We start from the raw sequence: 112,245 nt of genomic DNA on the forward strand, positions 1-112,245 counted from the left end.
GGAGAATTGAAGGCGGCGTCCACCAGGAAGTCCCCCTGCCGCTTGCGCACCGATACGTCGAGCATGACGCCCCCCTACCCCTTCAGTCGTTTCTGCATGCGCCGCGCGAGAAGCTCCGACGCCACCAGGGCGGCCAGGGCCAGCAGGGCGGAGATGACGCACAGCCGGAAGGCCGCGGCGTCGCCGCCGGGCACCTGGGTCAGCGTGTACAGTGCCAGCGGCAGCGTGCGCGTCTCGCCGGGAATGTTCGAGGCAAAGGTGATGGTCGCCCCGAACTCCGACAGCGACCGGGCGAAGGCCAAAATCACCCCGGTCAGCACCCCCGGCCCCACCAGCGGCAGGGTGACGGTGGCGAAGACGCGCAGGGGCGACGCGCCGAGCGTCCGCGCCGCCTGCTCCAGCCCCCGGTCCACGGCCTCCATGGACAGCCGTATGGCGCGCACCATGAGCGGAAAGGCCATGACGGCGGATGCAATGGCGGCGGCCTTCCAGGTGAAGGCGAACTGGATGCCGAACCAGTCATACAGGTACTGGCCCACCACGCCGCGCCGCCCCAGCGTCACCAGCAGCACGTAGCCCGTCACCACCGGGGGCAGCACCAGCGGCATGTGGATCAGGCCGTCGACCAGCACCTTGCCGGGAAAGTCCCGCCGGGCCAGCAGCCAGGCGAAGGCGATGCCGAGCGGCAGGCTTCCCGCCACCGCCCAGAGAGAGACCCGGAGGCTCAGGCTCAGGGCCTCGCGCTCCAGGTCCGTCAGGGTCAGCGCCTCCATCACTGGCCGGGGGCGCCGGTGACGCGGAAGCCGTAGCGGGCGAAGATTTCCGCCGCCGTCTCGCCGCCAAGGAAGGCCAGCAGGTCGCGGGCTGCCGGCGTGTCGGCCACCAGCGCCGCCGGGTAGGTGATCGGTTTGTGGCTGTCCTCGGGGAAGGTGCCGACCACCTTGACGCCGTCGCTGATGGCTGCGTCGGTGGCATAGACGATGCCCAGCGGCACCTCGCCCCGCGCCACCAGCGCCAGCGCGGCGCGCACGTCGTTGGCACGCGCCAGGGCCGGCGCGGCGGTGGCCCACAGGCCGAGGCGCTTCAGCGCATCCTCGGCATACATGCCGGCGGGCACGTGGTCGGGATCGCCGACGGATAGCCGCCCCCCGTCGAGCAGAGCCGCGAGGTCCATGCCGGCGCCGACCGGCACGGTGTCCAGCGGCGAGTCGGCCGGCGCGATCAACACGAGCGCATTGCCCAGAAGGTCGGTCCGCGTTTCGTCCACCAGCAGGCCCGCCTCTTCCAGATAATCCATCCAGCGCGGGTTGGCGGAGACGTACACCTCCGCCGGGGCGCCCTGCTCGATCTGTTTGGCGAGCGTCGACGACGAGGCGAAGGAGGGGGTGACGGCGGTCCCGGTCGCCTCGGTGAACGCCGCGAGCACGTCCTGCATGGCATTGGTGGTCGAGGCGGCGGCGAAAAGGCTGGTCTCGGCGGCAGAAACGGCGGCCGCCACGGCACCGCTGGTCAGGCCCCAGGCGAGGCAGGCGGCGGCAGCCCAGCGGCCGAGGCGCCCGTAACCGGTGAAGCGGTCCATCATGAAGCTCTCCTGTTCCCGTATTCGGATCGTCGGATGGGGACGTCCGCTCCCTCTCCGGGGGCTTTGTTGGCTACCGTTATATCCGTGCGAATATAGCGGCGGCCACCAAAAAAGCATGTTCTTGCCCGGGAAAAGCGATCTTCGGGCTGCTACACTCGCCCGCTACGGTGGGGCCAGCGGAGGAAAGGCCATGCGGTTTCAGACAGTTGGAGCAGTTGCGGCGGCTGTGGCGGTGCTGACGGTCTCGGCCCCGCCTTCGGCGCTGGCGGCCGAGGCCGTGCCGGCGGCGCTGATGCACGACGGTGCGCCGCTGGATCCATTGTGCTTCGAATCGTGGATAGACGCGCCGTCGGTGGACGTGACCACCTGCGGCACCGCCGATTACATCGTTCCGGTGGAGCGCGGGGTGAATGCGGACGCCGGCTGGCACGGCTATACCTACCGCCTGGCCGACCTGCCCGAAGACGCCGCCATGCGCGGCTGGGTGGCCTGGCGCTATCTGGGCGAAACCGATGCCGGCCATGTGGTGGAGACCTATCACCACGGCGGCGGCACCGGCCACTTCACCGGCGTCCAGACCGTGCGGCGCGACGGCGACCGCCTTCACCTGGTGGAGACCCACATGGGCGGCGACCGCTGCAACGGCGGAGTCGCGGCGGCGGCCGTGGCGGGCGGCGCGGTGGCGGGGTCGGTGAACATCACGCCCTACGACCTTCTGGCGCTGGCCCTGGGGGAGCAGGGCGTGCCGTTCGAGGCCTACGACGACATCGCCTCCTGCGCCATCTGCTGCGTCGGCACGGCCACGTTCGTGGGCGACGACCTGGCCTGGGTGACGTTGGACCCGCCCGAGGAGGGATTCGCGGGCACAGGCGAGACGGACACGCCGCAGGCCTGCCTCGATGCGCTGCCGCGCGACAGCCGCCGGTCCCTGAGCCCGCCCGAGCTTGCGCGTCTGGGCCGCGACGTCCTTGAGCGCTGCGCCGGCGGCGGTTGATCCGGCGCGGCGGTGGCGGCGTAAACCGCCCGCCATGAGCCGCCCCGTCCACATCGTCTGGTTCAAGCGCGACCTGCGCGCCGCCGACCACGCCCCGCTCGCCCGCGCCGCGGCGGCGGGAGCGGTCGTGCCGCTCTACGTGATCGAGCCCGATCTGTGGCGCCAGCCCGACGCCTCCGGCCGCCAGTGGGCCTTCCTGCGCGAGAGCCTGACGGACCTGCGCCGGTCGCTGGCTGCCCTGGGTGCACCGCTGGTGGTGCGGGTGGGCGGGGTGACGGAGGTTCTGGAGGACCTGCGCACGTCGCTGGGCATCGCCGGCCTGTGGTCGCACGAGGAGACGGGCAGCGCCTGGACCTATGCCCGCGACCGCGCCGTCGCCGCCTGGGCCCGGTCGCACGGCATCCGGTGGACGGAGTGGCCCCAGACGGGCGTGGTGCGGAGCCTCACGCGCCGCGACGGCTGGGCGAAACGGTGGGACGGGTTCATGGCGCGGCCGCCGACGCCGACGCCCCATGCCCTGACGCCGGTGCCGGGGCTTGATCCCGGCCCGCTGCCGGAGACCGTTCCCGTCGCCGCCGACCCGTGCGACGGCCGCCAGCGCGGCGGGCGGACGGCCGGGCTGGCGCTGCTGGAGGGTTTTCTGGCCGGGCGGGGCGCTGACTACCGGCGCGGCATGGCAAGCCCGCTCACCGCGCCCGACGCCTGTTCGCGCCTGTCACCCCACCTGGCCTTCGGCACCGTGTCCCTGCGCGAGGTCACGCAGGCGGCGTGGCACCAGCGGCGGACGGGCGCCGGCGGCATGGGCGCGGCGGCGCTGGACAGTTTCACCGCCCGGCTGCACTGGCACTGCCACTTCATCCAGAAGCTGGAGGACGCGCCGGCGCACGAGGTCCGCAACGTCCATCGCGGCCACGACGGGCTGCGGGAGGATGCCTTCGACCCGGCACTGTTCCCCGCCTGGGCCGAGGGCCGCACCGGCATTCCCTTCGTGGATGCCTGCATGCGCTTTCTGACGCAGACCGGGTGGATCAACTTCCGCATGCGGGCGATGCTGACGGCGTTCGCGGCATACCAGTTGTGGCTGCACTGGCGGGCGCCCGGCCTGCACCTCGCCCGCCTGTTTACCGACTACGAGCCGGGCATCCACTGGAACCAGGTGCAGATGCAGAGCGGCACCACGGGCATCAACACGCTGCGCGTCTACAATCCGGTGAAGCAGTCGCGCGAGCACGACCCCGACGGCACCTTCATCCGCCGCTGGGTGCCCGAGCTGGCGCGCGTTCCGGCGCCGCTGATCCACACGCCCTGGCAGCTGTCTCCCATCGAACGCGCCGACTGCGGCCTTGCCGCGGCCGGCTATCCGCCGCCCGTGGTCGACCATGAGGCGGCGGCGCGGCGGGCACGCGAGCGGATGCATGCATTGCGCAGGTCAGATGCGTTCCGGGCGGAAGCCGACGCCATCCAGGCCCGCCACGGCAGCCGGAAAAGCGGCATTCCCAGCCGGAGCGGCCGCCGACGGCCCGCGCCGGACGCGCGGCAGATGTCGCTGGACGTTTGATGGCGGCGGCGGCGGCGGCCGGTCGGGCCGGCCACCGCGAGTCCGCTTATTCCAGGCCGTTGCGGCCCATTTCGATGAACTTGTCCCGGCGCCGCGCGCGCAGGACGCCGCCTTCCGTCGGGATCAGTTTCGAAAGGTGGCGCTCCAGCGCGTCGCCCACCGACTCGATGGCGGCCTTGCGCGAGCGATGGGCGCCGCCCAGGGGCTCGGGCACGATCTCGTCGATCACCTTCAGGCGGTGCAGGTCCTGGGCGGTCAGCTTCAGCGCCTCGGCGGCGGCCTGGGCCTGGTCGCCGGAGCGCCACAGGATGCCGGCGCAGCCCTCGGGGCTGATGACCGAATAGATGGAATGCTCCAGCATCAGCACGGAATTGGCCGAGGCCAGCGCGATGGCACCGCCCGAGCCGCCCTCGCCGATGATGCACGACACCAGCGGCACACGGATGTCGAGGCAGGTCTCGATGGCGCGTGCGATGGCTTCGGCCTGCCCGCGTTCCTCGGCCGCGACGCCGGGGTAGGCGCCGGCGGTGTCGACCAGCGTGACGACCGGCAGCCGGAAGCGGTCGGCCATGCGCATCAGGCGGCGGGCCTTGCGGTAGCCGTCGGGCATGGCCATGCCGAAGTTGTGCTTCACGCGCGTTTCGGTGTCGTGGCCCTTTTCCTGGCCGATCACCATGACGCTGCGGCCGCGGAACCGCCCGACGCCGCCGACAATGGCATGATCCTCGGCGAAGGTGCGGTCGCCGGCGAGCGGCTCGAAATCCTCGATCAGCTGGCGCACGTAATCCAGGCAGTGCGGCCGGTCGGGGTGGCGCGCGACCTGGGTCTTCTGCCAAGGGGTCAGCTTGGCGTAGGTGGCCTTGAGCTGCTTTTCCACCTTCGCCTGAAGGCGGGCGACCTCGTCGGCGATGTTGATGCCGTCGTCGTCCGACAGGTGGCGCAGATCGGCGATCTTGCCTTCCAGTTCGGCGATGGGCTTTTCGAAGTCGAGAAAATTCATGGCGTCCTGGTTCGTCGCTTCAAGCGGCCCAAGGGATACCATAGGCGCGCCCCGGGTGAAGCCCCAAAAACGCACGAGGACCCGGCGCGGTGCGGCAACCGCGCCGGAACTCCCCTTCATATGCAGTTCGGCGGCGCCCGGCGCGGAGCAATTTGCAGCCGCAAACCGCGAATAGGGTCGCGACCGCGACCCCGCGCCGGTCAGGCGCGTGAGGCTGCGTGCCGCTTGGAGCCGAAGGCGTGCGCGGAAGCGCGCACACCGCAGCCCGGCGCCGCGGCGCCGGGCGCAAACAAGCCTTACTTGCCGGCGGCCTTGATCTGCTCGGCCATCTTGACCAGCACCTGGGCCTGCTTGATCGAGGCGATGTCGATCAGCTTGCCGTTAAGCGTCACCGCGCCCTGGCCGGACTTCTGCGCCTCTTCCATGGCGTCCAGGATGGCCTGGGCCTGGGCGACGTCCTTGTCGGACGGGCTGTAGATCTCGTTGGCGAGCGCCACCTGGTTGGGGTGGATGGCCCACTTGCCCTCGCAGCCCAGGATGGCCGCGCGGCGCGCCTGGGCCTTGTAGCCCTCGGCATCGGAGAAGTCGCCGAACGGGCCGTCGATGGGGCGCAGGCCGTTGGCGCGGGCGGCGACCACCATGCGGGCGATGGCGTAGTGCCACATGTCGCCCCAGTGGAAATCGCGGTTGCCGGCCTCGTCGGCGTCGGTCAGCACACCGTAGTTCGGATTCGGCCCGCCGATGCCCACCGTGCGCGCGGCGGTGGAGGCCGCGTAGTCGGCCACGCCGAAGTGCAGGCTTTCATTGCGCTTGGACGCGGCGGCGATCTCGTGCACGTTCTGCATGCCGAGCGCCGTCTCGATGATCATCTCGAAGCCGACCTTCTTGGTCCAGCCCTTGGCCTGCTCGATCTGGGTGCACAGCATGTCGACGGCGTAGATGTCGGACGCGGTGCCGGCCTTGGGGATCATGATGAGGTCGATCTTGTCGACCGCGTTTTCCATGATCTGGATCACGTCCTGGTACATGTAATGGGTGTCCAGGCCGTTGATGCGCACCGAGATGGTCTTGCCGCCCCAGTCCAGATCGTTCACGGCTTCGATAATATTCTTGCGCGCCTGGGCCTTCTCGGAGGGGGCGACGGCATCTTCCAGGTCCAGGAACACCATGTCGGCATCGCCCGCGGCGGCCTTCTCCAGGAACCGGGTGTTGGAGCCGGGAACCGCCTGTTCGCTGCGATTCAGGCGCGGCGGCGCCGGTTCGGCCACGGTGAAGCTCATCCGTCTGTCCTCCCAAAATGGTCAGCAATAAAATTTCAAACCGCCATGCGGCGGCGAAACGATCGGCATAGATGGCCCGACCGCGCCCCGGAAGTCAATGCCGTTGTGCGGTGCGAAGTTGCCGTGCGGGAGGGGAGGGAAAAGGAAACCGGGGGATCGACGCGATCCCCCCGGACCCCCTCGGGGAGTGGTGCGGCGGCGCTCCGCGTCAGGGCAACAAGGTGTGGTGCTGGTTCGAATGCACCAAACCGGCGCGACTGCGACGGCGCCGCTCCTGCGGCGTGAGCCAAGGGCGCGGTCAGCGCCCGCCCGGCGCCTGAGGGGCACAGCGGATCGCAGGCGATCCGCGAAAAATCAAATCCTCGTGCTCAGCCAGATGGCGAACTTGGACCCGTTGCGCACCAGGCCGTAGAGCAGATTGTAGCCCGGCGTCTGCTCGGCCTTGTGCTCGTAGCCGATGTCGCGGTGTTCCAGCTCCTCCAGGCGGAAGCGCTCCACCGTCTCGCGCAGTTCGTGCTCGTCGTCGCCCAGCTTCTCGCGCTGTTCGGCGTAGTGCTCGTCGATGGCCTCTTCGACGGCCACCGTGCAGGCCATGGCGGCCTTTTCGCCCATCAGTGCGGTGCCGGCGCCCAGGGCGAAGCCCATGACGTGCCACAGCGGCTGCATGATCGTCGGGCGCACCTGGCGCTTGCCCACCTCGTCGGTGAAATAGCGCAGGTGTTCCTTTTCCTGGTCCAGCATGTGGCGCAGCGTCGGGCCGATCTTGGTGCGGCCCAGCACGGCGATCTGGCCAGAGTAGATGCGCACCGCGCCGTATTCGCCGGCCTGGTTGACGCGGCACAGGCGCTCGAGGAACTGCTCGCGGTCCGGGTCGCCGGGCAGGCGGTTCTCGACGGTGCGCTTCAGATTGGCGCGGGTCTCGTGCGTGGACATGGGCAGGTTCCTCGACAGTCCTTCAGCGGGCATTCCACAATGCGGCCCGACGCGCGGCAAAAAGCGACGCGGCGCCGAGCACCAGGCTCAGAACGACATTGTAGCCGGGCAGCGAGATGCCGAACAGGGACCAGGCGACCTCGTCGCACCGGGCCAGTTGCGACGGGCTTTCCAGCGCCGCGCGCATCTCGGCCAGGCTTTGCGGCGCCCCGCCGGCGGGGGCGGCGCACTGGGCGGTGCCTTCCCACCAGTGCTGCTCCACGCCGACGTGAAAGCCCGCGATACCCATGTTTACGAGAAACACCAGCCCGCAGACCGCCACGATCCCCCGCCGCACGCGCGGCGCCAGCCCCGGCAGCAGGGCGACGGCGGCCAACACGCCCGCCACCGCGAAGGGGACGCGCTGCCACAGGCACAGGATGCAGGGCCGCACGTCCAGCACATGCTCCAGGACCAGCGCAGCCCCCAGGGCGGCGGCGCATACGGCCAGGATGGACAGCGGCACGAGGCGCGGGCTGTGGGCAAGGGTCATCGGCACGGCCATGGCTACAGGAACTTCAACAGGGCAAAGCCGCCGAACAGCAGCACGAAGAACGCGATGGTCAGCTTGCCCAGGTGCTGTTCGATGAAGGTGCGGATGGGCGGCCCGAATTTCCAGAGCAGCGCGGCGACCAGGAAGAACCGCGCCGTGCGGCTGATGGCCGACGCCACGCCGAACACCACCGGGTCCAGTTGCGTCACGCCGCTGGCGATGGTGATGACCTTGTAGGGGAACGGCGTGAAGCCCGCCATGCCGACGATCCACGCACCCCACTCGTTGTACAGGGCCTGGAAGTCGGCGAACTTCTCCATGTAGCCGTAGAAGGCCATGATCGGCTCGCCGATGCTCTCGAACAGGAAGAAGCCGACGGCATAGCCGGCATAGCCGCCGGTGACGCTGGCGATGGCGCAGACGCCGGCAATCTTCCACGCCTTCTCGCGCGCCGCCAGCACCATGGGGATCAGCAGCACGTCCGGCGGGATGGGAAAGATCGAGCTTTCGATGAAGGAGATCAGGGCCAGCGTCCACAGGGCGTGGGGCTGGGCGGCCTGGCGCATGGTCCAGTCGTAGGTCCGTTGCAGCACGCGGGGGAGGCTCCGTTGCGTGGGCGTTGTCCGTCGTGTAGCAGCTTGCCCGGCGCCGGGCAACGCCGAGGACCGTTGCGGCATTGACGCGGGCGGTGTAGAACAGCGGTCTTCGGGCCGGTCCCAATGGGGGCATGGCGGAACTGGTAGACGCGCTCGACTCAAAATCGAGTGGCTTCGGCCTTGGGGGTTCGAGTCCCCCTGCCCCTACCACCGGCTCGTTTTTCCATCGCCCATCAGGCGCCGGACGGGCGCTGGCCGCGCCCTTGGCTCACGCCGCAGGGGTGGCGGTGGCTCACGCCGCAGGGGTGGCGGTTGCTAGGGGCGCATCGGCACCACGGCCAGATCGCCGCCGGTGGTTCCCATCACAAATCCATGACCGGTCGCCACGATGCGGGTGCCCAGGGCGCCCGGCAGGCTGATGCGCGTCGCCTCGCGGATGCGCTCGGGCGTCACCGTCAGCACCCGCAGGCTGGTGCGCGGCTGGTCGGGCAGCAGGATGTCGGGACGGCCGTCGCCGGTCATGTCGGCGATGGCGTGCAGGTCCAGCACAGGCGTACCGATGGCGTGGTTTGACACGCCGGCCATGGACCCCTGGTGGTGCAGGGCACCGTCGCGCCATTCCCACACATGCAGAACGCCGCCGATGTGGGGCGTCTCGACGGCCGCCACCTCCACGAAGCCGTCTCCGTCGAAGTCCGCCGCGCCCACCGGATTGATCCAGCGGTTGGGAACGCCCGGCGGCTCGGTCGCGGCCAGCGGCACCAGCGCGTCATCGCGCAGGCCGTAAACGGCCACCGCCGCGCCCCGCGCCGCATGGGCGCGCACCACGATCACCTCGTCGCGGCCGTCACCGTCAAGGTCGGCGAGGCGCGGATACAGGTCCTCGAACACCTGGGTCTCGGGCAGGACGTGCTCCACAATGCCGCCGCCGTTGGCCGCACGCACCCGCAGGGCGGCGGCCTCAAGCGGATCGCCCAGCACGCCGTGGGCATAGCGCGGCGTCGGCCGGGCCAGCCAGGCCAGCGCGATGTCGCGGTCGCCCTCCACGGCCCGGCCGTGCGGGATGAGGCCCGGCGCGTCCGGGCCTCTTTCCGGCAGCGGCGGCGCCGCCGGCACCAGGCCGAGGCGGCCGCCCTGGGCAGACACGCGGTAGCGGTTGCCCGACCGCGTGAGGATTACGCCGTCGGGGCCGATCGAGTCCACCGCCACCGACTGTGCCCGCGCGGCGCCACCGGGCGGCGCCGGCACCACCAGCCCGGCGAGGAGAAGGAAGAGGATCAGGACGCGCATGGGCGGGTATCCGGGCCTTGCAACTCTGGGACTCGCTCGAGCCATGGTCGGCAAGGCCGGGCTGCCGCGCAAGATGCGGCACCGGACGCGCAGGTCACGATGCCGCGAGGGGTAGGGGCGATGATCGAAAGGCCGAGGCCGGCGTGCCGCCTCAGCAATCGTTGCAGGCGACGATGCGCAGGTCGCCGCGGGGCGGCACCACGATGCGCTGGCGCGGGCGGACCAGGTCCGCGAGCCACGACCGCAGGCCGGCGGCCATGGCGAAGGCGGCGCGCGACCGCTCGGCCCGTCCCCGGGCCATGGCGCGCCGCCGTTCGGCCGGCGTGGGAACGCGACTCGCATACTCGCTGAACAAGGGGTTGGGCTCCATGGAAGGGGTCTCCTGGTCACTGCGTTATCCGTTGGTCCCAACATAGGAAGCCTCGCGCCGTTTGATAATCCCCGCTACCATGGAAATACCTTTTCCAATTCGTTGAAGATGGAGCGCGAGGCCGTGGAGCTGGATGACCTGAACCTGTTCGTGAAGGCGGTGGCGGCGGGAAACCTGTCGGCGGCGGGGCGGGAGCTGGGCCTGTCGCCGGCGGTGGCATCCAAGCGCATCGCCGGGCTGGAGACGCGGGTCGGCGCGCGGCTCCTGCACCGCACCACCCGCGCCGTCACGCCGACCGAGGAGGGCACGGCCTTCCACGCCCACGCCCTGAGGGTGCTGGAGGAAATGGAGGAGGCCATGGCGGCGGTGCGGGCCGACGGGGCACCGCGGGGGCACCTGCGGGTGACGGTGCCGGCCAGCTTCGGGCTGATGCACATTTCGCCCCTGGTGCCGGACTTCCTGCGCGACCACCCCGAGGTCACCATGGAACTGCACATGGCGGACTCGCTGGTGGACATCGTGGACGAGGGGTTCGACTGCGCCATCCGCATCGCGGCGCTGAAGGATTCCACGCTGGTCGCCCGCAAGCTTGCGCCCAACCGCCGCATCGTCTGTGCCGCGCCCGAGTACCTGGCGCGCATGGGCACGCCGACGCGGGTGCAGGATCTGGTCGACCACAACTGTCTGGTCCACAACGACCAGAACCTGTGGGAGTTCGACACGCCCCAGGGCCGCCGGACCGTGCGGGTCTCCGGCTCGCTGAAGACCAACCACGCCGGTGTGCTGCGCGACGCGGTGGCCAAGGGACTGGGCATCGCGCGCAAATCCACCTGGGACATCGGCGAACAGCTGGCTCGCGGCGACCTGGTGCCGCTGTTCCCCGATTGCTGCATCGCCACCGACGTGGCGGTGTGGGCGGTCTATCCCAGCGCGCGGTTCGTCGCGCCCAAGGTGCGGGCGTTCATCGGGTTCCTGGCCGACCGCTTCGGCCCCGAACCCTATTGGGACCAGGGCCTGCCGGCGCGGTTCAAGGTTTGATACCGGGCGACACTCGAAATCGTACACTTGTCGCCCGGCAAGGCCGACGGGCCGCCGCGCCTCATGGCGCGTGAGGCTGCGTGCCGAGTGAACGCAGCGTCGATGATTTCAATCATCGGCGCGTATGAGACCGGGCCACGCTACATCCGCAGGGCCCGGTCCATCATCCCCAGCGGACGGTGGAGGCGGATGTGGGGGCCGAGCGGCGGCAGGTCGAATTCCTGGCCCTCGCGCACGAAGCCGAAGCGGCGGTAGAAGGGCTCCACGGCCGTGCGCGCGTTGCACCACAGCAGTCCGCCGTCCTGCTGCAGCGCGCAGTGCGCGATGACGGCCCGCAGCAGCGCCGCCCCGACGCCCTGGCCGCGCCAGGGGGCTTCCACCGCCATGCCGCGGATGCGCCAGTCGGGCCCGTCGGTGGAGCCGTCCTCGTTCTCCAGAAAGACCGACGCGACGCCGATCAGGTCGCCCTCGGCCCAGGCGCCGGCGTGATAGGTGGTGGCGGCATCGTCGCCTTGGTAGCGGCAGGCTTCCAGCGGCTGCATCGGGCGCAGCACCGCGTGGCGCAGCGGGATGGTCTCGGCCGCCGCGATGGGCGCAAGGCGGAAGCGGGACAGGCGGCCGGTGCTGTCGTGTTCGAGCGTGGGCATGGGCGGACGTCCTTGTTGAACGACCCTTGAAATGTGGGGGCGCCGGTGCCGCGCGTCATCCCCGCCCCACGCCCCGCACCCCCGGCAGCGCCGGCCTTGCGTCCTCAGTCGCGCCAGAAGCGGGGCAGCAGAAGCACCAGCACGGTGTACAGCTCCAGCCGGCCCAGCAGCATGCCGAAGGCCAGCAGCCACTTGGCGGCGTCGGGCAGCGGCGCGAAGTTGCCAGCCGGGCCGATGGTGTCGCCCAAGCCCGGTCCCACGTTGCTGATGGCGGTCACCGCGCCCGAAACCGCCGTCACCAGGTCCAGCCCCATCAGCCCCAGGGCCATGGCCAGAAAGGCGCACGACAGCAGGTAGAGGAAGAAGAACCCCATCACCGCCTCGGCCACGCCCGCCTGGATGGGGCGGTGGTTGAAATAGGGGATGAACACGCCGTGGGGCTGGAGCAGCCGCTTGATCTGCACGCGGGCGGTCTCGTAAAGGATCTGGAAGCGGAAGATCTTGATGGCGCAGGTGGTCGAGCCCGCGCAGCCGCCCACGAACATCAGGCAGAACAGCGCGGCGACGGGGAAGCCCGTCCAGGCATTGAAGTCGGCGGTGGCATAGCCGGTGCCGGTCATGACCGATGTGACGTTGAAGGCGGCATAGCGAAGCGCCGTGCCGAACTCGAACCCGTCGTAGGCCCACAGCCACCACGCCACAAGCAGGATGAAGACCGCCAGGCTTCCGATGTACCAGTGCACCTGGGTATCGCGCACCAGGCGGCCGCCCTGGCCGCGCAGGGCCTGTAGCAGCAGCAGGAAGGGAATGCCGCCGGTAATCATGCCGCAGGTGATGATGACGTCCACCCACACGTTGTCGAAGGCGCCGACCGACGCATCGCGTGTGGAATACCCGCCGGTCGCGATGGTGGTCATGGCGTGAGCGGTGGAATCGAAACCGGACATGCCCGCCAGCCACAGCAGGAAGGCCGTCAGGAAGGTCAGGCCGATGTAGAGGCCCACCAGCGCCCCGGCCAGCTGGGTGGCGCGCGGCAGGATCTTTTCCTGCGCCTCGAAGGCCTCGACGCGGAACATCTGCATGCCGCCGACGCGCAGCATGGGCAGAATGGTCAGGGCCATGATGATGATACCCAGGCCGCCCAGCCACTGCAGCACCGAACGCCACAGCAGCAGCCCCGGCGGCGCCAGGTCCAGGCCGGTCATGACGGTGGCGCCGGTGGTGGTGATGCCCGACATGGCCTCGAAGAAGGCGTCGGTGTAGGACAGCCCCGCCAGCCACAGGGGCAGGGCTGCGAACGCCGGCAGGCACAACCACGCCAGGTTGGTCACCAGAAAGGCCTGGCGCAACGAAAAGGCAAGATTGGCGGCCCGGCTGGTCAGCACCAGCGCACCGCCGATGAACACGCCCAGCCCGCCGGCGATGGCGAACACCTGCCAGTCGGGGTTCCCGACGTACAGGTCCACCACCAGCGGCAGGATCATGCCCCCCGAGAGCACAAGCAGCAGCCAGCCGATGATAAGGGTCACCGGCCGGAAATCGATGTTGGTGATCACCAGGCCTCCCGCCACTCCCGCGCGCGAATACGGTTTCCTTACAGGCAACCACGAGGAGGGTAAAGGGAAACGCGGCGGCGCACAAACACGCGGCCCGGGCGGACGCCCGGGCCGTCATGCCTTGTCCGCCGGGCGGTACGGCTTTCAGAAGTGGCCGCGGTCGCCCGAAATCAGCGCCATGAACTCGCGGCGCGTCGTCGGGTTGTCGCGGAAGGCGCCCAGCATGCGGCTGGTGACCATGGTCACGCCCGGCTTGCGGATACCGCGCGTGGTCATGCACTGGTGGGCGGCTTCCATGACGACGGCGACGCCCTTGGGCTGCAGCACGTCGTTGATGGCGTTGGCGATCTGGGCCGTCAGCTTTTCCTGGATCTGCAGCCGCTTGGCGTAGATCTCGACCACCCGCGCCAGCTTGGAGATGCCCACCACGCGCCGGTCGGGCAGGTAGGCGACGTGCGCCTTGCCGAGAATCGGAACCATGTGGTGCTCGCAGTGGCTTTCGATGCGGATGTCGCGCAGGAGCACCATCTCGTCGTAGCCGTCGGTTTCCTCGAAGGTACGGCGCAGGATGTCCTCGGGGTCCTCGCCGTAGCCCGCGAAGAACTCCTCGTAGGCGCGGGCGACGCGGGCGGGGGTGTCGACCAGCCCCTCGCGCGTCGGATCGTCGCCGGCCCAGCGCAGAAGCGTGCGGATGGCGGCCTCGGCCTCCTCGCGCGAGGGGCGGCCGGCCTCGGCGGCAGATACGGGGGCGGAGTCGGTGGCGCGCGGGGCCGTGGCGGTGGCGCCTTCGCGGAAGTCGCGCAGGGCGGACGGCGTCTTGACGGGCTTGGCTTCGGTCACGGGCACACTCTCCAGTCTCTCGGCTCCGGCCGGCGCCGTCGGTCGGCGCGGGCGGATGGGCCCCATATCGGTCGGGAACCGGCGGTCGGCAAGTTCTTCAACCGTCGATCGGTGGCGATACGGAGGCGGCGGCGGCTCAGTTCACCGCCGCGCGGTCGTGCGGGCTGTCCAGCGAGAAGGCGGGAACGGCGGCCTCGAAGTGGTCGCCGTCCTCGTCCATCATCTCGTAGGCCCCGACCATGATCCCCGAGGGCGTCGTCAGCGGCGTGCCGCTGGTGTACTCGTAGGAGTCGCCGGGGTGGATGACGGGCTGCTCGCCCACCACGCCGGCCCCGCGCACCTCCTGCACATGGCCCTGCGCGTCGGTGATGCGCCAATAGCGGTTGAGAAGCTGGACGGTCTTCTCGCCGCCGTTCCGGATGGTCACCTGGTAGGCCCAGACGAAGCGGTTCTCCGCCGCCGAGGACTGGTCCTCAAGGAAGACCGACCGGACTTCGATGGTGATGTCGTTGGTTGTCTGTCGGTACATCGAAGAAAGCGCCTGTGTCCGCACGCTTGGCAGTGGGGATAGGGGGCGGGACGGACCCCTGTCGCTACAGGCTTTAAGGTAGGGCGGGCGTGTCAAATCTGCAAAAAAAATCCCCGCCGGCGAACCGGCGGGGGAAGGTATTTGAGAGAGAGTGAGAGAGTAGAGAGTCGAGATAGACCTCACAGAAGGGAACGACGTTACCCCCCATGGAGTTCCACGCGATCCTCAAAAAAACGCTGGCGCCGTGGCACCGGTCGCGTCTTCCGTCTCTCAGATGAGGACACGCGGGCCGCGCCGTCAACCCCACGTGCAGTAGTGATGAATCAGGCGATGCCCCGCTGTATCGCCATGGGCCGCAGTATCCCGCGCCCTTGGGCCGCAAGGGCGACGGCGGCTCGCGCGGATGTGATCGGGGGCCGCCGGTGGGTTCGTGCTGCAACACCCGAAGGGCGGCCGTGATTCAGCTGCATCACCGACTCGAGTCGCGCCCGCCGCCCCGGCCAGCGGCCCGTAACGCCTCCGCAAGACGTAGATGCCGTGCCGGGCGATCGCGCTGCGGTGCGTGATCGCGCGGTGACGGACCTGTGAGTGGAGTCGGACGGACGGCGGTGCCGGACGGATCAGCCGCGCGGCAGCACGTCCTTGCGCTTGACCTCGCGCCACCGCCCGCGCGGCAGGTCGCCCAGGTCCAGCGATCCGATGGACACCCGCACCAGCCGCAGCGTCGGGTGCCCGACGGCGGCGGTCATGCGGCGGACCTGGCGGTTGCGGCCTTCGGTCAGCGTGATCTTCAGCCACGTCGTCGGAATGTGGCGGCGCTCGCGGATGGGCGGGTCGCGCGGCGGCAGGTCGGGCGCGGCGTCCAGCGTTTCCACCCGCGCCGGCCGCGTGACGTAGTCGCGCACCCGCACGCCCTCGCGCAGGGCCTGGAGGGCCGCCGCGTCGGGCTCGCCCTCCACCTGCACCAGATAGCTGCGTTCGTGCCCGTGGCGGGGGCTGAGCAGGCGATTGATGAACGTGCCGTCGTTGGACAGAAGCAGCAGGCCCTCGCTGTCCATGTCCAGCCGCCCGGCGGCGTAGACGCCCGGCGGCAGGTCGAACTCCGCCAGCGCCCGGTGGCCGCTTTCCGCCGTGAACTGGCTGAGCACGCCGTAGGGCTTGTGGAAGGCGATGTAGCGCGGCGCCTCCGTCGGCTTGCGGCGGGGCGTCTCGCTGACCGCGGGGGGCTTGCCGGCTTCCTTGGGCGGCTCGGCCGGGCGCGGCGGGCCGGACAGGCCGTGGCGCGCCGGACGGCGGCCCTTCGCGCCCGCCTTGCGGCCCGGCGCCTTGTCCTCGCGCTCCAGCTCCGGCGCAGCGCGCACCACGCGCGGCTTGCGCGGCGCCTTGCCCAGCGCCTCGGGCTTGACGGCCTTGGGGCGATCTGTCGGAGCGGTGGGCCGGGCCGGCTCCGCCTTGCGCGGCGAGGGCGCGGCCTTGGCCTTGGGCGCGGCGGCGTCCGGCGCGGCGGCCTGCGCCTTGCCAGGCTTGTCGGCCTTGGCGCGGCGGAGCGTGTCGCGCTGGCCGCGGCCCTGGCCGGCGGCGGCGCGGTGTCGCTGGATGCTGGGCATGGTCAGGCGCCTCCCTCGGGCACGGGCGGATAACGGTGCGGGCGGCCCCAGGGATCGTCCACCATGGTGGCATCCGTGCGGCCGGGATCGTCGTGCAGGGCATCGGGCCCGACCGGCACCTTGCCGTGCCCGCCGGGAATGTCCAGGACATAGGTCGGCTGGCAGAGCCCCGATACCACGCCCCGCAGGCCCTTCACCAGCCGCCGTCCCTCGGCCAGCGGCAGGCGGAAGTGCCCGGTGCCCTCGGCCAGGTCGGGATGGTGCAGGTAATAGGGCTTGATGCGGTGGCGCACCATGGCGCGGAACAGGTCGGTCAGCGCCTCGGGCGTGTCGTTGACGCCCTTCAAGAGCACCGTCTGCCCCACCAGCGGAATGCCGGCGCCGGACAGGCGCCCGAGCGCGGCGCGCGTTTCGGCGGTGAACTCGGCGACGTGGTTGGCGTGAACCGCCAGCCAGACGACCGAGTCCTCCGCCGCCGACAGCGCGTCCACCAGCGCCGGCGTGACGCGGGCGGGGTCATGCACGGGCAGGCGTGAATGCAGGCGGATGACGCCGACGTGGGGAATGGCGTCCAACCGCGCGACCAGGGCCTTCAGCCGCCGCGGGCTGAGCACCAGCGGGTCGCCGCCGGTCAGGATCACTTCCCAGATATCCGGCCGGTCGGCGACGTAGGCCACGGCGCGGTCCAGGTCTGCGTCGGGCAGCAGGCCGTCGCCCTGGCCGACGACGGCGCGGCGGAAGCAGAAGCGGCAGTAGGCCGCGCAGACCTCCACCGGCATGAGCAGCACCCGGTCCGGGTAGCGGTGGACCAGGCCCGGCACGGGGCTGTGGACATCGTCGCCGATGGGGTCGGCCCGCTCCTCCGGGGTGGTCGCAAGCTCGGCCGCCGAGGGCACGAACTGACGCGCCAGCGCCGCGCGCGCCGCTTCCGTCGGCGCCTCGGCCATGGCTGCCTCAAGGTGCGGCGTCAGGCGCACGGCGAAGCGCTCCGCCACCCGCGCCAGGGCGTCGGTGTCGGTGCGGGCGCCGGTGTCGGCAAGGTCGGCCAGGGCGGGGGAAGCGTCAGTCGCCATCGCGGTCCGGGGCGGAGGGTCGTAGGGCCTGCAACGCAGCGGGGCGACCGTCGCCGGCCGCCCCACCATGTGTCTCGGAGCCGTGAATGTCGGGACAGGCGTCCCGCTTGTCAATGTCGATCCGCCGCGGCGGCGCCGGTCCTCAGACCGGCACGGGCTGGATCTGGTTGGGACGGCTCTTGCGGTCGGAGACCAGCAGCCGCATGGCGGTCTCGAACGCCTGGCGCACGGCGCCGGCCACGGCCAATCCGGGCTCCTGGCGGCCGGTCTTGGCCTCGGCGTGGATGGTGCGCAGGCCGCGCCCGCGGATGTTGACGGTCAGCGCCACCTTGATGGCCGGCGTCCGGCGGCCGCGCCCCAGCTCGCGCGACACAGTCAGTCGGCCGTGGGTGAGGGCCGAGCAGGCATGGCCGAGCTTTTCGGAGCGGTCCTCGATATCGGACAGAAGGGCGGGGGAGGATTGCAGGTCAATGAAACGCACGTCGATGGGAAACATCGTCATCCCCTTATCGTGGTTGACCCCGAGACCTCCATCATGTGGCCGCCGGCCCGCCCGCATCAACCGTTCGATGCGCGCGGGCCCGGCGTTTGGCGCAGGTCCGATGCTCAGGAAACGCGCACGTTGGAAAACTGCCAGGGATCATCCGTGTTCACGTCCTCGGGGAACAGCCGCTCGCGGTCCTGAAGCGGCGTCCAGTCGCCCCAGGCGCCCACCACGTCGCCCAGGTAGGGGCGGCAGAGGTCGAGGATGCGGGCGTAATCCATGTCCTCGGGCTCCACCACGCCGGCGCGCGGGTTCTCCAGCGCCCAGACCATGCCGGCCAGCGCCGCGACCGTCACCTGCAGCGAGGTCGCGTTGTTGTAGGGCGCCAGGTCGCGGGCCTGGTCGATGGACAGGCGCGAGCCGTACCAGTAGACGCCCTTGTCGTTGCCGCACAGCAGCACGCCCAGTTCGTCGATGCCCGAGACGATCTCGTCCATCAACAGGCGCTGGGTGCCCTGCATGCGCCAGTTCTTGCCGGCCAGCTCGTGCACCGACAGCACGGCGTCGTCGCAGGGGTGATAGGCGTAGTGCACCGTCGGGCGGTAGTCGAGGAACCCGGCCCCGTCGCGCAGGGTCAGGTAGTCTGCCAGCGAGATGCTTTCGTTGTGCGTGATGAGGAAGCCGTGGAACGGCCCCTCCAGCGGCGTCCAGGTGCGCACGCGGGTCGAGGCGCCGGGGCGCATGAGGTAGATCGCGGCGTCGCTGCCGAACTCGTGCCGGCGGCCGTCGAGCGGGATGCCGTTCTCGTGGCTGCCCCAGCCCAGTTCGGCGGGCTGGCAGCCTTCGCCGACGAAGCCCTCAATGGACCAGGTGTTGACGAACTCGCCCACCGCCTTGGGCTGGTTGGCGACCTGGGTGTCGCGCTCGGCGATGTGGATGACCTTGATGCCCAGGGCCTTGGCCAGCCGCGCCCAGCCCTCGCGGTCGGCCGGCGCCGTCGCCTCCGCCGCGCCGGTCTCGGCGGCCATGTCCAGCAGCGCCTGCTTGACGAAGTGGTTGACCAGCCCGGGGTTGGCGCCGTGGCAGACCACCGCCGTGGGGGCGCCGTCGTTGTCCGGCTCCCGCCGCAGGTCGAGCGCCGATTCGCGCAGGGCATAGTTGGACCGCTGCGACGGCGTCAGGCTGGTGTCGGTGTAGGCGCCGCCCCAGGGCTCCACCACCGTATCCAGGTACAACGCGCCGACCTCGCGGCACAGGCGCATGAGCGCCACCGACGAGACGTCCACCGACAGGTTCAGCAGGAAGTCGCCCTCGCCCAGCAGCGGCTCCAGCAGGGCGCGGTGGTTGTCCTCGGTCACCGGCTCCAGGCGGAAGGTGACGCCCAGGTCCTCGGCCACCTCCTTGCCGCGCTCCTCGGCGGTGATGATGGTGATGCGGTCCCTGGGCATGTCCACATGGCGCAGGATCAACGGCAGGACGCCCTGGCCGATGGAGCCGAAGCCGACGATGACGAGGCGGCCGGGAAAGGTGACATAGGTGCTGTCGGTCATGCGGGAGGTCCCCCTGGCGTGGTTCGGGCATCCCCTTACGGAATCGCGGGCAGGTGTGCAATCGCGAAAGCAACGCGCCGGCTGCGCGTCCCGGTTTCGCGGGCGGGGTCAGTCCACCACCGCAACATGGTCCAGCTCGCGGAACCGTTCGGCCCAGTCGATGCCGTAGCCGACCACGAACCGGTCGGGAATGGTGAAGCCCGTGAAGTCCGCCGGACAGTCCACCACCCGGCGCTCGGGCTTGTCCAGCAGGACGGCCAGTGCGGTGCGTCCGGCGCCGGCGTCGCGCATCAGGTCCAGGGCGCGGGCGGCGGTGCGGCCCGAATCGAGGACGTCCTCCACCACCAGCACGGTCTCGCCCTCCACCTCCGGCAGCGCACCGGACCGTGTGACGGTGCCCGAGCTTTCCCTGGCTGCGCCGTAGCTGGCGAGCTGCAGGAACTGCACCCGCAGGCGCACCTTCGCGCCGTGGCGGCCCAGCGCCCGCAACAGGTCGGCGGCGAAGACGAAAGCGCCCTTCAGCACCGGGATCATGGTGATGTCCGGCCCCAGCTCGCGCACGATGTCGGCGGCCATGGCGTCGAGCCGGGCGGCGATGTCCTCGGCCGAGATCAGCGTCTGCGGCGTCGCCTGGTCGGGATCGGTGGGGGCCGTGCGCGTCAGGTCGGACGGCTGGCGGGGCATCTCGGTCATGATCGGCCTCGCAGAGGCAGTGGGCGCGGACGGCGGACGGCTCGTCCACTATAGCGATGACGGCCGCCGACACAACGCCGGCGCCCTCGGCGCACGGACCCGATGGGCGGCGGGCGCGTTGTGGTTTGGGTTGACTTGCTCGGCGGTTCCCCGCGTGATCCCCTGAGATAATCTTTCATTCGCTAAAGGACCGGAAATGTCCGCGCCCGGCTCGGCCCTGCATGAAGAGGACCAACACCTGCGAACACTTTTCCAGGCCGCGCCCTTCCTTGTCGCAGCCACGGAAGGACCGGCGCATCGCCTGGCATGGGGCAACGACTGCTTTGCCGAGTTCTTCGGCGCCCATGCCGTCGTCGGCGCGCCGCTGCACGAGGCCGTGCCCGACCTGGTGGCGCAGCACGTGGTGGCGGCGATGGACGGCGTCTACGCGGGTGGACCGTCCCGCGAGTTGCGGGCGGTGCCGCTGACCATCCCCACCGCCGGACCGCCGCGCCGGCGCATGATGGACCTGTCGGTGCATCCCCGCCGCGGGCCGGACGGGGCCGTCGTCGGCCTGCACCTGCACGGCGCTGACGTCACCAGCGGCCGGCGGCAGCGGTCGCAGGCCGCCCGCCGGGCGCAGGAACAGCGGACCGAGCTTGAAGCGCTCTACAACAAGGCGCCCGTGGGGCTGGTGATGTTCGACCGCGACCTGCGCTTCGTGCGTGTGAACGAGCGCCTGGCCGAGATCAACGGCCTGCCGCCGGACGCCCACCCCGGGCGGCTGGTGTGGGATGTGGTGCCCGACCCCAACATCCGCCGCATCGCCGAGCCGTTGCTGCGCGGCGTCCTCGAGACCGGCGAGGGATGCACGGTGGAGCTGGAGGGCGAGACCCTCAGCCAGCCCGGCGTCGTGCGTCAGTGGATCGAGCATTTCTATCCCCTGCTGGACGAGCAGGGCGATGTCGTGGGCGTCGGCGCGGCGGTGGAGGAAGTGACCGAACGCCACCGCGCCGAACGCCGGCGCGCCGAATCCGAGTACCAGCGCGAAATCCTGGTGCAGGAACTGGCCCACCGCGTGAAGAACACGCTGGCGACGGTGCAGAGCATCGTCATGCGCACCCTTTCCGGCCATGTGGAGGCGGCGCCGCTCAAGGTGCTCACGGAGCGCCTGGAGGCCCTCGCCAAGACGCACACCCTGCTGGCCGAGAACTGCTGGGCCGTGGACCTGACGCTGGTGGCGCAGGGAGAGCTGGCGCCCTACGGCGCCAGGGCCCACGCGCGGGGTCCCGAGGTGGCGCTGCACGCGCGCGCGGCGGTGGCGCTGACGCTCACCCTGCACGAACTGGCGACCAATGCCGCCAAGCACGGTGCCCTGTCCGGCGACTCCGGGCGGATCGATCTTTCCTGGGAGGTCGCTGCCGAAAGTGGCAACGATCGCCCTGCCTTGATGGTTGTATGGAAGGAATCCGGAGGACAGCCGGTGGCCGAGCCCAGCCGATCCGGATTCGGAACCCGGCTGATCCGGCGGGTGGTGCCCCATGACCTGGACGGGACCGTCGACCTGCGGTTCGAGCCGACCGGCGCCGTCTGCCGCCTGACCATGCCGATGCACGAGGTGTGTCCGTGACCGACGATCGCCTTTCCGGCCTGCGCGTGCTGCTGGTCGAGGACGAGGCCCTGGTGGCCATGTACGTGGAGGACCTGCTGGAGGACGCGGGCTGCGAGATCGTCGGGCCGGTGCCGCGGCTGGATGCGGCGCTGTCCGTCATCGCGGCCGGGCCCGTGGACCTCGCGATCCTGGACGTCAACCTGAATGGGGAAAAGGTCTGGCCGGCGGCCGATGCCCTGAAGGCCCGCGGCGTGCCCTATGTCTTCCTGACCGGCTATGCCGCCGGCGCCGTGCCCGGCGCTCATGCCGCCGTCACGCGGTTGCCCAAGCCCCTCAAGCCCTCGGACCTGTTCAGCACGCTTCGCACCGTCGCCGGACGGTGATTGCGCGGCGGGGGCGGGGAGCGGCTATAGTGGACGGGTCCGCATCGTGCTTCGACAGTCAAGGAAGACGCCCGCCGCCATGACGTCAGCCGACACCCTTCGCACCGAAGACCGCCCCGGCGTCCGCCTGCCCACCCTGTGGCGCGGCGCCCGCTGCCGCTGCCCGCGCTGCGGCAGGGGCAGGGTCCTGCACAGCTACCTGAAGGTGCGCGAGGCCTGCGCCGTCTGCGGCACCCGCTTCGGGCACCTGCGGGTGGACGACGGCGCCGCATGGCTGGCGCTCAGCCTGGTGGGGCTGCTGGTGTTCCCGGCGCTGATGTACGTGGAGATCGCCCACCAGCCCGACGTGACGCTGACCATCATCGGGGCGGTGCTGGCGGCGCTGGTGCTCACCCTGGTGCTGCTGCCCGTCAGCAAGGGGATCATCCTGGCCGTGCTGTGGGCGCTGGAGCGCAAAGGGAACACGGTGCCCGACCAGTAGGGGACGGGCTTTGCTCCGCCGCGAGCGTGTTCAGGAACGGCCAGGGTTGCCGCCGTGTGTGGGCCCCGGCTTTCAAGGCTGTGCAGACATCGGTGGACGTGCCCGGACAGGAGCGCAGGAGGATGGTCGGCATCGTATGTCGATTCCTGCTTCTAAAACAAGAGCTTAAAACGCCGTCGCACTTGCGATCACAGTGCCCCGCACGCTCCGTCGGCCGTCCGTTGGACACCTCCGGGCGGCAACCGCCGATTTGCTGGCACTCCACTTTCGCCCACGAAAAAGGCCGCGCCGGTTGCCCGACGGCGGCCTTTCTCAGCGCGGGCGGCAGGGAGAGAGAAGAGGAAAAACCCGATCCCCGCCGCGCGCCGTCTTGTATACCGTCTACACTCTCAACGGAAGAGCCGACCGCCGGACTTATGGCGTCCGGTCGGCCGGTTCCCCGAGGCTCTCTCTCCTCTCGGCCCTGGGTCGGGCCGGCTGCCGGTTACGAGCAGCCGGTGGTCGACCCGCAGCTGTCGCACTTCAGGCAGGTGCCGTTGCGCACCAGCGTGAAGTTGCCGCATTCGGGGCAGTTGTCGCCCTCGTAGCCCTTCATGCGGGCTTCCGCCACCCGGCTGGCGCGTCCCGAGGCCGAGCCCACCGCCGCCGAGGTCGCGCCGGCGGCCGAGACGCTGGCAGTCGCCGCCGCAGTGGCGGAGTGGCCGTGGCCGTCGGTGCCGGTGGCCCGGGCGGTGACGGTAAAGCCCGCCTCCTTCTCGCGGTTGGCCGCCCGGTTCAGGACATAGAGGTTCGACCGCACGTAGCCCTTGGAGATGCCGCGCTCAAGCGCCGTTTCGCCCCATTCCTCGATGTCGCCCTCGTCGTGGCCGCCGCCCATGACGTCGTGGCCGATGCTTTCCGGGTCCACGTGAGCCAGTTCGTTGCGGGCCAGGTAGCTGATCGCCAACTCGCGGAACAGATAGTCGATGATGCTGGTCGCCATCTTGATGGTGGCGTTGCCCTCGACCATGCCCGACGGCTCGAAGCGGGTGAAGGTGAAGGCCTCCACGTATTCCTCCAGCGGCACGCCGTACTGCAGGCCGATGGACACCGCGATGGCGAAGTTGTTCATCAACGAGCGGAAGGCGGCGCCCTCCTTGTGCATGTCGATGAAGATCTCGCCCAGCTTGCCGTCCTCGTACTCGCCGGTACGCAGGTAGACCTTGTGCCCGCCGACGACGGCCTTCTGGGTGTAGCCCTTGCGGCGGTCCGGCATGCGGCGGCGCTGCGCGGTGTAGCGCTCGACGATGCGTTCGGCCATCACCTCGGCCTTCTGGGTCGGGGTCGGGGCGGCGGCGAGCGCCTCGGTGATGGTGGGCGCCTCGGCGTCCGCGTCGTCGTCGTTGTCGGCCTCGGGCAGTTCGTCCAGTACGGCGGCGGCCAGCGGCTGGCTGAGCTTCGATCCGTCACGGTAGAGCGCGTTCGCCTTGATGCCCAGCTGCCACGACAGCATGTAGGCCTGCTTGCAGTCCTCGATGGTGGCGGAGTTCGGCATGTTGATGGTCTTGGAGATCGCGCCCGTGATGAAGGGCTGCGCCGAGGCCATCATGCGGATGTGCGCCTCCGCCGTGAGATACCGCTTGCCGATGCGGCCACAGGGGTTGGCGCAGTCGAACACCGGCAGGTGCTCGGGCTTCAGGCCCGGCGCGCCTTCCACGGTCATGGCGCCGCAGACGTAGGTGTTCGCCGCCTCGATCTCGGCCTTGGTGAAGCCCAGCGCCGACAGCATGTCGAAGGTGAAATCGTTGAGCTGCGCGTCGGTGAGGCCCAGCGTCTCCTTGCAGAACGCTTCGCCGAGCGTCCACTTGTTGAAGGCGAACTTGATGTCGAAGGCGCTTTTCAGCGCGCCCTCCAGCTTCTCAAGCTCTTCGGCGCCGAAGCCCTTGGCCTTGAGGCTCTGCGGGTTGATGTGCGGCGCGCCTTTCAGGCCGCCGTGCCCGACGGCGTAGTTGATGATGCCGTCGATGGTGGCGTCGTCGTAGCCGAGCGTGCGCAGGGCGGTGGGCACCAGGCGGTTGATGATCTTGAAGTAGCCGCCGCCCGCCAGCTTCTTGAACTTCACCAGGGCGAAATCGGGCTCGATGCCGGTGGTGTCGCAGTCCATCACCAGGCCGATGGTGCCCGTCGGCGCAATGACGGTGGTCTGGGCGTTGCGGAAGCCGTGCTCGGTGCCCAGCTCCAGCGCCCGGTCCCAGGCCCACTGGGCGGCTTCCACCACGTCCTCGTCGGGGCAGTGGGCGCCGTTCAGCGCGATCGGCTTGATGGACAGGCCCTCGTAGCCGGTGTGTTCGCCATGAGCGGCGCGGCGGTGGTTGCGGATGACCCGCAGCATGGCGTCGCGGTTTTCGTCATAGCCCGGGAAGGCGCCCAGCTCCTGCGCCATCTCGGCCGAGGTGGCGTAGGACACGCCCGTCATCAGGGCGGAGATGGCGCCGCACAGGGCGCGGCCGGCGTCGCTGTCGTAGGAGATGCCGTTGGCCATCAGCAGGCCGCCGATGTTGGCATAGCCCAGGCCCAGCGTGCGGAACTTGTACGACAGCTCGGCGATGCGGTCGGCCGGGAACTGGGCCATCAGCACGCTGATCTCCAGCACCACCGTCCACAGGCGGCAGGCGTGCTCGAAGGCCTTGACGTCGAAGCTGCCGTCCTCGTTGCGGAAGGTCAGCAGGTTCAGCGACGCCAGGTTGCAGGCCGTGTCGTCCAGGAACATGTATTCCGAGCACGGGTTGGAGCCGTTGATGCGACCCGACTCGGGGCAGGTGTGCCACTCGTTGATGGTGGTGTCGAACTGCAGGCCCGGATCGGCGCAGGACCAGGCGGCATAGCCGATCTTGTCCCACAGGTCCTTGGCCTTGACCGTGTCCTTGACCTTGCCGGTGGTGCGGCTGCGCAGGGTCCAGTCCTCGTCGCGGGTGACGGCGTCGAGGAAGTCGTTGGTCACGCGCACGCTGTTGTTGGAGTTCTGGCCCGAGACGGTCAGGTAGGCTTCCGAGTCCCAGTCGCTGTTGTACTCGGGGAAGATGATCTCGTCATGGCCCTGGCGCGCGAACTGGATGACGCGCTGGATGTAGTTCTCCGACACCAGCGCCTTGCGGGCGGCGATGATGGCCTTCTTGAGCGCGCGGTTGACCTTGGGGTCGAAGCGCTCCTCGCCGTCGGCGGCGCCGTCCCACTCCTTGGTCGCCTTCATGATGGCGTTGAGGTGGCGGTTGCACTGCTTGGAGCCGGTGACCAGCGCGGCGACCTTCTGCTCCTCGTGCGTCTTCCAGTCGATGAAGGCCTCGATGTCGGGGTGGTCGACGTCGACGATCACCATCTTGGCCGCGCGCCGCGTGGTGCCGCCCGACTTGATGGCGCCGGCGGCGCGGTCACCGATCTTCAGGAAGCTCATCAGGCCCGACGACTTGCCGCCGCCGGCCAGGCGCTCGCCCTCGCCGCGCAAGCGCGAGAAGTTGGTGCCGGTGCCCGAACCGTACTTGAACAGCCGCGCCTCGCGCACCCACAGGTCCATGATGCCGCCGTCGTTCACCAGGTCGTCCTGGATGGACTGGATGAAGCACGCATGGGGCTGGGGGTGCTCGTACGCCGACTGGGACTTCACCAGCTTGCCGGTCTTGTAGTCCACGTAGGAATGCCCCTGGGCCGGGCCGTCGATGCCGTACGCCCAGTGCAGGCCGGTGTTGAACCACTGCGGGGAGTTCGGCGCGCCCATCTGGGTGCACAGCATGAAGCGCATTTCGTCGAAGAAGGCGCGCGCGTCCTCTTCCGTGTCGAAATAGCCGCCCTTCCAGCCCCAGTAGGTCCAGGTGCCGGCCAGGCGGTCGAACACCTGCTTGGCGCTGGTCTCGCCGACCACGCGCTCGTCCGCCGGCAGCTTTTCCAGGGCGGCGGCGTCGGGGGCCTTGCGCCACAGCCACGAAGGAACGTCGTTTTCCTCGACCGGCGTCAGCGCGGCGGGCACGCCGGCCTTGCGGAAGTACTTCTGGGCCAGCACGTCGCTGGCCACCTGGGACCAGTCGGCGGGGACCTCGATCTCGTCGGCCTTGAAGACAACCGAGCCGTCCGGATTGCGGATCTCGCTGGACGTATGGCGGAAGCCGATGTCGGCGTAGGGCGACTGGCCCTCCTGCGTGAACAGGCGACGGATCTGCATGGCAGGTGTTCCCCTAGATGTTGTGTTGGGCGGGCAGTGCCGCGACGTGACCTCTGACGGCCTCGTTCCCCCTCGGCCGGGCGGCGCGCCGATTGTCCCCTCAGCGTCGCCGACAAGGACTGAGCCTAGGCGAAGGTCATAGAGCGGGCAACTGAATTTTGTGCTTGCAATGCCCGTGTAACACTAGATGTGGGATGACCTGTGGATATATCGGGGGATGGCGCGGGGAGGGCGCGGAACAACCGCCGCCACCGCCCGGTTTCCCTGCGCCTTGCGGGCGGTGGAGGACCGCAGGCGGTGTTATCCACAGCTGTGGAGGAATCCTTGAGAGACGCGAACGGCCACCACATGTAGTCCCGCAGCCCCGCCCCGCCGGCTCCTGGCCGCGACGGTGCTGGACGCGGGCTGCGCTTTACGCCATAGTGCGGCCCGATCCGCCGTCCGGTGCTTCCGGTCGGCCGGCCCCGTTTTGTTCAAGAGGCTCCCGCGCCCGAATCCCGCGCGGGCTGAAAGCGTACCCACCGGAGCGACCGTCACATGATCACCGGGACCCTGTTCACCACGTGGCTCAAGGGCGAGTTCGTCGGCAAGGACCAGTACGGCAACCGCTACTTCCAGGAGCGCAAGCAGCCGAAGCCCGGCCGGCGCCGCAAGCGGTGGGTGCTGTACAACGGCAAGATCGAGGCGTCCAAGATCCCGCCGGAATGGCATGCCTGGCTGCACTACACCACCGCCGAGCCCATCAAGGTCGACGAGAAGAAGCCCTGGATGAAGGAGCACCTGCCCAACCTGTCCGGCACGGTGAACGCCTATGTCCCCAGCGGCGACGACCGCCGCGGCGGCAAGCGCGACAAGGGCACCGGCGACTACGAGGCGTGGACCCCCGGCTCCTGACGGGGCGGGCGGTCGGCATGCCAGCGACTCGGGCGGCGTCGTCATGAACAGTCGCGCCAAGGAAACCCTCTACGGCACGCTTACGGTCGGCCTCCTGGCGGCCCTCCTGACGTTCAACGTCCTGGAGCGCCATGAGACGGCCGTGGTGCAGAACGGTCTCGTGACGCTGACCGCCACCTTCAACCGGGTGGACGGGCTGGCCGAGGGCGCGCCCGTGCGCATGGCCGGCGTGCCCGTCGGCGTCGTCGACGAGATGCGCCTGACCGACCGCTTCGGGGCCGAGGCCGTGCTGAAAGTGCGCGAGGACGTGCCGCTGCCCGACGATACGGCCGCCATCATCGAGACCGAAGGCCTGTTCGGCTCCAAGTACATCGAACTGCAGCCCGGCGGGTCGCTGGACAACCTTCAGCCCGGCGACACCATCAGCTTCACCCAGGATTCGGTGATTCTGGAGGAGCTGCTGTCCAAGATCATCGCGCGCGCCAAAGCCGCCCGCGGGGCGAGCGCCGACCAGCCGGTGGACGGCGGGACCGGCGCGGACGGAACAGGGGCCGGCGGCGCGGCCGGCGGCAATCCGTTTCCGTCCCTTTCGGACTGACGCGGCGCAGGGGGAGGCAAGGCATGGGACGCAATCCGATCGAGACGATCCTGGGCGCGGTGGTGCTGGTGGTGGCGGGCCTGTTCCTGGCCTTCGCCTATTCCATGGCCGACGTGCAGACCGTCGACGGTTACCCGCTGACCGCGGTGTTCAACAAGACCGGCGACCTGACGGTGGGCGCCGACGTCCGCGTGTCTGGCATCAAGGTCGGCACGGTGACCGAACAGCGGCTGGACACCGATACCTTCCGCGCGCTGGTCGGCATGACCATCACGCCGGACGTGCAGCTGCCCGCCGACTCGACGGCCTCCATCGTCTCCGACGGCCTGCTGGGCGGCCAGTACGTGAAGCTGCAGCCCGGTTCCGCCACGGAAAAGCTGCAATCGGGCGCCACCATCGACAACACCGAGGACTTCCAGGCCCTGGAGGACATGGTGGGCGACATCATCTTCCTCGCCACCCAGGGCGGCACGCAGTAGCCCGCGCCCGCCGCCGCCCGGCCGGTCCTCGGGCCGCTTTCGCCGATTCGTCAATGGATGTGCCTGTTCCCATGCCGCTGACCCGCATGCCGCCGCTGAAGACCGCCCTGTCCGCTCTCGCCGCACTTCTCGCTGCCCCGGTCGCGGTTCCGCAGCCGAGCGCCGCCGCCGACCTGGAGGGCGACATGGCCGTCCTGCAATGGCTGGACAAGGTGACGGCGCGGGTGTCCACCATCGAGGCACCGGTGGGCGAGACGGTGCGAATCGGCACCCTGGAAATCCTGGTGCGCGCCTGCCGCTACCGCCCGCCCGAGGAAACGCCGGAAGAGGCCGCCTTCCTGGACATCACGGAAAGCAAGCCCGGCGCGCCGTCGCAGGAGGTCTTCCGCGGCTGGATGTTCGCCTCCAGCCCCGCGCTGTCGGCCATGGAGCATCCCATCTACGATGTCTGGGTGCTGGACTGCTTCAGCAGGGAAACCACCCGCGCCGACGGGTAGTCGCCGTCGAACCGCGCCTGCCGCTTGAGCGCGTCGTTCAGCAGGCGGTGATAGGCCGCCCGCGGGATCTCGATGGCGCCGAAGCGTTCCAGGTGCTCGGTGATGAACTGGGTGTCCAGCAGGGTGAACCCGCCGCCGATCAGCCGCGCCACCAGATGGCAGAGCGCCACCTTGCTGGCGTCGGTGACGCGCGAGAACATGCTCTCGCCGAAGAACGCCGACCCCAGCCGCAGGCCGTAGAGCCCGCCCACCAGCTCGCCCCCCAGGCGGCATTCCACGCTGTGGGCGTAGCCCATCCCGTGCAGGTCGACGAACAGCTCGGCGATCTTGTCGTTGATCCAGGTTTCCGTGCGCCCCGGCGCCGGCGCGGCGCAGCCCTCCAGAACGCCCTCGAAATCGCGGTCCACCGAAATCTCGAAGGAGCCGCGCCTGAGCGTCTTGATCAGGGACTTTGGAACGTGGAAGGCATCCAGCGGAATAATGCCCCGCTCGTCGGGGTCGACCCAGTACAGGGTGCGGCCCCGGCGGGAGCGCGCCATGGGAAAGACGCCGCTGGCATAGGCGCGCAAGAGGAGGTCCGGCGTGACGGGCAATTCGGTCATGTGCTCTGGCCGGCCCTCCGTTTGTGTGCGCCCGACGCTGCCGCGTCAGCCCGGCGCTGTGTGCTCCGCACACGCCGTCGGCTTCGCGACCCAGGGGGCCTTTCCCGCCCGCGGGCGTTCGGAAAAGGCCCTCGCCCCAACGGCCTACGCCGGCATCACCGTCCTCAGACCTCCCCGGCGACGAACTTTTCGAGCCAGCGGATGTCGTAGGCGCCGTTCTGGAAGTCCTGGACCTCCATCAGCCGCTGGTGCAGCGGGATGGTGGTCTTGACCCCGTCGACGACGTACTCGCCCAGCGCGCGCTTCAGCCGCATCAGGCATTCGGTGCGGTTGTTGCCCTGCACGATGAGCTTCGCGATCATGCTGTCGTAATGGGGCGGGATAGACAAGCCCGCATAAAGCCCACTGTCGACGCGGACACCCAGGCCGCCCGGCGCGTGGTAGCCCTGGATCTTGCCCGGGTTGGGGGCAAAGGTCTCGGGGTCCTCGGCGTTGATGCGGCACTCGATGGCGTGGCCGGTAAAGAAGATGTCGTCCTGGGTGTAGCCCAGCGGCGCGCCGGCGGCGATGCGGATCTGCTCGCGCACCAGGTCGATGCCGGTCACGGCCTCGGTCACCGGGTGTTCCACCTGCAGGCGCGTGTTCATCTCGATGAAGAAGAACTCGCCGTTCTCGTACAGGAACTCGATGGTGCCGGCGTTGCGGTAGCCGAGCCGGGTCATGGCGTCGACGGCCACCTTGCCGATGGCCTTGCGCTGCTCGTCGTTGAGCGCCGGCGAGGGGGCTTCCTCCAGCACCTTCTGGTGCTTGCGCTGGAGCGAGCAGTCGCGCTCGCCCAGGTGCACCACGGTGCCGTGGTTGTCGCCCAGCACCTGGATCTCGATGTGGCGCGGGTTGCCCAGGTACTTTTCCATGTAGACTTCGGGATTGCCGAAGGCACTCTTGGCCTCGGTGCGCGCCGTCGACCAGGCCTCCAGCAGCTCGGACGGGTCGCGGGCCACCTTCATGCCGCGCCCGCCGCCGCCGGCCGAGGCCTTGATGAGGACGGGGTAGCCCGTTTCCTCGGCGACGCGCTTGGCCTCCTCGGCGCTTTCCACCGCCCCGGCGGAGCCAGGCACGCAGGGCAGGCCGCTGTCCAGCGCCGCCTTCTTGGCCGTGACCTTGTCGCCCATCATGCGGATGTGGGCCGGCGAGGGGCCGATCCAGGTGAAGCCGTGGTCTTCCACCATTTCGGCGAAGTCGGCGTTCTCCGACAGGAAGCCGTAGCCGGGGTGGATGGCATCCGCCCCGGTGATGGTGGCGGCCGACAGCACGGCGGCCCGGTTCAGGTAGCTTTGCGACGCGGGCGCCGGGCCGATGCACACGCTCTCGTCGGCCAGCCGGACGTGCATGGCGTCGGCGTCGGCGGTGGAGTGCACGGCGACCGTCTTGATGCCCATCTCGCGGCAGGCGCGGTGGATGCGAAGCGCGATCTCGCCGCGGTTGGCGATAAGGACCTTGTCGAACATGCGCTTTAGCCGATCACTCGATGATGCACAGGGGCTCGCCGAATTCCACCGCCTGGGCGTCGTCGGCGAGGATCTTCGTCACGGTGCCGCCCTTGGGCGCGCGCACCGGGTTGAAGGTCTTCATGGCCTCGATCAGGAACAGGGTCTGACCTTCGGAAACCTTGGCGCCTTCGGTGATGAAGGGCGCGGCACCCGGCTCCGGCGCGTTGTAGAGCACGCCGACCATGGGGCTGGTCACCGCGCCGGGGTGCTTGGCGGCGTCCTCGGCCGTGGCCGGCGCCGGGGCCGGCATGGCGGCGGCGGCCGGGGCAGGGGCGGGCGCGGCGCCGGCGTGGGCCTGGGGCGCGGCCATGATCGTCTGGCCGGAGATGCCGCCGCGGGCAACGCGGATGCGGACGTTCTCGGTCTCGTACTCGATCTCGGACAGACCGGTCTCGTCCAGCAGGGTCGCGAGGTCGCGGACCGCGGCGCTGTCGATCGTGGGCTTGCTGGTCATCTACTCTTTCTCTTTCCGTGATGCGACGAGGCGGGCCAGGGCGTCCAGGGCGAGCACGTAGCCGTGCGACCCGAACCCGCAGATCATGCCGACGGCGACCTTCGACACGTAAGAATGGTGCCGGAAGGGCTCGCGCTTGTGGATGTTGGACAGGTGAACCTCCACGACGGGCGTCTCGCAGGCGGACAACGCGTCGAGAAGGGCCACGGATGTGTGCGTGTAGGCCGCGGCGTTGAGAATGATGCCGGCGCAGGACCCCGCGGCGCGGGCCTCCTGCACCCAGTCCACCAGGGTCCCCTCGTGGTTGGTCTGGCGGAAGTCCACGTCGAAGCCCAGGCGGGCGGCGTGGTCGGTGCAGAGCGCGCGGATGTCGTCAAGGGTCTCACGGCCGTAGATCTCCGGCTGGCGGGTGCCCAGCAGGTTCAGGTTGGGGCCGTTGAGGATGAGAACGGTGGAGGGGGTCACGCGCGCAGGTGCCGTCTCTGTTGCCGTGGCGAATGCGGGGGCGACGGGCCGGCCGGATGGCGAGCGCCGGTCGAGTCGCCGATCGCCTAGTCGTATAGCAGGGCAAGGGCTCTGGCAACGCCTCAGTTCACGCGCGCGGGCGCGAGTCCGCGCGCCATGCGCCGCGTGCATGACTGACACCCTTCATCACCAACCGTTGCGATGCGTGCGGCGTCGCACCATACTCTCGCGCAAACACTCACGCCTTTTCCGATGCAGGAAGTCCGCCTCATGTCCATGCAGGTCACCATCAACGGCGAGCCGCGCCCGCTGAACGAACCCACCACCGTGGAGGCCCTGCTGCGGTCGCTGGAGATCGACCCCCGCAAGGTGGCCGTGGAACGCAACCGCGAGATCGTGCCGAAATCCAGCTTCGACACCACGCCGGTGGGCGACGGCGACCAGTTGGAGATCGTCCATTTCATCGGCGGCGGCGCCCCGGACACCACGCCCGACGGTGCCGCGCACCTGGATGCCGACGATTTCTTCGAGGTGGCGGGCCGCACGTTCCGCTCGCGCCTGCTGGTCGGGACGGGCAAGTACCAGGACTTCGACGAAACCCGCGACGCCATCGAAGCCTCGGGCGCCGAGATCGTCACGGTCGCCGTGCGCCGGGTGAACGTCACCGACCCCAAGCAGCCCATGCTGGTCGATTACGTGGACCCCAAGGTCTACACCTACCTGCCCAATACGGCCGGCTGCTTCGATGCCGACACCGCCGTGCGCACCCTGCGCCTGGCCCGCGAGGCCGGCGGCTGGAACCTGGTGAAGCTGGAGGTCCTGGGCGACCAGAAGACGCTCTACCCCAACGTCACCGAGACGCTGGCCGCCGCCGAGGCCCTCATCAAGGACGGCTTCGAGGTCATGGTCTACACCAACGACGATCCCATCATGGCCAAGCGCCTGGAGGATGTCGGCTGCTGCGCCATCATGCCGCTGGGCTCGCTGATCGGCTCGGGCCTGGGCATCATGAACCCGGTCAACATCCGCCTCATCAAGGAAAGCGTCAGCGTTCCCGTGCTGGTGGATGCCGGCGTGGGCACCGCGTCGGACGCGGCCGTGGCGATGGAACTGGGCTGCGACGGCGTACTCATGAACACCGCCATCGCCGGGGCCAAGGACCCCATCAAGATGGCCAAGGCCATGAAGCTGGCGATCGAGGCCGGCCGCCTGTCCTACCAGGCCGGCCGCATGCCCAAGAAGATGTACGCCGACCCCTCCAGCCCCCTGGCCGGCCTCATCTGACCGTTCCGCGCCCGTTGACCGCGGCTGCGGACAGGGGCGGGCAGGGCGGCGGACCACCGGCGGGCGGCCCGGCCCGATGAGGCCGCGGCCGCCTTTTGTCCTCAGCCCTTCAGGTACGGCTTGTAGCCCATGTCGTGCTTGAGAATGTGATCCAGCAGCCAGCGCTTCAGGAACTCGGTCACCTCGCCGAAGTTCAGAAGGTCGGGCTCGCGGCGGTACAGGTCGTAGATTTCCCGCGCCACCTTCTCCAGGTCGCGGTGCATTTTCTTGTGGCTGTCGGTCAGCGGATAATCGGTGGCACCGAAAATCTCTTCCTCGCGGCGGAAGTGGCGCTCCACGTAGTCCACCAGTTGCTTCATGCACTGGCCGATCTGCGCGTTGCTGACCTTCGGCGCATTCTTCATGTCGTAAACCTGGTTGGTGATGTTCACCAGCATCTGGTGGTCGTAGTCGATGGCCGTGTGGCCGATCAGGAAGTCGTCCGTCCACTGGATCAACGGCATTGGTCTAAAGCCTCTCGCCCTCGGTCTCGCCCGCCGCACCATGCGGCAGACCTCCCCGTCCGCACGCACCGCGTGTCTGATGACACATTCTTGTCGCTGCGGTCAGCGGACCAATAGGACCGAGCACCCCAGCCGGTCAATCAGGTCAGGGGTCGATAGGCCAAGCGTCATGGGCAATTGGGCCGGAAGAACCAAAAGCGCCTCGGGAAAATCGGCAATCCGGACCAGCCGCGCCAGGGTGAGCGGCGGCAGCGCCTGAACACGCGGCACGGTCCCATGCGCCGCGCATATGTCGCGCGCCGCTGCCGCCAGCGCGTCGGCATCACCGAAGGCCAGCACGGCGACACGCTCCGCCGGGCCGTCCTCGGCCAGGGTGCAGGCGGCGTCCAGGGCCCGGCGGGCGGCGTCGGAGCCGTCGAAGGGGACCAGCAGGGGGGCGTCGGCCTCCAACTCGCCGCGCACCACCAGCACCCGGTCGGCCGAAGGGTCCTGCACCAGGGCGCGCGCGGTGGAGCCGAGGCGGATGCCGTGGGCGCGGTGCCAGCGGGCGCGGCTCTGGCCGGTCCAGCCCACCACCAGCAGGGACGGCGCCGCCTCGTCGGCGACGGCGCGCAACTCGCGCGTCACGCCGCCGCGGCGGCTGCGGAAGACGAGTTCCGCCTCGCCGCCCTCGCCGGCCCGGCGCCGCAGCAGGGCCTTGGCGGCCTCCACGGCGTCGCGGGCGGCGCGCGCCTGGGCGGACAGCGCCGCGGTGATGGTTTCCGGCGCCAGCGCCAGGGGGCGCGACCGTGCGGTCAGGCCGCAAACCGTCACCACGCCGGGGTGGGAGGACAGGCGCGCCACCGCCGCGTCCTCCACATGAACGGCCTCCACCCGCACGCCCCAGCGCCGCGCCACCACGGCCGCCATCCGCAGGCCCGAGACCGACAGCGGCGAGGCGTCCAGCCCCACGACGATGGCGCGGCGGCCCCGCTCGGGCCGCGGGCCGGTGTCCTCTGCCGGGGACGCGCTCATCGACCGCCTCCCGCGCCGTTGCCGTTGCCGCCCCCCGGCCCGCCGCCGGCGCGCATCATCTCCATCGCCCGGCGGCGCCAGGCGGCCAGACGGGCGGCGACACGGCGGTTGATCGAACCGGTCGGCCATCCCGCCCCGCCGTCGATCCCGGATTCCGACGGCGCGCCGGCGGGAATGCCGGTCAGGATCTCGATGCCTTCGTCCACCGTCTCCACGGCATAGATATGGAAGCGACCCTGCCCGCAGGCCTCGCGCACGTCTTCGCGCAGCATCAGGTGCTTGACGTTGGTGGCGGGGATCAGGACGCCCTGGTCGCCGGTCAGGCCGCGCGCGGCGCAGACGTCGAAAAAGCCTTCCACCTTCTCGTTCACGCCGCCGATGGCCTGGACCTGGCCGAACTGATTGACCGAGCCCGTCACCGCCAGCCCCTGCTTGATGGGCGCCTCGGCCAGCGTCGAGAGCAGGGCGTACAGCTCGGCGCAGGACGCGCTGTCGCCGTCGATCAGGCCGTAGGACTGCTCGAACACCAGGCTGGCGTTCAGGCTGAGCGGCCCTGACTGGCCGAAGCGGGCGGCCAGGAAGCCCGACAGGATCATCACGCCCTTGGAATGCAGGGCGCCGCCGGTCTGCACCTCGCGCTCGATGTCCAGCACCTCGCCCCGGCCCATGCGGGCGCGGCAGGTGATGCGCGACGGCCGGCCGAAGGCGAAGGTGCCCAGTTGCAGCACCGCCAGCCCGTTGATCTGACCGGCCTTCTCGCCGTCGGTGTCGACCAGCAGGGTGCCGCGGGCGATCTCCTCCTGGATATGTTCGCGCACGCGGTCGGTGCGGTGGGTCTTGGCGTCGATGGCCTGCTGAACATCGGCGCGCTCCACGACCTCTGCCCCGCGCTTGCCGGCCCAGTAGTCCGCCTCGCGGATCAGGTCGCCGAGCGACCCCATGTGCGTCGTCAGGCGCTCGCTGTCGTCGGCCAGCCGAGCGGCCTGCTCCACCGCCCGGGCGACGGCGGAACGGTGCAACGGCTTCAGGCCGTCGCGCCGGGCCATGGTGCCCAGCAGGCTGGCGAGCTTGCCGACCGTTTCATCGGTGCGGTGCATGCGGAAGTCGAAATCCGCCTGCACCTTGAACAGCTCGCGGAACTCGGGATCGTGGTGGCTGAGCAGGTAGTAGACCATCGGCTCGCCGATCAGAACCACCTTGATGTCCAGCGGGATGGGTTCTGGCTCCAGCGAGGTGGTGGTGAAGATGCCCCAGGCCGATCCCGGCGCCTCGATGCGGGCCTCCTTGTTGCGCAGGGCCCGCTTCAGGTCCTCGTAGGCGAACGGCTGCATGAGCAGCTTGCGCGCGTCGATCACCAGGTATCCGCCGTTGGCGCGGTGCAGGGCGCCGGGGCGGATCAGGGTGAAGTTGGTCACCAGCGCGCCGTACTGCTGCTGATGCTCGATGCGGCCGATCACGTTGGGCTGGGTGGGGTGGTCCTCCACCACCACCGGCGCCCCGTTGCCGTTCTCGTGGCCCACCAGCACGTTGACCTTGTAGTCGTCCAGCCGCAGTTCCTTCCGGCCGCCGATCTGCTGGCGCAGGGCGCTGGGAAGCTGGCGCATCTCCTCGGATTCGGGCAGGAAGTCCTCGACCCGCTCGACAATGGCGCCGCGCACCCGGTCCAGGTGGTCCAGCACCGCCGGGCAGTCCTTCCACTGCTCCTTCAGGTCGTCGATCTGGTGGCCGACGGCGTATTCCGTCACCTCCTCATCCAGTTCGCGGACCTTCTCGCGCTGCTCGCGCTCCCAGCGGGGAAGCTGGCGCATCTGCTGTTCCAGTTCCTCCTGCAGGTGCTCCATGGTTTCCTTGCGCTGCTTGCGCTCGTCCTCGGGCAGTTCGTTGAAGTCCTCAGGGCTGATGACCTCGCCGTCCTTCATGGGCGCCAGCGCCAGCGCCTGCGGCGTGCGCACCAGCGCCACGCCGTTCTCGCGCGCCTTGTTCTGGATCTCGCCGAAGGCCTTTTCCTGGCGCTCCTTGAACTCGTCCTCGATGGCCTGGCGGCGGGTGCGGTACTCGTCGCCCTCGAACGCCGCGGGGATGGCCGCCTGCATGTCCTCCACCAGCCGGTCCATGGCGCGCTGGAAGTCGCGCGCCCGGCCGCCCGGCAGGCGCAGCGCGCGCGGGCAGTTGGGATCGTCGAAATTGTGGACGTAGGCCCAGTCCGACGGGCGCGGCTGCTGGGCGGCCGCGCGCCCGATGAAATGGCGGATCAGACTGGTCTTGCCCGTGCCCTCGGGCCCGGCGGCGAAAATGTTGAAGCCGTCGGCGCGGATGCCGATGCCGAAATCCACCGCCTCCACCGCGCGGTCCTGGCCGACCGTTTCGTCCTGGTCGGGCAGCTCCTCGGTCGTCTCGAAGCCCAGGCGGTCTTCCGGGCAGGGGGTATAGAGCCGGTCGCAGGAGAGCGGTGTCAGGGGCATACGGTGGGCCTTTCGGGAGTGGTTCCAGGGTACGGGGATGCTTGAGGGTGCGCCGCCGGACCAACGCGCGCCGGCGCAGGCCTGTTCTAACTGTTCTCGATGGCCTCCATGTCCTCGTCCGAGAAGCCCAGGTGGTGGCCGATTTCGTGGATCAGCACGTGGCGCACCACATGCCGCAGGTCCTCGCCGGTCTCGCACCAGTAGTCCAGGATGGGCCGGCGGTAGAGGAACACCATGTCCGGCTGGGTGCGCATGTCGAACAGGCTCTGCTTGTCCATGGACACGCCGGAATACAGGCCGAGCAGCTCATACGGGCTTTCCAGGCCCATCTCGGCCTCGATCTCCTCGTCGCAGAAGTCCATGACGCGGATCAGCAGCTGGTCGACCACCTGCGAGAAGGGCGTCTCGCGCAGTTCCTTGAGCACCTCGTTGGCCATCTCCTCCATGTCGCCGATGGTGGGAGCATGGCAGGCGCGGCGGTCGGCGGAGTCGGTCATGGGTTTTCCTGGCTGTCTGTCGGGCTGAGGTTGATGGCGGCGGGCGGCGGGCTCACATCAGGCGGGCCGGCGGAGAAAACGGTCCGCCCCAGTGTGCACCGCCGGCACGCGTCTGCCAATGAACGTCAAGGAGCCGCCCATGGCCGAGAAATTGACCCCGGAAGCCCGCGCCGCCGCCCTGGCGGACCTGCCCGGCTGGAGCCAGGACGACAACCGCGACGCCATCCGGCGCCGGTTCTCCTTCAAGACCTTCAACCAGGCCTTCGGCTTCATGACCCGCTGTGCCCTGGTGGCGGAAAAGATGGACCACCACCCGGAGTGGTCCAACGTCTACAACACCGTCGACGTCACCCTGTCGACCCACGACGCCGGCGGCCTGACCGACCTGGACATCAAGCTGGCCCGGTCCATGAACCGTATCGCCGAGGGCTGACGGTCATTCCCGGTGTCGTCGAAACGAACGGCCCGCGCGCTTTGCCCTGGGCTTCTTCCCCGTCTCGCGCTAGCTTCCACCATGACAGCCGGTCCGTTGGAGAACGGAGCGGCCGAAGAGAGTAGAGACAGCCTCACAGCCCTGGGGGATGACCCATGAGGAGCCCGCGCCGTTCCTTTCGTCCGCGCCGTCTGGCCGCCGCGGTGGCCGTGGCCGCCCTGCTGACCGCCGCCGCCGGCGCCAATCCCGCCGCCGCCTCGTCCTGCGCCGACCGCGACGAGGCCGCGGCGCTGCACGTCCGGTCGCTGCAGACCTGGATGGTGGTCGCCTCGCTGACCTGCGGGTCGGTGGACGCCTACAACGAATTCGTCCTGAAGTTCCGCCCCGCCCTGCAGCGCCACGGCGACGCGCTGATCGGCTATTTCCAGCGCACCTACGGCGGCCAGGGCACGTCCAAGCTCAACCGCTACGTCACGCTGCTGGCCAACCAGGCCTCGGCCCTCAGCCTCAAGGACCGCGGCTCCTACTGCGCCCGTACGGCCGAAATGTACGACGAAATGCAGGACGGCGTGTCGCTGACCCAGCTGGAAAGCTACTCGGCGGAAAACGTCGGCCTGCTGGCCGTGGAGCCGAAAAGCTGCATGTCGGAAAACCTTGTGGTGTCGCTGAAGTAGCCACCGCCCGCCGACCGGCCCGCAGGAAAAAGCCGCCCCGTCGACGGGGGCGGCTTTTTTCATGCATGGCGCATAAGGGTCGGACCGGGCACCGTCAGCCGAACAGCTGAAGAATGGAGCGCGCGTTACCGTTGGCGATGGACAGGCTCTGCTGCGCGAGCTGCTGCTGCACCTGAAGCGCCTGGCTGCGGGCCGAGGCCTCGACCATGTCCGTGTCGACCAGCACACCAATGCCTTCCATCAGGTTCTGCATCAGCGTTTCGTTCATGGACAGCACGCTGTCGAGCCGCGTCGCGGTGTTGGCGTAGTCGGTGGCGGCGTCGACGGTGCGCTGCATGGCGACGTCGATCATCTCCTGCAGGCCCAGTTCCAGCGAGATGCTGTAGTCGCCGGGATTGTCGGCGGCCGCCGCTTCCTCGGCCGTGATGGGCGGCATGAGGGCGCTGACGTCCACATCGCCGTCGTCGAAGCGCAGCACCTGGATGTTGCTCAGCGTGTCCACGCCGTCGGCGCCGGTAATCTTGACCGTGCCGTCACCCTGGTCGGCGATGGTGTACTGGTCGGCATTGCCAGAGAACACGGCCACGTTGATGCCGGCCCCGCCGTCCATGGTGTCGTTGCCGGCGCCGCCGGTGAACACGTTGTCGACGTCGTTGCCCTTGATGGTGTCATTGCCCGAGCCGCCGACGACGTTCTCGATGTAGGTGCCGTAGGCGATACCGAGCGTCTCGTTCTCGGTCACCGTGCCCTCGAAGGTGACGGTGGTGCCGATGTCGCTGTAGGTGCCGGGCGTCAGGTCGATGTCCAGGGCGGCGGTCTTGTTGGACAGGTCGATGGTGTCGGTGCCGCCGCTGTCCCACAGGGTTTCGAAAGCGTCGCCGGTCCAGGAATAGGTGGTGTCGCCGCCGTTGCCGCCGCCCGCACCGTAGATGGCCTGCAGCGCCGCAATGTCGCCCACCATGAAGCTGGTCGGGAAGTAGGTCGCGCCGTAGCCGTCGTTGGTGTCGCCGGCGAAGTCCTTGTAGCTCATCACGCTGTACTTGAGGTGATCGATGTCGGCGCCGTCGTAGTTGTACTCGCCGTCGATGTTTTCCTCGTGGGGATGCTTCAGTCCCAGCGCGTGCCCCAATTCGTGGATGATCGTCAGGTTGGCGTAGGTGCCGGCCGAGGGCGTGGCATAGTTCGTGGTGACATAGCTGGAAATCCACATGTCGCCCGCCTCGGCATAGTCGCCGGGCAGGTAGGCATGGGCCGTATCGGGGTCGGGCGAGGGGTCGTTCCACTGGGCGAACCGCATGTCGCCCGCCAGGGTCGCCGTCTCCGTCACCTCGGTGAAGGTGATCCCCGTGATCCCCGAGGCATAGGCCATGATGTCGCGGATGGCGCCTTCGTAGGCCGTGCTCAGGTCGGCGGCGGAGGCCGACTCGCCGTTGCCGTAGCCGGCCTTGTAGGTGGAGGCGCCGTTGTGCAGCGAGTAGGTCAGCTCCGGCCCGGCGGACCCCGCCGCCCCCCAGCGGGTGCCGTACGCGAGCATCTTCACGAAGTCGCTGGCGCCGTCGAGGACGTTGACGGCGCCCGTGGCCGCGATGGCGCCGTTGATGCCGTCACTGCCGCCCGGGCCGGTGCGGCCGGCGCCCACGCTCAGCGCGTCGTTGCCGAAGGTGGCGCGGCCGTTGTCGGGGTTCTCGTTGGGGTCGGGCGGCGCCGTCACCTGCGGCGCGACGATGTCGGCCTTGGCCTTCACGGCGTCCAGCCCCAGCGTCTGGGCCGTCACCTCGGTGCCGCCCATGGTCAGGGTTTCACCGTCGGCGCCGATGATCACCCGGCGCTCCGTTCCGTTCAGAAGCGTGGCGCCGTTGAAGCTCGTGTCGGCCAGGATGCCCTCGGCCTGATCCATCAGGTCCTTGATGTCGGACGAGATCAGGGCGCGGGCGCGCACGTTGTCCGGCCGCTCCAGCAGTGCCGATTTGGCGCGCGCGCGGTCCAGAAGTTCGGTCACCTGATTGAAGGCGGAGTCGATGGTCGCCAGTTCCGCCTGGGCGCGGCTGATTCCGTCGTTCACCACGCGCAGCGTGCTGACGTCGGACCGCAACGCCGTCGACACCTTCCAGATGGCGGCGTTGTCCCTGGCGTTGGAGACCTTGAGCCCCGTGGCGATCGCCGTCTGGGTGGCGGCGACGTCGCGATCAAGACCCTGGAGAACACGCAGGGCCTGCATGGATGATGTGTTGGTCAACAGCGAAGACACTGTTCTGTCCCCCTTCTCCGTCGGCCGGCGGTTCTCGTCGGCGGTTTCTGACGGATATTTCCCTCAAATTCGATATTAAGGCGTAGCCGGCTCTATCCAAAGCGCAAAGAAATGGCCCCTGCACAGCAACCCGGGGGGATCTCGCCTAAGGGGGCGGATGGGCTGCATTTTTTTCTTGATCCGGCGGGCGGCTTTCCCTATGTTCCGCGCACTTCACGGGGGCGCTCCCGACGCTCGCCCCCGCGAATCGGAGAAAATCCGGGGCTGTAGCTCAGTTGGGAGAGCGCTACAATGGCATTGTAGAGGTCAGGGGTTCGATTCCCCTCAGCTCCACCAGAATTCGGAAACCCGCCGGCTGGCAACAGCGGCGGGTTCCGTTTTGCTCGGTGGCCGATCGACCCCCTTCCCTTCGGGTGGCGCCCCGTCGGGGCGACGGTTCGATTCCCCTCAGCGCCACCACAATTCACAAACCCGCCGGCTGGCAACAGCGGCGGGTTTCGTTTTGCTCGGTCCGAGTGCGGCCGTCTTGCAAAGGCCGGCGACCCTCGGGCGTTGTGTGGATACGTTTCCTTGCAACGAGGGAGGGACTGCCATGACCACCGAGTTCCGCCATACCGACGACGTCATCCCGGCCGATCCCAACGACAAGATCGCCTACCCCGACGACTACCTGCGCGATGTGCTGAAGTCGGTCTTCAAGGTCGCCACGCTGGGCTACCACCCCGACCTGGAGAGCGCCCACTACACCGAGCGCCTGAAGGCCAAGGGCTTCCACGTGGTGCCGGTCAACCCCAAGCTGGCCGGCGAGATGCACGTGGACGAGGTGGTGCCGGCGCGCATCTCCGACATTCCGTCCAAGGTGGACATGCTCCAGGTCTTCGGCGGCCCGGAAGACGCCATGTACGCCGCCGAGGGCGCCATAGAGGCCAAGGACAAGACGGGCCTCAAGGTTCTGTGGCTGGAGCCCGGCACCTGGAACCCCGAAGCCGCCCGCAAGGCCGAAGCCGCCGGCCTGCGCGTTGTCATGGGCCTGGATGCCGCCGAACAGGCGGAAAGGCTGGGGGTGCGGTAGGCACCGCCCCTCTCCCGTCACAGCACATCACCCGCCCCGTTGCCGGAGCGGGTGATGTGTCTTTGCACGCGTTGATCAGCAGCGGCGGCCGCTGTCACACATCCAGGTTCGTCACGTTCAGCGCGTTGTCCTGGATGAACTCGCGCCGCGGCTCCACGATGTCGCCCATCAGGGTGGAGAACACCTCCTGGGCCTCGTCGGCGTGGGCGACCTTGACCTGCAGCAGGCGGCGGACGTTTGGGTCCAGCGTGGTTTCCCACAGCTGGCCGGGGTTCATCTCGCCCAGGCCCTTGTAGCGCTGGAACGACGTGCCCTTGCGGCCTGCTTCCATGAAGGCTTCCATCAGCCCCACCGGGCCGCGGATGTCGCGCTCCAGGCCCTTGATGCTCAGGCGCGCCACCTTGTAGTAGAACTCCTTCAGTTCCTCGGCCATGTCGTTCAGGCGCCGCGCCTCGGCCGAATGGACGGCCTGGGCGTCGATGACGTGGGTTTCCATCACCCCGCGCAGGGTGCGGGTGAAGACGATGGCGCCGTCCTCCTGCACCTGCCCGTGCCAGCCCTTGTCGTGCTCGCCCTCCTGCAGGTCCAGGCGGCGGGCGACGTATTCCGCCGCCTCCGTCCCCTTGGCGGGGTCGGCCAGCGTTTCCGGGTTGAAGGCGCCGGCGATGGCCACCTGCTCCAGCAGGCGCACGGGCACGCGCCGCGTCATGCCGAACAGCAGCGTGCGCACCTGGCGCGCCTTCTCCACCAGCGCACGCAGGTCGTTGCCGGCCACCTGTGCGCCCGAGTTCAGCGTCATCACCGCATCATCGATGGAGATGTTGATGAGGTGATCCTCCAGCGCCTTGTCGTCCTTCAGGTAGATCTCGCTGTTGCCGCGCTTGGCGCGATACAGCGGCGGCTGGGCGATGTAGAGGTGGCCGCGCTCCACGATGTCCGGCATCTGGCGGAAGAAGAAGGTCAGCAGCAGGGTGCGGATGTGGCTGCCGTCCACGTCGGCGTCGGTCATGATGATGATCTTGTGGTAGCGCAGCTTCTCTATGTTGAAGTCGTCGCGCCCGATGCCCGTGCCCAGCGCCGTGATCAGCGTGCCGATTTCCTGGCTGGAGAGCATCTTGTCGAAGCGCGCGCGCTCCACGTTCAGGATCTTGCCGCGCAGGGGCAGGATAGCCTGGAAGCCGCGGTCGCGGCCCTGCTTGGCGGAACCACCGGCCGAGTCACCCTCCACGATGAACAGTTCGGACTGCGCCGGATCGCGGTTCTGGCAGTCGGCCAGCTTGCCGGGGAGGGAGGCGACGTCCAGCGCGCCCTTGCGGCGGGTCAGTTCGCGGGCGCGGCGGGCGGCCTCGCGGGCGGCGGCGGCCTCCACCACCTTGCCGACGATCTTGCGCGCCTCGTTGGGATGTTCCTCGAACCACTGCGCCATGCGCTCGGCCACGATGGCCTCCACCGCCGGCCGGACCTCGGAGGAGACCAGCTTCTCCTTGGTCTGGCTGGAGAACTTGGGGTCGGGCACCTTGACCGACAGCACGCAGGTCAGGCCCTCGCGCATGTCCTCGCCGCTGGGCTGAACCTTTTCCTTCTTCAAAAGGCCAGATTCGTTGGCGTAGGCGTTGATGGTGCGCGTCAGGGCGCCGCGCAGGCCGGCCAGGTGGGTGCCGCCGTCCTTCTGCGGGATGTTGTTGGTGAAGCACAGCACGGACTCGTGGTAGGCGTCCGTCCACTCCAGCGCCACTTCCACCGACACGCCGTCCTTTTCGCCGGCCACCGCGATGGGGGGCTCGTGGAGGGGCTGCTTGGCGCGGTCCAGGTACTTCACGAAGGCCTCGATGCCGCCCTCGTAGTGGAATTCCGTCTGCTTGGGCTCGGCGTGGCGCTTGTCCTTGAGGATCAGGTAGACGCCCGAGTTCAGGAACGCCAGCTCGCGCAGGCGGTGCTCCAGCGTCGAGAAATCGTAGTCGGTGATGGTGAAGATGTCGGAGCTGGCCTTGAAGGTGATCTCCGTGCCCGACAGGGGCTTTTCGCGCCGCTCGTCATAGGGCGCGTCGCCGATCTCTTCCAGGTGGCGGGCGGTCTCGCCGTTCTCGAAGCGGGCGACGTATTCCTTGCCGTCGCGCCAGATGCGCAGCTCCAACCACTCCGACAGGGCGTTCACCACCGAAACGCCCACACCGTGCAGGCCGCCGGAGACCTTGTAGCTGTTCTGGTCGAACTTACCACCGGCGTGCAGCTGGGTCATGATGACCTCGGCCGCCGAGACGCCTTCCTCCTTGTGAAGGTCGACGGGAATGCCGCGGCCGTTGTCGCGCACCGTCACCGAGCCGTCGCCGTTGAGAATCACTTCTGATCGGTCGCACCAGCCGGCCAGGGCCTCGTCGATGGCGTTGTCCACCACCTCGTAGACCATGTGGTGCAGGCCCGAGCCGTCATCGGTGTCGCCGATGTACATGCCGGGGCGCTTGCGCACCGCCTCCAGTCCCTTCAGCACCTTGATGCTGCTGGAGTCATAGACGGGAACGGTCGAAGGCTCGCTCATGATCGGGACTCTCAATCCAGTTAATGCAGGGGCGCGGGCACGGCGGCCCCGTCCCTTACGGTAAAGTGTTGCGCGCGCTCGCCGAATCCGGCGAACAGCGCGTGATCGGTTCCGGTCAGCCAGCTCTGCGCGCCCAGCGCGGCCAGCCTGTCGAACAGGGCGCGGCGGCGGGCGTCGTCCAGATGCGCCGCCACCTCGTCCAGAAGCAGCATCGGGGCCATGCCCCGCAGGTCCGCCTGCACGCTGGCCTGCGCCAGCACCAGGGAAATCAGCACGGCCTTCTGCTCGCCGGTGGAGCAGCGCTCGGCCGCGACGTTCTTGCCCGCGTGGCGCACCTTCAGGTCGGTGCGGTGCGGGCCCTCGGTCGTCACGCCCGCCTCGGCGTCGCGCCGGCGGTTGCCCGCCAGCAGGGCGCGCAGGCGGTCCTCGGCCTCCAGCGCCGGCATGGCATCCAGCCACGACTCAACAACGCCGTCGAGCGCCGCCTCGGCGCGGGGAAACGGCCCTTCCGCCGCGGCCAGCGCCGCGCCCAGGCGCTGCATCAGGTCGCGGCGGGCGGCGGCGACGGCCACCCCGTGGCCGGCCATGGCCTCTTCCAGCCCGTCGAGCCAGGCGCGGTCCATGCGGCCCTCGCGCATGAGGCGGTTGCGGTTGCGCATGGCCGTCTCATAGGCGTTCAGGCGGCCGGCGTGGTCCGGGTCCAGGCCATAGACCATGCGGTCCAGGAACCGGCGGCGGGCGGTGGCGCCCTCCTGGAACAGGCGGTCCATGTCGGGCGTCAGCCACAACGCCGTGACGAATTCGCCCAGTTGCGCCTGGCTGCGCGCCGCCTCGCCGTCGATGTGGACGGTGCGGCGGTCGGATTCGCCGGCCTCGCGCCCCGTGCCGATGGTCACCTCGCCCAGCGGCCCGTGCACCCGCGCCGCCACCGCCCAGGCTCCCAGCGGGCCACCGGCCGCGCCCTCGCGGGTGATCTCCGACAGCTTCGCCCGCCGCAGGCCCCGGCCGGGCGCCAGGAACGACAGCGCCTCCAGCAGGTTGGTCTTGCCGGCACCGTTGGGGCCGGTCAGCACCACCGGGCGCAGGTCCGCCTCCATGCGCATGCGGGCGTAGGAGCGGAAGTCGGTAAGCGTCAGGCGCGTCACGCCGATGCGCTCCCGATCCACCGGCGAAGCGGATGGGCCGCCGCCGGAACCGGGCGCGTCGCCGGGCGCGAGGAAAAGACGCGGATCGTCACGCAAACGCCGAACCGTCAGACCCGCATGGGCATCAGGACGTAGATCGCCGCGCCGTCGCTGACTTCGCGGATCACCGTCGGGCTGGCGGCATCGGCCATGTCGAACCGGGCGGCCTCGCCCTCGATCTGGCCCAGGATGTCCATCAGGTAGCGGGAGTTGAAGCCGATCTCCAGCGGGCCGGCATCGAAGCTGGCCTCCACCTCTTCCACCGCCGAGCCGGCCTCGGGGCTGGAGGCCGACAGCGTCACCACGCCCTTTTCCAGGGCGATCTTGATGGCGCGGCTCTTTTCCGTCGAAATCGCCGAGACGCGATCCACGGCATCGGCGATCAGCTTGCGGTCGACCTCCATCACCTTATCGTTCTCGGTGGGGATGACGCGCTCGTAATCGGGGAAGGTGCCGTCGATCAGCTTGGACGTCAGGGTGGCCTCGTCGAAGCCGAAGCGGACCTTGGTCTCCGACAGGCTGATGGAGACGTCCATGCCGGTCTCGTCTATCAGCTTGCGCAGCTCGCCCACGGTCTTGCGCGGGACGATGACGCCCGGCATGCCGCCCGCCCCTTCGGGCAGCGGCACCTCGAAGCGGGCCAGGCGGTGGCCGTCGGTGGCCACCGCGCGCAGCACGTCGACGCCGTCGGACTTGGTGGCGTGCAGGTAGATCCCGTTCAGGTAGAACCGCGTTTCCTCGGTGGAAATGGCGAACCGGGTGCGGTCGATCAGTGCCCGCAGGTCACCGGCGGAGACCGCGAAGTTGTGGCTGAACTCGCCGCCCACCATGGCCGGGAAATCCTCCACCGGCAGGCACGACAGCGAAAAGCGCGAGCGGCCCGACCGCAGGGCCAGCTGGCTGTCCTCGGCGTTGTAGGTCAGCTCGATCTGGCTGCCGTCGGGCAGCTTGCGGACGATGTCGTGCAGCGTGTGGGCGGGGGCCGTGGTGGCGCCGGCGTCCTGAACCTGGGCCTCGGCCGTTTCCACGATCTCCAGGTCCATGTCGGTCGCGTTCAGCTTCAGGCCGTCGGGCGTCGCGTCCAGCTTGACGTTGGAGAGAATGGGAATGGTGTTGCGCCGCTCCACGACGCTCTGAACATGTCCGAGGGACTTCAGCAGGACGGAGCGCTCGATGGTCAGTTTCATGTCGGAAGCAGGCCTGGAAATGGGTTCAATAAGAATGGGTTCCGCGCGCAATCGACGGCGGGCCGCCGAGTATATCACACGGCCCCATGGGGTGAAGGAAAATCGGCCGGAATCACCCGCTTACCGGGCGGTTTTCCGCCCTTTCCAAGGCATCGGGGTACCGGTTTTTCGTCGCGATGCGGGACGGCGCCGGTGCGCGGGTTCGGCGGCGCCAAAACGCCGGCCGGCATCGTGCCTCAGCGGTCGTTGACGACGCGCGGGCGGAAGGGCGGGCGCGCCTCGCCGTCGCCGCTTCCGGCGGTGGCCGCGCCACCATCGGAGGGGCCGGAACCGGCGCGTTCGCGGGCGCGGAACAGCTCACCCTGAAGCGTTTCCGGGTCGGGGACGCGGCGGCTGTCGGTCTCGCGGAAGTATTCCTGGAACAGGTCCTGCCCCAGAATCTCCAGCGCCTGCGCCTCGGCATCGTCCTTCATGCCCAGGGCCTCCAGCGTGGCGGAGTGGGTCTCCACCGCCACCTCGGCGGTCAGCAGGCGCTCGCGCATGGGGTCGTTGGACAGGCGCTCGCGCTCTTCCTTCAGCAGGAACAGGTAGACGCGGAACAGGCGGAAGGCCTTCTGCCGCGCCTCCGTCAGGGCGCGGGTGGCCTCGTCGGCGCGCAGTTGCTCGTGCAGCACGCGCTGCTGCAGGCTCTCGTTTTCGGAGGCGAGGCGTGCGCGCTCCTCCTCCAGCTTCATGGCGTTGTCGAAGACCGCGTCGAACTGGGCCTTCAGGTCGCGCAACTCGCGCCGCAGCGTGTCGATGGTGTCGCGCAGCTCGCCAGGATTGCCGGTGTTGCGCCGGGCGCGGACGTAGCGGCGGTAGGCCACCACGTAGGGCGAAATGGCCTCGTGCTGCAGCGGCTGCTTGCGGTCCAGTCCCGTCGCCTGCAGGACCGGCGCATAGTCGGCATGGCCGAACAGGGCGCGGATGGTGGTGGGAACGATCTGCATGAGCGGGCCGTCGGGAATGCCCTCGCAGATGCGGACCCAGCGCTTCAGCGTTTCCACGTCGCGCGGATCGCCCAGGCGCTGCCCCTCCTTGGCGGCCTCAACAAGCCGCAGGAGGAAGGCGCGCGACGGGTCGCGCATGGCCTGTCCGGTCCCGGTGCGGGTGTCGCTCATGTCCCTGTCATCCTTGGCGCCGGGGCCCGTCCCCGACACGGTCTTTGGCCGGAAGGATACCTCAAAGGCGTGTCACATATCCACCATGGGAACCCGAAGATGCGACGAACGGAGGTGTTATTCGCCCGCCTCGGCCTGTTTCCGCTGCGCCTCTTCCCGCCGTCGGCGCCGGTGCCACCGCAGCCATGCCAGCAGCACATAAAGGCCGATGGCCGACAGCGTCATGGGCCACAGCACCACCACGAAGGGCACGGTGGACACCGCCGCGCCGATCAGCGACAGCACGATCAGAATGGGCACCACGCCCAGCACGAACCCGAAGGCCGTGCGCAGAAGGAAGTTCACGAAGGACACTTGATGAAGGTCTCGTTGGTTCCGCCCATCAGGTTGTACTTGCGCATCTCGTTACCGGAAACGGTGATGACGGCGTCGGGGTTGTCGCTGGGCTGCTGGAAGCGCTGCAACTGGAACTCGATGCGATAGGCGTTGGGGTGCGTGTAGCGGTACTTGCCGCGGGCGAACCCCCAGTCGGTGCGCGACTTGCGCCAGCGGTAGCCGCCGTTGGAAAAGATCACCATCAGGCTGTCGTCGTCCTCGCACCGGCCCTCAACGGCCCAGGTGCCGCGCAGGGAGTCGGGCACCGGGCTGACCCAGTCGCCCGACTGGTAGTCGGTGGAGGTCGCCCCCTCGGGCAGGCGGTCGCCGTCGTAGAACAGGTTCAGCAGCACCAGCAGGGCGACGATGCCCACGCCGGTGCCCAGCCCGACGCGCACCATGACGTTCTCGTGCCACTTTTCCTCAGCCACGGCCTTTCCCCCATCCTTCCGTCACCGCGTTGGAGCATAACGGAAATTTCGGGGCGGATCAGCCTTCCCGCGTGCGCCACGTCTCGATCAGCCAGCGCGAGATGCTGTCGCGCCGGGGCAGCTTCCAGCCGGGCGCACCGTCGCCCACCTCGCCCATGGCCGCCAGCTCGTCGCGGCGGAACCACGCGGCATGGGCCAGTTCGCGTTCGTCCACCGTGATTGCGGTGGTCTCCGCCGTCGCCCAGAACCCCAGCATCAGGGACGACGGGAAGGGCCACGGCTGGCTGGCCCGATAGGTGACGGCCCCGACGCGGATGCCGGCCTCCTCCATGACCTCGCGGGCCACGGCCTCCTCCAGGGTCTCGCCGGGCTCCACGAACCCCGCCAGGGTGGAGACCATGCCTTCGGGCCACTGCGCCTGGCGGCCCAGCAGGCAGTGCTCGCCGGCGGTCACCAGCATGATGACCGCCGGGTCGGTGCGCGGAAAGCTGGGGGCGGCGCAGTCGGTATTGGTGCACAGGCGGATGTGGCCGCCGCGCCCCACCTCCGTCGGAGCGCCGCAGCGGCCGCAGAACCGGTGGCTCGCGTGCCAGAAGATCATGCCGCGCGCATAGGCGAGCGTGGCGGCCAGGGCCGCGGGCAGCGTGACGCCGAAGGAGCGCAGGTCCAGCCATTGGGCGCTCGCCTCCAGCCCCGCCAGCGGGCCCGGCCCGCGGTCCCTGTCATCGGGATCGGCCGGCGGCCGGGCGGACAGGTCCTCCGTCGCCCAGGTGATGCCGGCCGCGTCGCGGCCCAGGAACACCGGCGCCTCGGCCCCCGCATCCGTCTCCGCCGCCGTGCGCCACAGCGGCATGCGGTCCGGTCCCACCGCATGGCGCCCGCGCCAGACCGGCAGCACCCGCAGGCGTTCGCCCGACAAAAGGGTGCGGATGTCCTCCTCGCGCAGGTGGTCGGCGCGGTCGAGCGGCTGGCCGGTGTAGTGCAGGGCGTGCGGCATGGGGCTCTCCGTCGGACGGCAACGCGGCGGGACGCCCTGCGGTTCTAGCCTCCCCAGGCCGGCGCGTCCACGTCGCAGGTGACGCGCGCCGGGTCGGCTTCGGGCAGGGTGAACAGGACCGCCGTGCCGCGCGTCGTGTGAGGGTCGATCCAGATGCGGCCGCCGTGGCGCTCCACGATGCGTCGGCACACCGCCAGGCCGGCGCCGGTGCCGGGATAGGCGTGGTGGCCGTGCAGGCGGCGGAACAGGGCGAAAACCTGCTCGCGCTGGTCGGGCGGGATGCCGATGCCGTTGTCGGCGAGGCGGAAGCGCCGGTGCCCCGGCGGGTCGTCGGCTCCCGGCGGCACACAGTCGACAGTGATGACCGTGGCACGGTCGCGCGCGGCGAACTTCAGCGCGTTGTCCAGCAGGTTGCGGAACAGCTCCGCCAGTTGGGCGCGGTCGGCGCAGACGGTCGGCAGGGCGCCCACCTCCACCGATGCGTCCACGGCCTCCGCCTGGCCGCGCAGCCCCTGGAGCACCGCCCCCACCAGCGGCGCGCAGTCGACCACGGCCGGAGCCGCCGGGCGGACGCCGGCGCGCGCGTAGCTGCCCAGATCCTCCACCACCGCCCGCATCCGGTGGGCGCCGTCGACGGCGTGGTCGATGTAGTCCGCCTGCGCGGGCGTCGCAGCCTCGCCCAGCGACCGCGCCAAAAGCTGGCAGAAGCTGACGACGGTGCGCGTCGGCTCCTGCAGGTCGTGGCTGGCGACGTGCAGGAACTGCTCCATCTCGCGCCCGCTGGCCTCCAGCGCCGCCACGGTGCGCTGCAGGTCGGCTTCGACGCTGCGGCGGTCGGTGATGTCGGTGATGACGCCGACCAGCCCCGCTGCGGTGTCGCCGGGCGCGCGGGCCGGGGCCAGCGTGATGACCACGTCGCGCTCGTCATCCGCGCCGGCATCCCCGGCAGCCACCCACGGCAGACGGTCGACATGCTGGCGCACGCCTTCCCCGGCCGAGGGCGGAAGGCTGGCGGCCATGAACAGCCGTTGCGCCACGGCCGTGGGGAACAGATCGAACAGGCTCGCCCCCAGGACAGCGCCCACCGGACGTCCCACCATGTCGGCGAAGGCCCGGTTGACGAGGCCGTACTTGCCGTTCGCGCCGCGGTAGAAGATGGGCGTCGGGATGGCGTCCAGCAGGCTCTGCTGGAAGGCCAGCTGGTCCGACAGCGCCTGGTGCGCCAGCACTTCCTCGGTGACGTCGCGGCAGGTGCCGCGCATGCCGCGGTAGGCGCCGGTGGCCGGATCGTACCAGGGCAGGGCGGACAGCCGCCCGTGGCGCAACCGGCCGCCGCGGCGGCGCAGGATGCAGGGCCGGTCGCGGAACGGCCGCTGCTCGGCCAGCCAGCCCATGACCGTCTCCGGGTCCTCGGCGAAATCGGCGAAGCTGCGGCCGGCCAGTTCCTCGGGCAGCACGGCCAGGATGTCCAGGCTGCGCTGCGAGACAACGGTGAAGCGACCGGCGGGATCGGTCTCCCAGATCCAGTCCGACACCAGACGCCCCAGGTCATAGAGGCGCTGGCGCGCTTCCAGGTCTGTCTGGCGTCCCCACATGGTCATCGTGACACGGCCGCGCCCGTCTCGATGTCGCGCAGGGCGCGCAGGTAGTCCTGATCGCGCTGCCACTGGCGCAGGACCTTCTGCGCGGCGGCCGCCTGAATGCGGTCGAAGAAGGCCATGGCGGCCTCGTGGTCCTGCTTGAAGGTGCGGGTGTTCTCGGGCCGCGCCTTGCGCGACAGCAGGAAGATGACCGAGAAATCCTTGCGCGCGAACCCCAGCGCCCGGCAGGTGATGGCGAGGCCCTCGCCGCCCGGCTCGAACAGCATGCGCTTGACCAGCGGTTCGCGCATTTCCGCAAGGCGGCTCATCAGGCTGACGAACAGGCTGACCTCGCCGTCATGCAGCGCCGAGACCAGAAGCTCGGGCGTGATGGCGCTGTGGCGCGCCAGGCGCTCCGCCAGGGCCTCGGCAGGGCGGCGGCTCGCCTCCCGCCGCACCGAATCGTAGCCCTCCCGCGCCGCCGCCTCCAGCAGGTCGTCAACCACGGCGGCATCCAGGCGGAAGGTGTCGACGATGTAGGTGCGCAGCGCCGCCGACACCCACAGGAACATGCGCTTGGCCAGGTCCTCGGGCAGGTCGGCGCGGCGCAGGATGGGCTCGTGGAAGCTGTCGACGCGGCGCGACTGGTCCACAAGGTAGTCCATGGTGGCGCCGCTGATGTCGGCGTCGGGGTTCTGCAGAAGCTCGCGGATGACCTCGTGCTGGCCGGTCTGCACCAGCGCGTCGCACACGGCCTCGCTGACGTGGTAGCGGTTGGCGATGGCGAGCTGATGTTCCTGCGTGCGGTTGCGGATGACCTCGATCAGGTCGGCGTCCTGCAGCACGCGGCTCTGGCGCAGGATGGAATAGGCGACGTCGATCTCGTCGTTGGCCAGGAACACCATCAGGTCGTGGGGCAGGGACTGCTGGCCGGCCAGGGCCGTCGCCACCTGCCGGCGCACGCTGATTTCGATATCGCGCAAAACGCGGCGCAGGATGTCGGCCATGAGCGCCCGCTCGCGATCGGTCAGGGCATCGGCTTCGTCGCGGAACAGGTCGCTGATGGTGGTCGCCAGGCGCGCCCGCGCCTCGGCCGATTTCTCCCGCGCCAGGCGCAGAAGAGCCTGCTCGTCGATGACCCCCTCGTGCGTGGTCACGGTCCCCTCGTCCCTTCCACCTGCGCCGCCGGGGCGATCCGGCCGCCATATCCTCCGAACGCTACCACATCCGGCCGATCATTCGGTGGACGTGCCGATGCAGCTTACCCGAAAGGGAAGAGGGGCACCAGCACCCAGGTACCAGAAAAGCTAACCCAGAGGCCTATCCGTCGACCCGCACGACCACGTCCACGCGCTTGATGGCGGTGCCTTCGGGGGCGGCGGGCACGGCCGAGAGCGTCATCTGGTCGGCGGGGATATCCTCCAGCCGGCCCGAGGACTCGTAGTAGAAGTGGTGGTGTTCGGTGGTGTTGGTGTCGAAGTACGACCGGCCGCTGTCCACCACGATCTCGCGCAACAGGCCCGCGTCGGTGAACTGGTGCAGAGCGTTGTAGACGGTCGCCAGCGACACGCGCACGTCGGCGGTCAGCGCCATGGTGTGAAGCTGTTCCGCCGTCAGGTGGCGGTCGCCGTCGCCGAACAGCAGGCGGGCGAGGGCGACGCGCTGACGGGTGGGACGCAGGCCGGCGGCACGCAGGCGATCCGTCAGGCTCGCGGTGTCACAGGTCGAGGTCATGGCAGCGTATCCAGCTCAATGCAAAGGGCGCAAAAGGTTTCATGGCAATTTAGTGTAATTCTCGTTTGCCTTCCAAGGAAAATGGGGGCGCTGTCGCCATACGGCAACCATGCGCCCCCATTTCTACCCTTGGTGCAAAATCGATGATCGGCGCGCGGTCAGGCGCCGGTCATGATGCGGTCCACCAGTTCCTTCACCGTCGGAATGTTGCCGTCGGCGTAGAAGGGGTCCTCGGCGAAGCGATAGGCGTTATGGCCGGCGAACATCAGTTCGTGCTCCACATCGCCGCCGTGCGCGATGTTCTGCAGGGTCTTCTGGATGCAGAAGCTGCGCGGGTCGGCCGGCTTGCCGGTGGTGAAGTCGCCGTGCTGGGACCAGTTGGAGAAGTTGCAGGCCGACAGGCAGCCCATGCACTCGATCTGGTCCTTCAGGATATGCTTCTGGCTGTCGGGCGTGACGAAGACCAGTGTGCCGTCGGGCGTGCGCATGGCCTCGGTATACCCCGCCGCGATCCACTTTTCCGCCTTTTCGCGGTCCTCGGCGGTCACGAAGACCTCGCGGCCGCGCGCGCCGATGGCCAGCGCCGCCGTCAGGTCGCCGTCGGGCTTGCGCAGGTAGGGGATCTGGCGCTCGGAGCGCCCGATCAGGTCCTCCAGGAACTCGTTCTTCACGGCCGAGGAATAGAACCCGGTCGGGCTGAACCGGTGCAGGAACACGTCGCCCTTCTTGAGCGTCAGCAGGCGCTGCTTCCACTCGTCGGAGATCGGGCTTTCCTGGGTCAGCAGCGGGCGCGTGCCGAACTGGAAGGCTATGGGCCCGATTTCCGGGTTGTCCAGCCAGTCCTCGAACTCCGCCAGGGACCACACGCCGCCGGCCATGAATATGGGAATTTCCGGCACGTTCATGTCGCGCATGACCTTGCGCAGCTCCGCCACGCGCGGGTAGGGCGCCTGCGGTGCGCGCGGGTCTTCCACGTTGGACAGCCCGTTGTGACCGCCGGCCAGCCAGGGGTCCTCGTAGACGACACCGCCCAGGAACTCGGGGTTCTTGTGGTAGCTGCGCTTCCACAGCGCGCGGAAGGCGCGGCCCGAGGACACGATGGGATAGTAGTAGACGCCGTGACGCACCGCGATCTCGGCCACGCGGTAGGGCATGCCCGCACCGCAGGTCACGCCGTGGATCAGGCCCTTCGCCCCTTCCAGAACGCCCTCCAGGATGGGCTCGGCGCCGCCCATCTCCCACAGGACGTTCATGTGGATGCGGCCTTCGCCGTTGCTGATCTCGTGCGCCACCCGGGCCTGGTTGATGCCGCCCTGAATGCCGAACTCGATCAGTTCGTCATGCCGTTCGCGGCGGGTCTTCCCCTTGTAGACCATGGGGATCACGTTGCCGTTCTCGTCATAGGAGTCGGCGTTGACGCCCGAGAAGGTCCCCACGCCGCCGGCCGCGGCCCAGGCGCCGGAACTGGCCCCGTTGGAAACACCAATGCCCTTGCCGCCCTCAACCAGCGGCAGAACTTCCTTGCCCGAGATGACAATCGGCTTGATCGCCTTCACCCGTCCATCCTCTTGTCTTTTCAAATCGCGGTCCGGCGGAACTCCACCGCCGGATGCATACCCGATATGGGGCGGAATGTCCGCGCCATAAACCTCCCGTATCCGACCGTGCCGCCGAATCGGCCGATCGGACCGCCGCCGCCGCCCGTGGGCGTCAGCCGGCCTCGCCGCCCAACGCCGCGCGAATGCGGCCCGGCGCGTCGGTGATGATGGCGTTCACGCCCGTTTCCACAAGCGCGCGCGCCGTCGCCTCGTCGTTCACCGTATAGGCCAGCACACGATACCCCGCCGCATGCACGGCCGCCACCTGATCAGGCTTCAGCGTCGCATGATCGGCGTGGATCGCCACCACGTCCAGGGTTTCCGCCAGCTTTTGCCAGTCGCCGGGCAGCTCCCAGACCAGCAGGCCGCGCGGCACCGCCGGTGCGGTATCGCGGGCAGCGGCCAGCGACTCGTGGGAAAAGCTGGAGAACAGCACCGGCACGTCGCGCGCCTGGGCGGCCACCAGGGCGGCGACCACCTCGGCGGTCTCGCGCTCGCGCCCCTTGCAGGGCTTGATCTCGATGTTGGCGCCCAGCCCCAGTTCGGCCAGCAGGTCGAGCGTCTCTTCCAGCGTCGGCACCGGCTCGCCGCGGAAGGCAGCGTCGAACCAGCCGCCGGCATCCAGCGCGCCGATGGTGTCCAGCGGCGCGCCGGCCACCGGCCCGCCGCCGTCGGTGGTGCGCTCCAGCGTGTCGTCGTGGATGACGACGGGGCGCCCGTCGGCGGTCAGCTTGACGTCGCATTCGATCCAGGCCGCGCCCTCGTCGGCGGCGCGGCGGAAGGCGGCCAGGGTGTTTTCCGGCGCAACGGCCGAGGCGCCGCGGTGGGCGATGACCGAAGGCAGCGCAAACGGAAGGCTTCGCATGGGTCGTTTCCCGAAAAAGAAGCGGCGGCGCCCCGCCGTCCGGCCGGCCCTCGCAACGAGGGGCCGGCCGGAGCGGGATGCACCGCCGACGCGGCCTTATTCGGCCGTCTGCTTCTCGTCGGCCGCCAGGTCGCGGCCGGTTTCCTGGTCAACCTGCTTCATGGACAGCTTGACCTTTCCGCGGTCGTCGAAGCCGATGCACTTCACCTTGACCATGTCGCCGACACTGACCACGTCGCCGACGTTCTTGACGCGGTTCTGCGCCAGCTCGGAGATGTGGACCAGGCCGTCGCGCGAGCCCAGGAAGTTCACGAAGGCGCCGAAGTCCATGATCTTGACCACCTTGCCGGTGTAGATCACGCCGACCTCGGGCTCGGCCACGATGCCCTTGATCCAGGCAACGGCCTTATCGGTCGCTTCCGGATCGGCAGAGGCGATCTTGATGGTGCCGTCGTCGTCGATGTCGATCTTGGTACCGGTCTGCTCGGTGATCTCGCGGATCACCTTGCCGCCGGACCCGATGACGTCGCGGATCTTGGACGGGTTGATGGTGATGGTGGTGATGCGCGGCGCGTTGGCGGCCACACCCTCGCGGGCGCCGGTCAGCGCGTTGGCCATCTCGCCCAGGATGTGCAGGCGGCCGTCGCGCGCCTGGCGCAGGGCGACCTCCATGATCTCCTTGGTGATGGACGTGATCTTGATGTCCATCTGCAGCGAGGTGACACCCGTTTCCGTGCCGGCCACCTTGAAGTCCATGTCGCCCAGGTGATCCTCGTCACCCAGAATGTCGGACAGCACGGCGAAGCCGTCGTCTTCCTTGATCAGGCCCATGGCGATGCCGGCCACCGGGCGCGGCAGCGGCACGCCGCCGTCCATCATGGCGAGCGAGGTGCCGCAGACGGTGGCCATGGAGGACGAGCCGTTGGACTCTGTGATCTCGGAGACCACGCGCATGGTGTAGGGGAAGTCTTCCTTCTTGGGCAGCAGCGGCTTGATGGCGCGCCAGGCCAGCTTGCCGTGGCCGATCTCGCGACGGCCGGGGCTGCCCATGCGGCCCGCTTCACCCACCGAGTACGGGGGGAAGTTGTAGTGCAGCAGGAAGTGTTCGCGGTATTCGCCTTCCAGGGCGTCGATGATCTGCTCGTCCTGGCCGGTGCCCAGCGTGACGGTCACCATGGCCTGGGTCTCGCCGCGCGTGAACAGGGCGGAGCCGTGGGCGCGGGGCAGGAAGCCGACCTCGCTCTCGATGGCGCGCACCGTCTTGGTGTCGCGGCCGTCGATGCGCTTGCCGGTCTCCAGCACCGAACGGCGCATGACTTCCGACTCCAGGCCCTTCAGGACCTTGCCGGCGACGGCGATCTCGGCCTCGTTCTCGCCCAGGCTTTCCACGAAGGCCTGGCGGATGGCCGACAGGGCGTCCTGGCGCTCGGTCTTGTTGACGATCTTGTAGGCCTCGGCGACCTGGCCGCGAATGGCCTCCGCCTTGTCCTTGACGATCGCCACTTCCGGGGCGGCCGGCGCGATCTCGCGCGGCTCGCGGGCGCAGTTGCGGGCCATCTCGATGATGGCGGCGATCACCGGCTGGAACTGCTCGTGGCCGAAGTTGACGGCGCCCAGCATGACGTCTTCCGACAGCTCGTTGGCCTGGCTCTCGACCATCAGCACGCCCTGCGTGGTGCCGGCGACGACCAGGTCCAGGCCGGTCTGCTTCATCTGGTCGGAGGTCGGGTTCAGCACGTATTCGCCGTCGACGTAGCCGACGCGGGCGGCACCGATCGGACCCAGGAAGGGCAGGCCGGAAATGGTGAGCGCGGCCGAGGCGCCGATCATGGCGACGATGTCGGGATCGTTCTCCATGTCGTGCGACAGCACGGTGCAGACGACCTGGGTCTCGCTGCGGTAGCCTTCGGCGAACAGCGGACGGATGGGACGGTCGATCAGGCGCGAGGTCAGCGTCTCCTTCTCGGAGGGACGGCCTTCACGCTTGAAGAAGCCTCCGGGGATCTTGCCCGCGGCGAAGGTCTTCTCCTGGTAGTTCACGGTCAGCGGGAAGAAATCGAAGTTGGACTTGGTCTTCGAGCCGACGGCGGTGGCGAGCACGGTGGTGTCGCCGTAGGTGACCATCACGGCACCGTCGGCCTGGCGCGCGACCTTGCCGGTCTCCAGCACCAGCTTGCGGCCGCCCCAATCGATTTCCTTGCGGAACACGTTGAACATGGACATTGAAACTTCCTCATTAACCGGATCGGCGCCGGATTGCGCACCCCGCGAGCCGCTCTTCGGCCGGCCGGGCTGTCGATCCACGGACATGGTGCGGCACGTCGGGCCCTTGCCCGGTCACCCCCGGCATGTCCGCCGGTAAGGTGACGGCCCGCCCCGGATGCCGGAGCGGGCCGTGCCAGTATCAGGACCTTTAGCGGCGGATGCCGAGACGCCCGATCAGGTTCTCGTAGCGCGCCACTTCCTTGCGCTTGACGTAGTCGAGCATGCGGCGGCGCTGGCCCACCAGGATCAGAAGGCCGCGACGGGAGTGCGTGTCCTTCTTGTGCTCCTTCATGTGCTCGGTCAGGTTCTTGATCCGCTCCGTCAGGATGGCGATCTGAACCTCGGGCGAACCGGTGTCGCCGGGCTTGGAGCCGAATTCCTGAATGAGTTCCTGCTTACGCTCGGGCGTAATCGACATCGTGATACCTCTTATTTCTTCAGGTTGATGACGCGGACGGGGCGGACCTCGCCGCCCTCGATCCGGGCCAGAGCCACCAGGCGATCCCCCTCCATGGCGCGCACGGTCGTTCCCGCGATCACGCCCTGAACGGACGAACGCCGAACCACGGGCAGCACCGGAATGGGCTGTCCGTGGGACAGGCGGTTGGCCTCCACTTCCGTCAGGGCCAGGGCCGGGATGTCGTCCAGCGCGGTCGAGACGGGAAGCAAGGTGTCGGATGACGCGGCACTATGCCCGAGGGCCTCCAGTTTATCCAGTGAAATCGCGCCATCTTCATTGAAGGGTCCGCAGGCCGTGCGGCGCAGTGCCGCGACGTGCCCGACGGTGCCCAGCGCCCGCGCAAGGTCCCGCGCGAGCGACCGCATGTAGGCCCCCTTGCCGCTGACCACGCGGAACACCGCATGGTCGGCATCGGGGCACTCCAGCAGGGTGAATTCCTTGATGAGGATGGGGCGGGGCGACAGTTCCACGTCCTCGTCCTTGCGGGCCATGTCGTAGGCCCGGCGGCCGGCCACCTTGACGGCCGAGAAGCGCGGCGGCACCTGCTGGATTTCGCCGACGAAGGCGGGCAGGGCGGCCTCGATCTGCTCGGGCGTCGGGCGCACGTCGGAGGTGTCGGTCACCTCGCCCTCGCGGTCGTCGGTGGAGCGTTCCTCGCCCCAGCGCACCGTCAGGGCATAGGTCTTGCGCCCGTCCATGACGTAGGAGACGGTCTTGGTCGCCTCGCCGAAGGCGATGGGCAGGATGCCCGAGGCCAGCGGGTCCAGCGTGCCGCCGTGACCCACCTTCTGGGCGTCCAGCAGGCGGCGGACCGTGGCGACCACCGCCGTCGAGGTCATGCCGACGGGCTTGTCGACGGCCAGCCAGCCGTCGATGGGCTGCCCCTTCTTCCTACGCCCCATCACGCCCCTCGGCGTCGTCGGCGTCCGTAGCCGTGTCGGCGTCGGCATCGGCGTCGGCGGAGGGCTCGGTCTCGTCCCATTCCGCCGCGTCGTCGTGACCGTGGGCCAGGTCGCGCTCCACCTCCGGGCTGTGGAGGAGGGCGTTGATGTGGGCCGCCTCGTCGAAGCTTTCGTCAGGCTGGAACGACAGGCGCGGCACGTACTTCATGCGGATCTTCTGCGCCAGTTCATGGCGCAGGAAGGGTGCGGCCCGCTTCAGACCTTTCAGGATGTCCGTCGGGTCGCCGCCGCCCAGCGGCGTGACGAAGGCCGTGCAGTTGCGCAGGTCGGGACTGCAGCGCACTTCGGTGACCGTGATGGGCTGGTTGAGCGCCGGATCGTCGAAGTCGCCGCGCTCCAGCGTCCAGGCCAGCGCGTGGCGGATTTCCTCGCCGACGCGCAGCTGGCGCTGGCTGGGGGCCTTGCCGCGGGTACGGGTCATGGATGGTGTCCTTATGCCGGTGCGTGATGGGGAAACGCGGAAGCCCGGCCGATTGGCCGGGCTTCCGAACCGTCTGGCGGAAAGGCCGCCTTACAGTTCGGCCGCGATTTCCTCCATCTCGAAGCACTCGATGAGGTCGCCTTCCTTGATGTCGTCGTAGTTGGCGAACGACATGCCGCACTCGAAGCCCTCGCGCACCTCGCGGACGTCGTCCTTGAAGCGCTTGAGCTGGCCCAGGTCGCCCTCGTGGATGACGACGTTGTCGCGCAGCAGGCGGACCTTGCAGCCCCGCTTGATGATGCCTTCGGTCACCATGCAGCCGGCGACCTTGCCGACGCGGGTGATGTTGTAGACCTGGCGAATTTCCGCGTAGCCGATGAACTTCTCGCGGAAGGTCGGCTCCAGCAGGCCGGTCAGGGCGCGCTTGATGTCCTCCGCCACGTCGTAAATGATCGAGTAGTAGCGGATTTCCACCCCGTCGCGGCGCGACAGCTCGCGCGCCTGCGGGTTGGCACGGACGTTGAAGCCGATGACCAGCGCCTCGGACGCCTTCGCCAGCGTGATGTCCGACTCGTTGATGCCGCCGACGGCCGAGTGCAGAACGCGCACCTTGACCTCTTCGGTCGCCATCTTCTCCAGCGTGCCGACGATGGCCTCGACCGAGCCCTGCACGTCGGCCTTGATGACCACCGGCAGTTCCTTGGCCTCGCCCGCCTTGATCTTGGCGAACATCTGCTCCATCGTCCCGCGCGCCGACTTGACGGCCAGGGCCTCGCGCTCCTTGCGCTGGCGGTAACCCGCGACCTCACGCGCCTTGGCTTCGTCGTCGACCACCACGAAATCGTCACCGGCCTGCGGCGTGCCCTGGAAGCCCAGGATCTCCACCGGATAGGCGGGACCCGCTTCCTCGATGCGGTTGCCGCGGTCGTCGATCATGGCGCGGACGCGGCCCCATTCGGTGCCGGCCACGAAGATGTCGCCTACCTTCAGCGTGCCGCGGCGGATCAGGACGGTCGCGACGGAACCGCGGCCCTTTTCCATCTTGGCCTCGATGACCGTGCCCTCGGCCTCGCGCTCGGGGTTGGCCTTGAGGTCCTGGATTTCGGCCTGCAGGAGGATGGCCTCCTCCAGCTTCTCCAGGTTCAGGCGCTGCTTGGCGGACACTTCAACGGTCAGCACGTCGCCGCCCATCTCCTCGACCACCAGTTCGTGGTTGAGCAGTTCCTGGCGGACGCGGTTGGGGTCGGCGCCCGGCTTGTCCATCTTGTTGATGGCGACCACCACGGGCACCTCGGCGGCGCGGGCGTGGCGGATGGCTTCCACCGTCTGCGGCATGATGCCGTCGTCGGCGGCCACGACCAGGACGACGATGTCGGTCACCTTGGCACCGCGCGAGCGCATGGCGGTGAACGCCTCGTGGCCCGGGGTGTCGATGAAGGTGATCTTGTCGCCCGACGCCATCTGCACCTGATAGGCACCGATGTGCTGGGTGATGCCGCCGGCCTCGCCGGCCACCACGTCGGTGGCGCGCAGGGCATCCAGCAGCGAGGTCTTGCCGTGGTCGACGTGGCCCATGACGGTCACCACCGGCGGACGGCTGACCATGTCCTCGGGCTTGTCCTCGGAACCGCCCAGGCCTTCCAGCACGTCGGCCTCGGACACGCGCTTGACCTCGTGGCCGAACTCCTCGACCACCAGTTCGGCGGTGTCGGCGTCGATCGGCTGGTTGATGGTCGCCATGACGCCCATCTTCATCAGCGCCTTGATGACGTTCGGCGCGCGCTCGGCCATGCGGTTGGCCAGTTCCTGCACGGTGATCGTCTCGGGGATGACCACTTCGCGGCTCTGCTTTTCCGTGGGCTGGTTGAAGCCCTGGGCCTTGCGCTTTTCCTTCTGCTGGGCGCGGCGCATGGCCGCGACCGACCGGCCGCGCTGCCCGCCCTCGTCATCCGACAGGGCGGCGGAAATGGTCAGCTTGCCGCGACGCTTGCCGCCGTCGCCCTTGGGCGCGGCCGTCTTGCGCGGCGGCGCCTTGGGAGCCCCACCGGGGGCGCCGCCGCCGCGACGGGCGGCGGGACGCTCGTCCTCGTCGGACTCGGCGGCACGCTTGGCCGGCTTGGGCATGATGACGCGGCGCGGCCCGGCGATGGGCTTGCGCTCGGCGTCCGCCTCCGGCGCCGGAGCGGGCTCGGCCGGAGTCTCGGCGGCAGGCGCCTGGGGCGCCTCGGCCTCGGCCTGCGCGGCGGCGGCCTGCTTCTCTTCCTCGGCCTTGCGGGCGGCGGCTTCCTCGGCCTTGCGCTTGGCGTCCTCGGCCTCGCGCTGGCGGCGCTCCTCCTCCTCGGCCTGGCGGCGGGCGGCCTCTTCAGCCTTGCGGCGGACCTCCTCTTCCTCGCGGCGCTTCTGGTCCTGGAGGGCGGATTGCAGGGCCGCGAGGCGGCGCTGCTTTTCGTCGTTGCCCATGTTGCGGCCCGCGCCGCCCTTGGGGGCGCGCGTCTCGGGGCGCGGCGGCTGAACCCGGCCCGACTGCGGCTGCGGCTTCACGCGCGACGGCGTCTTGGGCTCGACCGCGGGCTTGGCGGGCGCCGCGGGAGCCTCCTGCGCTTCCGGCTTGGTGCCCTCGCCCGGTGCCACGTGGCGCTTCTTGCGGCGCTCGACCTGCACGACCTTGCTGCGGCCATGCGAGAAGCTCTGCCGGACCTGGTCGGTCTCGACCTTGTTCCGCAGCTCGAGCTTCCCCTTGCCACCAAGGGAGAGAGGGGCCTTCCGTTCGTTCTCGTTCGCCATATGCTTCAATCAGTCTCCGGTTCCCCAGTCCCGGCCGAATCGCCGGGACATCGTGGCGCGGCCCGCCGGGGCCGCGCTTGCGTCTCGGGCCACCCGGCGCGTCACGCGCGCCGCTTGGCCTTGGGCAGATCGGGCGACGGCCGGCGATACTCCGCCAGACGTTCGGCCTGATCCAGAAGGCGGCGGGCGAGCGTCGCCCCCTGCCCCTTGGGCCCCTTCGTCACCACCGCGTGCACCGACATGTCCCGACCCAGCGCGGCGCCCAGTTCGGCACCCCTGAACAGGTCGATCAACGGCACATCGGGAGCGAGAGCCCGAACCTTGTTTCGCCCGTCCTCGGCAGCATCGCAAGCCGCCAAAAGGACGACGGCACCCTGCCGCTCGTCCCGCAGCAGGGCGCGCACTTTCTCGAACCCGGCGGTCACCGCCCCGGCCCGTCGGGCAAGCCCGATCAGGTCCAGGCAACGACGGCGCATCAGGGCCTCCACCCGGTCGGGCAGATCGGGCGGCACCGTGACCTTGCGCCGCGCGGCGCGGGCGAAGGATTTCCTCGCCACGGCCGTTTCTATCATATCGCGGCGCGGGCTCAACCACAAACCCCGACCGGGGAGCGACTTTTCCAGGTCGGGCACCACCGTGCCGTCGGGCGCCACCACGAAGCGCAGCAGCGTCTCCTTGGGTACCTCGGCGCCGGTGACGATGCACTTGCGCTCGGGTCCCGTCGGCTCCTCGGCCTCGGCCCCGACCTCGTCGGCCGGGTCCGGGGCGTCGGGAATATGGGTCTCGCCCGTCGTCGTCATGGTGCGCTTTCAGCGCTCCTTCAAGCCTGGCCGGCCTCGCCCTCTTCACCGGCTTCGACCTCGGCGGCGTCCGCCTCGGCGGCGGCGTCTTCCTCGGCGAACCAGTGGGCGCGGGCGGCCATGATGATGTTGTTGGCCGTGTGGTCGGACATGTTGTCCTTGCCCACGATGTCCTGCAGTTCGTCGGCGGCCAGGTCACCCAGGTCGTCCAGCGACTTCACGTCGTTCTCGCCCAGCGCCACCAGCATGGTGGGCGCCAGGTCCTCGATCAGCGTCAGTTCGTCGGAGACGCCCAGCTCGATGCGGCGGGCCTCGGCGGCGGCGTTCTGCTCTTCCAGGAAGGAGGCGGCGCGGTTCTGCAGTTCGCCGGCCACGTCGTCGTCGAAGCCCTCGATGGTCGCCAGTTCCTCGATGGGGGAATAGGCGATCTCCTCGAGGGACTGGAACCCTTCGGTGACCAACAGATGGGCAATAACGTCGTCCACGTCCAGGGCCTCGATGAACAAAGCCGACAGTTTCGCGAACTCTTCCTGGCGGCGCTCGCTTTCCTCGGCCTCGGTCATGATGTCGATGTCCCAGCGCGACAGCTGGCTGGCCAGCCGCACGTTCTGGCCGCGGCGGCCGATGGCGAGGCTGAGCTGGTCGTCGGGCACCACCACTTCCATGCGGTTGGTTTCCTCGTCCAGCACCACCTTGCTGACCTCGGCGGGCGCCAGCGCGTTGACCACGAAGGTCGCCGGGTCGTCGGACCACTGGATGATGTCGATCTTCTCGCCCTGCAGCTCGGCCACCACGGCCTGCACGCGCGAGCCGCGCATGCCGACGCAGGCACCCACCGGATCGATGGAGCTGTCCTTGGACAGCACGGCGATCTTGGCGCGCGAACCCGGGTCGCGGGCGACCGACTTGATCTCGATGATGCCGTCGTAGATTTCCGGCACTTCCTGGGCGAACAGGGCGGCCATGAAGCCCGGATCAGTGCGCGAGCAGAAGATCTGCGGGCCGCGCGGCTCCTGCCGCACGTCCTTGATGTAGCAGCGCACGCGGTCGCCGTTCTTGAAGTGCTCGCGCGGGATCAGGTCGTCGCGGCGCATCAGCGCCTCGGCCCGGCCCAGGTCGACGATGACGTTGCCGAACTCCACGCGCTTGACCAGGCCGTTGACGATCTCGCCGATGCGGTCCTTGTACTCGTTGTACTGGCGCTCGCGCTCGGCGTCGCGGACCTTCTGGACGATGACCTGCTTGGCCGTCTGGGCGGCGATGCGGCCGAAGTCGATGGGCGGCAGCGGGTCGACCAGGAACTCGCCGACCGTGATTTCCTTGTTCTTGCGCTTGGCGCGGTCGAGCGGGATCTGGATGTTCTCGTCCTCGACGTCGTCGCGGCTTTCCACCACTTCCATGAAGCGGGCCAGGCGGATTTCGCCGCTGTTGCGGTCGATGGAGGCGCGGATGTCGTTCTCGTGGCCGTACTTGGAGCGGCCGGCCTTCTGAATGGCCTGCTCCATGGCGAGGAACACCTCCTCGCGCTCGATGCCCTTGTCGCGGGCCACCGTGTCGGCGACCTGCAGCAGTTCGGGACGGGCCATGCCTACGCTACGTTCCATCGTCTTCGCCTAGCCTTCCTTGTTGTCGTCTTCGGCGGCCGCCGCGTCGTTGTCGCGGTTGACGGCCGCCTGCTGCGCCTCGGCCCAGGCCCAGAGCGCATCGTTGAGAATGAGTTTCGCCTTGGTCACGCTGGAAAACGGGATGCCGATGATCACGTCCTCGGCGCCCTTGCCCTCGCCCTCGACCTGCAGGACGACCTCGTCGCGGTCGGCGTCGAAGCCGCGCAGCAGGCCCTGGAAACGCTTGCGCCCCTCCACCAGGCCCGGCGCCTCGACCTTGGCGTCGAAATCCTTCCACCGCTCGAAGTCCTTGCGGCGGGTCAGCGGCCGGTCGATGCCCGGGCTGGACACCTCCAGCACGTAGGCCGGGCCGATGGGGTCCTCCACGTCCAGGATCGCCGAGATGGCGCGGCTGATGGCCTCGCAATCCTCGACGGTGATGGGGGCCGCGTCGGCGCGGTCGGCCATGATTTGAAGGGTCTGCCTGTCGGAGCCCTGAAGCTGCACGCGCACCAGTTCATAGCCCATGTCGGTCAACGTGGGCTCGATGAGGGCTGCGATGCGGGCCTGCAAGTCCATGGGTGCTGTCGGGTCCAATGCGTTCGGCGATGCCGTGTGGCTGAAACAAAAAAGAGCGGGCCTTTGGGGCCCACTCTCGAAGACCCCGGGGGGTCACTGAGAATGTCGGATGATGCGCCCCAATATAGCGGAATTGGCGCGCCGTGCAAGGGGCGTCGCGGGGCTTGCGCGAATCCCCTATGCTCCGCCCGCCGCACCGCCGCCAGGGACACGCCGCCATGACCGCATCCGCGCCAGCCGCCACCGCGCCCAAGCGGTCCGCCACCGTGGCGTGGTGCCTGTACGACTGGGCGAATTCGGCCTACCCGACGGTGATCGCCACCTTCGTGTTCGCCGCCTATTTCACGCGCGGCGTCGCCCCCGACGAGATCGCCGGCACCACCGCCTGGGGCAACGCCATGGGCGTCTCGGGCCTGCTGATCGCCATTATGGCCCCCATTCTGGGCGCCGTCGCCGACCAGACGGGGCGGCGCAAGCCGTGGCTTGGAGCCCTGACCGTGCTGTGCGTCACCGGCGCCGGGCTTCTGTGGTTCGTGGAGCCGGATGCGTCGTGGATGATCTATGCCCTGGTGCTGGTCGCGCTGTCCAACACCGCGTTCGAGCTGGGCACGGCCTTCTACAACGCCATGCTGCCCGAGGTGGCCGCGCCCGACCGCCTGGGACGCATCTCCGGCTGGGCCTGGGGCCTGGGCTATGCCGGCGGGCTGTCGTGCCTGGTGCTGGCGCTGGTGGTGTTCGTGCAGGCCGACCCGCCGCCCTTCGGCCTGGACCCCGACGCCGCCGAGCCGGTGCGCGCCACCGCCCTGCTGGTGGCGGTGTGGTACGCCGCCTTCGCCTGGCCGCTGTTCGTCTTCGTCCCCGACCGCCCGCGCGGCGTGACCACCTACGGCCAGGCGGCGCGCGGCGCGCTGCGGGAGTTGTGGCGCACCCTCAAGGCCTTGAGGGGGTACGGCCCGGTCGCGCGCTTCCTGGTGGCGCGGATGATCTATATCGACGGCCTCAACACCCTGTTCGCCTTCGGCGGCATCTACGCCGCCGGCACCTTCGGCATGAGCTTTTCCGACATCATCGTCTTCGGCATCGCCATGAACGTCTCCGCCGGCCTGGGGGCGGCGCTGTTCGGCTGGACCGACGACAAGATGGGGCCCAAGCGCACCATCACCATCGGCCTGATCGGCATGATCGTCTTCGGCGGCTCCATCCTGGTGGTCGAGGACGTGGCCCTGTTCTGGCCGCTGGCGCTGGCCATGGGGCTGTTCTTCGGGCCGGTGCAGGCGTCGAGCCGCAGCTACATGGCGCGCCTCGCCCCGGCCGAGACCCGCAACGAACTGTTCGGCCTCTACGCCGTCTCGGGCAAGATCACGGCCTTTGCCGGGCCGCTGGCGGTGGGGTGGGTGACGGCGCTGGCGGACAGCCAGCGGTGGGGCATGGCGACCATCCTGGTGTTCCTGGTGGTCGGCCTGGTCCTGCTGCGCACCGTGCCCGCCGCCGCCGAGGCCGACACGGCGGCGGGACGGCTTTGAATGGGATCGGCGGCGCGCGCCAAGCCGCCCCCGCCCCGAGGGCGAAAGGATGCGCCGTTTCCCCGAACCGCCGTTTGCCGCAACATTTATTCCGCTACCGGGGAGATTTCTTCACGGCCATTACAACATCGTGAAATAAAACTCATCTGTACCCAGTAATTGTACCTTCGTCGTATACTTTATTCCCGTTGTCATACCACCTCCGGCTTAGCACAGTCCGCGACGGATATTGGGCGCTGAAGGATCGGAGGCCAGGATGAAGCGGTTTTTGGGCATTGGGGGCAAGATTCTGATTGCCAGCTCCCTTGTCATCATCGGTGCCGTGGGCGCCTTTGCCATCTATTTCGACATGCGGCAGCAGGACGAAATCAGCACGGCCCTTCAGGCGAAGGTCGACGAAAGCGGCGCGCTGGCCACCCGCAGCCTGGAGAACTGGATCGCGGGGCGGGTCGGACTGATCGAGAACCTGGGCGACAACGTCGCGGCCGATCCGTCGCCGGATGCGGTCCGCACGCTGATCGCGCGGGACGCCATGCACGAGCGGTTCATGTTCAGCTACTTCGGCAGCACCGAGGGGCAGATGATCATGTACCCGCCCGACGAACTGCCGGCGGATTATGATCCCCGCGCGCGTCCCTGGTACCAGGATGCCCAGCGCACCGGCCAGAGCACCATCACCGAACCCTACCGCGATGCGTCGACGGGCGACCTCATCGTCACGGTCACGACGCCGGTTTCGGCCGACGGCCGCAACCTCGGCGTGGTCGGCGGCGACATTTCCCTGAGCGCCATGATCGGTTTGGTGCGCAGCATCGACCTGGGCGGCATCGGCCACGGGTTCATGGTCAGCGGCGACGATACCGTGCTCATCCATCCCGACGACGCGCTGACCCTGAAGCCGCTGGACGACGCCTTCCCCGGCGCCGGCCTGTCCGTCAACGCCGGCGACGGCAGCGCGCTGCAGCCGGCCGGCGACCGTCTGGTGGCGTTCATGCCCATTCCCGGGCTGCCGGGCGTGGACTGGTACCTGGGCCTGTCCATCGACCGCGAGGCCGCGTACGCCCCGCTGAGCGCCTTCCGCACCACCATGATCATCACGACGCTTCTGCTGCTGGGCGGCATGATCGCGCTGGTCGGCTACACGGTCCGCCGGCTGGTGCTGCGGCCCGTGAACGCCATGACCCAGGTCATGGGCGAACTGGCCGAGGGCAACATCGAGGTGCCGGTGCCCTACGGCGAGCGCTCCGACGAGATCGGCCGCATGGCCAGTTCGGTCAAGCACTTCAAGGAGCAGTTGGCGCGCGTTCGCGAAATGGAGATGGAGAAGGTGCGCGGGGCCGTCCGGGCCGAGCAGCACCGCAAGGCCGCCCTCGGCAAGCTGGTCAGCAGCCTGGAGATCACGGTGGGCGAGGTGGCGCGCAAGCTGACCGGCGCGGCCGGCGAGATGCAGCAGTCGGCATCGGGCATGGCCGCCCTGGCCCAGCAGACCAGCAGCCAGGCCACCACCGTCAGCGCCGCCGCCGAGGAAGCCTCGGTGAACGTGCAGACCGTCGCCTCGGCGGCCGACCAGCTGTCGGCCTCCAGCGCCGACATCGAACGCCAGGTCAGCGTCTCCCGCGAGATCGCCGCCCAGGCCACCGAGGAAGCCAAGAGCACCTCCGCCGCCATTCAGGCGCTGTCGGACGACGTCAACAAGATCGGCGACGTGGTCAACCTCATCACCGACATCGCCAGCCAGACAAACCTGCTGGCGCTGAACGCCACCATCGAGGCGGCGCGGGCCGGCGAGGCGGGCAAGGGGTTCGCCGTGGTCGCCAACGAGGTCAAGAGCCTCGCCACCCAGACGGCCCGGGCGACGGAGCAGATCGCCAAGAACATCGAATCGGTGCAGGGCGGCACGCAGCGGGCCGTTCAGGCCATCGACTCCATCAACCGGGTCATCGAGCGCATGGCCGAGATTTCCGCCGCCGTCTCCGCCGCCGTCGAGGAGCAGAACGCGGCCACCGCCGAGATCGCCCGCAGCGTCGACCAGGCCTCGGAGGGCACCAGGGAGGTCTCGCGCAACATCGTCGAGGTGGAACAAGCGGCCTCCACCACCGGCGACTCGGCGGGGCGCATCGCCGAATCGTCGGAGGAGCTGTCCACCCAGGCCGGCCGCCTGACGGCGGAAGTGGCCGGCTTCGTGGCCCAGGTGCGGGCCAACAAGGAGGACATCAAGCTAATCGACTGGACCGACGACCTGAAGACGGGCATCGCCGACATCGACGCGCACCACAAGTCCATCATCGCGGAACTCAACAGCCTGGCCGGCGAAATGCTGCACGGCGACGGCAGCGCCGCGGCCCAAGCCATGCTGCGCAAGATGAAGGACGAGATGGCCCAGCACTTCCGGGACGAGGAAGCGGAAATGAAGACGCGCGGCTATGCCGACCTGGAGCAGCACCGCGCCCAGCACCAGAAGCTTCTCGACCGCATGGCGACCTTCGACCGCACCATGGGCGAAGACACGCCGGAGGCCGTCAACGACTTCTTCGGCTACACCGCGGACTGGCTGACCCATCACATCGCCAAGATGGACAAGCCCCTGGTGGCCTTCCTGAACGGCCGGGGTCAAAGCCAGGGCCAAAGCCGGGGCCGCCGGGCCGCCTGACGCGGCGGAGCCCGACCCGCGACGAAAACCCGCCGACCCCAGGGTCGGCGGGTTTTTCATGTCGCGGCTGCGGCACGCCGGCGGCGTCTGCGATCATCAGCCCAGCGTCACCGCCGTGCCGTTGGCGGACACCATGAGCATGCTGCCCTTCTGGCCCACCACCTCGTAATCCAGGTCCACGCCCACGATGGCGTCGGCACCCAGCCGCCGGGCTTCCTCGGCCATGTCGGCGAGCGCCTCGTTCTTGGCGTCGCGGATGGCCTTTTCGTAGCCGCCCGAGCGTCCGCCGACGATGTCGCGGATGCCGGCAAACAGGTCGCGGAAGATGTTCGCGCCCATGATGGCCTCGCCGGAGACGACCCCCAGGTAAGCCGTCACGCGCTTGCCGTCGATGCCGTCGGTGGTGGTGATGATCATGCTGAGTTCCCCCGTTGCAAACCGTCGGGGAAGAATCATGACGCGAAGCGGGGCGCCCCACAAGGGACGCCCCGGTTTCACGTGAAACATGAAGGTGGCGGGAAGGGCACGGACCCCCGTGCCTTTACGCCCCCTTCATGGTGCCGAACTGGCGGGCGGCTACCGTCAGCATGGCGAGGTCGATGGTGTCGGTTGCCCGCAGCTCGCCGATCAACTGATCGGCCCGCTCCACCGCCGGGGCGATGGTCTCGGCCCAGGCGGCGACGGCCTCGCCGGCATCGGGACGGGGCCCCACGGCCGACAGCATCACGTCGGCCAGTTCGCGCTGGTCGCGGTACAACTCCTCGATGATCGCCGCCACCGCCAGCTTCTGCCAATGGCTGCCGACGGCCAGCGGCTCGGCCACCGACCGCAGCCAACCCAGGCCGAAGCGCGAGCCGATGGCGAAGTAGTGCCGGCCGGCGTCGCAGACGTCCATCTCGTGGCGCTGGGCGATGCGGGTGACGTCCGGTGCGCTCGCCAGCAGGATCAGGTTGGCGACCCGGTGCGCCAGGTCCTGCGGGACACCCTGCTCGGTGAAGTGGGCGACGCGGCGCATCACTTCGTCGTAGGCGTCGTGGGTGGCGACGGTCTCGATGCCGTCGGCCAGGGCCTCGATGCCCGGCGTCAGGTCTTCGATCACAGCCCCCATGTCCAGCGGCGCCGGGCACTGGCGCAGGACCCAGAGCGTGCCGCGCTCGATCAGCCGGTTGGCCTCCAGCAGCATGTCGGTCTGCACGGTCGCCGGCACCTGGGCATCCAGGGATTCGATGGCGGCCCACAGGTCGCGCATGCGGAAGGCGTCGCGGGTGATGATGTAGGCCCGCGCGATGTCGGCCGGCTTCACGCCCGTCTTTTCCGTCACCTGGGTGACGAAGGTGCCGCCGACACGGTTGATCATGCTGTTGGTGGCATGCGTCGCGATGATCTCGCGGCGCAGACGGTGGCGGCCGATGGCGTCGCGGTAGCGGTCCTGAAGCTGGGTCGGGAAGTACCGCACCAGGTCTTCCATCAGCAGCGGGTCGTCGGGCAGGTCCGACTCCAGGATCTCGTCGAACAGCCAGAGCTTGGAGTACGGCATGAGCACGGCGATTTCCGGCCGCGTCAGGCCCCGCTTGGCGGCGAAGCGCTCGGCGATGACCTCGTCGTCGGGCAGGAACTCGATGCCGCGGTCCAGCCGCCCGGCGCGCTCCAGCATCTTCATCAGGCGCTGCTGGTGGTCCAGGATGTCCACGCCCTTGGCCTCGGCGATGCTGATGGCGGCCGTCTGCAGGTAGTTGTCGCGCAGCACCAGCGCGGCCACTTCCTCGGTCATCTCCTCCAGCAGCACGTTGCGCTGCTTGAGCGTCAGGTCGCCGTCGGCCACCACGCCGTTGAGCAGGATCTTGATGTTGACCTCGTGGTCGGAACAGTCGACGCCGGCGGAATTGTCGATGGCGTCGGTGTTCAGCCGCACCCCGGCCTGCACGGCGGCCTCCACGCGGCCGCGCTGGGTGGCGCCCAGGTTCGCGCCTTCGCCGACCACCTTGGCCCGCAGCTCGCGGCCGTTGACGCGCACCGAGTCGTTGGTGCGGTCGCCGGCGTCGGCGTTGCTTTCGGTGGAGGCCTTGATGTAGGTGCCGATGCCGCCGAACCACAGCAGGTCCACCTCGGCCTTCAGCAGTTCCCGCATCAGTTCGTTGGGGGTGACGGTGTCCTTGGCAAAGCCGAAGCGCGCCTTGATCTCGGGCGTCAGCGTCAGGGTCTTTGACCGGCGCTCGTAGATCATGGCGCCGGGGGACAGGGCGTCCTTGTCATAGTCCGCCCAGGACGACCGCGGCGTTTCGAACAGCGTCCTGCGCGCCTCGAAGCTCTTTTCCGGGTCCGGGTCCGGGTCGATGAAGATGTGCAGGTGGTTGAAGGCGCCCACCAGCTTGATGTGGCGCGACAGCAGCATGCCGTTGCCGAACACGTCGCCCGACATGTCGCCGACGCCGACCACGGTGAAGTCCTGGGTCTGGGTGTCGTGGCCCATTTCGCGGAAGTGGCGCTTCACGGCCTCCCACCCGCCGCGGGCGGTGATGCCCATGGCCTTGTGGTCGTAGCCCTGCGACCCGCCGGAGGCAAACGCATCGTCCAGCCAGAAGCCGTACTCCTGGGAGATGCCGTTGGCGATGTCCGAGAACGTCGCCGTGCCCTTGTCGGCGGCCACCACCAGGTAGGGGTCGTCGTCATCGCGGCGCACCACCTCCGGCGGCGGCAGCACGGCGTCGCCGCGCAGGTTGTCGGTGACGTCCAGCAGGCCGCGCATGAAGGTCTTGTAGCATTCGATGCCCTCGGCCTGGATGGCCTCGCGCGTCTGTTCCGCCGGCGGCTGCTTGACCACGAAGCCGCCCTTGGACCCCACCGGGACGATGACGGCGTTCTTGACCATCTGCGCCTTCATCAGGCCCAGGATTTCGGTGCGGAAGTCCTCGCGCCGGTCCGACCAGCGGATGCCGCCGCGCGCGACCTTGCCGCCGCGCAGGTGGATGGCCTCCACGCGCGGGCTGTAGACCCAGACCTCCATCCAGGGGCGGGGCAGGGGCAGGTCTTCCACCTCGCCGGAGCGCAGCTTGAAGGAGATATAGCTCTTGGGCCGGCCGGTCTGCGGGTCCGGCTGATAGTAGTTGGTGCGCTGGGTCGCCGAGATGAGGTTCAGGTAACGCCGCAGAATGCGGTCCTCGTCAGGGTTGGCCACGTCGTCCAGCATGTGCCGGATCTCGGTGGTCATGGCCTCCAGCGACGGGTCCCGGCCCTCGCGCGCCGGCTCGAAGCGGGCGTGGAACAGGTCCACCAGGGCGCGCGTGATGCCGCTGTGCAGGCTCAGCGCGCGGGCGATGTAGGACTGGCTGAAGGTGAACGCCGCCTGCCGCAGGTACTTGGCATAGGCGCGCAGCATGACCACCTCGCGCCAGCTCAGGCCCGCCGAAACCACCAGGCGGTTGAAGGCGTCGTTCTCGGCCTCGCTGTTCCAGATGCGGCCGAAGGCCTCCTGCAGGTGGTCGCGCACCGCACCCACGTCGATGGGCGTGCCGTCGGCCGTTTCCATTTCGAAATCATGCACCCAGACCATGCGGCGCGCGCCCGTCGACGGACCGTTGGCGGACACGCCGTTGGCTTCGCCGGGGGCCACCGGCTCGCCCTCGCGGATGCGGATTTCGAACGGCACCTCGCCGATGACCCGGAACCCCATGTTTTCCAGCATGGGCAGGATGTCCGACAGGCTGACGGCGGCATCGGCATGATAGATCTTGAAGCGCACCTGGGTCTCGGGCACCTCCACCGGGCGGTAGAGGTTCATGCCCAGCGACCGGTCCTCGGACACCATGGCCTCGATGCGGTCGATGTCGGCCACCGCCGCCTGCACGGTGAAGCGCTCGCGGTAGAAGCTGGGGAAGGCGTGGCCGTAGCGGCGGAACAGGCGCGCGCCGGTCTCCTCGCCCTTGGCCTGGAACAGGGCGCTTTCCAGGTGGTCCGACCACTGCCGCGCGGCATCGGCCAGCCGGGCCTCCACCTCGCGCAGGTCATAGGGGGGAATGTTGTAGGGCGTGGTGCGGATGATGAAGTGCAGCCGCGCCAGCGGGCTGTCCACGACCTGCGTGTAATAGGCCGTCATCACGCCGCCGAAGGCCTTTTCCAGGATATCCTGGGCGGCCAGGCGCAGCGCCGTGTCGTAGCGGTCGCGCGGGACGAAGACCAGGCACGAGACGAAGCGCTCGAACTCGTCCATGCGGGCGAACAGGGCGACGCGCTGGCGCTCCTGCAGATGCAGGATTCCCAGCGCCGTTTCCAGCAACTGCTCGTCGGACGACTGGAACAGTTCATCCCGGGGCAGGTTCTCCAGGATGTTCATCAGCTTCTTGCCGTCGTGGCTGCGCGGCCGGAAGTTGGCGTTGCGGATGATGCGGTCGATCTTGCGCCGCAGCACCGGGACGAACATGGGGCTGTTGGTGTAGACGTTGGACGTGAACAGCCCGACGAACAGATCCAGTCCCACCACGGCGCCCGAGTCGTCGAACCGCCGGATGCCGATGACGTCCATGTGCACCGAGCGATGCACCCGCGCCCGCTTGTTGGCCTTGGCGATGATCAGGTGCGCCGGCCGGGTCAGGAAGGCATGGACGTCGGGCGGCAGGTCCGCCCCGTCGCGCAGCTCGTCGAACACCAGCATGGCGTCGTCGGCAAGGATGCCGAGCTGCGAGTCGCGGTCCACATGTACCGTCGGCGCCGCGCCGCCCGAGAAGTCATGCCGGCGGAAGCCCAGGAAGGTGTAGTGGTTCTCCAGCAGCCACTTCAGGAAATCCGCCACCTCGCCGCTCTCCTCGCCGACGGAGGCGTCGGGGCGGGCGCGGAGCGTCTCCATTTCCTCGGTCATGCGGCCGACCATGGGTTCCCAGTCGGCGACGGCGGCGCGCACCTGCGACAGGACATCCTCAAGCTGCTGGGCGATGGCGTCCAGCACGGCGGCCTCGCCCTGCTCGGTGACCTCGATCAGCATCACCGACTCCGACCGGCAATCGGGGTCGTCGGAGCCCTCCAGCAGTTCCAGCAGGCGCCCGTTCTCGTCGCGCTTGACGTGGATGATGGGGTGGATGACCAGATGCACCACCAGGTCCAGCCGGTTCAGCTCGGCCGTCACCGAATCCACCAGGAACGGCATGTCGTCGTTGACGATTTCCACGATCGTGTGGTCCGACGACCATGCGTTTTCCTCGAAGCTGGGATTATAGACCCGCACCTTGGGCTTGCCCGGCGTGCGCGTCTTGGCGAACTGCCACAGCCCCATGGCGGCGCCGTAGAGCGCCTCGGCGTCCTTGTCCAGGATGTCGTCGGGCGGCACGTGGCGGAACAGGTGGCGAACGAAGCGCCCGGCGGGCTCCGCCTGCCGTGGGTCGAGCCGATCGCTTATCAGGCCGACGACGCGGTCGACCAACTCCGCCTTGAGCGACACCGCCCGCTGCGACATGGGACTTCCTCCGATGCTGTGTTCTGCTTCTGGGACGCGCGTTTCTTGTACGGGATGCCCTATGCCGGGCTTGGGTTCCTGCTCCAGCTTCGCGCCGATGAAATTTTCTTTCAACGGTTTAGACGCATGATCCGGCGCTGAAACATCCGACTCCCACACATGGCGACGCGGCGGAGGGCACGCCCGTTGCGGCGGACGGTGAAGACCTTGACCGGCCTAAGGGCTTCAGGGACACTGAATGCTCGTAATACGCGCCCGTCAGCCGGGCGTCGGCACGCGGAGGCGCGGCGGGGGCGGCGCGCAAGCAGGGGAGTTTCAGCCATGACCCAGGCGGCCAGCACCACCACCAGCGGCGCGGAGATGGAAGCCGGCGGCGCAGGCCCGTCCGAGGCCTTCGACGCCCCGGAACTGGCCCGCCTGCCGCCGGAGTTCGTCCGCACCCTGTCGGCGGAGCAGCGCGCGTTGCTGCGCGAGGCCCTGCCCGGCCGCGCATGGCGGCGTCACCCGGTGGACCTGCGGTTCTCTGTGCCGTGGTTCGGCCGGGGGCTGTTCATGACGCTGATCGCGGGTACGGAAAAGCGCTCGGAGGACCGCCGAATGGCGGACCGGGCGCGCTACCCCCTGCACCGCGTCGGCAACCTGCTGTTCCTGGGCGGGCTGGCGGCGCTGCTTTATGCGCTGGTGGTCACGGGCGCGGTGCTGGCGGACGGGATTCCGCTGGGGGGATAATCTTGTTGCGAGTTATGATTCCCCTTGGCAAACAGGCGTAGCGTACCTACATTTATCTCATGGCGCCCGATCGGGGCGTTTCAGTGACGTGTTTACACTGTCAAGGCCCGTGGCCAATTCGGTGCAAAGTGCGAGTTCCATGAGTTGGGCTCCTATTGCCAGGTTGGACGCCGGTCGGCTGCACGGTCGCCAGCACATGCGGGCGATCTGTACTAGACAGTACACGACTACGTCGAAGACGAACGCACACCGCAGAACGGCGGGGGCGAAAATGCTAAGGGCAAGTGCGTTTGCCCAATGTTTCGTCCCCACTCGCGCAGAGCAATGACCTCAAAGTTCGAGCTCAAATCAGAACACTTAAAGAATTACCCGCACTTCGACGCTCCGCTTTCGAAGCGGGAAATAATGCGTCTGGTAACGGACAAGAGGCGGGTCGCGCAGAATACGTTCTACCCGCTTTTTCTATACAATGAGGAATGGCAGCCCTACCGCTCTGTTAACGGCCCGAAGCCGGATAAGAAGAGCCGGCCGATCCGCTACGGTGCTCGACGAGACGCCTACATATTCACATACTACCGACACCTTCTGTCCGGCCCTTATGAACGAAGGCTGAAGACGCTAGGTATTGAAGGATGTCCGATTGCTTACCGGAAAATTCCGAAGCCGGGCTCAAATTCTGGGAAATGCAATATCGACTTTGCGAAAGATGCATTCGAGGCCATCGACCATCTAAAAGATTGTGTCGCGATCGCTCTGGATATCGAAGGATACTTCGAAAATCTCGACCATAGTATGATCAAATCGGGATGGCGCGATCTTTTAGGTGCTCCGGAGCTCCCAGAGGATCATTACGCTGTGTTTAGGAATATTACTAAGTATCATTACGTTGACCAGCGAGAGGTTTATAGGAGGCTTGGTTTCATCAAGTCGATCAAGGTCGGCGCCTCTAAGATCGACCAGTTCACTGTTCCTTACCGAAAAATGCCAAAGCAGCTCTGCAAACCGGAAGAGTTCAGGGCCAAAATTTGCGGTTACGACCCTGCTTACTCAAATCTTGTTGAGAGCAATAAGAGCGGGCGGGGGATTCCGCAGGGCGCCCCGATCTCGGACTTGATTGCTAACTTCTACCTCCTGGATTTCGACGTGTCAGCCAATGACTTTGTCAAAAGCCGAGGCGGATTTTATATGCGTTACTCAGACGACATCCTACTCATTCTCCCCGGTGCGGCGAGGGAAGCGGACGATGCCGTCAATTTTGTAAAGGACGAGATCAAGCGCTATGGCTCGGAGCTCCGAATAAAGGATAAAAAGACTTGCGTCGTCCAGTTTCGGCGCGACGGGCCTTCGTTGAGGCATGAGCATATCTATGGTCCTCAAGGTCGAAACGGCCTTGAGTACCTTGGTTTTCGGTATGATGGAAAGCGCGTTTATATCCGCGATAGCACGATTTCACGGTTGTACCGAAAGGTTTCGATTGCCGCCAAGCGAGAGGCGGCCCGCCACGTGCGAGATAACAAAAGCCTTGGGCTCAAGGAGTTGAAAGATAGCTTTAATTATTCATTGCTTAGTCAGAGGTTTGCGCGTGTTCAGAAAGAACATCTTTCCAGTGACTATCGCTCGTGGACCTTTTACACGTACCTGAAGAGGGCCTCCGCGACCTTCGGCAGAAAGGGCAATCGCATCCTCGGTCAAGCACGCCGCTTCGACGCCTTAATGCGCTTGCGAGTAAATGCAGCTATAGATAAAGCTTATTACAAGCGATAGCCTGTTGATTTCGGGCATTGTCCAAGCCAAAGAAAAACCGGCCGGAGCTTCACGCTCGACGGCCGGTTTTTCGTCTGTTGGAGCGGGCGATGGGATTCGAACCCACGACCCCAACCTTGGCAAGGTTGTGCTCTACCCCTGAGCTACGCCCGCGTCGGGTATGACCTCCGCTGCCGGCCCGAGAGCCGTCCCCGGAGGGAACCAAAAAACCGGCCGGAGCGGGGCTCGTCAGCCGGTTGTCTTACTGGAGCGGGCGATGGGATTCGAACCCACGACCCCAACCTTGGCAAGGTTGTGCTCTACCCCTGAGCTACGCCCGCATCGAGTAAGAAGCCCGCAAACGCCTGAACCAATTGCACTTTCGTGACGGCCCGTCGTTGCGGCGTGGAGGGGAATATATACATCGCCGCGCCCGATGCAAGACATTTTTCGACACTTTTCTCACGCGCCCGAACCCGCGCCCCGAAGGCCCCTCTTCCCCCTTGGCGGCGTGGGCGTTTGGCCCTTGCCACGCCCGCGCCCCCGCGCCATGTAAAGAGGCACATTTCCGCCCCGGCGGCGCGTCCGCGCATCCGCCGGGCCCGTTATTTCAGACCGGGTGACACATGAATACGGACACTCGTCGCCCGGCAAGGCCGACTGGCCGCCGCGCCTTATGGCGCGTGAGGCTGCGTGCCGCTTGAACGCAGCGTTGATGATGTCAATCATCGACGCGTATTAGATCAACAGACCATCATCCAGGATACGGACGAAGCGACCATGGCAATCATTCTCGACGGAGCCGGCAATCCGGCCGGCGGCGGCAACCAGGGGCAGGGCGGCGGCGCCGGCGGCGATGCCGTCAAGGACACCTCCGCCGCCACCTTCATGGCCGACGTCATCGAGCAGTCGCAGACGGTGCCCGTCATCGTCGACTTCTGGGCCGAGTGGTGCGGCCCCTGCAAGTCGCTTGGCCCCATGCTGGAAAAGCTGGTGCGCCAGTCCGGCGGCAAGGTGAAGATGGTCAAGGTCGACGTCGACAAGGACCAGGAGCTGGCCGCCCAGTTCCGCATCCAGTCCATCCCCACCGTCTACGCCTTCAAGGACGGCCGCCCGGTGGATGCCTTCCAGGGCGCGCTGCCGGAAAGCCAGTTGAAGCAGTTCATCGACAAGCTGGCCGGCGGCGGCGCCAACGTCATTGACCAGGCGCTGGAGCAGGCCAAGGAACTGCTCGACCAGGGCCAGGCCGACCAGGCCGCCGGCGTCTATGAGCAGATCCTCGGCCAGGACCCGCAGAACGCGCCGGCCATCGCGGGCATCATCCGCTGCTATGTCGCCATGGACGAGCCCGACGCGGCGAAGGAACTGCTGAGCCAGCTTCCCGCCGACATCCTGGCCCACGCCGACGTCCAGGCCGCCAAGACCGCCCTGGAACTGGCCGACACCCCGCCGGCCGACAGCGAGGAAGTGGTCGCCCTGCAAAAGAAGGTGGAGGCCGACCCGGCCGACCTGCAGGCCCGGTTCGACCTCGCCAACGCCTATTACGCCGCCAACAAGCGGGAAGAGGCGGTCGACCAGCTGCTGGAAATCTTCAAGCGCGACCGCACCTGGAACGAGGACGCCGCGCGCGCCCAGCTGGTGAAGTTCTTCGAAGCCTTCGGTCCCACCGATCCGGCCACCATCAAGGGCCGTAGGAAGTTGTCGTCGATGATGTTCGCCTGACCTGATAGTGTTCGGTCAGGGGACGGAAAGCGCAGGGGAGTGACGTCGTGACCATGCCAGGGCCGTTCCATCCGCGTCTGGAGGACCTACCCGACGTCATCCCCATCTTTCCGCTGGCCGAGGTGCTGCTTCTGCCCGGCGGGCGGCTGCCGCTGAACATCTTCGAGCCGCGCTACCTGAACATGACGCTCGATGCGCTTGGCTCCAGCCGCATGATCGGCATGGTCCTGCCGCTGGACAACGGGCCGCTCGGCCTGGGGCAGGACCGGCCCAAGGTGTTCTCGGTGGGCTGCGCCGGCCGCATCTCCGCCTTTTCCGAAACCGACGACGGCCGCCTGCTCATTACCCTGACGGGCGTGTGCCGCTTCGGCGTGGGGCCGGAACTGGACCTCAGGCGCGGCTACCGTCGCGTCCAGGCGGAGTGGAAGGACTTCGCCCACGACCTGGACCTGCCCGAGGGCATCCGGCTCGACCGCGACCGCCTGATGACGGCGTTGAAAAGCTTCGCCGCCCGCCACCGCATGCAGTTCGATCCGCAGATCGTCTCGGCGCTGGGGCCGCTGAACCTGGTCACCAGCCTGGCCATGCTCTGCCCCCTGTCGGCGGTGGAGCGCCAGGCGCTGATGGAGGCCGACACGCCGCAGGAACGGGCCGACACGCTCGTGACGTTGCTGGAAATGGGCGCCTTCGACAGCGGCGGGATGCCGCCCGGCGGCCCCATGTGATACACCCCGGCATCATTCGCCGTCGATCGAAGGATTTCGACCCATGCCACAGCCCTCCGCCGCCGCCATCGACCCCAAGCTGCTCGACATCCTGGTCTGCCCGCTGACCAAGGGTCCGCTGAAATACGACCGCGAGCACAACGAACTGATCAGCGAGAAGGGCGGACTGGCCTATCCCATCCGCGACGGCATCCCCATCATGCTCATCGACGAGGCCCGCCCGCTGGACGAAGGGCCCGCCGCATGACAGGCGCCGGCGACCGCATCTATCCCGAGGAAATCGGCGTCGACCGGGGCGCGCGGACCCTGCACATCACCTTCGAGACCGGCGAGAGCTTCGTGCTGGGCGCCGAGCTTCTGCGCGTCTACAGCCCCTCGGCCGAGGTGCAGGGGCACAGTCCGGCGGAAAAGAAGACCGTCGCCGGCAAAAGCGGCGTGGGCATCACCGACGTGGAGCCGGTGGGCAACTACGCCATCCGCATCCTCTTCGACGACGGTCACCACACCGGCATCTACACCTGGACCTACCTGCACGAACTCGGCCACCGGCAGGACCAGCTGATGAAGGACTACGCCGCCGACCTGGCCGCCAAGGGCCTGAGCAGATAGGCGTGGGCCCGGCCGGCGCGGCCGATCGAAAGGCGCACGCCTAGCCCCCACGGGACCCGAGCGGCGGGGGATGATGGATCGTTCTTGGAGAAGACCGGCCCGTCACCACCCGCATGGAGGACTCCCCCGTCATGGCATCGTCCCGTTCCTGGCCCATGTCGGCCGTCGCCGTCGCCGTGGTTCTCGCCATCGTGGCCATCGCCGGATGGTGGGTCGCCGCCGCCCGCGACGGCACAATCGACGACCTGCGCGCCACCCTGGAAACCGAGCGCGAGGCGGCCGGCGACCTCGCCACCATCCAGGAACAGATCTCGGAAACCGAAACCGTCCTCTTCGCCCTGCGCGCCGACCAGGAAGCCGCCGAGGCCCAGGCGCAGGAAGCCGAACAACTGGCCGTCGAGGCCCAGACCCAGGCCGAGGAAGCCCAGGCCCGCCTGCAGGAGGCCCAGGCCCGCGCCGAGGAAGCCCAGGCCCAGGCCCAGACCGCCGAACAGCAGCAGCAGGCCGCGCAGGAGGAACTGGCGCAGCTGGAAGGCTCGGTGCAGGAAGCCCGCGCCGCCGAGGGCCGCGCCAACGAACTTCAGGACCGCATCACCGAACTGCAGGTGGACGTCACCGCCGCCGAGGATCGCCTCGCCGCGCTGCGCGACGAAGCCGCCCAGGTGGAAAGTCAGGCCGACCAGCGCCAGGCCGAGGTGCAGGCCCTTCAGACCCAGGAAGAAGAACTGACGCTGGCCGTGGAGGAAGCCCGTGGCGAGCTTGACGCCCTCCAGACCCGCGCCACCGACACCGCGGCCGAGGTCTCGGGCGCCGAGGCCCGCCTGACCCAACTGCGCGAGGAAATCACCGAGGCCCAGCAGCAGACCGCGGAGGCGGAAAACGCGCTGGAAGAAGTGCGCGCCCGAATGGAACAGGCCCAGGCCGAAGCCCGGCAGGCGGAATCCCGCGTTTCCGGCCTTGAACAGCGCGCGACCGAACTCAGCAAGACCCTCGCCGACGCCGAGGAAACGCTGTCGGAACGCCAGGAAACGCTGGGTACCCTCCAGGCCCGCATCGCCAGCCGCGAGGCCGAACTGGAACAGGCCGAACAGCGCCTCGCCCAGGTCACCCAGTCGGTGCAGTCGGCACAGGCCCGCGTGCAGGGGCTGGAAACGCAGCGCGCCGAACTCCTCGCCTCCATCGACGAAGCCCGCCAGCAGCTTTCGGAAGCCACCCAGCGCATGGAACAGGACATCCAGCCGCAAATGCAGACACAGCCGCCAGGCCAGGCGGATCAGGCGGACCAGGCGGACCAGGCGGCCGAGTGATCGGCGTCAGGTGAAGGACGCGCGGGGAAGACGCGGCCTCCCCCTCGCGCTCCCCTGCGGTTTTCAGGAAGACGGACACACCTGCGAGGCCTCACGTCTGCGGAGTCGCAGAGACGCCGACGACGCGCGTGGACCTTGGAGTCTCAAACGCGCCGTCATTCCTGCGATAGCAGGACTCCACAGCACGCGCGCAAAAAGCCGCCGCACCGCCCCCTCGGACCGAGAGCGCGAGAGGCCGCGCCTCTCGCACCCCTCATCGCGCGCCAGCGCGACGCGGTGCACGAAGAAGGATGCGAGGGGAAGGCGCGGCCTCCCCCTCGCGCTCCCCCGCGATTTCAGGAAGACCGACACCCCTGCCTGCGAGGCTATCCCTCTGCGGCGTCGCAGGGACGCCGGACGACGCGCGCGGGCGACGGGCTTTAATTAAGCTATTGATTTGGAGCATAAAACTTGCCGCCATTCCTGCGAAAGCAGGACTCCACCGCACGCGCGAAAAAGCCGCCGCACCGCCCCCTCGGACCGAGAGCGCGAGAGGCCGCGCCTCTCGCACCCCTCATCGCGCGCCAGCGCGAAGCCGGCGGCGGCGGCGGCGGCGTCAGAACTGCCGCAGCAGGCGGCGCAGGTAGTCGAGTTCGTCGGCGGGGCGGTCACGTTCGCTGGCGCGGCGGCGGAGTTCTTCCAGCAGTTCGCGGGCCCGTTTCTCCTCGGGCTCGGTAGGCACCTCCACCGTGTCCGGGTCCATGCCCTGCTGGCGGCCGAGGGGATCGCGGCCGGGCATCTGGCCGCGGCCCATGGGCATCGGCATGGGCATCATCATGCCCTGGCCCATGCCCATGGCCTGCATCATCTGCTGCATGGACTGGCCCATACCGTCGCGCAGGGCTTCAAGCGCCTCGCCCTGGGCCTGCGAGGCGGGGCCGGGCTGCTGACCGCGCAGGGCGTCCTCGGCCCGGCGCATGGCTAGCTCGGCGTCGCCAAGGTTCTCGGGCACCTGGCCGGTCATTTCGCCCAGGCGGCGCATCAGGTCGCCAAGGCGCTTGCGCAGGGCCTCCTGCTCGGCGGCGGTGAGCGCCTCCTGCTCGCCTTGCTGACCCTGCTGACCCTGCTGGCCCTGCTGCTGTTGCCCTTGCTGTTGCTGTCCCGGCATCGGCGGCTGCTGGAAGGGCGACAGCGGGCTCTGCGGGAACTGCTGGCTCTGGCGGAAGGTTTCCTCCAGCAGGCGTTCCTGTTCTCGCGCCAAGTCCTGCAACTCGCGCATCATCTCCTGCGCCTGCTGCATCTGCTGCATCTGTTCCGGCGACATGGGGCGCATGTTGCGCATGGCCTCCATCATGCGGGACAGTTCGTCGAGCATGGCCTTGGCGGCATCGCGGGCGCCCAGCTCGTTCATCTCCCGCATGCGGTCGAGCATCTCCTGCATGGCCTGCGGGTCGAGGGTCTGCATGGTGTCCGGCATGGGCCCGTCGAACGGCGGCATCTGCGGCATGTCGCGCATCATCTCGGCCATCATTTCCGAGAACCGCTGGAGCGCCTGCTGAAGCTCCTGCATCAGGCGCTCCACCTCGGCGTCCGGGGCATCGTTTTCCAGGGCCTCGCGCAGGGCGTCCTCGGCGCGTTCCAGGTCGCGGCCGGCAAGCGTCAGGCCGCCGTCCTCAAGCCGGATCGCCAGGTCCCACAGCAGGTCGAGCACGCCGTCGCGCTCCGCCGTGTCCTCGCCGGAATGGTAGAGGCGGTCGGCAGCGATGCGCAGGCCCAGGAACACCACGGAATCGTGGCTGAAGCGCGCCGGCTCGCGGCTGATCTGGTCCAGCACCTTGGCGGCGTCGCGGGCCTGGTCGGGGTCGCGGGCGACCTCTTTCCGGACGGCGGCGATGGCGCGGGCGACCGGGTGCTGGAACTGGCGCTCCGGCAGGAGCGTGTCGATGGGATCGGAGTACGCGGTCTGGCCGGCGGCGTCGGTGGCCTTCAGGCGGACGGTCACGGGCAATCCGGCCCAGGGGTGCGGCGTCAGGTCGATGGCGGCGCGGCCCGGCTGCTCAACCAGCTCGGCATCCGCCGGACCGGGAGCGGGCGCGGCCAGATCCACCTCGAGGGTTTCGGCGTCGGGCCGGTCGGGGCGGGTGATCTGCACCAGGAAAGTTTCGATGCCGTAATCGTCTCCGGCGGCGTAGGGCAGGCGCAGGCGCCAGCGCGAGGTTTCCTCGGGCGGGCCGGTGAAGCGCACCGTCGGCGGCATGTCCGGCACCACGGTCATGGGCCAGGACTCCACCATGTCGCCGTCGTCCAGAATGGCGAGCCGCTGGCCGGCCGTCAGTTCGGCCTCGAGCCGGTGGCTGCCGTCGCCGATGGCCTCGAAGGGGATGGTCGCGCCGCCGGTGCCGTCGACGCGCAGGGCCGGGTCGTCCGCTCCATGCACCAGGGCCACCACCGCCGAGCCTTCCGGCACCCGCAGGGGTCCGGCGGCCTGGGGCGCGGCGACGCCACCGGCGGCCTCGGCGTCCGACTCGGTTCCGGCGGCAAGCGTGAGGGGCGCACGGCCGGTGTAGGCCGGCGGCGTGATCCAGATGTCGGCCGTCAGCGGCGCCGTCGACGGGGCGGGCAGCGTGGGGTTCAGCGCGCGCTCCAGCCGCTGGCCCAGGTCGCCCCAACCGATGGCGACGCCCACCACCACCAGAAGAACACCCACGGCGCGCACGCCGACCGGATCGCGGCTTGCCATGCGGGGACTGGGGAAGGGCACCGACAGGCGTTTCGCCGCCGCCAGCATGCGGGCGCGGTGGGCCTCCCACAGACCGGCCGCCAGGGTATCGCCGTGCGGCCTCGACGGCTGGTCCTCCAGCGCCGTCAGGGGGCGGTGGTAGGGCTGGCGGTGGTCGCCTGGGGCGCCGCGCGTCTCAAGCGCCGTCCGCGCCTCGTGCCGGCTGGGCCAGGGAAAGGCGCGCAGGCCCAGCACCAGGGCGGCGAGCGTTCCCGCCGCCAGCGCCACCAGCAGGCCCAGGTGCAGCCAGCCCGGCAGGCGCGGCAGAATGTCGAGGAAGGCAAGCCCGAAGAACACCGCCGCCAGCGTCAGCGCCGGCCACAACCGTTCCCACAGCCGCTCCGCCAGCAGGGAGGCGCGGGTCAGCAGGATGCGGCCAGGCATGGACGGCCGCGGGGGAGGGGGTTCGGGCGTCGTCACTCCCCTAATGTAAACCCGGTGTCGGGGAATCAACAGCGGGCCGCCTTCTTTTTCACAGGCGGCCCGCCGTTTTGGTTCCGGCTGATGTGCGGAAGCGGTGGAGGGTTACTCCGCCGCGGCCGTCGCAGCGGCCTTGGACGGCACCATCAGGGTCGCCTCGCCGTCGATGACGGTCTTGCCGGCCACCGTGCAGACGGTCTTGAAGGTGCAGAACTTCTTTTCGTCGGCCTTGGCCGTGCACTCGACCACCGCGGTCACCGTGTCGCCGGGGCGCACAGGCGCCTTGAACTTCAGGCTCTGGCCCACGTAGATGCAGCCCGGGCCGGGCAGCTTGGTGCCGAAGACCGTGGAGATCAGCGCCGCCGACAGCATGCCGTGGGCGATGCGGCCCTTGAACATGGTGCCCTCGGCATATTCCTGGTTCAGGTGGACCGGGTTGGTATCGCCCGAGACGCCCGAGAACATCAGGATGTCGGCCTCGGTGATGGTCTTGGCGAAGACCGCCTTCTGACCGACCTCGATGTCTTCATAGTAGTTCAGGATCACGTCGTCGGACATGCCACCCTCCTCGCAAGTAAATCGGCGTGGTGATTGTGCGGCGCATCATACTCCTGCCGCAACGCACCCACAAGGCCGGGGGTGGCATCGGTCGACGAAAGGATGATGACCGTTTACTGGCAGGTGCGTGACAACTTGATGCTGTTGTCGTCCATCTCGGGCACCTGGTCGAACACCTGGGGCAGGTCGAACACGTCCTTGCCCGCCTCGCGCTCCACCACGTCCTGGATGCGCTTGGCGACGTAGCCGGGCCGCTGGTGTTCCGACCGGGTCATACGGTCGTGGAAGAAGTCCACCACCAGGGCGTCGACGACGTCCGGCACGGCGTAGCAGGCATCGACCTTGCGCTCGGGGTTGGGCTCCAGGCGCACCAGCAGGCCGCCATGGTAGGTGCGCCGGTTGGCAACGTCCTCGATGGGTATCCACAGCGGGTCGAGCAGGATGTACTGGCCGGCCAGTTCCGCCACGTCGCCCCGATCCATGCCGCCCGAACTGCCGCCGCCCTCCGCCGCCGCCACGGGTCCGGCCGCACCCAGCGCCAGCACCGCCGCGACGGTCGCGGCGGCGGCGGGAACAGGGTGCAGCAGGCGGCGGAGGAACGGCGTCATGGCATCAGGCCTCGTCCTGGGCGGCCTTGAACTGGTCGAAGGCCTCCAGCGCCTGGCCGGCGTAGACGAAGGACGGGCCACCGCCCATGTAGACCGACATGCCCATGGTCTCGAGGATTTCCTCGCGCGTCGCGCCGTACTTGGCGGCGGCCTTGGCATGGAAGGCGATGCAGCCGTCGCAGCGGACCGCGACGCCGATGGCCAGCGCGATCAGTTCCTTGGTCTTGGGGTCCAGCGCGCCGTCGGCCGTGGCGGCGCGGGCGAGGGCGGAGAAGCCCTTCATGGTGTCGGGAATGCCCTTGCGGACCTCCCCCATGGCACCCGACAGATCCTCGGCCAGCTTGGCCCAATCCTTGTACATCAGAAACTCCTCATAAAGGCATCCATCAGGCGCGCAAGGATGCCCAAGGCGCGAAGCCGGCGCAAGAGAAAGCCCGGTTGCGGCTGTGGATAACCCTAGCGGCGGGCCCTGAAGAAGTCTCGCAGGAGCGCCGCGGCCTCTGATTCGCGCAAGCCGCCGTAGACCTCGGGCCGGTGGTGGCAGGTGGGCTGGTCGAAAATGCGCGGCCCGTGCTCCGCGCCACCGCCCTTGGGATCGTAGGCAGCGAAATACACCCGCCGAATGCGCGCGAAGGAAATGGCCGTCGCGCACATGGGGCAGGGCTCCAGCGTGACGTACAGGTCGCAGTCCGGCAGCCGGGCATCGCCCCGCCCCGCGCAGGCGGCGCGGATTGCCAACAGTTCCGCGTGGGCGGTGGGATCGCGATCCTCTTCCGTCCGGTTGCCGGCGCGGGCGAGGATGCGGCCCGTGGCGGGCTCCACGACCACCGCCCCGATGGGCACCTCCCCGCGCGCCCCGGCCGCCGCCGCCTCGGCGAAGGCGGCATCCATGAAATCGGCGGGAGAGGGCGGCTTTCCGGTCATGGACGGAGAGTGCGGCGGGGCGGTGGGGGCGTCAAGCGGGAGCGGTGGCGGGGCCTACCTGAAGTTGTTAGAATACCCTGTATCCTATGGGAGCCATGCGCCGTGTTCATCGCGAACATCACCATTCTAATCGTCAATTTAGTTCTGGCGGCGACCATTATCGGGCTGTCCATCCACCGCGGCCTTGCCGAGCCTACGGGCTTGGACTGGAACGATTTCGCCGCCATATTGTTGACATCGGTCGCCGTAGTCCTGGCCGGAGTGACGGTTTTCATCGCCGCCGCCGCGATCTGGGGATACAACGCGATCAAGACAGCGGCCGAGAATAAGGCGCGCGAAGTCGCGGAAAAGGTTGCGATTGCGGAAACGCGGGAAGCAATGTCTGACCAGTTCGGCGCGCTTGACGAAGACGAGGAAGCGAAATTCTGGCAGGATGCCGACGATGACCAACCGGGCTGACATGACTACCGGCCAGATCATTAGCCGCCACCAAGGGGCCGCGCCGGTCGACCTTGAAGGGATGGCACGCGACCTTGGCATCGCCGTGCATTATGATCGTGAGCTGCCGGACACGATCTCCGGCAAAATACAGCGGATCGGTCCTGGCGGAAGTGGTTCAAACTTCGCCATTCACATCAACGCCAAGCATCATCCGAACCGCCAACGTTTCACCTTGGCGCATGAGCTCGCCCACTTCCATATGCATCGCGACCGCATACGGGAAGGTGTGGTCGACAACGAAATGTACCGCAGCGAAACCCTGTCCAACCATCTTGAGCGCCAAGCCAACCAATACGCGGCGGCCATCCTGTTGCCGGCCCCCCTCGTCAAGGCGGAGTATCAAAACACTGGCGGGGACGTCGACGAGATGGCAAGGATCTTTCGGGTGTCGCCTCAAGCGATGCAGATCCGGCTGGATGAGCTCAAGCGATTTGCCAGGACCCGGGCCGCCCGCGGCCTCTCAAGCCTTCGCCACCGCCACCGCGCCTGACGCCACCCATTGCGCCCCCTTCGCGCCCGGCGTAAATACGGGGCCATGACAAGACGACCCGTGATCGGCATCCCCCTCGACAGCGAGGACGGCGGCGGCTATTCGGCACTGCCCTGGTATGCCCTGCGCAAGAACTACTGCGAAGCCGTCGCCCGCGCCGGCGGCACGCCCATCCTGCTGCCCCACGATCCGTCGCAGGCCGAGACATACCTGGACATGATCGACGGCCTGCTGGTCGCCGGCGGGGCCTTCGACGTCGACCCCGCCCTGTTCGGCGCCGGGGAGAAACACGGCACCGTGGTCCTCAAGGAAGGCCGCACCGATTTCGAACTCGCGGTCACCAAGGGCGCCCATGCGCGCAAGATGCCGATCCTGGGCATCTGCGGCGGCCAGCAGTTGCTTGCCGTCGTGCTGGGCGGCACCCTCATCCAGCATATTCCCGACGAGGTCGACGACCCGCTGGCCCACGAGCAGCCCAACCCGCGCACGGAACCCGGCCACATGGTCGTGGTGACCGAAGACACGCTGCTCCACCGCGTCACGGGCACGCTCCAGTTCCCCGTCAACTCCGCCCACCATCAGGCGGTCAAGGCCGTGCCCGAGACGCTGACCGTCAACGCCATCGCGCCGGACGGCGTGGTGGAGGGCATCGAGGACCCGGCGCACCCCTTCTGCCTGGGCGTGCAGTGGCACCCCGAGTACAGCATCAGCCCGGCCGACGACGCCATCCTCGCCGCTTTCGTGAAGGCCGCTTCCGCATGACCGACGACCGCCCCGACGACACCCCCGCTCCCGGCCCCGACGCGGCGCCCGAGGCGGAAAAGGGCGAGCGCATCGCCAAGTATCTGGCGCGCGCTGGCCTCTGCTCGCGCCGCGATGCCGAACGGCTGATCGGCGAGGGTCGCGTGCGGGTCAACGGCAAGAAGCTCGACACGCCCGCCGTGCTGGTCACCGGCGACGAACAGATCGTCGTCGACGGCAAGCCGGTGCTGGCGCCCGAGCCGCCGCGCCTGTGGCGTTACCACAAGCCCGCCGGCGTGGTGACCACCCACAAGGACCCGGAGGGCCGGCCGACCGTCTTCGACAAGGTGGCCGACCGCCTGCCGCGCGTCATCTCCGTCGGGCGGCTGGACATCAACTCGGAAGGCCTGCTGCTGCTCACCAACGACGGCGAACTGGCCCGAAAGCTGGAGCACCCCTCGCAGGGCTGGGTGCGGCGCTACCGCGTGCGCGTCCACGGCATCGTCAAGCCCGAGACCCTGGCGACGCTGGAACGCGGCGTCACGGTCGAGGGCGTGAAATACGGCTCCATCCATGCCGTACTCGACCGCCAGACGGGCACCAACGCCTGGGTCACGGTCTCGCTGAAGGAAGGCAAGAACCGCGAGGTGCGCCGCGTGATGGAGCACCTGGGGTACACGGTCACGCGCCTCATCCGCATTTCCTACGGGCCCTTCCACCTGGGGATGCTGGAGCGCGGCGCGGTGGAGGAAGTGCCGACCCGCGTGCTGAAGGACCAGCTCGGCCGCGGCCCCGGCGAGCAGAAGGAAGGCCGGCCCAAGAAGAACTCCGCCGACACCACGGGCCGCGCGGTCGCCAAGCCGCGCAAGGTGCGCCCCGGCGCACGCAAGAAGGCGGCGGCGGCGCGCGGGAAGGGACGCGAGGGCTGATGCGCATCGTCGCCGGCATCCATCGCGGCCGCCGCCTGTCGGCACCGGAGGGGCGCGACGTCCGCCCCACCGCCGACCGCACGCGCGAGGCCGTGTTCTCCAAGCTCGGTCACGGCTGGGACCCCGATGACTTTCAGCTTCAGGGCGCCCGCGTGCTGGACGCCTTCGCCGGCACCGGCGCGCTGGGGCTGGAGGCCCTGTCGCGCGGGGCGGCCCATGTGACGTTCCTGGAACAGGCGCCGGCCTCGCTGGCGGTGCTGAAGCAGAACGTGGAGACGTTGAAGGCCGGCCGCGACGTCACCATCACCCGTGCCGACGCCACCCGGCCGCCCGCCGCGACGGCGCCGTGTTCGCTGGTGCTCATGGACCCGCCCTACGACAGCGGCCTGGAAACGCCGGCCCTGATTGCCCTTGCGCAGCAGGGGTGGATCGCCCCGCGGGCCGTCTGCGTGGTGGAAGTGCCCAGCACCCGCGACCCGGAGCCGCCGGAGGGGTTCGTGCCGGAGGACGTGCGCGTCTACGGCAAGGCGAAGGTGGCGTACCTCCGCTACGCGCCCTGACGGCCGGGACCCGTTCCGCTCACCCAGTTGTTACAGCCCAGGCATCGCGCCGCCGCGTATAGCGGAGGCATGACCACTCTTCTGCCTGCCGGAGCCTCTTGCCCATGCGCCGAGTCCTGACCGCCCTGACCCTCGCCGCCGCCGTTCTCGTGGCCGTCCCCGCCGCCCCGCCGGTGCTGGCGCAGGACCAGCAGGATGCCGCGATGCCCGGCATCGGCCCGGTGGGCATCGTCACCCGCGTCGCCCGCGAGGCACGGGCGGAACGGGCGCAGCAGGCGATGGCGCTGAAACCCAGCGATCCCGTCGCCAACGAGGACCGCCTGACCACCGGCCCCGGCGGTCGGCTTCAGGTGGCCCTGCTGGACGAGGGCACGCTGCTTCTGGGCGAGAACGCCGAACTGGTGGTCGATGATCTGGTGCTGGGCGAGGACGAGACGGCGCTGGAGATGTATGTCGACGGCGCCTTCCGGCTGATTTCGGGCGCCCTGCGCCATGCCGAGGGCACCCGGATCGTCACCCCCGTCGCCACCATCGGCATCCGCGGCACCGACGTCTGGGGCGGCGTGATCGACGGCGCGTTTTCGGTCTTCCTGGTGGAAGGCGAGGTCTCCGTCACCACCGACGCCGGCACCGTCATCCTGGACACGCCGGGCACCGGCACCACCGTGCCCGCCGCCGACGCGCCCCCGACGGAGCCGGTGGAGTGGGCGGATGCCAAGGTTCGGCGCGCCGTCGCGACCGTTACCTTCCCGTAACGGCGTCGACTCTTGCACCCGGCAGCGGGAGCATGAATAAAGGGGCCACCCGTAACGCAGAGGTGGCCCCATGAACCCGCTCATCCGCATCGCCGACAAACTCGTGCGCCTGAAGGGCTATCAGGTCCGCAAGGACAACGGCCTGGGCTTGGGCGGCATGCGCGTGCTGCACCGGGCGCTGGCCGAGGCTCCCGCCGGCGCGGCGGTGGAGGGGCTGGAGGCCCGGCCCGCGGGCGGGGCGGCGGTCGCGGGCGGCGATACCCTGAACGTCTGCCTGCGCACCTGCCTGCGCGAGAACCGCAACGTCAATCCCAAGCCGCGCCTCACCGGATCGAGCCTTGAGGAACTGACCCTGCGCTGCGCCCGCTCGCTGGTGCGGTCGCTGAACGACGCGGCGGCGTACGGCGGCGGAACCGTCACCCTGCGTGTGCTCGACGACCGCTCCGACCCCGCGCCGCTGCGGCGCCTGAAGCAGGTGCTGGAGCCCGCCGAGGTGCCGGTGGAGGTGGTCACCACCACCACACCGGGGCAGGGACCGAGCCTGCTCCAGCAGTTCGACTGGGCACGCGGCCTGGACGGGCTGGTCTACTTCGTCGAGGACGACTGGCTGCACGAGGACACCGGCGTGCGCGCCATGTGGGACTTCTACCGCGACACCGCCGCGCGCATCGGCGGGCCGCTGGTCATCGCGCCGCAGGAACACGGCTCGCTCTACACGGACCACCCGCCGTCCTACCTGGTGCTGGGACGGGACCGGCGGTGGCGCACCATCCACAACGCCACCCACACGCTGTTCACCCACGCCCACGTGGTCCGCGACCACTGGGACTGCTTCGAGAACACGCGCTTCATCGCCACCAAGAAGCGCAAGCTGGGCAGCGAGCGCGCCACCACCAACCGCCTGTTCGAGATCATGCCGGCGTTCAGCCCCATGAGCCCGGCCGCCGTTCACCTGCAGTACGACGAGATCCTGCCGCCGTTCTTCGACTGGAAACCGTTGTGGGATCGCAACGATGTCGGCGACGTGCTGGAAGGCACCGCCACGGCCTGAGCCGCTGTCCGGCCGCAAGCGGCCCTTGCCCCGCCGGCCGGGATCGCGCAGAACGCCCCCTTTCTTCGCTTAATCGATGAAGATCCTCGGAAGAAAGGACGTCATGGTCATGGACCTGAACACCATTCTGGGCGAGATATCCGGGTTCGTCTGGGGCCCGGTGATGCTGGTGCTGCTGCTGGGCACCGGCCTGTACCTGACCATCGGCCTCAAGCTGCTGCCCCAGCGCAAGCTGCCCTACGGCATCCGCATGACGCTGGCCGGCCGCAAGGCCGACCCGGAGCACGCCGGCGACATCACGCCCTTCCAGGCGCTGACCACGGCGCTGTCGGCCACGGTCGGCACCGGCAACATCGCGGGCGTCGCCACCGCCATCGCCCTGGGCGGGCCGGGCGCCGTGTTCTGGATGTGGATCACCGCGCTCGTCGGCATGGCCACCAAGTATGCCGAGGCCGTCCTGGCCGTCACCTACCGCGAGACCGACGCGCGCGGCGAATACATCGGCGGCCCCATGTACTACATCCGCAACGGCATGGGCCGGAAGTGGGCGTGGCTGGCCTGGCTGTTCGCCCTGTTCGCCACCGTCGCCGCCTTCGGCATCGGCAACACGGTGCAGGCCAATTCCGTGGCCGACGCCCTGAACGAAACCTTCGCCGTCCCCCACGCCTGGACCGGCGTGACGCTGGCCGTTCTGGCCTTCCTGGTCATCATCGGCGGCATCCGCCGTATTGGTACGGTAGCGGAACGTCTGGTGCCTCTCATGGCGATCTTCTATGTCGGCGCGGCCGCCGTGGTGATCGCCCTGAACATCACCGAGGTTCCGGCGACCCTTGCCATGATCGTTTCCGACGCCTTCACCGGCACCGCCGCCACCGGCGGGTTCGCCGGCGCGGCGGTCTGGGCGGCGCTGCGCTTCGGCGTGGCGCGCGGCATCTTCTCCAACGAGGCGGGTCTGGGTTCGGCTCCCATCGCCCATGCCGCCGCCCGCACCAACGAACCCGTGCGCCAGGGCACGGTGGCCATGCTGGGCACCTTCATCGACACCATCATCGTCTGCACCATGACGGCGCTGGTGATCCTGACCAGCGGCGAGTGGCTGACCGGCGAGACCGGTGCGGCCCTGTCGGCGGCCTCCTTCGGCCGGGGCTTCGAGGGCGGCGAGCTGATCGTCACCTTCGGCCTGGTGATCTTCGCCTTCACCACCGTGCTCGGCTGGGCCTACTACGGCGAGCGCACGGCCGTCTACCTGATGGGCGTCAAGGCCGTGCTGCCCTATCGCCTGCTGTGGGTGGTGGCGCTCTACGTCGGCGCGACGGCGCAGCTGGACCTGGTGTGGACCATTGCTGACATCATGAACGCGCTGATGGCCGTGCCCAACCTGATCGCGCTGGTCGCCCTGTCGGGCGTCGTGTTCGCCGCGAGCAAGGCCTACTTCGGCGGGAAAAAGTAGCGGCGCCCGCCTTTTCATCGCGCATCGAAAGGCGTACACTCTTCGGCGTCTTTCGGTGCGCCCGTCTTGGGCGCCGTGGATTGCATGGACGCCCGCGTCATGAGTTCACCTCCCGTACAGCCCGGCCTGCCGCCCTCCGCCATGCCCGTGCCGCCCTCATGGGCGCGGCCGGCGGCGGAGAAGACGGCGCCGGCCCAGGAGACGCAACGCGACGCCGAGCGTCAGCCGCAGGCGCGCGACACCCTGTCCCGCAGCCGCGAAACCGGTGACACCGTCTCTCTTTCGCGCGAGGCGCAGCGGCTGGTCGACTCCGGCCGGACGCGCGCTGCCGGGGCCGGGGACGAAACCGACACCGGCACCGGCACCGGCACCGAAACCGCATCCACCGGACGGCCGGGTGAATTGTCGGCCGAGGAACAGCGCACCCTCCGCGACCTGAAGGCCCGCGACTCCGAGGTGCGCCGCCACGAACAGGCGCACCAGACCGTCGGCGGCCATTTGGCCGGCGCGGCCTCCTACGACACCGTGAAGGGCCCGGACGGGCAGTCCTACGCCATCGGCGGCGAGGTGCCCATCGACGCCTCGCCCGAGGACGATCCTGAAGCCACCATCGACAAGATGGAACGGGTCAAGGCTGCCGCCCTGGCGCCCGCCGAGCCATCGGGCCAGGACCGGGCGGTGGCCGCGCGCGCCGATGCCCAGAAAGCCATGGCCGCCGCCCAGCTGCGCGAGCAGGAACGGGCCGAAGCCGAAGCTGCCCGGGCCGAATCGACAAAGGCGACGGAGGCGGCCGGAAGTCCGCCGCAGCCGACGGCGCCGGGCGCTGCCGCCGCACCCGCACCCACCGCGCTGGCGTCCGACGTTTTCGGTCCGGCGGCCCGCGCCTACGGCACCACGCAAGCCTATGGCGCGGCGAAACCCGACCGGCTCGACCTGGTGGCATGAGCGCTCCGGTGATCGGCTGCCGCCGGCGGCCAACTGTTTCACGTGAAACACGGAATCGACGTTTCGGGGTCCGGCCGGATGCCCCGAAGCGGGCGAGGCGTGGGCTGACGCTGGGGAAGGACCCCGGCCTCCGCCAGGCTGACGGAATTTTTCCGCCCGCGGCTGGACGACCGGTTAAGCGCGACCGCACCCGCGGTCAAGCGGACAGCGTCACCGACACCGGCACATGGTCGGAGGGCTTGTTCCAATCCCGTCCGTCCACATGGATGTCATGATCGACCAGCCGATCCTTCAGCGCCGGCGTGACCCAGATGTGGTCCAGCCGCCGGCCCCGGTTGCCCTTGCGCCAGTCGGGGCTGCGGTAGCTCCACCAGGTGAAGGCCGGTTCATCGTGGGGGACGAAGTGGCGGGTGGAGTCGGTCCAGTCGAGCGTCTGCCGCAGGAAGCCCAGCCGCGCGGTCTCTGCCGGCGTGTGGGTGACCACCTTCAGAAGCTTTTTGTGGTCCCACACGTCCGCCGCCAGGGGGGCGACGTTGAAGTCACCGGCCAGCACGATGGGGTCGCGCGGGCCGTAGGTGCCGGCGAACCAGTCTATGATCTTGTCCAGGAACCGCAGTTTCTGGTCGAATTTGGGATTCTTCTCCGGGTCCGGCACGTCGCCGCCGGCGGGAATATAGAGGCTGTGGACCTCCATCCCGTCCACTTCCGCGATCAGGTGGCGGCACTGCGGCGTGTCGCACCAGCTGTGGGTGCGGACGTTGGACAGCGGCCGCTTCGACAGGATGGCGACGCCGTTGTAACCCTTCTGACCGTGGTGGGCGACGTGGGTCCAGCCCAGGCGCTTAAGGTCCTCGTGCGGGACCAGATCGTCCGGGCACTTTGTTTCCTGCAGGCACAGGACGTCCGGCGCCAGTTCGTCGGTCAGCTTTTCCACCAGGCCCAAGCGCAGCCGCAGGGAATTGACGTTCCAGGTCACGATTTTCATCAGACCAGCGTCACCGTCAGCGCACCGATGCCGTCCACCGACGCATCCATCCGCGCACCCCGGGCCACCGCGCCGACGCCCTCGGGCGTGCCGGTGAAGATCAGGTCGCCGGGCTTGAGGATCACCAGCGTCGACAGGTAGGCGATCATGGCCGGGACGGACCAGATCATGTCCGCCAGATCACCGTTCTGCCGTACCTGGCCGTCGACGGACAGGGAAACGGCGCCGCTGGCGGGATGGCCGCAGCGGTCGGCGGGGCGGATGGCGGAAATGGGGGCCGAGGCGTCGAAGCCCTTGGCCATGTCCCAGGGCTTGCCGGCCTTCTTGGCGGCGGCTTGCAGGTCGCGGCGGGTCAGGTCGATGCCCACGGCATAGCCGAACACGGCATCCAGCGCCGCCTCTTGGGCGATGTCGGCCCCGCCGTCACGCAGGGCGACGACCATCTCCACCTCGTGGTGCAGATCGGCCGTGGCGGGAGGGTAGGGAACGTCGCCGCCACCCGGAACCAGAGCGTCGGCCGGCTTCATGAAGAAGAACGGCGGTTCGGCGTCAGGGTTGGCGCCCATCTCACGCGCGTGGGCCGCATAATTGCGGCCGACGCAGAAGACGCGGCGGACGGGGAAGGTGTCGTCGGTGCCCTCGACGGGCACGGCGGGAATCCGGGGCGCGGGAACCACAAAGGCCACGATGGCAACTCCTGCTTCAGGGCGTTGATTTCGCGCGGAGTATAGCAGGAGGCAGGGCCCATAAGGGAAGCGCCCGATCCGGGGGGGAGCGGACCGGGCGCCAGGCTCGTTGAGCCGAGGGGCGAGATCCGGCGAAAGGGGGGGACCAGCCGGATCCCACATCCCGAAGGCGAGGGGGGTGCCTCCGGGACAGGCTGAATATGGGTCGCTTTTTTCCCCGCCGCAATCCCGAAGGCGCATGATCTCTATATCTTTTTGCATAGCTTCCACGAAACGATGTTGCGCGAAAGCAGAGATCGTCACGAGCCCTTTCTCTATGCTTCGCCGCCCCCTTCGCGAAGGGCCGGGGTGTGGGTGACGCCGATCAGCGTCCCCTCGGGCGCCAGCAGGCGGGAGACGCGCTGGCCCCACGGTTCCTTGCGGTTTTCCACCAGCAGCGCGCAGCCCCGCTCCTTCAGCAGGGCCGTCGCCCGCTCCAGGTCCGCGACATCGAACTCGACCCAGCATTGCGGAACCGGAACGTCCTCGGGCCAAGCCTCGGTGCCGAAGCACGATTGCGCCGCCTGGGCCAGCGGCCAGACGGCGAAATGTTTCGCGCCCTCCAGGCCGTGGGCCACCAGGTAATCCGGGTTGCCCTCCATGGGTGTCAGCGGCAGGCCCAGGGTGTCGCGCCAGAAGGCGCAGCCGCGGGCGGGCGTGCGGGCGATGGGGCCGAAGCCGGCGACGAACAGCACGCCGAGATCCGTCGTTCCCACCATCAGTTCCGCCCCATGGGATTGGTGGGATCGACCGGCCGGGAATATTCGAACAGGTCCTGCGGCAGGGCCATGCCGGTCCGCGTGTTGTAGAGCGACACCGCCGTCTGGGTGTTCTGGGCGTCCACCACGCGCCACTGGCGCAGCTCGAACGGGTTTTCCGTGAACACCAGCGTCAGCGTGCCGGAGCCCCGGTCCTCGGTCTGGACCACGTCGATCTCCGCCACGCCGTCCTTGCGGCGCACGTCGGTGACGGTGATGTCGGGGTCGCCGAAGCTGACGTTCTGGCGCAGCAGCACGCCCACGGGCGTCTGGCTCAGGCCCAGGTAGCTGACCTGGTCCAGTTCCTTGTCCACGTAGATCAGGTGCCGGCCGTTGGCGACCATGAGGATGGGCGCCGTGTCGTACTCCAGCCGCATCTTGCCGGGCCGGTCCATGTAGACCTCGCCCTCGACGCTGTTGCCGGTCGACGCCAGCTGGAGGAACCGGGCCTGCAGCGTGTCGATGCTGTTGAGCGCCTGTTCGGCCTTGCCCAGCACCTCGCGCTCCTGCGGGCCCAGGTTGGCGTCGACCACCGCCGCCGCCGGGGTGCTCCAGCCGGCCATGCCCAGGCCCGACAGGCCGGCCAGCAGCACCGCCGCCGCCACGTTCCGAGAAACACGCTTCATCGCTTCCAATCCATCCCTTTTCTGACCGGTGGCACCAGTGTGGGCGCCGACCGTGGCGATCGTGGGGCGCGGGAATGGCCGGCACAAGGCGCGCCGGCGCCGCGCCGGTGGTCCTTCAACGCGCCTGACGCCGGCCGCGATGCCCCGCGACGGGCGCCGGCGGGCGGTCGACCAGGGCCAGCATCTCGGCCAGCGTCGCGTCATCCAGGTCGCGGATGCGTTCCGCCAAGCGGTTCGCCAGTTCGGTCGCCGCCGGGCTGAGGCCGCCCGTGTCGATGGAAACCTTGGGGCGCGAGACCTCGGCCAGGCGCTTCAGGTCCTCCGCCTCGTCCCAGATGAGCCCGAGCGACCCGCAGATGAGCATCACCAGCCCCGATCCCGGCCGCCCGCGGTGGCCGTGCTCCAGGGCCGACAGGTAGGCCGGCGTGACGCCGACGTCGGCCGCCATGTCCTTCAGGGCGATGCCGCGCGCCTCGCGCAGTTCTCGCAACCGGGCGCCGAAAGGGGTCATCCGCCGCGCTTCCGCTTGAGCAGGACGTAGAGGGCGCCCTCGCCGCCGTCACGGGGCTGGGCGTGGGAAAACGACAGGATGCGCGAGCGCAGGCCCGGCTCGTTCAGCCACATGGGCACCATGCGCCGCAGAACGCCGCCGCCTTCGCCCCCGCGCGAGCCCTTGCCGGTCACCACGATGACGCAGCGGCTGCCCTTGTCGTAGGCGCGCGCCAGAAAGCCGCACAGCGCCCGGTGCGCCGTTTCCTGCGTCATGCCGTGCAGGTCGATGCGGCCGTCGATGTTCATGCGCCCGCGGGTGAAGCGGCTGGCGGTGCGCCGGTCGATACCGGCCGTCTGGCCGTGCGAGAGCTGTTGCAGGCGCTTCTTGGCCTCCGCCGCCGGCGTCTGGGCGCCATGCACCGCCGCCATGCCGCCGGAGGAGGCACGGTAGCCGCTCTTGCTGGGGCGGGGGATGGGCGGCACGGGAGGCGCCTCGGCCTCGGGGTCCGGTGCGGGCTCGGACTCAGTGTCGGGCGCGGCCGGGCGGGCACGGGCGGGCGCCAGCGGCTCGGCGGTCTGGACCACCGCCTGCCACAGCGCCGCCTCGTCGGGCGTCAGGGACCGTTTCCGACCGCGCCGCGCCATCACCCTTCGCCGCTATCCGTCCCGCGCCTGTGGTCGTCGATGAGCACGATGTGCAACCGCCGGGGCCCGTGCGCGCCCAGTTGCAGCGTCTGCTCGATGTCGCCGGTGCGCGACGGCCCGGTGACCATGTTCACCGTGCGCGGCACCGCGCCCTGCGCCCGCAGCTTGGCCCAGGCCTCTTCATAGCCGCCGACGACCTGGCTGGCGCGCACCACGATGATGTGGTTGTCGGGCAGGAAGTTGAGGCTGGTGGGATGCTCCGGCCCCGACAGCAGGACCAGCGTGCCGGTCTCCGCCACGCCGGCGAAGCAGGGGGTCACGGCGGCCTGGTCGGCCGGGTGGGCGACACCGCGGGTGACCTCCAGCGTGCCGTGGCCCTCCAGCCCGTCGAGCGTCGCGTCGGGGGCGGCGACCACCTTGGGCGCCAGGTTGTGGCCCTTCAGCCAGTCGGCCACCGCGGTGGGCACGGCTTCCATGCCCGGCACGCGCGTGACGGTGGCGGCGGCGAACTCCGCCATCTCCACGAAGCGCTCCACCAGGGCGGCATGCTCGCCGGTGGCGCGGGCGGGGACGACGCCCGGCTTGGGCTCGTTGATGCGGCGGTCCAGTTCGGCGCGCGCCTCGTCGGGCAACTCCCCCCGGTTCAGCGAGCGGCGGATGCGGGTCAGCACATGGGTGCGGGCGTCGGACGACATGTAAACTCCAGGGTCAGGCCATGGACAGGCCGGGCGAAGCGGCCCCGGCCTTTTCAGCGAAATAGCGGGAGGCGAAGGCGCGCCAGTCGCCTTCCGGCGCGACGCAGCCCACGCGGCGGTCGGCGGCCAGCTGCAGGACGATGCCGCCGTGGGCCCACAGGCGAACCCAGGCGCCGGCGTCGCGCATCATCAGGGCGACGGCCTTGCGGTGGACCGTCTGCGCCGTCCACGGGCGGATCGCCAGCGCGTAGATGGCAACGGCGAAGACCAGTGCGACGGTGCCCGACAGCAACCCGCCGAACAGCAGCACCAGCAGCGCCAGCGTCAGCAGGGTCAGCAGCGGCACGGTGTTGAGCCAGGGACTGAACACCGGGCTGTCGGTGCGGTTCAGGCGCATGAAATCGGTGTGGACGATCAACCGGCCCTCGTCATAGGCCTCCTGCAGGCGCTCGTGCAGGACCACGTCGCGCTTGTTGATCTTATATTTCGGCGCCGGAATGACCATCGGTCAGGCCGCCTTGCCACCGGCCTTCTGCTGGCGCTTGTAGCGCTGCATAAAGGTCTCGCCCTCGGGCGCGGGCATGTCGCGGGCGTCCGTCCAGGGCTTCGCCATGGGAAGCGATTTGATGCGCCCGCGCTTGCCGCCCCAGATCGACAGCGTGCGCGCCGCCGCCGCCGTGTACCAGCGCCACAGCTTGGGCCGGGTGGCGATCCAGGCGTAGAAGCGGAAGGCCTGGCGCACGCGGGCCGGCGGCAGGTGGCGCTCGAACTCCTTCTCCCGCCAGTGCCGCAGCATGCGGGGCAGGGGGATGCGCATGGGGCAGACTTCCTCGCACTTGCCGCAGAGCGTGGAGGCATTGGGCAGGGGCGCAGAATTCTCGATGCCGATCAGCGCCGGCGTCAGCACGCTGCCCATGGGACCGGGATAGACCCAGCCATAGGCATGGCCGCCGACGGCGCCGTAGACGGGGCAGTGGTTCATGCAGGCCGCACAGCGGATGCAGCGCAGCATCTCCTGGAACTCGGTGCCCAGCATCCCCGAGCGGCCGTTGTCGATGAGCACCACATGGAACTCCTCCGGCCCGTCGCGGTCGTCGGCGCGGCGCGGTCCGGTGGAAAAGGTGGTGTAGCTGCTCATCTCCTGCCCGGTGGCCGACCGCGCGAGCAGCCGCAGGATGGTGCAGGCATCGTCCAGCGTCGGCACCACCTTCTCGATGCTCGCCAGCACGACGTGCGTCTTGGGCAGCAGCTGCGTCAGGTCGCCGTTGCCCTCGTTGGTGACGATGACGGTCGACCCCGTCTCGGCGATCAGCATGTTGGCGCCGGTGATGCCGACGTCGGCCTCGATGAACTGGCCGCGCAGCACGTCGCGCGCCTCGTCCAGCAGCTGGCGCGGCTCCGACAGCGGACGGTCTGCGGCGTACTGCTTGTGGGTCTCGCGGAAGATGTCGGCCACCGCTTCCTTGGAGACGTGGATGGCCGGGGCGATGATGTGGCTTGGCGGCTCGTGGCGCAGCTGGATGATGTATTCGCCAAGGTCCGTCTCGATCGGCGCGATCCCCTTTTCCTCCAGGAAATGGTTGAGCGCGATCTCCTCGGCGATCATGGACTTGCCCTTGGTGACCGTCCTGGCCCCCTTGTCGCGGCAGATCTTCAGCACCGTCTGACGGGCTTCCTCGGCGTCGCGGCACCAGTGGACGTGGCCGCCCTGCTCCTTCACCCGCGCCTCGAAGACCGTCAGGTAGTGGTCCAGGTTCTCCAGCACGTGGTTCTTAAGGTCGCGCCCGGCGTCGCGCAGTTCCTCGAACTCCGGCAACTTGGCGACGGCCGCCGCCCGCTTTTCGCGGAAGCCGACCTTCATGGTGCCCAGCGCCTTCTTGAGCTTTTCGTCCTCGATGGCGCGGTGGGCATTTTCCTTGAATTGAAGGCTGGTGGCGTTCATGGACGCGTGCTCCCGAGTCTCTATCCTGATGCGCAAATGCGTCGTCGCGCCCGCGGGGCGCTCGGGATTTGCGGCTAGCGCTCTTCGCCGATGGCGGGCGTGTCGGTCATGCCGGCCAGGACCTCGGTCACGTGCCGGTATTTGGTCCGCTGTCCGCGCCGCTTGGCCTTGCCCGCCATGTTGAGCAGGCAGCCCACCTCGCCGGCGAGCATCGTTCCGGCTCCGGTCTTTTCAATGTCGGTGGTCTTGTCGGTGACCATGCGGTCGGACACCTCGCCGTACTTCACGCAGAAGGTGCCGCCGAAGCCACAGCATTCCTCCGGCCGGTCCATCTCGGTCAGTTCCACGCCCTTGACCTTGGACAGCAGGTGGCGCGGCTGGCCCTTGACCTTCATCTGCCGCAGGCCCGAGCAACTGTCGTGATAGGTGACCGTGTCGTCGTAAGAGGCCTCGATACCGTCCCAGCCCATGACGTCGGTCAGGAAGCTGGTGATCTCGAAGGTCTTGGCCGCCAGGGCCTCGGCGCGGGCCTTCCACGCGGGCTCGCCGTCGAATACGTCGGGATAATAGCGGATCATGCCGCCGCACGAGCCCGAGGGCGCGACCACATAGTCGAAATCCTCGAACGCGGCGATCAACTGCTTCGCCACCGCCTGCGTGCCGGCGCGGTCGCCGGAGTTCCACGAGGGCTGGCCGCAGCAGGTCTGCGCCTCGGGCACCTCGACTCGGCAGCCGGCCTTTTCCAGCAGACTGAGGGACGCAAAGCCCACGGTCGGGCGATAGACGTCCACCAGGCAGGTGACGAACAGTCCCACGCGGGGGTTGGCGGGGGGCGAATTGGGGGTCTCGGGCATGGGCACGGTCGGCGGCTCTGTCCGTTTCGGGTCAGCTGTCAATATAGGGCTTGCATCTGGATGCGCCAAAGAATGCGCCGGTCGGGCCCCGGACACAAGCAAACACCGTTTCATCCGGCTTGAAGCATCATATGACTCTACGCGTCGCGCCTTTTGGCGGACCGCCGGCCGCCGCTTCCTCTTGCCAGGGGGCGCGTGGCGACGCATCCTCGGCGCCACCATGCCGACACTCCCGCTCGCCTTCGATCCCGGAGGGGCTTTCGACCCCTTCCTGCTGCTGGTCACCGCCCTGGTGCTCGACGCCTACCTTGGCGAGATGCGCCTGCTGTTCAAGGTGATCCCCCATCCCGTGGTCGCCATCGGCAACGTGATCGGCTGGTTCGACCGCCGCCTGAACCGGGCCGAGCGCGGCGACACCAACCGCCGCGTGCGCGGCATCCTTGTGGTCGTCTTCATGACCGGCGCGGCGCTTGGCATCGGCGCCATGATCCAGGCGGCGGCGGCCTGGATGCCCTATGGCTGGGCGCTGGAGCTGTTCGTGCTGGTCACCCTCGTCGCCCAGCGCAGCCTGTACGACCATGTGGCCGCCGTCGCCAAGGGGCTGGAGCAGGGCGGGCTCGCCGGCGGGCGCAAGGCCGTCGCCATGATCGTCGGCCGCGACCCCAAGACGCTGGACGAACACGGCGTCGCCCGCGCCGCCATCGAATCCTGCGCCGAGAACTTCTCCGACGGCATCGTCGCCCCGGTGTTCTGGTACGTCCTCCTGGGCCTGCCGGGAATGCTGGCCTACAAGACCATCAACACCATGGACAGCATGATCGGCCACAAGACCGACCGCTACCGCGCCTTCGGCTGGGCGGCGGCGCGGCTGGACGACGTGCTGAACCTGATCCCCGCCCGGCTGGCCGGGCTGATCCTGGCGGCCGGCACCGTCGCGGCGGCGGGCAAGCCGGGGAAGGCGGTCAGGACCATGCTGCGCGACGCCCGCAAGCACCGCAGCCCCAACGCCGGGTGGCCCGAGGCCGCCATGGCCGGCGGCCTGGATCTGGCGCTCGCCGGGCCCCGCCGCTATCCGGGCGAGGTGGTGGACGCGCCCTGGATCGGGTCGGGCCGGGCGCGGGCCGACGCCACCGACATCCGCCGCGCCCTGCGCACCCTGGTGGCCGGCTGCGTGCTGCAGGCGGGCATCGTGCTGCTTCTGTGGTTCGGCATGGGGCAGTGAAAGACGGGCGTTTCGGGCTTGGCGGTCCTGTCGTTAAGCGGCTAGAGTGCGCGCCTCAAGGAGGACGCCGATGCCGCAGAACACCGCCGCCCCCGTCGCGAATGTGGTGCGCCAGGCGCAGCAGCAGCACATGCGGGGCAACATCCGCCAGGCGGAGCAGCTCTACCGACAGGTCCTCGCCAGCGACCCGCGAAACCCCGAGGCCATCGCCGGCCTGGGCCTCGTGGCGGCGCAGGCGGGCAACCTTCCGGCTGCGCGCGAGCTTCTGAAGAAGGCGCTGTCCCTCCAGCCGGAAAACCCGGACAACCTGGTCAACCTCGCCAAGGTGGACATCGGCCTCAACCAGCCGGCCGAGGCCGAACGGGCGCTGCTCGACGCGCTGAAGCGCCGCAAGCGCGACGCGGCGGCATGGAACATGCTGGGCTGGTGCCAGCAGCGCCAGGGCCGCCTGACAGAGGCGGTGGACAGCTTCCGGCAAGCCGTGCGGATCAAGGGCGACCTGCCCGAGGCGCTGAACAATCTGGGCACGGCGCTCATGCTGCTGGGCGACAACGCCGAGGCCGCCAAGATCCTCGCCCGCTGCGTCAGCCTGGCGCCCAAGGCGGCCCAGGCGCACATGAACCTGGGCAGCGTCTACGCGGCGCTCGACAAGGAAGCCGACGCCATCAAGCACGGCAAGCGCGCCACCGAGCTGGCGCCCCAGGCCGCCGAGGCGTGGTTCAACCTGGGCCGCAGCTATCACACCTTCGACCATGCCGACCAGGCCATCGCGGCCTACGGCAAGGCGGTGGAACTGGCCCCGCAGGCGGCGCAGTTCATGAACAACCTGGCGCAGGTGCTTGAGTCCGCCCTGCGCTCCGACGAGGCCCTGGCCTGGGCCGAGAAGGCCGCCGCCATGGCGCCCGACGTCTCCGAGTGGAGCGAGAACCTGGTGCGCGGCTACCTGGTGCGCGGCCGGCTCGACGATGCCAAGGCCACCGCCGAGGCGTTCCTCGCGCGCCATCCCGACACGCTGGGCATGCGGCTGCTGCTGGGCGACCTCGCCATCCGCGAGGGCCGGTTCGAGGACGCCAAGGCCGCCTTCAGCGCCCTGCTGGAGGAAGACGGCAGCCGCGCGCGCGCCCTGCGGGGCCTCGCCCGCGCCGACAAGGTCAAGGCCGGCGACCCGCTGCTCGACCGCATGGCCGACGTGGCGGCGCGCGAGGACATCCCGGTCGAGGACCGCGTGGAGTTGTACTTCGCGCTCGGCAAGGCCAACGACGACGTCGGCGACGTGGACACCGCCTTCCACTTCTATGCGCAGGGCAACGCGCTGAAAAACCGCGGGTGCCGCTACGATCCGGCGAAGATGGAAGACCACATCGACGGCCTGATCGAAACCTTTACCGCCGACTTCCTGGCGGAGCGGGCCGATTGGGGCGATCCGTCGGAGCGGCCGACCTTCATCGTCGGCCTGCCGCGGTCGGGCACGACACTGGTGGAACAGATCCTGTCCAGCCATCCGCAGGTGGCCGGCGGCGACGAACTGCCCGACTTCAACCAGATCGAGCGCCTGCTCAAGCGCCGCGTCGGCTATCCGCGCGGCATGGCGACCGCCCCGCGCGCGGCCGTGACGGACTTCGCACCCGGCTATCTGGCGCATCTTGAACGGATTGATCCGGACGCCGTGCGGGTGACCGACAAGCTGCCCGGCAACGCCCTGCGGCTGGGCCTCATCGCGCTGATGTTCCCGCAGGCGCGGGTGGTGCATTGCCGCCGCGACCCGGTGGACACCAGCCTGTCCATCTACTTCCAGAATTTCGGCGGCGCGCACGAGTACGGCTACGACCTCGCCTCCATCGGCCATTTCCACCGCCAGGTGGACCGCCTGATGGCACATTGGAAGTCGGTGGTGCCCACGCCCGTGCTGGACGTCGACTACGAAGCCGTCGTCGCCGACCACGAAGGCCAGGGGCGCCGCATGATCCAGCACCTGGGCCTGGACTGGGACGATGCCATGGCCGCCTTTTACGCCAACAAGCGCGTGGTCAACACCGCCAGCGTCTGGCAGGTGCGCCAGCCCATCTACAAGGGCTCGGTGGAACGCTGGCGCAAGTACGAGGCCCACATCGGCCCGCTGCTCGACGCCCTGGGCATGACCCGCTGACAGGCGACGGCCTCTATTCCGGTATCGTAATGGTGCTGTCCGGCCCGCACGCCGCCAGCAGGTCCAGCAGGTCGGGCAGGGCGAGGGCGACGCATCCCTCCGTGCCCGTGTAGCCGGGCCGCGCCACATGCATGAAGATGGCGCTGCCGCGCCCCGCCACGGGCGGATCGTCGTTGTGGCCGAGGATGACGATCACGTCGTACACGGCCTCGTCCCGCCACAGCCGTTCGTGCGAGGCGCCGTACGGCAGCGCGATGGGACGGTTGTAGGCGGGATCGGCCGGATCATCGCACCAGCCGTCGTTCGGGGCCAGCGCGCGGACCGGCAGACCCGTTTCCGGCGCCTCCGCCAGGCGGTCGGGGCGGTAGAGCACGCGACGAATCGGGAAGGTCCCGACGGGCGTGCCGCCGTCGCCCTCGCGCTTCTCGCGCACGATGCCCCCCTTGCCCAGCGCACAGCGCCAGGACCGGCCGTCATCGGCGCGGAGGGTGGAGGTTTCGGGGTCGACGGTCAGATGCATCGGCATGACACCGTTATAGAAGCGCCGGGGCCGCACGCAAACCGTCATCGCACGTCAGTGCGCAGGCGCCTCAGATGTTCGCCTGTGCCCGTGCCGCCGCCGTGTTCAGCCGCCCGGTCTGTTCGTAGCGGTCGAGCGCGCGGGTCATGGCCTGGTCGAACCAGCCCGGCATCTGCTGCGGCGCCGGGCCCGTGGCCGGTGCCGGTGCCGGTGCCGGTGCCGGTGCCGGTGCCGCGCCGCCCGTCATCAGGCCGGCGGTGGCGGGCATGGCAGCCGAGGCGGCCGGCTGGGGCGGCATGGAAGACACACGGCCGCCCGCCGCCAGCGCCTGGATCATGGGATGGGATGCCGCGTCGGGCCCCAGGCCCTGCGCCTCAAGCGCCCGGCGCACCGGATCGGGCGCCTGGGCCGAGGGCCGCTCCCTGGAGCGATCGGCGGTCTCCGGCCCCTTCAAGGTCGCCGCCGTCGCCGGCATGACACCGGTCGGCGGCGCCATCCTGGGCGCCTGGGCCGTTTCCACCCGCTGGCGCAGCGCCGAGAAGGCCGACGCCGGCTCGGGTGCCGGCATCGGCGCGGCGGGAGTCGCGGTCCGGGCCGGCGCGGCCCCGCCCAGCATGAACGGCACGGCCGAGGCAGGCATCACCATGCCGTCCACCCCCTGGGCCGCTTGCGCCCCTTGAGCCTGGGCGGCCGCCGCGGTCTGCTGCATCTGCTCCACCGGCTGGGCATAGCGGGCGATCATCTGCGCCGGCGACTCGCGGCCTTCCGGCGCCGCCCCGATGGCCTGCCTGGCCGTCTCCGTCCCCGCCTCCACGGGCGGGCGTTCCCCGCTGTCGCTGCCGAAAAGGAAGGACAGCATGGTCTCGCCTTCACCGATCCCCATGAGGCCTTCCGCCGTCGCCGTGACCGCCGCCATGCCCGCGCCCAGGATGCCGCCGCCGAACAGCGCCCCGCCGGCCAGCCGGGCGATCGGCTTGATCGTATCGCCGGTGATCTCGCGGTAGATGGTGGACACGACGGGGATGTGCTGGAGCGGGTTGATGATGTCCAGAAAATCCCAGAACGACGCCTCATCCTCCGCCGCCGGCTTGGCCTGATCGCCGCGGGCCGGCGCCTCGGACGGACGGGTGCCGCCGGGACGGATGTTGTCGATGATCAGTGGGGCGTCGTTGACGGTACTCATGGGCACACGGGTCCTGCTTGGGTCCCCGTCGCCCTTGCAAGGATGAGTCCAAACGGAAAACGCCCAATATCAAAGACTTGAGCCGCCGCCCCCCGCCACCCGGCAGCTTTTGCCGGGCATCGGATTCCGCCCGGCCGCTAGAACAGGTGCCCGCTGCGGGTCTGCTTGGCCTGCAGATAGCGCAGATTGTGGGGATTGGAGGGGAAGACGTGCGGCACGCGCTCCGTCACCTCGACGCCGTGGCGGGCCAGTTGTTCCACCTTCAGCGGGTTGTTGGTCATCAGCCGCACCCGGCCGAACCCCAGCTTGCGCAGCATTTCCGCCGCCGGGGCATAGATGCGCTCGTCATCATCGAAGCCGAGCTGACGGTTGGCGTCGATGGTGTCGTATCCCTGGTCCTGCAGGGTATAGGCGCGCAGCTTGTTGACCAGCCCGATGCCGCGCCCTTCCTGCGCCAGGTAGAGCAGCACGCCGGCGCCGTCCTTGGCGATCGCCTCGATGGCGCCGCGCAACTGGTCGCCGCAGTCGCACCGCAAGGACCCGAGAAGATCGCCGGTGAAGCATTCCGAATGCAGCCGCGCCAGCACCGGCGCGTCGGGCTTCGGCTCGCCGATGAGGATCGCCAGATGCTCTGTCCCGCCGTCGGCCGGGCGGAAAGCCAGGATGCGGGCGTTCTCCGCCCCTTCCAGCGGCACCTGGGCCTCGCCCACCATCATGAGCGTGCGGGCGGCGGTTTCCTCGTACCCCAGCACGTCGGCGGCGGCGACGCGCGGGATGTCGCGGGCGAGCGCCCAGTCCACCGGGTCGGCCGCGGCCTCCGTCGGCAGGGGTGCGATGACCGCCGCCGGCAGCAGCCGGGCGATCTTCATGAGTTGCACCGCCGCACCGGCCGGTGTGTCGAGCGCCCGCGACTCGGCGGAAAACCCGTTCTTGGGCCGGGTCTCGCCGGGCTCGGCCAGGGCCCGCAGGGTGGCGGCATCCAGCGGATGGTCGGCCCCGATGACCGCCACCTCCGTCTCCTCGGCCGCCAGGTCCAGAAGCCGTGCGCGCCGCGCCGTCACCGCCAGGCGGAGATCGTCGGCGGCCAGCCCGGTCATCGTTTCCAGCGTCCCGGGCGTCACCGCCTCGGCCGCCATGACCAGCAGCGGCGCCGTCCCGTCCATGACCACCACCATGCCGCCGCGGCGCACCTCGGCCGTGGCCCGGTCCACCGCCGTCAGCGGGGCCGTCAGTGTGGGGGTGTCGGCGGTTTCGCGGGCGTCGTGTCTGGAGCTGGCGTCTGTCATGGAAGCACGGTGCGTTGAGGGGTCGGCAACAATAGCCTCTCGAGCCGAGGCGAGAAAGACCGCATTACGAGACGTGATCGGAGCCATTGCACATCCGTGTCGAAATATCGCCGCTGCGATGTTAGAACCTAGCGAAGATCGCCACGACGGGAAGACCGATGACAGCCGGACGACGTCTCCTCCTCATCGACGACGACGACCTCCTTCGCCGCTCGCTGGTCGAACAGCTTCTGGCGCAGGGCGATTTCGGGACGGTCGACGAGGCCCCGACGGCGGCAGAGGCCAAACGGATGGCCGTTACCGATGAAACGCCCTACGACATGATTCTGCTCGACGTCGGCCTGCCCGACGACGACGGCCGGACGGTGTGCCGTGATCTCCGTACGGCGGGCGTGCGCGCGCCGATCATCATGCTGACCGCCGCCGACAGCGACGACGACACCATCACGGGCCTGGAAGCGGGCGCCAACGACTACGTCACCAAGCCCTTCCGCCTGGCCGTGCTGCTGGCCCGCATCCGCGCCCACCTGCGCAGCCACGAGGCCAGCGACGACGCGGTGTTCCGCATCGGCCCGTATACCTTCCATCCCGCCACCAAGATGCTCCAGGACGAGGCCAGGAACCGCAAGATCCGCCTGACGGAGAAGGAAACGGCCATCCTCAAGTACCTCTACCGCGCGGGGAAGCCGGTGCCGCGCGACACCCTGCTGGGCGAGGTCTGGGGCTACAACGCGGGCGTGACCACCCACACCCTGGAAACCCACGTCTACCGCCTGCGCCAGAAAATCGAGCCCGAGCCGGGGCAGGCGACACTGCTGGTCACCTCCGACGGCGGCTACCGCCTGAACGCGGCGCGGGCGGCGGAGGAGTAGGCGGCTGGCGTTGGTGAGGGTGAACCACCAAGGCACCAAGGCTTTCCGGCTCCGCCGGAATATGGATGCGATGGAGCCACGGGCTCCCTCGCGCTCCCTCGATTATTTTTCCTGGTAGCGGTAAGAACGTAGCAGTACCGGCCAACAGAATGAGGATGGCGCGCCTTCGCGCGCTGTCTTGGTGCCTTGGTGTCTTCGTGGCTATCCCCGCACCACGCCACCGGAGCAGCGCAATCGGCTACTCCGCCGCCTCCGTGGCCGCGGCCTCAAGCGTCGCCCAGAGGGGCTCCTTCAGGCGGTCCTTCACGAAAGCCGCGTGGGCCTCCAGCTCCTCGGGCGTCGGGGCGTGGGGGCGGGGGGCGCGGTAGGGGCGGTCGATCGCCACCGTCGCGCCGCCGTCGCCGCCGGCATCCGCCGCCAGGGCCAGGCCCGGCTCGCGGCCGCCGACCAGCTCCAGGTAGACCTCGGCCAGAAGCTCGGAGTCCAGAAGCGCGCCGTGATAGGTGCGCGAGCTGTTGTCGATGTTGAAGCGCCGGCACAGTGCATCCAGGCTGACCGGCGAGCCGGGGTACTTCCGCCGCGCCAGGGCGACCGTGTCCACCGCCTGCTCCATGGGCAGGGGCTTCAGGCCGCACAGCTGAAGCTCCGCGTTCAGGAACTTCATGTCGAACTTGGCATTGTGGATGATGAGCGGCGCGTCGCCCACGAAGTCCAGGAACTCCTGCGCGATCTCATGGAAGCAGCCGTGTTGCGACAGGAACTCGATGCTCAGCCCGTGGACGCGGAAGGCCTCTTCCGGCATGTCGCGTTCGGGGTTGCAGTACTTGTGGAAGGTCACGCCCGTGGCGACGTGGTTGACCAGCTCCACGCAGCCGATTTCCACCAGCCGGTGGCCTTCCGAGGGCTCGAAGCCGGTCGTTTCGGTATCGAGAACAATCTCACGCATGGCCGATGCTCTTCCGTCTGGATCGTCGCGGTCCCGGGCTGCGGGTGGGCAGGCGGCCGGCGCGAAGGGCGCGCACTATCTCCGCCAGGCGGCGGCGGGTCAAGGCCTTGCCCAGGCCCGTCGGCACCACGTAGTCGGCGCGCCGGCGCTTCTGCCCGTCCGGCATCTGGCGGGCGAGGATAGCCTGGAACTTCGCTTCGGTCATCCCCGGGCGCTTCAACACCCGCAGGCGCTGCAGGAACAGGGGTGCCGACAGCACCGCGACCGCGTCGCACCGCGCTTCGCCGCCGGTCTCGAACAACAGCGGCACATCCAGCGCCACCAGGGGCACGCGGGCGAGGCGCTGGCGTTCCATGAACAGATGCTCGGCGCGGCGCACCAGCGGATGGACGATGCCCTCCAGCCGCTTGAAGGCGTCCTCGTCGCCCATGACGCGCCTGGACAATTCCTGACGGTCCACGCCGCCCGCCGGGGTGACGACGCCGGGAAAGGCCTCCTCCAGCGGCGCCACCGCGGCCCCGCCGGGCGCGAACAGCCGGTGCACGGATGCGTCGGCATCATGCACCGGCACGCCCATGTCTTTCAGCATGGCATGGGCGGTGGACTTGCCCATGGCGATGGAGCCGGTCAGCCCCAGGACGATCATGCGCCCGGCTCTCCCAGGACGAAGCGGCGCAGGTCGTCCGTCACCTCGGGAAAGACGCCGAACCACGCCTCGAAGCCCGGCCGCCCCTGGTGGAGCAGCATTCCCAACCCGTCCACCACCGGGTTGCCACGCGCCTCGGCCCGGGTCAAAAGGTCGGTGACAAGCGGGGCGTAGACGATGTCGGTAACCAGCGCGCCGCGCGGCAGGGGGTCGAGCGGCATCTCCAGCGGCGGTGCCCCCTCCATGCCGAGCGTGGTGGTGTTGACCAGCAGCCCGGCGCCGTCCAGCGCCTCGGCGCGGGCGTCCCAGTCCACCACGGTCATCGCACCGCCCAGCGAGGCCGCCAGTTCCTCGGCGCGGGCGCGGGTGCGGTTGGTGAGGCGGACCTCCGGGCAGCCGGCGTCCTGCAGCGCGGCCACCACAGCCCGCGCAGCGCCACCGGCGCCCAGCACTACGGCCGGTCCTGCGTCGGCCTGCCAGCCCCGGCAGCCGGCGCGCAGGTTTTCCAGGAAGC

Annotated in this window: 107 protein-coding genes and 4 tRNA genes (2 of these 111 running past the window's edge); 37 read left to right on the plus strand and 74 right to left on the minus strand. The window is 69.0% G+C overall.

Translation table 11 applies throughout. The features are described from left to right. The 3 genes in view from modC to modA are tightly spaced (at most 9 nt apart) and all read right to left on the minus strand, a layout consistent with a single transcriptional unit that may run on beyond the window. Positions 1-65: the start of a molybdenum ABC transporter ATP-binding protein gene (modC, locus tag C882_RS04205; RefSeq protein ID WP_009539308.1), read on the minus strand. 1,054 nt of this gene lie to the left of the window's left edge; 65 of the gene's 1,119 nt are visible here — the first part of the coding sequence; its start codon is at positions 63-65; its stop codon lies off the left edge, out of view. Between the two features lie 9 nt (positions 66-74). Beyond that, complete coding sequence (gene modB, locus C882_RS04210; RefSeq protein WP_009539309.1) at positions 75-773, minus strand: molybdate ABC transporter permease subunit; 699 nt, start codon at positions 771-773, stop codon at positions 75-77. Beyond that, positions 773-1,582, minus strand: a complete 810-nt coding sequence (gene modA, locus C882_RS04215) for a molybdate ABC transporter substrate-binding protein (RefSeq protein WP_009539310.1) — start codon at positions 1,580-1,582, stop codon at positions 773-775. Before modA ends, modB begins: the two co-directional genes overlap by 1 nt. A 190-nt stretch (positions 1,583-1,772) precedes the next feature. Between modA and C882_RS04220 the strand changes: the two genes are divergently transcribed. Beyond that, positions 1,773-2,576: a hypothetical protein gene (locus tag C882_RS04220; RefSeq protein WP_152415192.1), complete on the plus strand. Its 804-nt coding sequence runs from the start codon at positions 1,773-1,775 to the stop codon at positions 2,574-2,576. A 34-nt stretch (positions 2,577-2,610) separates the two neighbouring features. Then, entirely contained in the window at positions 2,611-4,134 is a 1,524-nt protein-coding gene (locus C882_RS04225; RefSeq protein WP_009539312.1) for an FAD-binding domain-containing protein, read from the plus strand. Between the two features lie 46 nt (positions 4,135-4,180). Here C882_RS04225 and C882_RS04230 read toward each other — a convergent pair whose 3' ends face one another. The 5 genes from C882_RS04230 to C882_RS04250 all read right to left on the minus strand — a co-directional run bounded on the left by C882_RS04230 (position 4,181) and on the right by C882_RS04250 (position 8,472). Then, positions 4,181-5,134, minus strand: a complete 954-nt coding sequence (locus C882_RS04230) for an acetyl-CoA carboxylase carboxyltransferase subunit alpha (protein WP_043643584.1) — start codon at positions 5,132-5,134, stop codon at positions 4,181-4,183. 296 nt (positions 5,135-5,430) lie between these two features. Next, complete coding sequence (locus tag C882_RS04235) at positions 5,431-6,414, minus strand: HpcH/HpaI aldolase/citrate lyase family protein (protein ID WP_009539314.1); 984 nt, start codon at positions 6,412-6,414, stop codon at positions 5,431-5,433. 354 nt (positions 6,415-6,768) lie between these two features. After that, entirely contained in the window at positions 6,769-7,347 is a 579-nt protein-coding gene (locus C882_RS04240) for a demethoxyubiquinone hydroxylase family protein (protein ID WP_009539315.1), read from the minus strand. A gap of 22 nt (positions 7,348-7,369) precedes the next feature. Continuing rightward, entirely contained in the window at positions 7,370-7,891 is a 522-nt protein-coding gene (locus C882_RS04245) for a disulfide bond formation protein B (protein WP_009539316.1), read from the minus strand. Positions 7,892-7,893: 2 nt separating this feature from the next. Continuing rightward, complete coding sequence (locus tag C882_RS04250) at positions 7,894-8,472, minus strand: YqaA family protein (protein WP_009539317.1); 579 nt, start codon at positions 8,470-8,472, stop codon at positions 7,894-7,896. Between the two features lie 128 nt (positions 8,473-8,600). Here C882_RS04250 and C882_RS04255 point away from each other — a divergent pair. Continuing rightward, positions 8,601-8,685 (plus strand) — tRNA-Leu (locus C882_RS04255). 105 nt (positions 8,686-8,790) lie between these two features. Here the strand turns inward: C882_RS04255 and C882_RS22930 are convergent. Continuing rightward, positions 8,791-9,765, minus strand: a complete 975-nt coding sequence (locus C882_RS22930; RefSeq protein WP_009539318.1) for an FG-GAP repeat domain-containing protein — start codon at positions 9,763-9,765, stop codon at positions 8,791-8,793. A gap of 151 nt (positions 9,766-9,916) precedes the next feature. After that, positions 9,917-10,135, minus strand: a complete 219-nt coding sequence (locus C882_RS04265; protein WP_009539319.1) for a hypothetical protein — start codon at positions 10,133-10,135, stop codon at positions 9,917-9,919. 123 nt (positions 10,136-10,258) lie between these two features. On the opposite strand from C882_RS04265, the gene C882_RS04270 reads away from it, so the two are divergent. Further along, on the plus strand, positions 10,259-11,173 hold the full coding sequence (locus C882_RS04270; RefSeq protein ID WP_201448333.1) for a LysR family transcriptional regulator: 915 nt from the start codon (positions 10,259-10,261) through the stop codon (positions 11,171-11,173). 140 nt (positions 11,174-11,313) lie between these two features. Here the strand turns inward: C882_RS04270 and C882_RS04275 are convergent, their stop codons facing one another. The 9 genes from C882_RS04275 to C882_RS04315 all read right to left on the minus strand — a co-directional run bounded on the left by C882_RS04275 (position 11,314) and on the right by C882_RS04315 (position 20,152). Then, positions 11,314-11,820 (minus strand): GNAT family N-acetyltransferase, encoded by a 507-nt coding sequence (locus tag C882_RS04275; protein ID WP_009539321.1) that lies wholly within the window; start codon positions 11,818-11,820, stop codon positions 11,314-11,316. A 104-nt stretch (positions 11,821-11,924) separates the two neighbouring features. Then, a complete protein-coding gene (locus tag C882_RS04280) occupies positions 11,925-13,376 on the minus strand; it encodes a TrkH family potassium uptake protein (RefSeq protein ID WP_009539322.1) in 1,452 nt (483 codons plus the stop codon). Positions 13,377-13,520: 144 nt separating this feature from the next. Beyond that, a complete protein-coding gene (gene folE, locus C882_RS04285; protein ID WP_009539323.1) occupies positions 13,521-14,216 on the minus strand; it encodes a GTP cyclohydrolase I FolE in 696 nt (231 codons plus the stop codon). A 136-nt stretch (positions 14,217-14,352) separates the two neighbouring features. Next, positions 14,353-14,745 (minus strand): Co2+/Mg2+ efflux protein ApaG, encoded by a 393-nt coding sequence (gene apaG / locus C882_RS04290; RefSeq protein WP_009539324.1) that lies wholly within the window; start codon positions 14,743-14,745, stop codon positions 14,353-14,355. A 620-nt stretch (positions 14,746-15,365) separates the two neighbouring features. Then, the gene (locus C882_RS23855; protein WP_009539325.1) at positions 15,366-16,352 is read right to left on the minus strand and encodes a pseudouridine synthase; all 987 of its coding nucleotides are present in this window, start codon (positions 16,350-16,352) and stop codon (positions 15,366-15,368) included. Between the two features lie 2 nt (positions 16,353-16,354). Next, positions 16,355-17,425, minus strand: coding sequence for a lysine-2,3-aminomutase-like protein (locus C882_RS04300; protein WP_009539326.1), 1,071 nt, complete (start codon positions 17,423-17,425; stop codon positions 16,355-16,357). A gap of 142 nt (positions 17,426-17,567) precedes the next feature. Then, positions 17,568-17,927, minus strand: coding sequence for a hypothetical protein (locus tag C882_RS04305; protein WP_043643587.1), 360 nt, complete (start codon positions 17,925-17,927; stop codon positions 17,568-17,570). Between the two features lie 104 nt (positions 17,928-18,031). Continuing rightward, entirely contained in the window at positions 18,032-19,459 is a 1,428-nt protein-coding gene (locus tag C882_RS04310) for a homospermidine synthase (RefSeq protein WP_009539328.1), read from the minus strand. Positions 19,460-19,567: 108 nt separating this feature from the next. Then, a complete protein-coding gene (locus tag C882_RS04315; protein ID WP_009539329.1) occupies positions 19,568-20,152 on the minus strand; it encodes a phosphoribosyltransferase in 585 nt (194 codons plus the stop codon). A 196-nt stretch (positions 20,153-20,348) separates the two neighbouring features. On the opposite strand from C882_RS04315, the gene C882_RS22935 reads away from it, so the two are divergent. The 3 genes from C882_RS22935 to C882_RS04330 all read left to right on the plus strand — a co-directional run bounded on the left by C882_RS22935 (position 20,349) and on the right by C882_RS04330 (position 22,607). Beyond that, complete coding sequence (locus C882_RS22935; RefSeq protein ID WP_009539330.1) at positions 20,349-21,761, plus strand: sensor histidine kinase; 1,413 nt, start codon at positions 20,349-20,351, stop codon at positions 21,759-21,761. Next, entirely contained in the window at positions 21,758-22,126 is a 369-nt protein-coding gene (locus C882_RS04325; RefSeq protein WP_009539331.1) for a response regulator, read from the plus strand. Before C882_RS22935 ends, C882_RS04325 begins: the two co-directional genes overlap by 4 nt. 79 nt (positions 22,127-22,205) lie before the next feature. Then, a complete protein-coding gene (locus C882_RS04330) occupies positions 22,206-22,607 on the plus strand; it encodes a DUF983 domain-containing protein (RefSeq protein ID WP_009539332.1) in 402 nt (133 codons plus the stop codon). Positions 22,608-23,091: 484 nt separating this feature from the next. Here C882_RS04330 and C882_RS04335 read toward each other — a convergent pair whose 3' ends face one another. Beyond that, positions 23,092-26,799, minus strand: a complete 3,708-nt coding sequence (locus C882_RS04335) for a vitamin B12-dependent ribonucleotide reductase (RefSeq protein ID WP_009539333.1) — start codon at positions 26,797-26,799, stop codon at positions 23,092-23,094. A gap of 537 nt (positions 26,800-27,336) precedes the next feature. On the opposite strand from C882_RS04335, the gene C882_RS04340 reads away from it, so the two are divergent. The 4 genes from C882_RS04340 to C882_RS04355 all read left to right on the plus strand — a co-directional run bounded on the left by C882_RS04340 (position 27,337) and on the right by C882_RS04355 (position 29,267). Beyond that, positions 27,337-27,693 carry an NADH:ubiquinone oxidoreductase subunit NDUFA12 gene (locus tag C882_RS04340; RefSeq protein WP_009539334.1) on the plus strand — a complete coding sequence of 119 codons (357 nt, stop codon included), beginning with the start codon at positions 27,337-27,339 and terminating at the stop codon, positions 27,691-27,693. A gap of 43 nt (positions 27,694-27,736) precedes the next feature. Further along, positions 27,737-28,291: an MlaD family protein gene (locus tag C882_RS04345; protein WP_009539335.1), complete on the plus strand. Its 555-nt coding sequence runs from the start codon at positions 27,737-27,739 to the stop codon at positions 28,289-28,291. 23 nt (positions 28,292-28,314) lie between these two features. Continuing rightward, complete coding sequence (gene mlaD / locus C882_RS04350; protein WP_009539336.1) at positions 28,315-28,770, plus strand: outer membrane lipid asymmetry maintenance protein MlaD; 456 nt, start codon at positions 28,315-28,317, stop codon at positions 28,768-28,770. A 71-nt stretch (positions 28,771-28,841) separates the two neighbouring features. Next, positions 28,842-29,267 carry a DUF2155 domain-containing protein gene (locus C882_RS04355; protein ID WP_236262466.1) on the plus strand — a complete coding sequence of 142 codons (426 nt, stop codon included), beginning with the start codon at positions 28,842-28,844 and terminating at the stop codon, positions 29,265-29,267. Here C882_RS04355 and aat read toward each other — a convergent pair. The 4 genes from aat to aroQ all read right to left on the minus strand — a co-directional run bounded on the left by aat (position 29,210) and on the right by aroQ (position 32,338). Beyond that, positions 29,210-29,869 carry a leucyl/phenylalanyl-tRNA--protein transferase gene (gene aat / locus C882_RS04360; RefSeq protein WP_009539337.1) on the minus strand — a complete coding sequence of 220 codons (660 nt, stop codon included), beginning with the start codon at positions 29,867-29,869 and terminating at the stop codon, positions 29,210-29,212. The two genes, C882_RS04355 and aat, sit on opposite strands and share 58 nt — an antisense overlap. A gap of 164 nt (positions 29,870-30,033) precedes the next feature. Next, on the minus strand, positions 30,034-31,377 hold the full coding sequence (gene accC / locus C882_RS04365; RefSeq protein ID WP_009539338.1) for an acetyl-CoA carboxylase biotin carboxylase subunit: 1,344 nt from the start codon (positions 31,375-31,377) through the stop codon (positions 30,034-30,036). Between the two features lie 13 nt (positions 31,378-31,390). Next, entirely contained in the window at positions 31,391-31,873 is a 483-nt protein-coding gene (accB, locus tag C882_RS04370; protein ID WP_009539339.1) for an acetyl-CoA carboxylase biotin carboxyl carrier protein, read from the minus strand. After that, positions 31,874-32,338, minus strand: coding sequence for a type II 3-dehydroquinate dehydratase (gene aroQ, locus C882_RS04375; RefSeq protein WP_009539340.1), 465 nt, complete (start codon positions 32,336-32,338; stop codon positions 31,874-31,876). A 276-nt stretch (positions 32,339-32,614) separates the two neighbouring features. On the opposite strand from aroQ, the gene thiS reads away from it, so the two are divergent. Then, positions 32,615-33,622: a sulfur carrier protein ThiS gene (gene thiS / locus C882_RS04380; protein WP_043643732.1), complete on the plus strand. Its 1,008-nt coding sequence runs from the start codon at positions 32,615-32,617 to the stop codon at positions 33,620-33,622. 101 nt (positions 33,623-33,723) lie between these two features. Here thiS and C882_RS04385 read toward each other — a convergent pair whose 3' ends face one another. The 4 genes from C882_RS04385 to C882_RS04400 form a co-directional block, all read right to left on the minus strand. Next, positions 33,724-34,125, minus strand: coding sequence for a bacteriohemerythrin (locus tag C882_RS04385; RefSeq protein WP_009539342.1), 402 nt, complete (start codon positions 34,123-34,125; stop codon positions 33,724-33,726). A 102-nt stretch (positions 34,126-34,227) separates the two neighbouring features. Continuing rightward, entirely contained in the window at positions 34,228-35,139 is a 912-nt protein-coding gene (locus C882_RS04390; RefSeq protein WP_009539343.1) for a universal stress protein, read from the minus strand. Beyond that, positions 35,136-37,601, minus strand: a complete 2,466-nt coding sequence (locus tag C882_RS04395) for a Lon protease family protein (RefSeq protein ID WP_009539344.1) — start codon at positions 37,599-37,601, stop codon at positions 35,136-35,138. Before C882_RS04395 ends, C882_RS04390 begins: the two co-directional genes overlap by 4 nt. An 86-nt stretch (positions 37,602-37,687) precedes the next feature. Beyond that, positions 37,688-38,098, minus strand: a complete 411-nt coding sequence (locus tag C882_RS04400) for a metallopeptidase family protein (protein ID WP_009539345.1) — start codon at positions 38,096-38,098, stop codon at positions 37,688-37,690. A 139-nt stretch (positions 38,099-38,237) separates the two neighbouring features. On the opposite strand from C882_RS04400, the gene C882_RS04405 reads away from it, so the two are divergent. Together C882_RS04405 and C882_RS04410 are read left to right on the plus strand one after the other, a co-directional pair. Further along, a complete protein-coding gene (locus C882_RS04405; protein WP_043643589.1) occupies positions 38,238-38,531 on the plus strand; it encodes a 4a-hydroxytetrahydrobiopterin dehydratase in 294 nt (97 codons plus the stop codon). A gap of 155 nt (positions 38,532-38,686) precedes the next feature. Beyond that, positions 38,687-39,205, plus strand: coding sequence for a hypothetical protein (locus C882_RS04410; RefSeq protein WP_043643590.1), 519 nt, complete (start codon positions 38,687-38,689; stop codon positions 39,203-39,205). 94 nt (positions 39,206-39,299) lie between these two features. Here C882_RS04410 and C882_RS22940 read toward each other — a convergent pair whose 3' ends face one another. Further along, positions 39,300-41,441: a flagellin N-terminal helical domain-containing protein gene (locus tag C882_RS22940; RefSeq protein WP_152415196.1), complete on the minus strand. Its 2,142-nt coding sequence runs from the start codon at positions 41,439-41,441 to the stop codon at positions 39,300-39,302. A 272-nt stretch (positions 41,442-41,713) separates the two neighbouring features. Between C882_RS22940 and C882_RS04420 the strand changes: the two genes are divergently transcribed. Both C882_RS04420 and C882_RS04425 read left to right on the plus strand, forming a co-directional pair. Continuing rightward, a tRNA-Ala gene (locus C882_RS04420) sits at positions 41,714-41,789 on the plus strand. 256 nt (positions 41,790-42,045) lie between these two features. Next, positions 42,046-42,525, plus strand: a complete 480-nt coding sequence (locus C882_RS04425; RefSeq protein WP_009539349.1) for a CoA-binding protein — start codon at positions 42,046-42,048, stop codon at positions 42,523-42,525. Positions 42,526-42,619: 94 nt separating this feature from the next. Here C882_RS04425 and gyrB read toward each other — a convergent pair whose 3' ends face one another. The 20 genes from gyrB to rimP all read right to left on the minus strand — a co-directional run bounded on the left by gyrB (position 42,620) and on the right by rimP (position 66,047). Continuing rightward, complete coding sequence (gene gyrB / locus C882_RS04430) at positions 42,620-45,061, minus strand: DNA topoisomerase (ATP-hydrolyzing) subunit B (protein ID WP_009539350.1); 2,442 nt, start codon at positions 45,059-45,061, stop codon at positions 42,620-42,622. Between the two features lie 20 nt (positions 45,062-45,081). After that, positions 45,082-46,206, minus strand: coding sequence for a DNA replication/repair protein RecF (gene recF / locus C882_RS04435; RefSeq protein WP_201448334.1), 1,125 nt, complete (start codon positions 46,204-46,206; stop codon positions 45,082-45,084). 107 nt (positions 46,207-46,313) lie between these two features. Continuing rightward, positions 46,314-47,432, minus strand: coding sequence for a DNA polymerase III subunit beta (gene dnaN, locus C882_RS04440; RefSeq protein ID WP_009539352.1), 1,119 nt, complete (start codon positions 47,430-47,432; stop codon positions 46,314-46,316). A gap of 236 nt (positions 47,433-47,668) precedes the next feature. Continuing rightward, a complete protein-coding gene (locus C882_RS04445) occupies positions 47,669-48,592 on the minus strand; it encodes a hypothetical protein (protein ID WP_009539353.1) in 924 nt (307 codons plus the stop codon). A 117-nt stretch (positions 48,593-48,709) separates the two neighbouring features. After that, positions 48,710-48,946, minus strand: a complete 237-nt coding sequence (locus C882_RS04450; RefSeq protein ID WP_009539354.1) for a hypothetical protein — start codon at positions 48,944-48,946, stop codon at positions 48,710-48,712. Further along, positions 48,934-49,398: a hypothetical protein gene (locus C882_RS22945; RefSeq protein WP_009539355.1), complete on the minus strand. Its 465-nt coding sequence runs from the start codon at positions 49,396-49,398 to the stop codon at positions 48,934-48,936. Before C882_RS22945 ends, C882_RS04450 begins: the two co-directional genes overlap by 13 nt. A 58-nt stretch (positions 49,399-49,456) precedes the next feature. After that, positions 49,457-50,395, minus strand: coding sequence for an NAD(+) diphosphatase (gene nudC, locus C882_RS04460; RefSeq protein ID WP_009539356.1), 939 nt, complete (start codon positions 50,393-50,395; stop codon positions 49,457-49,459). A gap of 44 nt (positions 50,396-50,439) precedes the next feature. Further along, positions 50,440-51,996 carry a sensor histidine kinase gene (locus C882_RS04465; RefSeq protein WP_009539357.1) on the minus strand — a complete coding sequence of 519 codons (1,557 nt, stop codon included), beginning with the start codon at positions 51,994-51,996 and terminating at the stop codon, positions 50,440-50,442. Then, positions 51,993-53,132 carry a DUF2336 domain-containing protein gene (locus C882_RS04470; protein WP_009539358.1) on the minus strand — a complete coding sequence of 380 codons (1,140 nt, stop codon included), beginning with the start codon at positions 53,130-53,132 and terminating at the stop codon, positions 51,993-51,995. Before C882_RS04470 ends, C882_RS04465 begins: the two co-directional genes overlap by 4 nt. 163 nt (positions 53,133-53,295) lie before the next feature. Continuing rightward, positions 53,296-53,709: an iron response transcriptional regulator IrrA gene (gene irrA / locus C882_RS04475; RefSeq protein ID WP_009539359.1), complete on the minus strand. Its 414-nt coding sequence runs from the start codon at positions 53,707-53,709 to the stop codon at positions 53,296-53,298. Positions 53,710-53,867: 158 nt separating this feature from the next. Then, positions 53,868-55,265, minus strand: a complete 1,398-nt coding sequence (locus C882_RS04480; protein ID WP_009539360.1) for an NAD(P)H-dependent flavin oxidoreductase — start codon at positions 55,263-55,265, stop codon at positions 53,868-53,870. Positions 55,266-55,419: 154 nt separating this feature from the next. Next, entirely contained in the window at positions 55,420-56,172 is a 753-nt protein-coding gene (gene ugpQ, locus C882_RS04485) for a glycerophosphodiester phosphodiesterase (RefSeq protein WP_009539361.1), read from the minus strand. Positions 56,173-56,268: 96 nt separating this feature from the next. Further along, positions 56,269-58,395: a polyribonucleotide nucleotidyltransferase gene (gene pnp / locus C882_RS04490; RefSeq protein WP_009539362.1), complete on the minus strand. Its 2,127-nt coding sequence runs from the start codon at positions 58,393-58,395 to the stop codon at positions 56,269-56,271. A 190-nt stretch (positions 58,396-58,585) separates the two neighbouring features. Then, positions 58,586-58,855 carry a 30S ribosomal protein S15 gene (gene rpsO, locus C882_RS04495; protein ID WP_009539363.1) on the minus strand — a complete coding sequence of 90 codons (270 nt, stop codon included), beginning with the start codon at positions 58,853-58,855 and terminating at the stop codon, positions 58,586-58,588. A gap of 11 nt (positions 58,856-58,866) precedes the next feature. Further along, a complete protein-coding gene (truB, locus tag C882_RS04500; RefSeq protein ID WP_009539364.1) occupies positions 58,867-59,799 on the minus strand; it encodes a tRNA pseudouridine(55) synthase TruB in 933 nt (310 codons plus the stop codon). Next, a complete protein-coding gene (rbfA, locus tag C882_RS04505) occupies positions 59,789-60,280 on the minus strand; it encodes a 30S ribosome-binding factor RbfA (RefSeq protein ID WP_009539365.1) in 492 nt (163 codons plus the stop codon). Before rbfA ends, truB begins: the two co-directional genes overlap by 11 nt. 90 nt (positions 60,281-60,370) lie before the next feature. Beyond that, positions 60,371-63,064 (minus strand): translation initiation factor IF-2, encoded by a 2,694-nt coding sequence (gene infB / locus C882_RS04510; protein WP_009539366.1) that lies wholly within the window; start codon positions 63,062-63,064, stop codon positions 60,371-60,373. 101 nt (positions 63,065-63,165) lie between these two features. After that, complete coding sequence (locus tag C882_RS04515) at positions 63,166-63,864, minus strand: RNA-binding protein (protein ID WP_009539367.1); 699 nt, start codon at positions 63,862-63,864, stop codon at positions 63,166-63,168. A 20-nt stretch (positions 63,865-63,884) separates the two neighbouring features. After that, positions 63,885-65,468: a transcription termination factor NusA gene (gene nusA / locus C882_RS04520; RefSeq protein WP_043643591.1), complete on the minus strand. Its 1,584-nt coding sequence runs from the start codon at positions 65,466-65,468 to the stop codon at positions 63,885-63,887. Positions 65,469-65,477: 9 nt separating this feature from the next. After that, entirely contained in the window at positions 65,478-66,047 is a 570-nt protein-coding gene (rimP, locus tag C882_RS04525) for a ribosome maturation factor RimP (RefSeq protein WP_009539369.1), read from the minus strand. Positions 66,048-66,265: 218 nt separating this feature from the next. Between rimP and C882_RS04530 the strand changes: the two genes are divergently transcribed. Both C882_RS04530 and C882_RS04535 read left to right on the plus strand, forming a co-directional pair. Then, positions 66,266-67,570 (plus strand): MFS transporter, encoded by a 1,305-nt coding sequence (locus tag C882_RS04530; RefSeq protein ID WP_009539372.1) that lies wholly within the window; start codon positions 66,266-66,268, stop codon positions 67,568-67,570. Between the two features lie 256 nt (positions 67,571-67,826). Next, entirely contained in the window at positions 67,827-70,220 is a 2,394-nt protein-coding gene (locus C882_RS04535; protein WP_009539374.1) for a bacteriohemerythrin, read from the plus strand. A gap of 96 nt (positions 70,221-70,316) precedes the next feature. Here the strand turns inward: C882_RS04535 and C882_RS04540 are convergent, their stop codons facing one another. Both C882_RS04540 and C882_RS04545 read right to left on the minus strand, forming a co-directional pair. After that, positions 70,317-70,637 (minus strand): heavy metal-binding domain-containing protein, encoded by a 321-nt coding sequence (locus tag C882_RS04540; protein WP_009539375.1) that lies wholly within the window; start codon positions 70,635-70,637, stop codon positions 70,317-70,319. 124 nt (positions 70,638-70,761) lie between these two features. Next, positions 70,762-75,663, minus strand: coding sequence for an NAD-glutamate dehydrogenase (locus tag C882_RS04545; protein ID WP_009539376.1), 4,902 nt, complete (start codon positions 75,661-75,663; stop codon positions 70,762-70,764). Between the two features lie 321 nt (positions 75,664-75,984). Here C882_RS04545 and C882_RS04550 point away from each other — a divergent pair, with 321 nt between their 5' ends. Both C882_RS04550 and C882_RS23860 read left to right on the plus strand, forming a co-directional pair. Then, positions 75,985-76,392, plus strand: coding sequence for a hypothetical protein (locus C882_RS04550; RefSeq protein WP_009539378.1), 408 nt, complete (start codon positions 75,985-75,987; stop codon positions 76,390-76,392). 324 nt (positions 76,393-76,716) lie between these two features. Beyond that, positions 76,717-78,156 (plus strand): reverse transcriptase domain-containing protein, encoded by a 1,440-nt coding sequence (locus C882_RS23860; protein WP_160166767.1) that lies wholly within the window; start codon positions 76,717-76,719, stop codon positions 78,154-78,156. Positions 78,157-78,234: 78 nt separating this feature from the next. On the opposite strand, the gene C882_RS04555 is transcribed toward C882_RS23860, so the two are convergent. Both C882_RS04555 and C882_RS04560 read right to left on the minus strand, forming a co-directional pair. After that, positions 78,235-78,309: transfer RNA gene (locus tag C882_RS04555), tRNA-Gly, on the minus strand. A gap of 92 nt (positions 78,310-78,401) precedes the next feature. Beyond that, positions 78,402-78,476 (minus strand) — tRNA-Gly (locus C882_RS04560). Positions 78,477-78,915: 439 nt separating this feature from the next. Between C882_RS04560 and trxA the strand changes: the two genes are divergently transcribed. The 5 genes from trxA to C882_RS04585 all read left to right on the plus strand — a co-directional run bounded on the left by trxA (position 78,916) and on the right by C882_RS04585 (position 82,498). Beyond that, complete coding sequence (gene trxA / locus C882_RS04565; RefSeq protein WP_152415197.1) at positions 78,916-79,857, plus strand: thioredoxin; 942 nt, start codon at positions 78,916-78,918, stop codon at positions 79,855-79,857. A 53-nt stretch (positions 79,858-79,910) separates the two neighbouring features. Beyond that, complete coding sequence (locus C882_RS04570) at positions 79,911-80,582, plus strand: LON peptidase substrate-binding domain-containing protein (RefSeq protein WP_043643745.1); 672 nt, start codon at positions 79,911-79,913, stop codon at positions 80,580-80,582. Between the two features lie 43 nt (positions 80,583-80,625). Further along, positions 80,626-80,829, plus strand: coding sequence for a Trm112 family protein (locus C882_RS04575; RefSeq protein WP_009539381.1), 204 nt, complete (start codon positions 80,626-80,628; stop codon positions 80,827-80,829). Beyond that, positions 80,826-81,191, plus strand: coding sequence for a gamma-butyrobetaine hydroxylase-like domain-containing protein (locus tag C882_RS04580; RefSeq protein WP_009539382.1), 366 nt, complete (start codon positions 80,826-80,828; stop codon positions 81,189-81,191). The genes C882_RS04575 and C882_RS04580 overlap by 4 nt, the downstream gene beginning before the upstream one ends. Before the next feature lie 131 nt (positions 81,192-81,322). Then, the gene (locus C882_RS04585; RefSeq protein WP_009539383.1) at positions 81,323-82,498 is read left to right on the plus strand and encodes a coiled-coil domain-containing protein; all 1,176 of its coding nucleotides are present in this window, start codon (positions 81,323-81,325) and stop codon (positions 82,496-82,498) included. A gap of 595 nt (positions 82,499-83,093) precedes the next feature. Here the strand turns inward: C882_RS04585 and C882_RS04590 are convergent. The 5 genes from C882_RS04590 to C882_RS04610 all read right to left on the minus strand — a co-directional run bounded on the left by C882_RS04590 (position 83,094) and on the right by C882_RS04610 (position 87,766). Continuing rightward, complete coding sequence (locus tag C882_RS04590) at positions 83,094-85,640, minus strand: TIGR02302 family protein (RefSeq protein WP_009539384.1); 2,547 nt, start codon at positions 85,638-85,640, stop codon at positions 83,094-83,096. A gap of 141 nt (positions 85,641-85,781) precedes the next feature. Continuing rightward, positions 85,782-86,234, minus strand: a complete 453-nt coding sequence (locus C882_RS04595; protein WP_009539385.1) for a MaoC family dehydratase — start codon at positions 86,232-86,234, stop codon at positions 85,782-85,784. 113 nt (positions 86,235-86,347) lie between these two features. After that, entirely contained in the window at positions 86,348-86,842 is a 495-nt protein-coding gene (locus tag C882_RS04600) for a hypothetical protein (protein ID WP_009539386.1), read from the minus strand. Positions 86,843-86,846: 4 nt separating this feature from the next. Beyond that, positions 86,847-87,203 carry a carboxymuconolactone decarboxylase family protein gene (locus C882_RS04605; protein WP_009539387.1) on the minus strand — a complete coding sequence of 119 codons (357 nt, stop codon included), beginning with the start codon at positions 87,201-87,203 and terminating at the stop codon, positions 86,847-86,849. Between the two features lie 95 nt (positions 87,204-87,298). Next, complete coding sequence (locus tag C882_RS04610; RefSeq protein ID WP_009539388.1) at positions 87,299-87,766, minus strand: nucleoside deaminase; 468 nt, start codon at positions 87,764-87,766, stop codon at positions 87,299-87,301. 102 nt (positions 87,767-87,868) lie between these two features. Here C882_RS04610 and C882_RS04615 point away from each other — a divergent pair, with 102 nt between their 5' ends. The 9 genes from C882_RS04615 (at position 87,869) to C882_RS22950 (ending at position 95,188) form a co-directional block, all read left to right on the plus strand. After that, a complete protein-coding gene (locus tag C882_RS04615; RefSeq protein WP_009539389.1) occupies positions 87,869-88,225 on the plus strand; it encodes a hypothetical protein in 357 nt (118 codons plus the stop codon). Then, the gene (locus C882_RS04620; protein WP_051999990.1) at positions 88,209-88,757 is read left to right on the plus strand and encodes an ImmA/IrrE family metallo-endopeptidase; all 549 of its coding nucleotides are present in this window, start codon (positions 88,209-88,211) and stop codon (positions 88,755-88,757) included. The genes C882_RS04615 and C882_RS04620 overlap by 17 nt, the downstream gene beginning before the upstream one ends. A gap of 45 nt (positions 88,758-88,802) precedes the next feature. After that, positions 88,803-89,519 carry a gamma-glutamyl-gamma-aminobutyrate hydrolase family protein gene (locus C882_RS04625; RefSeq protein WP_043643593.1) on the plus strand — a complete coding sequence of 239 codons (717 nt, stop codon included), beginning with the start codon at positions 88,803-88,805 and terminating at the stop codon, positions 89,517-89,519. Then, positions 89,516-90,427 carry a pseudouridine synthase gene (locus C882_RS04630; protein WP_009539391.1) on the plus strand — a complete coding sequence of 304 codons (912 nt, stop codon included), beginning with the start codon at positions 89,516-89,518 and terminating at the stop codon, positions 90,425-90,427. The genes C882_RS04625 and C882_RS04630 overlap by 4 nt, the downstream gene beginning before the upstream one ends. Beyond that, positions 90,427-90,987 (plus strand): 16S rRNA (guanine(966)-N(2))-methyltransferase RsmD, encoded by a 561-nt coding sequence (rsmD, locus tag C882_RS04635; protein ID WP_009539392.1) that lies wholly within the window; start codon positions 90,427-90,429, stop codon positions 90,985-90,987. Before C882_RS04630 ends, rsmD begins: the two co-directional genes overlap by 1 nt. A 104-nt stretch (positions 90,988-91,091) precedes the next feature. Continuing rightward, entirely contained in the window at positions 91,092-91,742 is a 651-nt protein-coding gene (locus C882_RS04640; RefSeq protein ID WP_009539393.1) for a FecR family protein, read from the plus strand. A 70-nt stretch (positions 91,743-91,812) separates the two neighbouring features. Further along, positions 91,813-92,793 carry a hypothetical protein gene (locus C882_RS04645; protein WP_009539394.1) on the plus strand — a complete coding sequence of 327 codons (981 nt, stop codon included), beginning with the start codon at positions 91,813-91,815 and terminating at the stop codon, positions 92,791-92,793. A 103-nt stretch (positions 92,794-92,896) separates the two neighbouring features. Continuing rightward, a complete protein-coding gene (locus tag C882_RS04650) occupies positions 92,897-94,243 on the plus strand; it encodes an alanine/glycine:cation symporter family protein (protein ID WP_152415198.1) in 1,347 nt (448 codons plus the stop codon). 99 nt (positions 94,244-94,342) lie between these two features. Then, positions 94,343-95,188, plus strand: coding sequence for a putative metalloprotease CJM1_0395 family protein (locus tag C882_RS22950; RefSeq protein WP_051999993.1), 846 nt, complete (start codon positions 94,343-94,345; stop codon positions 95,186-95,188). Positions 95,189-95,384: 196 nt separating this feature from the next. On the opposite strand, the gene C882_RS04660 is transcribed toward C882_RS22950, so the two are convergent. From C882_RS04660 to C882_RS04705, 10 genes are all read right to left on the minus strand, one after another. After that, positions 95,385-96,173, minus strand: coding sequence for an exodeoxyribonuclease III (locus tag C882_RS04660; RefSeq protein WP_009539397.1), 789 nt, complete (start codon positions 96,171-96,173; stop codon positions 95,385-95,387). Then, positions 96,173-96,859 (minus strand): fumarylacetoacetate hydrolase family protein, encoded by a 687-nt coding sequence (locus C882_RS04665; RefSeq protein ID WP_009539398.1) that lies wholly within the window; start codon positions 96,857-96,859, stop codon positions 96,173-96,175. The genes C882_RS04660 and C882_RS04665 overlap by 1 nt, the downstream gene beginning before the upstream one ends. A gap of 314 nt (positions 96,860-97,173) precedes the next feature. Next, entirely contained in the window at positions 97,174-97,617 is a 444-nt protein-coding gene (locus C882_RS04670) for a VOC family protein (RefSeq protein ID WP_043643595.1), read from the minus strand. After that, positions 97,617-98,282 carry a LolA family protein gene (locus C882_RS04675; protein ID WP_009539400.1) on the minus strand — a complete coding sequence of 222 codons (666 nt, stop codon included), beginning with the start codon at positions 98,280-98,282 and terminating at the stop codon, positions 97,617-97,619. Before C882_RS04675 ends, C882_RS04670 begins: the two co-directional genes overlap by 1 nt. A 115-nt stretch (positions 98,283-98,397) precedes the next feature. After that, a complete protein-coding gene (locus tag C882_RS04680; RefSeq protein WP_009539401.1) occupies positions 98,398-98,793 on the minus strand; it encodes a helix-turn-helix domain-containing protein in 396 nt (131 codons plus the stop codon). After that, on the minus strand, positions 98,790-99,419 hold the full coding sequence (locus tag C882_RS04685) for a Smr/MutS family protein (protein WP_043643596.1): 630 nt from the start codon (positions 99,417-99,419) through the stop codon (positions 98,790-98,792). The genes C882_RS04680 and C882_RS04685 overlap by 4 nt, the downstream gene beginning before the upstream one ends. Next, positions 99,419-100,114 (minus strand): LutC/YkgG family protein, encoded by a 696-nt coding sequence (locus tag C882_RS04690; protein WP_009539403.1) that lies wholly within the window; start codon positions 100,112-100,114, stop codon positions 99,419-99,421. Before C882_RS04690 ends, C882_RS04685 begins: the two co-directional genes overlap by 1 nt. 13 nt (positions 100,115-100,127) lie before the next feature. Then, a complete protein-coding gene (locus tag C882_RS04695) occupies positions 100,128-100,619 on the minus strand; it encodes a hypothetical protein (RefSeq protein WP_009539404.1) in 492 nt (163 codons plus the stop codon). 3 nt (positions 100,620-100,622) lie between these two features. Then, the gene (locus tag C882_RS04700) at positions 100,623-102,056 is read right to left on the minus strand and encodes a LutB/LldF family L-lactate oxidation iron-sulfur protein (protein ID WP_009539405.1); all 1,434 of its coding nucleotides are present in this window, start codon (positions 102,054-102,056) and stop codon (positions 100,623-100,625) included. A gap of 74 nt (positions 102,057-102,130) precedes the next feature. Continuing rightward, positions 102,131-102,910, minus strand: a complete 780-nt coding sequence (locus tag C882_RS04705; RefSeq protein WP_043643598.1) for a (Fe-S)-binding protein — start codon at positions 102,908-102,910, stop codon at positions 102,131-102,133. 220 nt (positions 102,911-103,130) lie between these two features. Between C882_RS04705 and cbiB the strand changes: the two genes are divergently transcribed. Together cbiB and C882_RS04715 are read left to right on the plus strand one after the other, a co-directional pair. Next, on the plus strand, positions 103,131-104,132 hold the full coding sequence (cbiB, locus tag C882_RS04710) for an adenosylcobinamide-phosphate synthase CbiB (RefSeq protein WP_009539407.1): 1,002 nt from the start codon (positions 103,131-103,133) through the stop codon (positions 104,130-104,132). 70 nt (positions 104,133-104,202) lie between these two features. Continuing rightward, positions 104,203-106,278, plus strand: coding sequence for a tetratricopeptide repeat-containing sulfotransferase family protein (locus C882_RS04715; RefSeq protein WP_009539408.1), 2,076 nt, complete (start codon positions 104,203-104,205; stop codon positions 106,276-106,278). Between the two features lie 13 nt (positions 106,279-106,291). Here the strand turns inward: C882_RS04715 and C882_RS04720 are convergent, their stop codons facing one another. From C882_RS04720 to ribA, 3 genes are all read right to left on the minus strand, one after another. Continuing rightward, entirely contained in the window at positions 106,292-106,798 is a 507-nt protein-coding gene (locus tag C882_RS04720; protein ID WP_052000008.1) for a L,D-transpeptidase family protein, read from the minus strand. Between the two features lie 70 nt (positions 106,799-106,868). Then, the gene (locus tag C882_RS24345) at positions 106,869-107,981 is read right to left on the minus strand and encodes a hypothetical protein (protein ID WP_009539410.1); all 1,113 of its coding nucleotides are present in this window, start codon (positions 107,979-107,981) and stop codon (positions 106,869-106,871) included. Positions 107,982-108,118: 137 nt separating this feature from the next. Then, positions 108,119-109,267 carry a GTP cyclohydrolase II gene (gene ribA / locus C882_RS04730; protein ID WP_043643600.1) on the minus strand — a complete coding sequence of 383 codons (1,149 nt, stop codon included), beginning with the start codon at positions 109,265-109,267 and terminating at the stop codon, positions 108,119-108,121. Positions 109,268-109,425: 158 nt separating this feature from the next. On the opposite strand from ribA, the gene C882_RS04735 reads away from it, so the two are divergent. Next, the gene (locus C882_RS04735; protein WP_009539412.1) at positions 109,426-110,139 is read left to right on the plus strand and encodes a response regulator transcription factor; all 714 of its coding nucleotides are present in this window, start codon (positions 109,426-109,428) and stop codon (positions 110,137-110,139) included. Between the two features lie 238 nt (positions 110,140-110,377). Here the strand turns inward: C882_RS04735 and dnaQ are convergent, their stop codons facing one another. The 3 genes in view from dnaQ to C882_RS04750 are tightly spaced (each overlapping or abutting the next) and all read right to left on the minus strand, a layout consistent with a single transcriptional unit that may run on beyond the window. Next, positions 110,378-111,085, minus strand: a complete 708-nt coding sequence (dnaQ, locus tag C882_RS04740; protein ID WP_009539413.1) for a DNA polymerase III subunit epsilon — start codon at positions 111,083-111,085, stop codon at positions 110,378-110,380. Further along, the gene (coaE, locus tag C882_RS04745) at positions 111,078-111,731 is read right to left on the minus strand and encodes a dephospho-CoA kinase (RefSeq protein ID WP_009539414.1); all 654 of its coding nucleotides are present in this window, start codon (positions 111,729-111,731) and stop codon (positions 111,078-111,080) included. Before coaE ends, dnaQ begins: the two co-directional genes overlap by 8 nt. After that, positions 111,728-112,245, minus strand: the 3' portion of a protein-coding gene (locus C882_RS04750; RefSeq protein WP_009539415.1) for a shikimate dehydrogenase. Its footprint extends 331 nt past the window's final position; 518 of the gene's 849 nt are visible here — the last part of the coding sequence; its start codon lies off the right edge, out of view; its stop codon occupies positions 111,728-111,730. The genes coaE and C882_RS04750 overlap by 4 nt, the downstream gene beginning before the upstream one ends.

Source organism: Caenispirillum salinarum AK4, assembly GCF_000315795.1.
In the GTDB taxonomy this organism is placed as follows: Bacteria; Pseudomonadota; Alphaproteobacteria; order Rhodospirillales; family Rhodospirillaceae; genus Caenispirillum; species Caenispirillum salinarum.

What these genes read in the sequence shown, in the direction of transcription:
- C882_RS04240 (WP_009539315.1), bottom strand. Translation starts at nt 7,347, where the DNA reads ATGTCCACGCACGAGACCCGCGCCAATCTGAAGCGCACCGTCGAGAAC.
- C882_RS04530 (WP_009539372.1), top strand. Translation starts at nt 66,266, where the DNA reads ATGACCGCATCCGCGCCAGCCGCCACCGCGCCCAAGCGGTCCGCCACC.
- coaE (WP_009539414.1), bottom strand. Translation starts at nt 111,731, where the DNA reads ATGATCGTCCTGGGGCTGACCGGCTCCATCGCCATGGGCAAGTCCACC.
- C882_RS04735 (WP_009539412.1), top strand. Translation starts at nt 109,426, where the DNA reads ATGACAGCCGGACGACGTCTCCTCCTCATCGACGACGACGACCTCCTT.
- C882_RS04705 (WP_043643598.1), bottom strand. Translation starts at nt 102,910, where the DNA reads ATGCCCGAGACCCCCAATTCGCCCCCCGCCAACCCCCGCGTGGGACTG.
- C882_RS04550 (WP_009539378.1), top strand. Translation starts at nt 75,985, where the DNA reads ATGACCCAGGCGGCCAGCACCACCACCAGCGGCGCGGAGATGGAAGCC.
- infB (WP_009539366.1), bottom strand. Translation starts at nt 63,064, where the DNA reads ATGGCGAACGAGAACGAACGGAAGGCCCCTCTCTCCCTTGGTGGCAAG.
- rpsO (WP_009539363.1), bottom strand. Translation starts at nt 58,855, where the DNA reads ATGTCGATTACGCCCGAGCGTAAGCAGGAACTCATTCAGGAATTCGGC.
- thiS (WP_043643732.1), top strand. Translation starts at nt 32,615, where the DNA reads ATGCAGGTCACCATCAACGGCGAGCCGCGCCCGCTGAACGAACCCACC.
- C882_RS04650 (WP_152415198.1), top strand. Translation starts at nt 92,897, where the DNA reads ATGGTCATGGACCTGAACACCATTCTGGGCGAGATATCCGGGTTCGTC.
- C882_RS04660 (WP_009539397.1), bottom strand. Translation starts at nt 96,173, where the DNA reads ATGAAAATCGTGACCTGGAACGTCAATTCCCTGCGGCTGCGCTTGGGC.
- C882_RS04620 (WP_051999990.1), top strand. Translation starts at nt 88,209, where the DNA reads ATGACCAACCGGGCTGACATGACTACCGGCCAGATCATTAGCCGCCAC.
- dnaQ (WP_009539413.1), bottom strand. Translation starts at nt 111,085, where the DNA reads ATGCGTGAGATTGTTCTCGATACCGAAACGACCGGCTTCGAGCCCTCG.
- C882_RS04275 (WP_009539321.1), bottom strand. Translation starts at nt 11,820, where the DNA reads ATGCCCACGCTCGAACACGACAGCACCGGCCGCCTGTCCCGCTTCCGC.
- irrA (WP_009539359.1), bottom strand. Translation starts at nt 53,709, where the DNA reads ATGACCTCGACCTGTGACACCGCGAGCCTGACGGATCGCCTGCGTGCC.
- mlaD (WP_009539336.1), top strand. Translation starts at nt 28,315, where the DNA reads ATGGGACGCAATCCGATCGAGACGATCCTGGGCGCGGTGGTGCTGGTG.
- trxA (WP_152415197.1), top strand. Translation starts at nt 78,916, where the DNA reads ATGGCAATCATTCTCGACGGAGCCGGCAATCCGGCCGGCGGCGGCAAC.
- pnp (WP_009539362.1), bottom strand. Translation starts at nt 58,395, where the DNA reads ATGTCCATGTTCAACGTGTTCCGCAAGGAAATCGATTGGGGCGGCCGC.
- C882_RS04585 (WP_009539383.1), top strand. Translation starts at nt 81,323, where the DNA reads ATGGCATCGTCCCGTTCCTGGCCCATGTCGGCCGTCGCCGTCGCCGTG.
- gyrB (WP_009539350.1), bottom strand. Translation starts at nt 45,061, where the DNA reads ATGAGCGAGCCTTCGACCGTTCCCGTCTATGACTCCAGCAGCATCAAG.
- C882_RS04220 (WP_152415192.1), top strand. Translation starts at nt 1,773, where the DNA reads ATGCGGTTTCAGACAGTTGGAGCAGTTGCGGCGGCTGTGGCGGTGCTG.
- C882_RS04575 (WP_009539381.1), top strand. Translation starts at nt 80,626, where the DNA reads ATGCCACAGCCCTCCGCCGCCGCCATCGACCCCAAGCTGCTCGACATC.
- C882_RS04310 (WP_009539328.1), bottom strand. Translation starts at nt 19,459, where the DNA reads ATGACCGACAGCACCTATGTCACCTTTCCCGGCCGCCTCGTCATCGTC.
- rimP (WP_009539369.1), bottom strand. Translation starts at nt 66,047, where the DNA reads ATGGACTTGCAGGCCCGCATCGCAGCCCTCATCGAGCCCACGTTGACC.
- C882_RS04600 (WP_009539386.1), bottom strand. Translation starts at nt 86,842, where the DNA reads ATGACGCCGTTCCTCCGCCGCCTGCTGCACCCTGTTCCCGCCGCCGCC.
- C882_RS04425 (WP_009539349.1), top strand. Translation starts at nt 42,046, where the DNA reads ATGACCACCGAGTTCCGCCATACCGACGACGTCATCCCGGCCGATCCC.
- C882_RS04390 (WP_009539343.1), bottom strand. Translation starts at nt 35,139, where the DNA reads ATGAGCGCGTCCCCGGCAGAGGACACCGGCCCGCGGCCCGAGCGGGGC.
- apaG (WP_009539324.1), bottom strand. Translation starts at nt 14,745, where the DNA reads ATGTACCGACAGACAACCAACGACATCACCATCGAAGTCCGGTCGGTC.
- C882_RS04695 (WP_009539404.1), bottom strand. Translation starts at nt 100,619, where the DNA reads ATGGTCATTCCGGCGCCGAAATATAAGATCAACAAGCGCGACGTGGTC.
- C882_RS04345 (WP_009539335.1), top strand. Translation starts at nt 27,737, where the DNA reads ATGAACAGTCGCGCCAAGGAAACCCTCTACGGCACGCTTACGGTCGGC.
- C882_RS04590 (WP_009539384.1), bottom strand. Translation starts at nt 85,640, where the DNA reads ATGCCTGGCCGCATCCTGCTGACCCGCGCCTCCCTGCTGGCGGAGCGG.
- C882_RS04700 (WP_009539405.1), bottom strand. Translation starts at nt 102,056, where the DNA reads ATGAACGCCACCAGCCTTCAATTCAAGGAAAATGCCCACCGCGCCATC.
- C882_RS04570 (WP_043643745.1), top strand. Translation starts at nt 79,911, where the DNA reads ATGCCAGGGCCGTTCCATCCGCGTCTGGAGGACCTACCCGACGTCATC.
- modA (WP_009539310.1), bottom strand. Translation starts at nt 1,582, where the DNA reads ATGATGGACCGCTTCACCGGTTACGGGCGCCTCGGCCGCTGGGCTGCC.
- C882_RS04235 (WP_009539314.1), bottom strand. Translation starts at nt 6,414, where the DNA reads ATGAGCTTCACCGTGGCCGAACCGGCGCCGCCGCGCCTGAATCGCAGC.
- aat (WP_009539337.1), bottom strand. Translation starts at nt 29,869, where the DNA reads ATGACCGAATTGCCCGTCACGCCGGACCTCCTCTTGCGCGCCTATGCC.
- C882_RS22930 (WP_009539318.1), bottom strand. Translation starts at nt 9,765, where the DNA reads ATGCGCGTCCTGATCCTCTTCCTTCTCCTCGCCGGGCTGGTGGTGCCG.
- C882_RS04305 (WP_043643587.1), bottom strand. Translation starts at nt 17,927, where the DNA reads ATGACGATGTTTCCCATCGACGTGCGTTTCATTGACCTGCAATCCTCC.
- nusA (WP_043643591.1), bottom strand. Translation starts at nt 65,468, where the DNA reads ATGGAACGTAGCGTAGGCATGGCCCGTCCCGAACTGCTGCAGGTCGCC.
- accC (WP_009539338.1), bottom strand. Translation starts at nt 31,377, where the DNA reads ATGTTCGACAAGGTCCTTATCGCCAACCGCGGCGAGATCGCGCTTCGC.
- C882_RS04625 (WP_043643593.1), top strand. Translation starts at nt 88,803, where the DNA reads ATGACAAGACGACCCGTGATCGGCATCCCCCTCGACAGCGAGGACGGC.
- C882_RS23855 (WP_009539325.1), bottom strand. Translation starts at nt 16,352, where the DNA reads ATGCCCAGCATCCAGCGACACCGCGCCGCCGCCGGCCAGGGCCGCGGC.
- nudC (WP_009539356.1), bottom strand. Translation starts at nt 50,395, where the DNA reads ATGCCGCACGCCCTGCACTACACCGGCCAGCCGCTCGACCGCGCCGAC.
- C882_RS04335 (WP_009539333.1), bottom strand. Translation starts at nt 26,799, where the DNA reads ATGCAGATCCGTCGCCTGTTCACGCAGGAGGGCCAGTCGCCCTACGCC.
- C882_RS04300 (WP_009539326.1), bottom strand. Translation starts at nt 17,425, where the DNA reads ATGGCGACTGACGCTTCCCCCGCCCTGGCCGACCTTGCCGACACCGGC.
- C882_RS04515 (WP_009539367.1), bottom strand. Translation starts at nt 63,864, where the DNA reads ATGACGACGACGGGCGAGACCCATATTCCCGACGCCCCGGACCCGGCC.
- C882_RS04645 (WP_009539394.1), top strand. Translation starts at nt 91,813, where the DNA reads ATGAACCCGCTCATCCGCATCGCCGACAAACTCGTGCGCCTGAAGGGC.
- C882_RS24345 (WP_009539410.1), bottom strand. Translation starts at nt 107,981, where the DNA reads ATGAGTACCGTCAACGACGCCCCACTGATCATCGACAACATCCGTCCC.
- accB (WP_009539339.1), bottom strand. Translation starts at nt 31,873, where the DNA reads ATGACCAGCAAGCCCACGATCGACAGCGCCGCGGTCCGCGACCTCGCG.
- C882_RS04690 (WP_009539403.1), bottom strand. Translation starts at nt 100,114, where the DNA reads ATGTCGTCCGACGCCCGCACCCATGTGCTGACCCGCATCCGCCGCTCG.
- C882_RS04225 (WP_009539312.1), top strand. Translation starts at nt 2,611, where the DNA reads ATGAGCCGCCCCGTCCACATCGTCTGGTTCAAGCGCGACCTGCGCGCC.
- ugpQ (WP_009539361.1), bottom strand. Translation starts at nt 56,172, where the DNA reads ATGCGAAGCCTTCCGTTTGCGCTGCCTTCGGTCATCGCCCACCGCGGC.
- C882_RS04680 (WP_009539401.1), bottom strand. Translation starts at nt 98,793, where the DNA reads ATGACCCCTTTCGGCGCCCGGTTGCGAGAACTGCGCGAGGCGCGCGGC.
- C882_RS22935 (WP_009539330.1), top strand. Translation starts at nt 20,349, where the DNA reads ATGTCCGCGCCCGGCTCGGCCCTGCATGAAGAGGACCAACACCTGCGA.
- C882_RS04685 (WP_043643596.1), bottom strand. Translation starts at nt 99,419, where the DNA reads ATGGCGCGGCGCGGTCGGAAACGGTCCCTGACGCCCGACGAGGCGGCG.
- C882_RS04540 (WP_009539375.1), bottom strand. Translation starts at nt 70,637, where the DNA reads ATGATCATCACCACCACCGACGGCATCGACGGCAAGCGCGTGACGGCT.
- C882_RS04395 (WP_009539344.1), bottom strand. Translation starts at nt 37,601, where the DNA reads ATGCCCCTGACACCGCTCTCCTGCGACCGGCTCTATACCCCCTGCCCG.
- C882_RS04340 (WP_009539334.1), top strand. Translation starts at nt 27,337, where the DNA reads ATGATCACCGGGACCCTGTTCACCACGTGGCTCAAGGGCGAGTTCGTC.
- C882_RS04355 (WP_236262466.1), top strand. Translation starts at nt 28,842, where the DNA reads ATGCCGCTGACCCGCATGCCGCCGCTGAAGACCGCCCTGTCCGCTCTC.
- C882_RS04410 (WP_043643590.1), top strand. Translation starts at nt 38,687, where the DNA reads ATGAGGAGCCCGCGCCGTTCCTTTCGTCCGCGCCGTCTGGCCGCCGCG.
- C882_RS23860 (WP_160166767.1), top strand. Translation starts at nt 76,717, where the DNA reads ATGACCTCAAAGTTCGAGCTCAAATCAGAACACTTAAAGAATTACCCG.
- C882_RS04465 (WP_009539357.1), bottom strand. Translation starts at nt 51,996, where the DNA reads ATGACCATGTGGGGACGCCAGACAGACCTGGAAGCGCGCCAGCGCCTC.
- C882_RS04385 (WP_009539342.1), bottom strand. Translation starts at nt 34,125, where the DNA reads ATGCCGTTGATCCAGTGGACGGACGACTTCCTGATCGGCCACACGGCC.
- C882_RS04545 (WP_009539376.1), bottom strand. Translation starts at nt 75,663, where the DNA reads ATGTCGCAGCGGGCGGTGTCGCTCAAGGCGGAGTTGGTCGACCGCGTC.
- C882_RS04640 (WP_009539393.1), top strand. Translation starts at nt 91,092, where the DNA reads ATGCGCCGAGTCCTGACCGCCCTGACCCTCGCCGCCGCCGTTCTCGTG.
- C882_RS04720 (WP_052000008.1), bottom strand. Translation starts at nt 106,798, where the DNA reads ATGCATCTGACCGTCGACCCCGAAACCTCCACCCTCCGCGCCGATGAC.
- C882_RS04610 (WP_009539388.1), bottom strand. Translation starts at nt 87,766, where the DNA reads ATGACCGGAAAGCCGCCCTCTCCCGCCGATTTCATGGATGCCGCCTTC.
- C882_RS04400 (WP_009539345.1), bottom strand. Translation starts at nt 38,098, where the DNA reads ATGACCGACTCCGCCGACCGCCGCGCCTGCCATGCTCCCACCATCGGC.
- C882_RS04715 (WP_009539408.1), top strand. Translation starts at nt 104,203, where the DNA reads ATGCCGCAGAACACCGCCGCCCCCGTCGCGAATGTGGTGCGCCAGGCG.
- C882_RS22950 (WP_051999993.1), top strand. Translation starts at nt 94,343, where the DNA reads ATGAGTTCACCTCCCGTACAGCCCGGCCTGCCGCCCTCCGCCATGCCC.
- C882_RS04535 (WP_009539374.1), top strand. Translation starts at nt 67,827, where the DNA reads ATGAAGCGGTTTTTGGGCATTGGGGGCAAGATTCTGATTGCCAGCTCC.
- C882_RS04315 (WP_009539329.1), bottom strand. Translation starts at nt 20,152, where the DNA reads ATGACCGAGATGCCCCGCCAGCCGTCCGACCTGACGCGCACGGCCCCC.
- cbiB (WP_009539407.1), top strand. Translation starts at nt 103,131, where the DNA reads ATGCCGACACTCCCGCTCGCCTTCGATCCCGGAGGGGCTTTCGACCCC.
- C882_RS04670 (WP_043643595.1), bottom strand. Translation starts at nt 97,617, where the DNA reads ATGGTGGGAACGACGGATCTCGGCGTGCTGTTCGTCGCCGGCTTCGGC.
- C882_RS04580 (WP_009539382.1), top strand. Translation starts at nt 80,826, where the DNA reads ATGACAGGCGCCGGCGACCGCATCTATCCCGAGGAAATCGGCGTCGAC.
- C882_RS04605 (WP_009539387.1), bottom strand. Translation starts at nt 87,203, where the DNA reads ATGTACAAGGATTGGGCCAAGCTGGCCGAGGATCTGTCGGGTGCCATG.
- modB (WP_009539309.1), bottom strand. Translation starts at nt 773, where the DNA reads ATGGAGGCGCTGACCCTGACGGACCTGGAGCGCGAGGCCCTGAGCCTG.
- C882_RS04630 (WP_009539391.1), top strand. Translation starts at nt 89,516, where the DNA reads ATGACCGACGACCGCCCCGACGACACCCCCGCTCCCGGCCCCGACGCG.
- C882_RS04405 (WP_043643589.1), top strand. Translation starts at nt 38,238, where the DNA reads ATGGCCGAGAAATTGACCCCGGAAGCCCGCGCCGCCGCCCTGGCGGAC.
- ribA (WP_043643600.1), bottom strand. Translation starts at nt 109,267, where the DNA reads ATGACAGACGCCAGCTCCAGACACGACGCCCGCGAAACCGCCGACACC.
- C882_RS04230 (WP_043643584.1), bottom strand. Translation starts at nt 5,134, where the DNA reads ATGAATTTTCTCGACTTCGAAAAGCCCATCGCCGAACTGGAAGGCAAG.
- C882_RS04330 (WP_009539332.1), top strand. Translation starts at nt 22,206, where the DNA reads ATGACGTCAGCCGACACCCTTCGCACCGAAGACCGCCCCGGCGTCCGC.
- rbfA (WP_009539365.1), bottom strand. Translation starts at nt 60,280, where the DNA reads ATGACCCGTACCCGCGGCAAGGCCCCCAGCCAGCGCCAGCTGCGCGTC.
- truB (WP_009539364.1), bottom strand. Translation starts at nt 59,799, where the DNA reads ATGGGGCGTAGGAAGAAGGGGCAGCCCATCGACGGCTGGCTGGCCGTC.
- C882_RS04265 (WP_009539319.1), bottom strand. Translation starts at nt 10,135, where the DNA reads ATGGAGCCCAACCCCTTGTTCAGCGAGTATGCGAGTCGCGTTCCCACG.
- rsmD (WP_009539392.1), top strand. Translation starts at nt 90,427, where the DNA reads ATGCGCATCGTCGCCGGCATCCATCGCGGCCGCCGCCTGTCGGCACCG.
- C882_RS04245 (WP_009539316.1), bottom strand. Translation starts at nt 7,891, where the DNA reads ATGGCCGTGCCGATGACCCTTGCCCACAGCCCGCGCCTCGTGCCGCTG.
- C882_RS04675 (WP_009539400.1), bottom strand. Translation starts at nt 98,282, where the DNA reads ATGAAGCGTGTTTCTCGGAACGTGGCGGCGGCGGTGCTGCTGGCCGGC.
- C882_RS04445 (WP_009539353.1), bottom strand. Translation starts at nt 48,592, where the DNA reads ATGAGCGACACCCGCACCGGGACCGGACAGGCCATGCGCGACCCGTCG.
- dnaN (WP_009539352.1), bottom strand. Translation starts at nt 47,432, where the DNA reads ATGAAACTGACCATCGAGCGCTCCGTCCTGCTGAAGTCCCTCGGACAT.
- C882_RS04595 (WP_009539385.1), bottom strand. Translation starts at nt 86,234, where the DNA reads ATGTCCGACGACGTGATCCTGAACTACTATGAAGACATCGAGGTCGGT.